Genomic DNA, 115,343 nt, shown 5'->3' with positions numbered 1-115,343 from the left:
CTCGCGAGGACCTCGCGCACGCCGCTCTCCTCGAGGCCGGCCTCGACGGCCAACCGAGCGAGCGCCGCGTGATCCGAGAGGTCCTCGCCCTCGCTCTGGTAGGCGCGCATGAGGCGCCGCATGACGGCCTCGCCCCGGCCGACGCTCGTGCCGTAGTGCACGAGCCGGTGGGCGTCGAACGTGTTGGCGGCGACCCCCTTGTCGAGGTGGAACTCGAGCCCCTCGGAAGCGGCTACCTCGCTGACGCGTTCCATCATCTCGAGCACCTGGGCGCGCGAGCGGCCGTACTTCGCCATCAGGTGCTCCGCCGTGCCGCCTGCCGCCTTACGCGGCGCGTCCGGCTGCAGCTCGAACGAGCGCCAGACGACCTCGACCTCGCCGGCATGCTCGTAGGCGGCGAGCGCCTTCTCGAAGCGCGTCTTGCCGATGTAGCACCAGGGGCAGGCGATGTCGGACCAGATCTCTACCTTCATGGTTGAGAAGGGTAACCGGGGCGAGCGGCGAGGGTGGCTCGCGGCGCTACCGGGTCGACGAGGCTGCACGCGGCGGGCCGCGCGGACACGCCCGACGGCGCCGCTCACGGCGCTACCAGGACCGCATGCCAGAATGCCGACGTGGACGAGCGTGTCACTGCCGCCAACGGAGCCATCGCCGACTTCAGGAACGCCAGGCGGCGGGCCGATCTGGCCGGCGTCATGGCGCTCCTCTCGGGGCAGAGCGACCGGCTCCTCAGGTACGACGAGGTGCGCAAGCGGCTCAAGGGCGTGGAGGCGAGCATGAGCACGCTCCAGGACATCCCCCTGGACGCCATCGTCGGCAGCGTCGGCCGTTACCACGACTTCAACCGCTCGTTCCTGCCCCTGACGGACTCCGACCGCTCACGCTGGGTGGGCGTCAAGCTCGCCATGCTCGGCATGGAGGGCGTGCCGCCCATAGACGTCTACCGCATCGGCGAGGCCTACTTCGTCAAGGACGGCAACCACCGGGTCTCGGTGGCGCGGCAGCTCGGCGCGAGCCATATCAACGCGTGGGTGACCCCCGTCGTGTCGCGCGTGCCGTTCACGCCCGACATGGACATGGACGACCTCATCCGCGCAAGCGAGCTCGCCGACTTCCTCGACGCGACGCACTTGGACGAGCTGCGACCGGACGCGGACCTGACGGTGACCGTGCCCGGCCAGTACCCGAAGCTCCTCGAGCACATCCGGGTGCACCGGTACTACATGGGCATCGACGAGGACCGGCCGGTGCCGTGGTTGGAGGCCGTGGAGCACTTCTACGACACCGTGTACCTGCCCGTGGTGGAGGAGATCCGCGAGCACGGCCTCCTGCACGACTTCGCGGGGCGCACCGAGACCGACCTCTACCTCTACCTCTCGGAGCACCGCGGCGAGCTCATGGAGCGCTTCGGGTGGGACCTCGAAGGCCCACAGCTCGCCGAGGGCCTCGCGCGCACGCGGCCCGGCACGGTGGACGAGCGCACGGGCGAGCTGACAGGGGAGAGGGGGCTGGTGCAGGGCCTGCTGCTCGTCCTGACGGGTGGCCAGGGCGACGCCGACGCGCTGCGGTCCGCCCTGCGCTTCGCCGCGCTCGAGGGCGCGCGCGTGTACGGCCTCGCGACCGGGGCGGCCGCGAGCGTCGAGAGCGAGTTCCTCGCAGCCTGCTCTGCCGCAGGGGTGAGCGGCCAGCTGGCGGTGGCGCGCGGCGACCTCGCGCACGAGGTCCGTGAGCGGGCGAGGTACGTCGACCTCGTCGTGCTGGCAGCCGCCTCGGCCCTCGAACCTAACCTGCGCCCCCTGCTGCGGCGCACGCCGCGGCCGCTCCTGCTCGCGGGCGCGAACGGCGCGCCGCCGCTGCGGCCCGGCGGCCGGCCGCTCCTCGCGTTCGATGGGGGTGAGAAGGCCGAGGAGGCCCTGTTCGCCCTCGCCTACCTCGCGCTCAGTTACGACCTCGAGCCGGTGGTCCTGCACGTGGGCGGCGGCAGGCAGAGCGAGGAGGTACTCGCGCGGGCGACCGGGTACTTGGGGCGCCTGGGCGTCGCCGCCACGAGCCTCAGCCGCCGGGGCCCGGTCGCCGAGACCGTCCTCGCCGTCGCCCAGGAGTACGAGTCGAGGATCGTGCTCATCGGGAGCCACACGCATGCGCGGTGGCTCGAGGAGCTGATGGGCGGCGTGCTGGAGCAGGTCATCGAGCGTGCCAAGGCGGCCGGTCTCACCGTGCTGGTGACCTGAGCCGTGCCGCGGCGGCGGCACGCCCCCTGGTAAGCTGTGCCGTCATGGCGAAACCCCAAGGTCTCCCTCCACAAGCCGACGACTTCAGCGGCTGGTACAACGACGTCGTCTACCGCGCGGACCTCGTCGACTTGGGTCCGGTGCGCGGCGCCTTCGTCATCAAGCCCTACGGCTACGCGCTGTGGGAGAACATCCAGCGCGAGCTCGACGCCATGTTCAAGGCCACGGGCCACGAGAACCTCTACTTCCCCATGCTCATCCCGATGAGCTTCTTCCAGCGCGAGGCCGACCACGTCGAGGGGTTCGCGCCCGAGCTCGCCGTCGTCACGCACGCGGGCGGCAAGGAGTTGGAGGAGCCCCTAGCCATCCGCCCCACGTCCGAGACGATCATCGGCGAGCTCTACAGCAAGTGGGTCCAGAGCTACCGCGACCTGCCGCTCCTCTACAACCAGTGGTGCAACGTCATGCGCTGGGAGCTGCGCACGCGGCCGTTCCTGCGCACCACGGAGTTCCTCTGGCAGGAGGGGCACACGGCGCACGCGAACGCCCAGGAGGCGCTCGATGAGACGCGCCGCATGCTCGAGGTGTACGCGGCGTTCGCGGAGGAGTTCGGCGCGCTGCCCGTCATCAAGGGGGAGAAGACCGACGGCGAGCGCTTCGCCGGCGCGCTCCAGACCTTGACGATCGAGGCCATGATGCGCGACGGCAAGGCGCTGCAGTCCGGCACCAGCCACTACATGGGCGAGAACTTCGCGCGGGCCTTCAACATCTCGTTCAACGACGTCGACAACCAGCAGGCGTACGCCCACACGACGTCGTGGGGTTTCAGCACGCGCTTCATCGGCGCGCTCATCATGGGCCACGGCGACGACAAGGGCCTGATCATGCCGCCCAAGCTCGCCCCCGTCCAGGTCGTCGTCCTCCCCATCTACCGCGCCAACGACGAGGAGGCCAAGGGTCGCGTCATGGCCGCCGTGGCCACAATGCGCGCCGAACTCGTCGCCAACGGCGTGCGCGTCAAGGTCGACGACCGCGAGGGCCTGTCGCCCGGCCGCAAGTTCGTCGAATGGGAGCTCAAGGGGGTGCCCCTGCGCGTCGAGATCGGTCCGAAGGACCTGGAGCAGGGCGTTGGCACCCTCGCCGACCGGCTGTCGGGCGAGAAGCGCGCCGTGCCCCTCGGCGAGCTGGCCGCGCGCGTCCCCGCCGAGCTCGAGGCGTTCCACGCCGCCCTGTTCGAGCGGGCGACCGCCTTCAGGGCGCAACGCATCTACCACGCCGAGACCTACGACGAGCTCAAGGAGCTGGTCGAGCTCGGCTTCGTCTACGCCACGCACTGCGGCGACCCCGAGAGCGAGAAGGTCATCCAGGAGGAGACGAAGGCGACCGTCCGCTGCATACCGCTCGAAGGTCCGAGCGCCGAAGGCACCGTCTGCGTGCACACCGGCCGCCCGAGCGGCTACGCGCGCAAGGTCATCTTCGCCAAGGCGTACTGATGCCGGAGGGCGCGCCAGACGGCGCGCGCGCCGCGCCCCGGAAGGCCGTGGACGACGACCTCTACGGGCGCATCGTCAAGGCGCAGGCCGTCATCTTGCAACGGGCGTTGCGTAGCGGCGTGAAGGTGAGCTTCGGCGAGGGGCGGCGCGCCACGGACGTGGCCATGGTCCTCCTGAAGGGCGACCGCGACGCCGTCCTGGCGCTGCCCGGCCAGCTCGAGGACGAGCTGGAGTTCGACCTGCACGTGCTGCGCAGCACGTTCTCGCGCGAGAGCTTCGAGCTCCTGCTCGTGTTCATGGAACCGATCGACGACCAGGCCCTGCGCAGCCCCGAGCGCCGCGGGCACCTGCGGCGCCGCCTCCAGCAGGTCGACGCCGACGAGGAAGGGTCGAGGCTCCTCGAGCAGGACCCCGAGTGAGCGCGCCTAGCAGCCCGCCTTCTGGCACACGGTGAGCCGCGCGTAATCCCTGTCGCCCTGCTGCACGAGGAGCAGGTAGAGGCGGCCGGCGCCAGGGTCGAGGAAGTAGCCGCTGTCCGCCCCGTCGCGTAGCGTCGCCAGGCTCCAGTAGGCCGGCATGAGGTTGCGCCCGTCGATCCACCAGTCGCGGTAGACGTAAGGGGTGTCCGTGCCGACGTAAGGCATGCTCACGACCAGCCGGTCGCCCTTAGCCACGTCGCCGAGGTCGACGCTGAAGTTGGCAGGGGTGCCGCGCGTGTGCTCGTAGCGGTACTCGTAGCCGAGCCGCACCACGCTCCGGTAGTGGTCGTTCGGCACCGACGGCCCGCCGTTCGGGCTGCCGTAGATGACGTGCCCCGCCGCTTCGCCCGCCCGCGTGAGCGTGAGCGGGGTGAACCCTTGGGCCACGGGGCCGTCGTCGCTGAACGTGAGGCCGGCGTAGCGGCCGTCGCAGACGTTGGCGTTCCAGTCCTCGCGGTAGGCGCACGACGGCGCGGCCAGCACGGGGTTGGTGACGGTCACGTAACGGCCCGCCGCGCCCGTCACGCTACCGTCAACGTCCTTGAACACGGCGCTGCGGTAGCCGTCCTCGCCCGAGTCCGTCTTCGTCGGGTCGTACCCGCTCATGTCGCGCGTCTCGAAGCGCACGCGGTTCGTGGCCGGGTCGAACCTGAGCCCCTCTGCGTAGGACGCCGGGCTCATGGAGAACGACGTGTAGTCGAGGGCGCTGATCGCGCCCGCCCCACGCACGGCGTTCGGCTCGAAGGCCCCGAAGTACGTGTTCCTCACGAGCACGGGCCCGTCGTAGAACTCGAAGCCGCGGATCGCGAAGTCGGGCTGCCAGTGCCGCGGCAGCGTGCGGCCGTCGGCGCCCTTCGGCTCCCAACCCCGCGGCGAGCCGCGGTTGGCCGTCTCGCCGATCACCACGCTGTCCTCGAGCCCGGAGGCGCGGGAAGCGAACGTGACGCCGATGGCGTTGTCGGCCAGCAGCGCGCCCCGCAGCACGGCGTTCGCGCCGCGGAACCAGGCGGCCGTGCTCCGGTGCTTGTAGGCGACGTAGCCGGAGAACACGGCCTGGACGGGGGCGGAGTCGCGATCGGCTGGGTCGACGCGCGGGTCGTAGTAGGTCGTCTCCGGCGCCAGGTCGCTCGCCCGCGGTCCCCGGTCGACGTGCAGGCCGTCCTGCATGTTCGAGTGCGCGAGGTTGCCCTCGAACACGCCGAGCGGCGTGCGCCGCGGCCACGTGTTGGCGCCGTCGAAGACGCGGAACGACGGGCCCGTCGGGTGCTCGGGCAGCGCGTACCAGAAGCCGGAGCCGTCAGAGGACGCGGCGACGTTGCCGATCAGGTCGTTGGCCGGGTTCGTCACCCAGAACGCGGCGGGTCCGAGGTAGCCCGTGTCGGAGGGGAGGAGGGCGTCCTGCCCGACCGGCTCGCGCACCTGCAAGGCGAGGTTGCCCCGCAGCACGTTGCCGCTCTCGGCGCCGTCCTCGAGGAAGTAGCAGTGACCGAACGTGTTGTACGCGGCGTTCCTGTCCAGCAGCACCCCGTTGGTGCCGTGGATGGTCACGCAGCGGTTGTACAGGTCGTGCAGGCTCGAGTTCCGGACGAAGCTGCCCGCGCCGGCGTCGCCCATCAGGTGCCAGTGGACGGGGTAGCGCAGCAGGACCCCGGCCTGGCCCATGCGCGTCAGCTCTACCGAGTCGAGGTGCACGCTGCTCGCGCCCATCGCCATGATGTGACCGCCGTACTTGTAGTCGGGGTCTGCCGGGTCGGCCGTCTCCGCCCGGCCCTGCACCGTGACGTTGCGCGTGAGGCGCACGACCTCCGCCCGCGACTCCAGGACCGTCGTCGGGAGCCCGGCCGCCGCCGCGAACTCCTGGGCCTCACCGTAGTGCTCGTAGGTCAGCGGCGAGTCCAGTTGGAGCCGGTTCCCGTCCACCGCGGTCACGAGCCGCTCCTCGACCTGGCCGTCCTTGCGCGTGCCGCCCTCGCTCTGGTCGGTGTAGAAGTCCGTCGAGGCGATGGCCAGCCTGTCGCCCGGTTGCCAGCCGGCGGCGTCGTCCACGGCGATGCTCGTGGCACCCGCCGCCGCCGTGGCTGCCAGCCTGGTCCAACTGCTGCCGGTCGGGTCCCCGTACAGCTCCAGGCTGCCGCCTATGACGGCCAGGTAACTGCCGCCGAGGCAGCCGTCGTCGGGGCGCCGCGAGCCCGTGAGCGTCACGACGGCGCGCTGGAGGAACGGCTCCGTCTGCGAGCCGATGTGGAGCGACCCGTGCACCATGACGTGGTCGGCCGCGAGCTCGAGGTCCTGGCGCGCGAACACGAGCGCGCCCTCGATGGTGAGGCCACCGAGCGGCGGCGGCGATACGTCCAGGAGCACGACCTCGCCCTCGTGGACGACGACGTCGTCGCCCTCGGCCGGCAGTACGCCGCCCGGCCAGCCGGCGCTGTCCGACCAGGCGCGCGTGGGAGTAGGGCTGGGGAGCGGCGCGCCGGCCGACGCGGCGGGCGCGCCGCCGGTGGCGACGAGCTGGGCGAGCGTGTGGGTGCCCAGCCCGCTCGAGGCGGCCACGGCGTGGTGGCTCGCCATGCAGCAGGCCGTGCCGGTGCAGCCTGACGGAGAACGTGGGCCGACACCGCCGCAGGCGGAGAGCGCGACCACGCAGAAGAGGAGGGTGACGGACCTGACGGGGGACAGGCGGGTCATCGGCCAAGGTTAGAGGGTCGGGTGGGTCTTCTGGTGTGAAGTAATCCGGGGCTTCACAAGGAACTTGTGAATCTGGTAGCATGCTTGCCGCTTCGGGTCAGGCTCCGAGGCGTCCAGGGTTCCGCCCTCTCAGTCAACGGGCCCTGGGAGACGTGAACGCGGGCCACGCCCGCGCTACCACCGACAAACCCATCCTGATCCGACCCCAATCACGGGTTCGTAGAGCAGCGCGCTGCCCGGCCGACGGTCACCGCGCCTGACACCCACGAAGGAGGAGACCATGTTCTCCAGTATCGAGCACGTCCACCGTTCCATCCTCCGCCCCGTCACCGGCTCCGCCCTGCGCCGCGCCGGCTACTTCGACGGCGAGCGCGCCCCGCGCAACGACCACTACTGGGCCAACCAGCCCACGACGGTCACCGCGGTGACGCGCGCCTGGCGCAGCAGCAGCCGTCGCAGCCGCTGAGCTCTCGGCCGGCTGACTTCGACGACGGGCGGCGCCCCCAAGCGGGGCGCCGCCCGAACTCTTGCGAGGGACCTCGGCTCCGTGAGGGCCGTCTTCCGCGCCGCGCCGGGCGCCTTCCGCACGCGCCCTCCGCCCCTACCTGAAGGCCGGTGCGCGGGTTCACGCCAGTGCGAGGAGCGCGACCCCGGCCACCATGCCGACGGCGCCGAGCGCGCGCCGCCTGACGTTCCCCTCCGCCAGCAGCCGCAGCCCGAAGAACGTGGCGATGAGGATGCTCACCTCGCGCGCCGGGGCGACGAGGCTGACGGGCGTGAACTGCATGGCCGTGAGCACGAGGATGTAAGCCAGCGGGCTCAAGGTCGCGATGCCGATGGCCTCGCGCTTGTGCTCCCGCCACAACCGCCGGACGACGGCGGGGCGCCTGAACGCGAACGGCAGGAGCAGGAGCGCCCGCCCCACCTCGCCAAGGTAGGTGAAGACGAGCGGCGTCACGCCCGCGTGCCGGACCGCGTAGCCGTCGAAGACCGTGTAGACGCCTATGAAGAGGCCCGTGAGCAGGCCGTAGCCCACGGCCGGGCGCGACCGCCGACCGCCGGCCTTGCCCCCGGCCAGGACGAACACGCTCGCGACGACGAGCAGCGTGCCCAGCAGCGCCTGGAGACCGGGGCGCTCGCCCAGCACGAGGATCGCGAGCGCCGTCGCCAGCGCCGGCCCGCTGCCCCGCGCCGTCGGGTAGACGAGCGAGAGGTCGCCGAGCCGGTAGCCGCGTTGCAGGAACACGAAGTAGAGGATGTGCAGCACGGACGAGACGGCGGCCAGCAGCACATGCGTCCAGGTGAGCGCGGGCTTGAAGACGAGCGCGTAAGCGGCCACGAACGGCGCGTAGACGAGCACGGTCAGGCTCGCGAACAGCCACACGAACTCCGCCCCGCCGCGCGCCCGCTTCGACAGCAGGTTCCAGGTCGCGTGCAGGAAGGCCGAGGCGAAGACTAGGGCCAGCGCCAGGGTCGTCATGCGTGGCCGCCGCGCCGGGCCGGAGCCGTCGCGTCAACCGGAACCGTCGCCGCCGGCTCCTGGCTCACGCGCCGCAGTCCTCGAGCGGGGTCGCGGCGGGATCGCCCGGCGGGTAGGCCGTCAACCGTCGACGTACGTCAACCAGTGCTCGAACTCAGCGACCTCGCCGCGCGCCACGCGCAGGTAGCGCTCGCGGAGGTCGAGGGCGACGGGACCGGCCGCCCCGATCCCGATGGGGCGCCTGTCGATGCTCGCCACCGGCGTCACCTCGGCGGCCGTGCCGACGAGGAAGACCTCGTCCGCGGTGTAGAGCTCGTCGCGCGTCGCCATGACGGTATCGACGCTCAGCCCGGTCGCCTCCGCGATGCGCATGACGCTGTCGCGCGTGATGCCCCGCAGGTTCACGGACGTGGAGATGGCCTGCAACGTCCCGTCCCTCACGAGCAGCACGTTCTCGCCCGAGCCCTCGGCGACGAACCCCTGCTTGTCGAGGAGCAGCGCCTCGTCGAAGCCGTTCGACTTCGCCTCGATGTTGGCGAGGACGGAGTTGACGTAGTTGCCGCCCGCCTTCGCCTTGGTCGGCAGGACGTCGCCCGGCGAGCGCCGCCACGAGCTCGTCATGAGCCGCGCGCCCTTCCGGATCACGTCGTCGCCCAGGTACGTGCCCCACGGCAACGTGGCGACCATGAAGTGCAGGCGGTTGCGCTCGGGGCTCACGCCGAGCGCGTCGGAGCCGTACCAGATGAGCGGCCGGATGTAGGCGTGCTTGCGGGCGTTCGCCTCCAGGGTCTCCACGACCGCCGCCGCCACCCGCTCGACCGTCAGGTCGGTGCGCATGCCGAGGATCTTGGCGGAGTCGAGGAGGCGGCGCGCGTGCTCCGGGAGCCGGAACACCGCGGCCCCGCGCCGCGTCTCGTAAGCCCGTATCCCCTCGAAGACGCTCGTGCCGTAGTGCAGCGCGTGCGTGAGGACGCTCACTTGTGCCCGCTCCTCCGGTACGAGCTCGCCGTCGAACCAGATGAGGCCCGCCCCGTTGGAGGCGGCTTGAGAGCCGGTGGCCGTGGTCATGTTCGTTGCCCTCCTTGGACCCCAAGTATCGCTCACCGCCGCGTGGGCGGTGGCCGCCCCGAGCCGGTCTTGGGCGTTAGGCGGTAACGGTAGACTCGCCGCATGAACGTACTAGTCACGGGCGGCGCGGGCTACATCGGATCGGTCACCGTCGCCACCCTGCTCGAGCGAGGCCACACCGTCGTCGTACTCGACGACCTCTCGACCGGCCACCGTGGCGCCGTGCCGGAAGGCGTCCCGTTCGTCCACGGCAGCGTCGCCGACGCCGACATGGTCGGCTACGCGCTCGCCAAACACGGCGTGGAGGCCGTCGTCCACTTCGCGGCCAAGTCTCTCGTCGGCGAGAGCATGAGCAAGCCGACGAAGTACTTCCTCGCCAACACGGCCTCGACGTTCGCGCTCCTCGACGTCGCCGCCGCGCACGGGGTCGGTCGCTTCGTCCTCTCCTCGACGGCCGCCGTGTACGGCACGCCTGCGAGCGTCCCCATCCCGGAGACGGCGGAGCTGCGCCCGGAGAGCGTCTACGGCGAGTCCAAGCTCATGATCGAACGGGCCTTGGGGTGGCTGGCGAGCACGACGGGGCTGGCGTCGGTGGCGCTCAGGTACTTCAACGCGGCCGGCGCCACGCCCGTGCTCGGCGAGGACCACCGCCCCGAGAGCCACCTCGTCCCGCTCGTGCTGCAGGTCGCCGCCGGGAAGCGCGACCGGATCCAGGTCTTCGGAGACGACTACGCGACGCCCGACGGCACGGCCGTGCGGGACTACGTCCATGTCGCCGACCTCGCCGACGCCCATGCCCTCGCCCTCGAGTCCATGCGGCCCGGCGAGGCCCGCGCCTACAACCTGGGCAGCGGCAGCGGCTACTCGGTGCGCGAGGTGATAGACGTCTGCCGCGCGGTCACGGGCCACGTCATCCCGGCCGCCACAGCTCCGCGGCGGGCCGGCGATCCACCGCGGCTCGTCGCCGACAGCTCCCTCGCCCGCTCGGAGCTCGGCTGGAATCCGCGCTTCGACGACCTGGCGAGCCTGGTGGCGAGCGCGTGGGCCTGGCACTCCGCCCATCCCGACGGCTACGCGTCCTGAGAAGGCGTGATGAGGGCGCGGTGAACGGACCCCCGAGCGCGCTCATCCGCCCGGCACCGGCCTTCGCCGAAGATGTGATATGACCTGTTGCGATATGGAGGCGAACTTGAGTCGCCCAGTTAGCCCACTGCCTCCGATTTGGAGACTGTCATGAGACGACTACTCCGCACCGCCCTAGCCTGCCTTGCCGTCGCCACGCTGGCCGCGGCCGCGGCGCAGACGGGCGCGGTGATGAGCGGCATAGTCAAGAGCGACGAGCCGCTCGCAGACAACACTCGCGTGGCCATCCACGTCGTCGACAGCGACAACGTGTGGGGCCTCGAGGTCGCCACCGTCGCCCCCGTCGGCGGCACGTTCCGCGTGACCCCTGGGCCGGTGCCCGCCGATCAGCTCAAGCCGTTCCGCTCGGGCAGCGTCATCTTGCCCGGCCTGCAGAACGAGTACAGGGTGAGCCCGGAAGGCGTCAACGTCGCGGTGGCCCGCTTCAACATGTACGTCGATCAGAACGGCAACGACGTGTTCGACCGCGTCGTCGACCGCTTCTACATCGGGGTCGCGAGCCTCGAGGCGCCCGTCGGCTTCTTCACGCTCCTCTACGTCGATCAGGCGGCCACCCTCACTGGCGGCGGGGTCGAACTCCCGTTGCGCCAGGGCTGGAACGTCTTCACGGTCCGCTTCCCCGGCGACAAGGCGAGCTACTCCATCGTCCCGTCGGTCGAGGACATCGTCCTGGACGTCGTCCTGCAGTGACCGCGTCGGGGCCGCCCGGCCCCGACGCGCGCGCAAGGGCCGCCGGGCTCCCGCGCCCGGCTACGTGCGGATGGCCCCCGCGGTCGCGTCTCGCCCCTAAGATGCCCAGGTTCCCGAGCCTACGCGCGGGCCGTCCTCACGACCCGCGCTCCCGCGTCCACCCTTGCGCCGCCGCGTAGCGGAGCAGCGCCAGCTCGGCGTCCTCGCGGCCGAGGACGTCCCCTAGGGCCTGGGCTTCGCCCAGTACCGCGAGCGCCTCGCCGACCCGCGGGCCCGGCGCGAGGCGCAGGAGTGCCATGACGTCGTCGCCGGTCAGCAGGGCTCGGGGCTCGGGCGTGGCGTCCAGCGCCGCCAGGACGGCCGAGACGGCCAACCGGTAGCGAGCGCGCGCCTCCTCCGTCGCCAGGCGCCCGCGCGCCGCCTCGCGGTCCGCGAGCATGAGCTTGAGCAGGTCGGGCAGGAGCTCGCGCCGTCGGTGGATGAAGCGCCTGACGGCACGTTCGCCGTGGGGCAGGGGCAGCATGTGGTAGCGCACGAGCGAAGCCGCCGTCACGACGAGCTCGCTCGGGAGCCGGAGCCGCCTGAGGAGGTCGGTGGTCATCTCCGCCCCGAGCTTGTCGTGGCCGTAGAACGTCGGCGCGCCTACGGGCGCGCCTGCGCTTGTCCCGTCGCCGGCATGCGCCTCGGCGCCGTCGAACGCCCCCGCGTCGCCCGGGGCGGTCGAGGCGCTGGCCGGCTTGCCGAGGTCGTGCAGGAGGGCGGCGAAGCGCAGGGCCGGCCCGGCGTCGGGGAAGCCGTGCAGCAGCTGGTTCAGCGCCTCGAGCTGGTGGTCGAGCACGTCGAGGTGGTGGAACCCGCCTTGCTGTACGCCGCGGCCCGCCTCCAGCTCGGGGAGGTAGACGGCGAGGCCGCCGAGCGACTTGAGGAGGGCGAAGCCGCGCGCCGCGTGCGGTGAGCCGAGCATGGCGGAGAGCTCGGCCCCGACCCTCTCCCAAGCGGGCAGCGGCGCCGCCCCGCGCGACTGCTCCTCGAAGCGCGCCATGACGGCGGCGCGCGTCTCTCCCTCGACGTCGAACGCCAGGGTGGCTGCGAACCGCACGACCCGCAGCGGTCTGATCGGGTCGGCGCGCAGGCACGCCACCGACGTCATGCGCACGAGCTTGCGGCGCAGGTCGCGCTCGCCGCCCGTCGGGTCGATGAGCGCGCCCCTGCTGGTCAAGGCCATGGCGTTCACGGTCAGGTCGCGCAGACGCAGGTCGGCCTCCACCGAACCGGCCCCGTCCCTCAGTGGCACGAAATCGTGGACCTTCCCCCCGGGTCCGACCACGCGCCAGTGCCGGCGCTCGGCGTCGAGCTCGAAGACCGCGCCGCCCGAGAGCGCCGCGAAGCTCCTCGCGCTGTGCGCCGGGTCATGCACCAACCAGTCTAGATCTGTGGGTTCCTTGCCGAGGAGGGCGTCCCTGACGGCGCCGCCTACCAGGTAGGCCGCGTCGGTGAGCGCGGGACCGCCCGCGCGCCTGCCTCCACCAGCGCGGCCGACGGCCGCGCCGTCCGCCGCGCCCGGCTGGGAGGCGCCGGTCGGCCACGGCATAAACTGGCGCGTGTCTAGTCGCACGGGACCCGCCACCACGACCCCTTCCTCGGAGTCCACTGTAGACCCGCGCGGGGCGGGCGGGCGCGGGCGTCCACTACGGGTCGGTCTCACCGGCAACATCGGGACGGGTAAGTCGAGCGTGGCGCGGCTCCTCGCCCGGCACGGTGCCGTAGTCATCGACGCCGACGCCCTCGCCAGGCAGGCTACCGAGGACCCCGCGGTGCTGGCGAGGGTAGCGGCCGAGCTCGGCGAGGACCTGGTCAGGGACGGGCGGCTCGACCGCGCCGCCACGGCCGCGCGCGTCTTCGGCGACGAGCGGGCCCGCGCCGTCCTCAACGGCCTCGTCCACCCATGGGTGGCGGCCAGACGGACCGAGCTCGAGGCCGAGTCGGCGGCGAGGGAGCCCACGCCGCGCGTCGTCGTCCACGACGTGCCGCTGCTCTACGAAGTGGGTCTTGACCGGGACGTCGACGCCGTCGTGGTCGTAACCGCGCCCCTGGCGTCGCGCGTCGCGCGGCTCGCCGCGCGCTCCGGCATGGGGGAGGACGAGGTGCTGGCGCGCGACGCCGCCCAGCTCCCGCTCGCCGAGAAGGTGGCGCGGGCGGACTACGTCGTGGACAACTCCGGCTCGGAGGCCGACCTGAAAGAGCGGGTGGCGCGCCTCTGGGAGGAGCTTCTCGCTCGCTCGCCCTAGAGGCGCGCCACCCGCTACCGGAGGGGTTCCGGGCGCGGCGCCGAGGCGCCGCTAGTGGGTCACCAGGTGACCTGCGTCAGGCCGTAGCCACTGACCGTGCCGCCGTCGACCGTCTGGTAGTTGTACGCCCCGCCCACCTTCTCCGCGATGAAGCGTACGTACTCGGCGACGGCCTGGCTGGAGGCCTCCACTGCGTCGAAGTCGAGGTCCGCGGCGCCGGTCAACCCGGCCGCCATGCCGAGCTCGGACACGACCGCGTCAGCCACCGAGGTGATGGTCGGGCGCATGTCGGAGAGGCTCATGCTCCTGGCGTTCGCGGGAACCGGCTGCTGCAGCGCGGCCAGCAGGCCGGAGGTCATGCCCGGCCCGCCGGAGGCGTTGGCGGCGAGGACGGGGTCGAGGCCGCCGGCCTTGGTGCCGATCAGGAGGTAGCCGCCCGCGACGGCGGTCTCGAAGGTGAGGCCGTCGCCGAACTCGTACGTCGTGACGGTGACCCCGGCCGACTGGCGGGTGGCGGGCGCCACGGGCGCGCCTTCGCCCATCGGGTCGACGAACGACGACGCCATGGCGCCCGCCATCATGAAGAACTGGGCCACGCCCTGGGTGGCAGCGGCCTCGTCCTTGGCCTCTATGAGGTAGACGTTGTCGCCGAGCAGGCTCTCCGGCGTCATGCCGGGCGCGGTGGCGGCGGGGGCGGTCAGGCTGATGGCGCCCCCGCCCTTGCCCATCCAGCTGAAGAGCATGGACTGCATGTCGATGCCGACGTTATCGGCGAGGAAGCCGTCGATGCTGCCGATGCCGAGTTCCTGCAAGCCCATGGCGAGCTCGTTCAGGTAGGCCCACCAGCCCGCGATGTCGGCGTTGCCGGCCTGGACGGCGATGGCCCCAGTGGGGACGAAGCGCAGGACGGCGGCGGGGTAGGCCGCGTTGGCGCTCAGGAGGTCGTAGAGGCTCGGGTCGAGGGAGCGGTCGCCGAGGACCTGCTGGGAGCGCGACTCGATGCCGCCGTCGGTCAGGAGCGCCGTGCCGGCGAAGGTGCCGGCCGTGCGGAACGCCTGCGCGACGCGCGCAACGCTCTGGTCGAAGCCCATGCCTTGCGCGAACGGAGCGAGCACGTCGGCGACACGCGGGTAGTCGAGGGTGAAAGCGACCGTGAACGCTCCGAGCGGGGCGAGGCCGGAGGCGTACGCCACGGAGTCCGTGAAGTTCGGCTCGGCGGCGCCCTGGTAGCGGCGCAGGACGCCGCGGAGGGTATCCGGGTTGGTGGAGAGGGCGGCGAAGTCGCCGGAGAGGGCGGCGGCGACCGGGAAGTCCTCGTCCTCGGAGTCGAAGACGGTGAACGAGATGCCGCCTTCGTTGAAGGTCTGGGCCGCCTCGTCCTGCGCGCCGTCCGCCAACAGCCCAGCGAGGACCTGGGCCCCCGCCTCGGAGACGCGCGCGACCACGGTGACGGCCGGGAGCGGGTTGAAGTTGGACGCCGAGACGGAGAGCCAGACCTCGTCGCCGAGCAGGTCGAAGAAGTCCACGCCGGAGAGGGTGTCGGATAGGGCGTCCATGTCCTCGCCCTCCTCGTCCGCCGTCTCCTCTAGCATCTGGGTGAGGCCGAGTCGCTCCCACTCGTCCACGAACGGCTGCAGCTTCGCCTTGTGGTCGGCCAGCCCGCTCACCCCGACGGCAGCGATGGTCTCAGAGGGGAGGAGCGACGCGAGCGACTGCGCGGCCACCCCGGCCAGCGCGCTGACGACCAGGATCACCGCCGCGAAGCGGGCCAGGGCCCATGACGGGCGCACCTGCGCCCTGGGGCGGTTCAGTAGTGACGAACGGTTGCGGTTCATAGTCCTCCTGCGTGATGCACGGCTCAAGGTTACGGTAGCGGGGCCGCGGCGCGTGTACGGGTGCCTACTTCCCTGCCTAGTACTAGGGGGTCGGCGCCTAGAGGCGCCCCTCGCTGTTACCGGGAGCGCACCAGCGTCCTGCGCGCCGCCGCCACGACGGTCTCGGTCGTGAAGCCGTACTCGCGCATCACGATGTCGCCGGGCGCCGAGGCGCCGAACCGGTCGACCCCGACCACCTCGCCGAGGTCGCCAGTGTAGCGCTCCCAACCGAAGGTAGCGCCGGCCTCGACGGCCACGCGGGCGCGCGTGCCGGACGGCAGGACCGCTGCCCGGTAGTCCGCGTCCTGCCGGGCGAAGACCTCGAAGCTCGGCAGGCTGACGACGCGCGTCCGCACGCCCTCGGCTTCGAGCACGTCGCGGGCGGCGAGGCAGAGCTGCACCTCGGAGCCCGTGCCGATGAGGATCAGGTCGGGCACTACGCTCGGGTCCGGCGCGAGCGTCGCGCCCGCGCCGCCCTCCGCCAGACCGCCGCTCGCGCCCGCCTCGGCCAGCACGTAGGCGCCACGCGCCACGGCGCCGGCCGGTACGGCGAGGTTGGGAACGTTCTGGCGCGTGAAGGCGAGGGCCGTCGGCCTGTCCGAGTCGCGCACAGCGTTCGCCCAGGCCTGGGCGGTCTCGTTCGCGTCTGCCGGCCTGATCACGTCGAGGTTCGGGACGGCCCTGAGGGCCGCCAGCTCACCGATCGGCTGGTGAGTGGGCCCGTCGCCGCCCAAGCCGATGCTGTCGTGGGTGAAGTCGTAGACCACCCCCTGGCCCATGAGCGCCGAGAGGCGCAAAGAGGGTCGCAGGTAGTCGGAGAAGATCAGGAACGTCGAGACGAAGGGGCGCAGGCCGCCGTGCAGGCTGAGGCCGTTGGCGATGGCGGCCATGGCGTGCTCGCGGATGCCGAAGTGGATGATGCGACCCGCGTAATCGCCCGCCCGCATGGCGGTCTCGCCCGCGATGTCCGTGTAGTTGGAGCCCGCCAGGTCGGCCGAGCCGCCGACGAGCTCGGGCAGGTGCCTGGCGAGCGCGTTGATGGCGTCCAAGGACGCCTTGCGGGTCGCCACGCTCTTGCCGACGGGGTAGCTGGGGAGGTCGGCGTCGAAGCCCTCGGGCAGCTCGCCGCTCGTCACGCGCTCGAACTCGGCCGCCAGCTCGGGGTTGGCGGCTCGGTAGCGCTCGAAGAGCGCCTGCCAGGCTCCGCGTGCCTCCGCTCCGCGGGCCACCGCCGAGCGCATGTGGCGCGAGACGTCGTCCGGCACGGTGAAGGCCGGCCAGTCGATGCCGAGGTTCGCCTTCGTCGCCTCCGCCTCCTCGGCGCCGAGCACGGAGCCGTGGACCTTCGAGGTGCCGGCCAGCTTCGGCGACCCGTAGCCGATCACGGTGCGCACGGCGATCAGGCTCGGCCTGGTCGTCTCGTTGCGCGCGGCGGCGAGCGCGCGCCTGAGCGCGAGCACGTCGTTGCCGTCGGCGACCGTCTGGACGTGCCAGCCGTACGCCCGGTAGCGGGCCGGCACGTCCTCGGTGAAGGTGATGCTCGTCGGACCGTCGATCGAGATGCCGTTGTCGTCGTACAGGACGATGAGCTTGCCGAGGCCGTGGTGGCCGGCGAAGGACGACGCCTCGGCGGCGACGCCCTCCATGAGGTCGCCGTCGGAGGCGATCACGTACGTGTGGTGGTCGACGACGTCGAAGCCCGGCCGGTTGTAGCGGGCTGCAAGGTGGGCCTCGGCGAGCGCCATGCCGACGGCCGTGCTGATGCCCTGCCCGAGCGGTCCCGTCGTCGTCTCGACGCCGACCGTGTGGCCGTGCTCCGGGTGCCCCGGCGTGAGCGACCCCCACTGGCGGTAGCGTTTCAGCTCCTCCATCGGCAGCTCGAAGCCGGTCAGGTGCAGGAGCGAGTAGAGGAGCATGGAGCCGTGTCCGGCCGACTGCACGTAGCGGTCGCGGTTCGACCACGTCGGGTCCCGCGGGTCGTAACGCATGGTGTGGGCGAAGAGCGTGTACCCCATCGCGGCGGCGCCGAGCGGCATGCCGGGGTGGCCGTCGCCGGCGGCCTGGGTGGCGTCGATGGTCAGTGCGCGCACGGTGTTCACGGAGCGCTGCACGAGCGCGGGGTCGGCGAGGAAGTCGGCGTCAGGCATGGGGTCGTCCCTTCGAGCTTGGCGGCACGGTCGCTACCTTAGCGGCGCGCGCGGGCACTCAAAGATACCAGGGCGGCGCGACCCTTTCGCCGAGGCGTCGGGGCGTGGGCGCGACCGCCTGCCGAGGGTCGGGAGCGTCGGAGCGGACCGGGCAGACGTGGCAACGAGCGGGCGGCTCAGCTCCCGGACGTCGGCTCGTCCACCTTCCGGTCGCGCCGCCGCTCGCTGTCCTCGCGCACGCGCGCGCCCGTCTCCCAGTGGTGGCGCTCCATCTCCGTGCTCACGCTCAGGGCGGGCACCGGCGTGGGGCGGCCGTCGGGGCCGATGGCGACGAAGTTGAGGTGACCGATGGTGCAGAGCCGCCGCTCGCCCGTCAGTGGGTTCTCGCCGTGCACCTCGCAGCGCACGATCATGCTCGTGCGGCCGGTCCACGCGACCCGGCACTTGAGCTCGATGATCTCGCCGACGTGGATGGGGTTGCGGAAGTCGATGGGCTCCGTCGAGGCGGTGACGACGGCCTGGCGGCAGAAGCGTTGCGCCGCGATGCTCGCCCCGACGTCCATCAACTGCATGACGTGACCACCGAAGAGCGTGCCGAGCGGGTTGGCCATGTTCGGGAAGGCCGTCTGGACCGAGACCACCCATTGCGACTCGCGTGCCGTGCCGTTCGTCATCAGCCGAGTATAGGCGCTGTTATGCTGCCGCATTCGCGGCCTCGGGCGAGGCCGTCGCCCGTGCGAGGTAGCGGCCCGAGCAGGGCCGGCCCGAAGCGAGGCCACCGGAGGCCACCCATGACGAGCAGCCAACTCACGTCCCCGTTGATCGACAAGCTGGTGCCGGCGCTCCCTCTGAAGGCGGCGCCAGCTACGCCCCGCGCGTCGCTCACGGCGAGCAGTCTCAGGCAGGTCGCGCTCGTCGTCGCCGGCGTAGCGTTCCTCGCGCTGCTCGCACAGCTGCGCCTGCAGATCGGTCCCGTGCCCGTCACGGGACAGACGCTCGGTGTCCTCCTGCTCGGTGCCGCGTACGGCGTCCGCCTCGGCACCCTGGCTACCGGGGCGTACCTGCTGCTCGGCGCCGCCGGCCTGCCCATCTTCACCGGCGGTCAGGCCGGCCTGGCGTACGCCTTGGGGCCCACGGGAGGCTACCTGCTCGGCTTCGTGGTCGCGGCCGCGCTCCTCGGCTACCTGGCCGAACGCGGGTGGGACCGCACGCTCGGCTCCGCGGCCCTCGCCATGCTGGTCGCCAGCTGCGTGATCTACGCTTGCGGCCTCGCCTGGTTGCACGTCGTCCTCGGCGGCGCGTGGCTGCGCACCCTCCAGGTCGGCCTCTTCCCGTTCCTGCTCGGCGACCTCCTCAAGCTCCTCGTCGCCGCGGTCTCCCTGCCGGCCGCATGGCGGTTCGTCGGGAGGCGCTGAGCTTCCCTGGCGGGCGCACCCGGCCACCGCCGAGCCCTGCGCCGGATCGCCCGAGCCGTAGCCCTGCGCCGGATCGCCGAGCCGCCCGTCGGATGTCCTCCGGCTCCTCGGTGGCCGCCCGCACCGCCGCCCGCCACCGTGGTGGAAGTGCGGTCATGAACGGTGGGCACGACGAATGACTCGCCCCCGACCTTCGATGGTCGGGGGCGAGCCGGTGCCGGCCTGGAACTCGGGGAACCCTCACGGTTCCGACTCATCCAGGAGACGGTCCTGGGGCTACCCTAGGCGGGCACCTCCACTGGTCATTGCTATGCGTTGAATAAGACCACCTCCTTTCCGTGGTAGCGACATATTAGTCCTACTGGGCGGGGGGCGTGTCAACCCCGCTACCGGGCCTCGGTACACTGCTCGGCAGCATGCGCCCCGGGTACTACACTGGCTGCATCTAGCTCGCGACGCCGCGGCCGCGCGGCGGCACTCGAGAGTGGCGGCGCGGCCAGGCTCGCCCCCGGCGTAGGAGGACGCCATCATGCTGAGCATCCCCGAGAAGCTGCTGTTCGTCGTGCTCGCCGCCGCCTCGGCGTACCTCTCCTTCATCGGCTTCCGGCGGGTCGTCCGGGTGATAGCTCGTGGCCAGACCGGCCAGGTGCCGCGCCTGAACCGGCTGCCGCGCCGCGTCTTCGACGGGATCGCGCGCACGCTGGGGCAGTCGACGGTCTTCCGCGCCCGCCCCGTGGCGAGCTTCTTCCACTCCTTCATCTTCTACGGGTTCATCCTCTACCTGCTCGTCAACGTCGTCGACGCCCTCAACGGCCTCCTGCCCCCGAGCCTCACCGCGCGCCTCGGCTTCGGCGTCCTCGGCGACATGTACCGCCTCGTCGCCGATGTCCTGACGCTCCTGATCCTCGTCGGGATGGTGTACTTCCTCGTCAGGCGCTTCTTCGTCAAGCCCAAGACCATGCAGTACGGCGCGCGGGTCGAGCTCCACGAGGACGTGAAGGCGGGCGGCGTCAGGCGCGACAGCCTGATAGTGGGCTGCTTCATCCTCCTGCACGTCGGTTCGCGGCTGCTGGCGGAGAGCTTCCTGCTGGCCAGCCACGGCGGCTCCGACCCCTACCAGCCCATGGCGAGCGCGGTGGCCGGCCTCATCGGCGGCGGGAACGGGCGCATCGTCGGCTACCACGTGTTCTGGTGGGGCGCCATCGGCATGATCCTAGCGTTCCTGCCGTACTTCCCGCGCTCGAAGCACATCCACCTGTTCGGCGCCCCGAGCAAGTTCGCCCTCGCGCGGCGCACGGAGGAGCTGGAGCCGGTCCCGACGGGCGTGCTCGAGCCCGTCGACCTGGAGGACGAGGCGGCCGAGCAGTTCGGCGCGGCCCGCATCGAGCACCTGCGCTTCCCGCAGATCCTGGACGCCTACGCCTGCATCCAGTGCAACCGCTGCGCCAACGTCTGCCCGGCCAACCAGACGGGCAAGGCGCTCAGCCCCGCGGCGCTCGAGATCAACAAGCGCTACGAGCTCAACCGGATCGCCGACGCCTTCGCCAACGGCGAGGAGAGCCCGAGGCCGCTCATCGAGTTCGCGCTTCCCGCCGAGGCGGTGTGGGCGTGCACCACGTGCGGCGCCTGCATGGAGGTCTGCCCGGTCGGTTGCGAGCAGATGATCGACATCGTAGACATCCGGCGTGACCTGGTGATGATGCAGGGCGAGTTCCCGGCCGAGCTGCAGACCGCGTTCCGCGGCATGGAGCGCAGCGGCAACCCGTGGGGCATCGGGCAGGACAAGCGCATGGAGTGGGCCGACGGCCTAGCCGTCCCGACGGTGGAGGAGAACCCGGGGTTCGAGGTGCTCTTCTGGGTCGGTTGCGCCGGCTCGTACGACCCGGCGGCCCAGAAGACCACGCGCGCCATGGCGCGCATCCTGGAGCAGGCGAAGGTGAACTACGCCGTGCTCGGCAAGGGCGAGAAGTGCACGGGCGACCCGGCCAGGCGCGCGGGCAACGAGTACCTCTACTACCAGCTCGCCAGCGAGAACGTCGAGACCCTCAACGCCGTGCTGATCGACGAGAAGCTCGACAAGGGCAAGAGCAAGCTCGTGCTGACGACGTGCCCGCACTGCTTCAACGCCCTGCTCAACGACTACCCGCAGCTCGGCGGCGACTACCGCGTCACGCACCACACCGAGCTCATCGCCCGGCTGATGGCGGAGGGGCGCATCCCGCCGTTCGAGCTGGACGAGTCGATCACGTACCACGACCCCTGCTACCTCGGGCGCCACAACGGCGTCTACGATGCGCCTCGCCAGGTCCTCGAGAGCGGCGGCGCGACCGTCATCGAGATGGAGCGTAGCCGCAACGACTCCTTCTGCTGCGGCGCCGGCGGCGCGCAGTTCTGGAAGGAAGAGGAGGAGGGCGACGGGCGCGTCTCCAACGAGCGCTTCGACGAGGCGGTCGCGACGGGTGCGCAGGTCATCGCTACGGGTTGCCCCTTCTGCAAGGTGATGCTCTCGTCCTCCGACGGGGCGGACGGCGAGGCCGCGCCCCAGGTCCTCGACGTCGCCCAACTCGTCGCCATGCGGCTCGACAACATCCAGGCCCTCTTCGACCACCACGCGCGTGCCGCCGGCGGCTCGGCCGGCGCGGGCATAAGCGGCGACTGAGACGTTCTCAACGCCTGGAGTGGCATCTTCGTCAACACCTCATCGAATCCTGCGCATATCCTTGAGGGGTTCGTCGTGATCCGCCACGGTCACGGCGGGTCGCCAGGGAGGCAACGACCGAGGTGTCGATGGACCGGCTCGGCTACACCGTGAAGGCGTCGCTCGGCAGCGAGGACGACGGGCACGGCGGTAGCCCGACAAGTCAGCAGCGGGCGGGGCTCGGCACGTTACTGCTTGCCGAGGTGTTCGCGCGGGTCAACGACGGGCTCATCGTCCTCGATCAGGCCGACCAGGTCATAGCCGCCAACCCGGCGGCGGAAGCGCTCCTGCATGTGAAACCGGGCGGGCTCGTCGGCCTGCCGCTCGTGAAGCTCCTCCCCGTCTCCGCTCCGCTACTGGCGCTGGTGGTGGCTCCGGACCGCCGCGGTACCCTCGAGCTCGAGGTCGACCTCGTCAGGCCGTTCGGTGGGCTCGTGCCGGCATCGGTGAGCGCCTTCAGGCTCGACGACGGCCGCACCGTGCTCGTGTGTCACGCGCCGAGCACCGCCACGCTCGACTCGCGCTCGCCGCGCGCGGAACGGCGTTCCCGCCGCATGATCGAGAGCTCCCCGGAGGTCCGGTTCGTCATCGACTCCCACGAGCGCATCGAGTACGCCTCGCCCTCCGCGGCCGAGCTCGGGTTGGTGGCGAGCGAGCACACCGAGGCCGACGTGTGGCGCCTCGTGCACCCTCGCGACAGGGCCGCCGCGCAGCTGGCGCTGGCGGCGCGCTACGACCGCTCGGCCGAGCCCCTGGAGGACGTGGTCGTCACCGTCCGCGTGCGCGTGGCCGGCCGGTGGCGTTGGTTCGAGGCGCGCGTCACGGACCTCACCGACGATCCCGACATCCGTGGCCTGCTCGTGCAGGCGCGCGATACCACCGAGCGCGTCGAGGAGCTGAAGCGCCTGCGCGCGAGCGAGGCGTACCTGCGCGCCATCTTCGAGCGCAACCACGACGGCCTCGTGCTTCTCGACCGCCGCAAGCAGCTCGTGAGGCTGGTGGGCAGGTCGCAGGAGGACCTCGGTTACACGACCGCCGACCTGCTCGGCGCCCGCAACACCCACCTCGTCCACCCGGACGACAGGGAGGCCCTCTCCGACGCCTTCGACATGGTCGAGGCGCGCTTGGGCGCCACCGAGCAGGTCAGGTTGAGGGTGCGCGACAAGGCGGGCGCGTACCACTGGATCGAGGGGTCGCTCTCCAACATGCTCCACGACCCCGACGTGCGCGCGTTCGTCCTCACGTACCGCAGCGTCGGCGAGCACGGCCCGACCGTCGACAGGGTCAGGTCGCTCAACGACCAGCTGACCCGCCGCGTGCAGCACCTCCAGTCGCTCAGGCGCATCGACATGGCCATCAACAACAGCGCCGACCTGAGGCTCGTGTTCGACATCTTCATGAACCAGGTCGTGCAGGACCTCGGCATCGACGCCGTCGCGGTCCTCCTGTACGAGCCCCAGCTGCAGCAGCTCAGGCCCTTCATGGGGCTCGGCTTCGCGAGCGAGCTCCGCTCGAGCACGCGCGTGCCGCTCGGCGAGGGGCCGGCGGGCAGGGCGGCGGCCGACCAGCGCAACGTCTACATCCCGGACCTGCGCGTCGGTAGCGTCTGCGGCGCGGCCATCGGACCGGAGGCCCAGGCGGGCTTCTCGTCGTACATGGCGGTGCCGATGTCCGCCAAGGGGCAGTTGCACGGGGTCCTCGAGCTCTACGCGTACCGGCCGCTCGACGCGACACCCGAGTGGCAGGAGTACCTCGAGACGTACGCGGACCAGGGCGCCATCGCCCTCGAGAACTCGCAGCTCGTGCGCACGCTCGAACGCACGAACCAGGAGTTGCAGCGAGCGTACGACCGCACGATCGAGGGCTGGGCCAGTGCGCTCGACCTCAAGGACGAGGAGACGGCCGGGCACAGCAAGCGCGTGACGGACATGGCCGTGCGGCTCGCGCGCAAGCTCGGCGTGCCGGCCCAGGAGCTGGTCCACCTCCAGCGCGGCGCGCTCCTGCACGACATCGGCAAGATGGGCATCCCCGACCACATCCTCCTGAAGCGCGGGCCGCTCGACGCCGAGGAGTTCGAGGTCATGCGCCAGCACCCGGTCTACGCTTACAACCTGCTCTTCCCGATCGAGTTCCTGCGCCCCGCGCTCGACATCCCGTACTGCCATCACGAGAAGTGGGACGGCACCGGGTACCCGCGCCGCCTGCAAGGCGAGCAGATCCCGCTCGCCGCCAGGATCTTCGCCATCGTCGACGTGTACGACGCCCTCACCTCCGACCGCCCGTACCGCGAGGCGTGGCCGCAGGAACGCGCCCTCGGGCATATCCGCGACCAGAGCGGCACGCACTTCGACCCGAGGGTAGTGCAGGCGTTCTTCGACCTGCTGGAGCACGAGGTGAGCACGGAGCAGCGCGTATAGTCGCCGTGTGAGTCGCGCTATCAAGGTCTTGTGGTCCGTCGCGGCGCTGGTCGTCCTCGGGGCAGGCGCCTACTACTGGGGCGTCGCCCGGGCCAAGCCGGCGTTGGCCGGTACCGTGCTCCAGAACCCGGTGCCGGTAACGGGCCTGAAGCTCGTCGACACGGCGGGGCACGAGGTCGACCTCGCCGACGACTTCGCCGGCTCCGTCACGCTCGTGTTCTTCGGCTACACGCGCTGCCCCGACGTCTGCCCGCTGACGATGGCGCGCCTGACGCGCGCGTACGAGATCCTCGGCGCGCCCGCCGGCTTGAAGGTCGTGATGGTGTCCGTCGATCCGGGTCACGACACGCCGGAGGTCATGGCCGAGTACCTGAGTCGTTACCATCCCGACTTCGTCGGGTTGACCGGCACCAACTCGCAGGTCGCCGAGGCGGCCAGGGCGTTCTTCGTCGGCTACGTCGGCTCGGGCGCCACGGTGGCGCATACGGACGTGGTCGGGGTGCTCGACCGCCGCGGCGCCCTGCGCTACATCTACGGGCAGGACGTCGTCGTGAAGCTGGGCGACGACATCCCGGAACTACTGCGCGAGCTCTGACGCTGCTTCAGGTGGCGCTGAGGGTGGCCTCGAGCGCGTACTCCGTCAGCTCAGCCGGCCGCATGCGGTAGCTGCCGCGCGTGCCTTCCAGCAGGCCGAGCCGCCGCATGTCCGCGACGACGGCCGTGGTCGTCTCGCGGGCAGCTCCCACCATGGCCGCGAGCGTGTCGTGCGTGACGGGCAGCGTCAGGCGCACCGTGCCGTCCGCCAGGCCCTGGCCGAAGCGGGAGCCGAGGCGCAGGAACGCGCGCGCCACGCGCGCGGGCACGGGGTGCTCGCCGTCTTCCAAGGCCTGCGTGAGCGCGGCGAGCCGCGCGCCCGCCGCCCGCGCGATGAGGGTGGCGAGCTCGGCCGCCGGCAGCTCGGCCCGGGCGCGCTCGTCGAGCACCCGGACGGCGACCTCCCCGCTGAGCGCCACGGCGCTCTCCAGGTAACCGCCGCACCCGGGTGTGAGGGCGCCGATCACGTCGCCCGGACCGGCCAGGGCGCCGATGCGCGGCTTGGGCGTGTTCAGTTCGAGCGCCACGAGCCCGGCCTCCAGGTAGAAGAGCGCGGTGGCCGGCGCGTCCGCCTGGTAGAGCAGGTCGCCCTTGGCGTAGGCGTGAACCGGAAGGCCCTGGGCGACGTCGTTGAAGGCGGAGATGACGGGAACCGCGGACGGGTTGGTCGACACCTCCGCTTGGGGGGAGGGCGGGGTGCCGACGTGCAGTGCGGTACGTGGGTCTGCAAGGCCACCGCGCGCCAGGGGGTGGGCGCGCAGGTGGGTGGCGTCCGCGGCTGCCGTCATGGGGACATCATAGTGGTTCGGGCCGCTCGCTCCGTGATTTCCCAGTCATTTGCCTACTCAGGCTAGGCCGGCGCCTTCCCAGGCGAGGCCCGGTACCTGCTCAGACGGGCAGCCGCCTGCGGCTGCCCGGATAGGTCGGCCCCCGAGGGGACCCTCGAGTCGAACGAAAGTTGATGGCTAACTTTCGCTAAGCCCCGATGGCGGCCGAGGTTGGCGCTCAACCTTCGTTCAACTACTCGGGTCCTGCGACCACCGCGAGCGCCTCGGGCCTCGCGACGGTCGGCCTAGCGGTCGCCGGCCTCACGGTCGTAGCAGACGTTCCCGCGCACGAGCGTCAGGCGCGGCCAGCCCCGCAGCCGCTCCCCTTCCCACGGGTTGTGCTTCGCCTTGCTCTTGAACGAGCGGCCCTGCACGGGCAGCTCGCTCTCGAGGTCTATGACCGTCAGGTCGGCAGCCGCCCCTGGGGTCAGGGTCGGGGCCTGCCAGCCCATCACGGAGGCGGGGCCGCCCTGCAGGAGGCGCAGCAGGGCGGCGAGCGGCAGCTCGCCCGTGAGCACGAGGCGCGTGTAGAGGAGCGCGAAGGTCACCTCGAGGTTGGCGATGCCGAAGGGCGCCTCGAGGAGGTCGCGCTCCTTCTCGGCCAGCGTGTGGGGGGCATGGTCGGTGCCGATGTTGTCGACCGCGCCCCGCCGCAACGCCTCCTTGAGGTGGGCCACGTCGGCGGCCGTGCGCAGGGGAGGGGCGACCTTGAAGACCGGATCGAAGGCGCGCAGGCTCTCGTCCGTCAGCGTCAGGTGCTGCGGCGTGACCTCGATGGTGATCGGGGCGCCGTTGGCGCGCTGCCACTCCGCGACCCGCATGGCGCGCTCGCAGCTCACGTGGGCTATATGCACCCTGGCGCCCGTCAGTCGCGCGATCTCGGTGTCGCGGAAGACCATGACCGCCTCGGCCGACGCCGTGTTGCCGGGCAAACCGAGCTCGCGGCTGACGCGGCCCTCGTTCATGACGCCGTCGGCGCGCAGGTGCGGCTCCTCCGAGTGGGTCTGGATGACAAGGCCGAGCTCGGCGGCGTACTCGCAGGCGCGGCGCATGAGGTGGGCGTCGGCGATGGGGATGCCATCGTCCGTGAGCATGACGGCGCCGGCGGCTTTCAAGGCGGCGAAGTCGGTGAGGCGCTCGCCTCGCATGCCGACGCTCACGGTCGCCGCCGGTCTGAGGCGCGCCTGGCCGATCAGCTCGGCGCGGCGGACGAGGTCGGTCACCAAGCCCGGGTCGTCCACCGGCGGCGTGGTGTTGGCCATGCTGACGACCGTGCCGAAGCCGCCGGCCGCCGCCGCAGCCAGGCCGCTTGCGAGGTCTTCCTTCACCTCCTGGCCGGGGTCGCGCAAGTGCGCGTGGAGGTCGATGAAGGCCGGCGTCACCAGCTGCTCGCGCGCGTCCAGCTCGAGGTCGACGGCGCCGCCGAGGTCGAAGCCCTCGACGAGGCCGCCTCTGACGTAGACGTCGGTGGGCTCTGACAGGCCGTCGGCGGAGGCGAGGCGGGCGCGGCGCAGTACCGTGCGCGGCCCGGACGCGCCGCGGCGTGCGCTCGTTCGGCTGCGTGAGGGCGACTGCCGCTTGGAGGTCGGCTCGGAGCCGGTGGGGTCTTCTGCCTGGTGATCGGACACGTGAAGTACTCCTTTCCGGCCTCTCCGGGCCGGTTTAAAGGTCCGCGTGAGCATACCGCTCCGGGGCCGCCCGGGCCACGCTGCGGTTCCCGGACGGCCCCAGAAGGCGCCCCTTACTCGTACCGGAGCGCCTCGATGGGGTCCAGCCTGGCGGCGCGGGCGGCCGGCAGCGTGCCGGACAGGAAGGCGAGGAGCATCACGATCAGGATCACGACGACGACGGATACGGGGTTGAACTCGAGCACCCGCAGGCCGGCGAGGTCCTTCAGCGGACCGTCGGCCAGCACGGTGCTGATCACGGTCCCCAAGGCTATGGCTATGCCCGAGCCGATGGCGCTACCGAGGAAGCCGATCACGACCGCCTCGGTCGTGAACAGGGCGAAGATGCGCGAGCGCCCCATGCCCATCGCTTTCATGAGGCCGATCTCGCGGGTGCGCTCCTGCACGGACATGAGCAGGGTGTTGATGATGCCGAAGCTGGCGGCGATCAGGGCGATCACGGCGAAGGCGTTGAGCACCCCGACGATGCCGTTGATGACGGTGTTGACGGCGCCGAGCTGGTCCGCGACCGTCCGACCGGAGTAGCCCGCGGCCTCCAGGGCGGTCTTGATCTCCTTGACCTGCGCCGCGCTCGCGGTCGGTGAGAACCGCGCGACCGCCACCGGGTAGATCTCGGCCGCGGCGGCGGGCAGGCCCGCCGTCTGCGCCGCGTACAGCGCCTCGGTCAGCCCTTCGCTGATGATCATGCCGAAGGCGAAGATCGTGTCCTCCTGCACCCCGGCGACGCGGGCCTCGGCCTCGTGCTTCTGGCCGAACACGTCGCTCACCCCGATGGTGAGGGTCGCCCCCACCGCCGCGCCGGGGTCGGCGAAGCCCAACGGTTCGACGTAAGCGGCGGGCAGGAGGAGCTCAGGCGCCGTCCCGTCCGCGGTGAAACCCGTGCCGGCCAGCAGCGCGACGCGCGCGCCGGCCGGGGACGGGTTGACGGTGAGCTCGTACTTCTTGCCGCCCGCGCTGCCGATGTAGTCGGGCGAGACGACGCGCAGCGGCTCGACGGACAGGATGCCGGCGACGCCCCGGATGGCGGCGAGGTCCGCGTTGGTCAGGGCCGCGAACTGCGACCCCATCTGGCCCGCCACCACGGCCTTGTCCGGGTCGTACTCCGTCGGACCGGACGCCGACGCGCCGAAGGCCCCGCCCTCCGTCAACGAGGCCTGGCTGATCATGATGATGTCGGTGGCGCCGAGGCTGCTGACCTGCGAGTCGATGTAGTTGGTGATGCCCGTGCCGACGCCGTTCGTCAGGGTGAGGGTGAACGCCCCGACGAAGATGGCGAGGACGGTCAGGGTGGTCCTGAGCTTGCTGCGGAACGCGTTGCCGATGGCCGTCCTGACGATCTCGACGAAGCTCATCGGCGCGCCTCCACCGCGGTCGCGGCGCTATCGACGATCAGGCCGTCCTTGAGGTAGACGCGGCGGTCGCAGCGCTCCGCCAGCTCCTCGTCGTGCGTGACGATGACGAGCGTGATCCCGTGCCGCGCGTTGAGCTCGAAGAGCAGGTCCTCGACGACGGCGCCCGTGGCGCTGTCGAGGTTCCCCGTAGGCTCGTCGGCGAAGATGATCCGCGGCTCGTTGGCGAGCGCCCTGGCGATGACCATGCGCTGCTTCTGGCCGCCGGAGAGCGCGGTGGCCAGGTTCCTGGCCTTGTCCTCCATCTCGACCTGCCGCAGTACGTCCATGCCGCGCTCGGCGCGCTCGCCGCGTGGCATGCCGGCGATCTTGAGGGGCAGCACGACGTTCTCGAGCACGCTCGCGTTGGGGATCATGAAGAACTGTTGGAAGACGAAGCCGAAGGCGCTGTTGCGCAGCTTGTTGAGCGCGGCGGCGGAGAGGCTGCGCGCGTCGGTGCCCTCCACCACGATCCGCCCGTCGTCCGGCGTGTCGAGGAGCGCGAGGAGGTGCATGAGCGTCGACTTGCCCGAGCCGCTCTTCCCGACGATGGCGACGGACTCGCCGGCGGCGACGGAGAGCGAGACGCCCTTGAGGGCCTCGAAGTAGCTCTCCCCGCTGCCGTACGACTTCTTGATGGCGTGTGCTTCCAGGATGTGAATGGTCTCGCTCGCTTTCGGGTTCTGCCCGGGCTGCGGCCCGGGCGGCTAGAGGACGATGGGGGGGAGGCGGCTCATCCCACGGCGGTGAGGATGCGGTGGGCCACCGTCCTCTCCAGTCGGGTGAAGGCGGAGGCGATGCTGTCGGCCGGTCGGCCGCCCATGCCCGACGTCAGCCAGGAGCGGAACGCGAAGTCGAGGGCGGCGCCGTGACCCAGGGTCCGATCAGCCCTTGCCGACAAGGAGCGTGTACAGCACGGCCATGCGCACGGGCACGCCGTTGGCCACCTGCTCCTCGATGACGCTGCGCGGCCCGTCTGCCAAGGCGCTGTCGATCTCCACGTCGCGGATCAGGGGCCCGGGGTGCATGAGGATGGCGCCCTCGCACGCGAGCCGCATCACCTTCTCCGTGAGTTGGTAGCGCGCGACGTACTCGCTCAGAGAGGGGAGCAGCCCGGCGCTCATGCGCTCCTGCTGCAGGCGCAGCCCCATGACGGCGTGCGCCCCTTCGACGGCCTCCTCGAGTCGCGCCACGACGTGCACGCCCGGCACCTCGCCGAACTCCGCCGGAACGAGCGTGGCCGGGCCGCATAGCGCCACCTCGCCACCCAGCTTCGTGAAGAGCTCGATGTTGGAGCGCGCCACGCGCGAGTGGTCGATGTCGCCGACGATCGTGAGGCGCTTGCCGGCGAACGGACGCTCGGGGTCCGCGCCTTCGGCGCCCCGACGCCCGGTTCCCTCGGCGCCCTTGCCCCCACCGCTCGCGCCGAAGCGCTTCAGCATCGTGTAGGCGTCCAGGAGCGCCTGGGTAGGGTGCGCGCGGCGGCCGTCGCCGGCGTTGACGATGGCGGCGTCGGTCCAGCGCGCGAGCTGGTAGGGGGCGCCCCCGGCGGGGTGGCGCACCACGTAGAGGTCGACCTGCAACTGGTCGACGGTGCGCAGGGTGTCGCGCAGGCTCTCGCCCTTCTTGAGCGACGAGCTGCCGGCGGCGAAGCCGATGACGTCCGCGCTCTGCGCCCGCGCGGCGCGCTCGAAGCTCAGGCGGGTGCGCGTGCTGTCCTCGAAGAAGAGCGTGGCGACAGTGAAGCCCTGAAGCGCAGGGACCTTCTTGATGGTGCGCGTCAGGACCTGCGCCATGACGTCCGCCCGGCCGAGCAGCGCCACCACGTCGGCCGCCGACCAGGCGGCGAAGTCGAGCAGGTGGCGGTGGCGGGGGAGGGCGGCTGGGTCGGTCGTCGCGCCGGTCACGCGCGCTCCCAGAGCTCGACGGCGTTCACGCCATCGACCTCCGCGAGCTTCACCTGCACGACCTCCGACGAGGAGGTCGGCACGTTCTTGCCGACGTAGTCCGCCCTGATCGGCAGCTCCCTGTGACCCCTGTCCACGACCACGGCGTACTGGATGGCCGCGGGCCTGCCCATGTCGATGAGCGCGTCCAGCGCGGCGCGGGCCGTGCGGCCCGTGAACAGGACGTCGTCGCAGAGCACGATGCGCATGCCGTGCACGTCGAAGTCGACCTCGGTCTTCCTGACGATCGGTTGCAGCGCGATCTCGGTCAGGTCGTCGCGGTACAGGGTGATGTCGAGCTTGCCGAAGGGCGGCGTGACGCCCTCGTACTCGGCGATGTAAGCGGAGAGGCGCTCGGCGATGGGCACGCCGCGCGTATGGATGCCGACGAGCGCGATGCGCTCCGCGCCCTTGTTGCGCTCGACGACCTCGTGCGCGATGCGCTTGAGCGCGCGCTCGAGCTCCACCTCGCCCATGAGGGTCGCCTTGAAGGTCAGGTTGGGGTGTTCCACTCTCGGTTCCGACATCCTCGCTCCTTCCCGGCCTCGCTGGACCGGATTAAAGGTCTGGTGGAGCATACCGCTGCGGGCCGCCGAGTACCATCGCTCATGGCCCACGACCAACGTCCGAGCGATGCACACGTAGCCGCCAACCGCGCGTACTGGAACCAGCGCGCCCCCGACTGGGTGGCGGCAGGCGAGCGGGCCTGGGTGGCGTCCGAGCCGCGCTGGGGCGTCTGGGGCGTCCCCGAGAGCGACTTGCGCATGCTGCCCGACGACATGACGGGCATGCGCGCCGTGGAACTAGGTTGCGGGACCGGTTACGTGTCGGCCTGGATGGCGCGGCGGGGTGCACGGGTCACGGGCATCGACGTCTCGGAGGAGCAGCTTGCCACGGCGCGGCGACTGGCGGCGGAGCACGGCGTGAGCATCGAGTTCGTGCTCGGCGACGCGGAGCGCACCCCGTTCGCGGACTCCGCGTTCGACTTCGCCATCAGCGAGTACGGCGCCGCCATCTGGTGCGACCCGCATGCGTGGCTGCCAGAGGCGCATAGGCTCCTGAAACCGGGCGGCCGCCTGCGCTTCCTCGGCAACCACCCCTTCACTCCCGCCTTCAGCCCCGAGGACGGCAGCGCCCTCGGCGACCGGCTCGTGCGCCCCTACTTCGGCGCCCGCGTCTTCGACTGGACGGACGTGAGCGTCGACCCCGGCGGGATCGAGTTCAACCTCACGTTCGAGGACTGGATCGGTCTCTTCGGGGACGTCGGTTTCGTGATCGAGGGCTTCAGGGAGCCGCGCCCGAGGGTGGTGACGGGCGAGGAGCGCTTCTTCGTCAGCGACGCCTGGGCGCGCGACTGGCCGAGCGAGCAGGTGTGGTACTTGCGCAAGACGTGAGCGCTTTGCCGAGGCTCGCATGCCGCCGAGCGCCTGCCGTGAGGGCGCGGCGGCGCTCGCCACCGCTGCCCGGACGGCGGGCGCAGGCCGTCACCACAGCCAGCACGCGGCCCCGGCGCCAACGCTGACCGTCGCGGCCGTGCCGGGCGCGAGCGCCTGCCGTGCCTCGTCGCCCGACTCGGAGACGGGCACGTCGGCCAGCCAGGGCTCCGGCACCCCGTCGAGCTCGAGCCAGTACCTGGCGTACGCGCCGAAGTAGCCGCGGGACACGACCTTGGCGGGGCAACGCCAGGAGCCGTCTTCCGTTCCGGCGGCCGCGGCGGGACCGAGTGGCGCCAAACGCACGTGCTCCGGCCGCACCATCGCGACCCCGCGTGCTCCGGCGGACGGCCGCCGCTCGTCGGGAAGACGGACCGCCAGCGGGCTCCCGGCGGCGGTGGTCATGACGCCGCCACCCGTCGCCGCATGACCCCCGTGCGCCGTGGAGAGTGCCCCCGCGCCGCCGGCGGACGCCAGGGGGCGCTGACCGCTCGCGGCAGCGGACACCTCGACGGGCAGCACGTTCGCCTGGCCGACGAACTCCGCGACGAAGCGGTTGGCGGGCCGCCGGTAGATGTCCTCGGGCGCGCCGGCCTGCTGCATGCGCCCCCCGTCGATCACCACGACCTGGTCGGAGAGGGACAGCGCCTCCTCCTGGTCGTGCGTGACGTAGACGGTCGTGATGCCCAACTGCCGCTGCAACGACTTGAGCTCGGCGCGCAGGCGCACGCGCAGCTTGGCGTCCAGGTTGGAGAGGGGCTCGTCCATGAGCAGGACCTGCGGCTCCAGGACGATGACCCGGCCGAGCGCGACGCGCTGCTGCTGCCCGCCGGACAGCTCATGGGGGAAGCGCCCAGCCAGGCCGCGCAGACCGAGGAGCTCCAGCGCGCGCTCGACGCGCTCGGCCCTCGCGCCCTTGGCGAAGCGCTGCATGCGCAGCCCGTACTCGACGTTCGCCCGCACGGTCATGTGCGGGAAGAGCGCGTAGTCCTGGAAGACCATGCCGGTCCCGCGCAGGTTAGGTGGTCGGCCCGTCTGGTCCATCCCGCCGATGACCACGCTGCCCGCGTCGGGCTCGACGAACCCGGCCAACATGCGCAGCACGGTCGTCTTGCCGCTGCCGCTCGGGCCGAGCAGGGTCGTGAAGGTGCCGCGCCCGATGTCGAGCGAGAAGTCGTCCACCGCCACCGCGGCGCCGAAGGCCTTGCGCAGGCCGACGAGCCGGACGTGCGTTCCGGCGAGAGCTCCGGCCTCAGGCGCCGGCATGCGCGCTCTCCGCCAGCGGTTTGAGGGAGCGCCCCGTGAGCAGGTAGAGAAGACCGAGGGAGAGCATGGTCACGGCCACGAGGGCGCTCGCCAACGCGGCCGCGCGCCCCCACCTGCCCTGGTCCGCCAGGTTGAGGATGGCGACGGAGGCGAGCGGCGTGTCGAACGAGACGAGGAAGATGACGGTGCTGAGCGTCCCGACGGCCCGCACGAACGAGAACACGAAGGCGGCCATGAGCGCCTGGCGCACTAGCGGCGCCGTGATCGTCGCCAGGATGCGGAGCTTCGAGGCGCCCAGGTTGGCGGCGCTCTCGTCGAGGCTCGCCTTGAGCTGGTCCATGGCGGCCGCGCAGACCCGGTAGCCGACCGGCAGGTAGGAGATGGCCATGGCGATGACGATGATGCTGGCCGTGCCCGTCAGCCGGAACGTCGGTTGGTTGAACGCGAGGACGAAGGCCACCCCCATCAGCGTGCCCGGGATGGCGGCAGGCAGGAGCGTGGCGAGGTCGAGGCCGCGGCGCAGCGGCACCTTGGCGCGCTGCACGAGGTAGGCCGCTACGGCCGCCACGACCGTGCAGAGGAGCGCCGCCGCGGCGGCGAAGCGAAGGCTGTTGCCGAGCCCGCCGAACTGACCGAGGACGTAGGCGACGTGCTCGAAGGTCAGGCCGAAGTCGACGCCCCAGAGGCGCGTGAAGGCGCCCATGAGCACGACGCCGTGGCTGGCGGCCACGAACAGGGTGACGAGCACGCAGAAGGCGAAGAGCCCCCAGCGCAACGCCGGCGAGACGCTCGGCGCCGGCAGCGACGACCCGCGCCCCCCGACCGTCGCGAAGCGCTCCCTGGTGGCGCCCTGCACCCACTGCTGCGCGGCGAAGAGCAGGACGGCGGGGACCAGGAGCAGCAGCCCGAGGGCCGCGCTCGTCCCGAAGCTCGCCCAGCCGCTGAGCTGCGTGTACACCGCCGTCGCCAGGACCTGGAAGCGGCCGCCGACGAGCATGGGGTTGCCGAAGTCGCCGAGGACCCCTATGGCGATGAACAGCGCGGCCGCCAGCAGACCGGGCGTCGCGAGCGGCAAGGTGACGGTGCGCAGGACCTGGGCGCGGCTAGCGCCCAGCCCGCGGGCGGCCTGCTCCAGACCCGGGTCGATGGCGGCGAAGGCGCCGCGGAGCACGAGGTAGGCGACGGGGAAGAACGAGAGCGTCTGGGCGAGCCAGAGGCCGTGCCAGCCGTAGATGGACGTCTCCAGCCCCAGCAGTTGGTACGTGACCAGCCCGCGCCTGCCCAGGAGAAGGATGAAGGCGAGGCCGGCGACGAACGGCGGCGTGAGCAGCAGGAACAGGGGCACGACGCTGAAGAAGCCCGCGCCCGGCACCCGCGCGCGCGTGACGGCGTAGGCGTAGAGCGTGCCGACCAGCAGCGACGAGACCGTCGAGAGGACGAGCATCGTGAGGGTGTTCAGGCTCGCGCCGCGCCAGCGCGGCGTCGAGAACACCTGGCGCCAGTCGGCGAACGTCGGCTCGAACGCCACCCGCACGAGCGGCCCGACCACGAAGACGAGCAGGAACGCCGCCACCAGGCCGTACGCCAGGAGCAGCCCCCGGTCGTAACGCCACAGCCGGCCCAGCGACCGGATGCCGTACGTCAATGGACCACCTGTTGCCAGCGCAGCAGGACTTCGTCGCGCTGGTCGCCGGCCAACTTGGCGTCGTAGTCGATGAAGTCGAACTCGGCGAAAGTGTTGGCGCCCTCCGGCAGGGCCACCTCGGGGTTGAGGGGCGTGGTGAGCGACTGCGCGGAGAAGGCCGCCTCCGCCTGCGCCGAGAGGACGAAGTCGACGAAGCGCCGCGCGTTGTCCGGGTTCGGGCCCCCCGCGATGATCGAGACGGCGCCGACCTCACCCGCCGTGGCGGGCGGCACGATGGTCGAGACGGGGAAGCCGTCGTGACGGTAGCGCGCGAGCGCGTGCGTGTAGGCGACGCCGATGGCGTACTCGCCGGTGCCGACGAGCTGCGGCGGCGCCCCACCGCTGGCGGGGAACTGGCCGACGAGGGGCGCGAGCGCCTCCAAGTAGGCCCAACCCGCGTCCCACCCGAGGCGCTGGAGCTGCGTCTGGACGAAGAGGTACGCGGTCGAGGACGCCACGGGGTCGGTCATGACGATCTCGCCCTTGAACGCGGGATCGAGGAGGTCGTCCCAGGTGGCGGGGAACGCCTTGCCGGGGTAGAGCCGATGGAAGCGCTCCTCGTTGACGCCGATGCCGAGGGCGGTCAGGTAGAAGCCGGTCCAGTACCCTTCCGGGCTGACGGCGTAAGCGGGCAGCGCCTCGGCGGCCGCCGGCGCGTACTGGGCGAGGGCGCCCGTATCCGCGATGGCGATGTGCTGCGAGCTGGGGCCGCCCAGGAGCACGTCGGCCTGCGGCGCGCCCTTCTCGGCGATCACCCGGCTGACGAGCTCGCCGGTCGCGGCACGCAGGTAGGTGACGTGGATGCCGGTCTCGGCCTCGAACATGTCCGCGAGGAGCTTCACGTCGTCCTCGTTGATCACGGAGTAGACGCGCACCTCGCCTTGGGCGAGGGCGGCACTCAGGAAGCAGGAAGCGACGACGACGAGCGCGCGCGCGATGGCAGAGGCGCGTCGCGCAGGGCGGCGTGAACATGCGCGCGTGGCGGGGTTGTCTGGGTGTCTCGGTTCTCGGGCTACACGCAGCATGGTGGTCCTCCTTGTGCCGCGGACGGCTAGGGCCGGCCTGGTCGGCCGGGCGCACCTGCACGATAGTAAGCCGTTCGGGCGGGCAGGTGGCGTAGGTCGACTGGGTCTTGGCCGCTTGCGTCTGATCTAGCTCGTTAGCCTAGAATCGCTGTGACCGGGGCGGGAGGTGCGACGTGACGCAACATGTCCAAGGCTGGAGTCGAGTGAAGGCCGGCGGAGCGTTCTTCGGTGGCCAGGAGCCGGGTGATGTGCCCCTGTACACGATCGCAGCAGCCGCTCGGTACCTGCGTATACCGGAAAGCACCGCGCGCTGGTGGACGAAGGGCAGGGCCGGTGACGGCTACGAGCCGGTATTGAGAGCCGTCAAGAGTAGCCTACTGAGCTTCAACGATCTCGTGGAGCTTTTCGTCGTCAAGCAGTTACGGAGCTTCCACGGCGTGTCGCTGGACGCGATCAGGCAGGCCGTGGACTACTCGGCCACCGTCCTAGGCGTTGAGAGGGTTCTGCTCTCCCACGACCTCTCTACCTTCGGAAAGTCGGTTCTACTGACGCACCTTGGAGACCTCGTTGCCATCTCCCACAGCGGTCAGATAGCGATGCAGGAGATCGTCCAGGGGTTCATGCCGAGGGTCAGTTGGTCGGAGCGGGAGTTCCCTATCGGTCTGCACCCCACTTTCTTGGGCGAGGAGTCGGTGGACGGCAACTACCCGATCACGCTGTCCCCACTGGTTGCTTTCGGCTCCCCGACACTGTATGGGACGGGCATCAAGACGCGGGTAGTGGTCGCTCGCGTCGATGCCGGCGAAACCTTGGGCCAGGTCGCAGAGGATTACGGCGTAGACCCAACGTATGTAAAGAACGCCATCTTCTTCGAGAACGCGGCATGAATGGCGCGCTACTTCCTAGATGAGAACCTTGGGCGCAGTGTCGAGTCCATATTGCGCAACGCTGGATTTGATGTAGTCACTAGTCGCGGACTGGGGATGATTGGCATGGCCGACATCGAGTGGATCCCTCGGGTGGCAGCTCTCGGCCGCGTGATCATCACGGCAGACTCGAGGATCAGGCTCGTGCCCGCGGAGAAGGCTGCTGTGACCACCGCGGTGGCCAGGCTGATTACGGTCAAGGTAAACAAGGCCGCCACCGTTAGAGACGTCGCCAACAACGTAGTCAATAGTCGAGCGTTACTCGAACGGTTCATCGCTAAGAACGCAGCTCCATGGATCGTCAGTCTGTCGATGCCGAACGAACGAGACTACGCACTTGGCCGACCCGGAAGGCTGAGTCAGAACAAGCTCGGCTAACGGCCCCTTACCGAGGAGGCGCGGCAGCGAGCATGTTCGGTGCCCGCCTCATCGGCATCGTCGCCTACGGCTCATGGGCGCGAGACGAGCTGACCGACCGATCGGACCTCGACGCCCTCATCATCGTCACGAACGGCACCGGGTTGAACCGCGACCTCTATCGCAGATGGGATGAAGCCCCGTTGGTTTGGAACGGTCTCTGTATCGAACCGCACTTCGCCCACCTTCCTGACGCTGATGCTCCGGTCGCCGGGTTCTGGGCCGAGGTCGCGATCCATGGGATAGTCCTGTTCGAGCGTTCTTACGCTGTGTCACGCCGGCTCGTGGAGATCCGCCGGCGCTTGTCCGGAGGCGAGCTCACCCGGCGTTGCTGCGCGCAGTCGGCATCGAGCCACCGCGGATACACGATGTCTCGCCAGTGTTGCTGAGCGAACGCTCACGCCTGCCCCAGGCACTCGCGCTGCATATGGATGAGCTGGCCGAGATCTCGCGCTAGTTGCGACGCGACCTTGAACTGGCTTTCTACGGCGCCGAGGACCTCACCCCGTCGGACTTCTACGCAGAAACGGACGCCGAACGCGCCCTTACGAGCGCGACACGTGTCGTGGACCTGGTGGCGCGCCATGTCGAGGCCGTCTCGTAGCGAACCGTAAGTCAAGACCCCAGCCGACCCCGTGTTGTAATTGCCCCATGAGCAAGAGCAAGGTTTACCCGCACCTCTACGCCGGCCGCGAGGTCGTCGGCGAGAGGACCTTCGAGAGCCGCAACTCGAGCGACACGAGCGACGTGCTCGGCGTCTTCTACGAGGCCACCAAGGAGCAGGTCCAGGGGGCGGCCAGGGCCGCCCGCGCGGCCGCCAAGGCGTGGGCCAAGACGCCCGCCCCCGTCCGCGGGCAGGTCATCGGGCTCGTCGGTCAGGCCATCGAGCGCGAGAAGGAGCCCCTCGCCCGGCTCATCACGCGCGAGATGGGCAAGACGCTCAAGGAGGCCCGCGGCGACGTCCAGGAGGCCATCGACACCTGCTACTTCTTCCAGAGCGAGGGCAGGCGCCTCTACGGCCAGACGGTCCCGAGCGAGATGCCGCGCAAGGACCTCATGACGTACCGCCGGCCGCTCGGCGTGGTCGGCATCGTCACGGCCGGTAACTTCCCCGTGGCCGTGCCGAGCTGGAAGATCATCCCCGCCCTCGTGACGGGCAACACGATCGTCTGGAAGCCGTCCGAGGACGTGCCGGCATGCTCCTACGCCTTCGCCAAGATCCTCCTCGGCGCCGGGCTGCCGGCCGGCGTGTTCAACGTCGTGTTCGGCGGCGGCAAGGACGCGGCCGGGCAGTACGTGATCGAGCTAATGGACGACGGCCTCGTCGACAAGCTCGCCTTCACGGGCTCGAGCGCCGTCGGCCGCTACGTCGGCGAGGTGGCGGGCCGCAACCTCCAGCACCCGACGCTGGAGCTGGGCGGCAAGAACCCGCTCGTCGTCATGCGCGACGCGGACCTCGACAACGCCGTGCAGGGCGCCGTCTTCTCGGCGTTCGCCACGGGCGGGCAGCGCTGCACGAGCGCTGGCAACGTCATCGTCGACGCGCCCGTCTACGACGAGTTCAAGAAGCGTTACCTGGCCGCCGTCGAGAAGATCCGCATCGGCGACCCGCTGAAGACCGAGGACGTCCTCTACGGCCCGTTCATCAACGAGCGCTTCTTCAGGCGCTGGGAGCAGCAGTACGCGTGGGGCGAGGCGGACGGCGCCACGCTCCTCTACGGCAAGGGGCGCATCACGGACGACTCGAGGCCTTCGGGGTTCGTCGGCGACCCGAACGCGGGCTTCTACGGCTGGCCGACCGTGTGGGAGGGCGTGAAGCCCGGCATGCGGCTCTTCCAGGAGGAGATCTTCGGGCCCACCATCAACCTCGTGAAGGTCGACGGCATCGAAGAGGCCATCACCACGGCCAACGCCGTCGCCTACGGGCTCTCGAGCAGCATCTATACGAACAACCGCGAGTGGGCCTACGCCTTCAAGGACGAGATCCAGGCCGGCATGACGAGCATCAACAACACGACGAACGGCGCCGAGGCGCACATGCCGTTCGGCGGCGTGAAGGCGAGCGGCAACGGCACGCGCGAGAGCGGCATCTGGGTCCTCGACAGCTACACGTACTGGCACGGCGTCAACGACGACATCTCGGGCAAGCTCCAGCTCGCGCAGATGGATACCGCGTACGTCGAGCCGCAGGCGGCCGTGAGCGTGGCCGAGCTGTTCTGAACCGACCGATCCGCGAAGCCGAACGAGCCGGTCGCTACGACTTCGACCGGCTCACTTCCCGAACCGCCGCTCGCGCGCCTGGAACGACCGGACGGCGCGCAGGAAGTCGACCTTGCGGAACTCCGGCCAGTTGGCGTCGCAGAAGTAGAACTCGCTGTACGCCGTCTGCCAGAGGAGGAAGCCCGAGAGGCGCACCTCGCCCGAGGTGCGGATCACGAAGTCCGGGTCCGGCAGGCCGGCGGTGTAGAGGTGGCGGGTGATCTGCTCGGCGCTCAGGCCGGCGGCCAGCTCGCTCAACGTCGCGCCCTCGGCCGCCCGCTCCTCGGCGAGGCGCTTCACGGCGTCGACGATCTCCTCCCGGCCCCCGTAGCCGAGGGCCACGTTGAGGTGCATGCCGTCGTAGTCGCGCGTGGCGTCCTCCATGGCGGCGAGGGCGGCCTTGACCTCGTCCGGGAAGTCGGCGATGTCGCCGATGATGCGGACCTTCACGCGGTTCGCATGCAGACGCTCGTCGTTCAGCAGGCTCTTCGCCTGCTCCGCGAAGAGGCGGTGCAGGTGCCCGACCTCCTCGGCCGACCTCGAGCGGTTCTCGGTGCTGAAGCCCCAGAGGGTCACGTGCGGGATGCCGAGCTCGAGGCACCAGTCGAGCACCTCTCTGGCCTTGGTGGCGCCGTAGTCGTGCCCGGCCTTGACGTCGAGGCCCGCGGCCTTCGCGAAGCGGCGGTTGCCGTCCATGATGATGCCGATGTGGCGTGGCAAGTGTCCGGCCGCCTTGACGGCGCGCGTCAGGCGCCGCTCGTACAGCCAGTAGAGCGGCTTCGAGGCGGCCGAGACGATGCCGAACGCACGCAACGCACCGTTGGCTACTGGCTTGGCAGGCACGGCGTACTTTACCGCGGGCGCGGCTCGCCTCGAGCCGGCATGGGCGCAGGGCCATGAGCCGCGGTGGGCTCAGGCTCTCGTGTCACTTCCCCGCTCTGTCGAGCATGGCCGCCGGGGTGCGCAGGAGGATGTCGACGTCCCACCACACCGACCAGTTGCGCACGTAGTGCGCCTCCATGGCCTGGCGCTCGGCGAAGCTTACGTCGTTGCGCGCCTCCGTCTGCCAGTAGCCCGTCATGCCGGGGCGGGCCAGGAAGATGATGTCCTGCTCGCCGCCCATCTCCTTGCGCTCGCGCTCCATGTACGGGCGAGGGCCTACGAGGCTCATCTGGCCGCGCATGACGTTGAGGAGCTGGGGCAGCTCGTCGAGGGACACGCGCCGCAGCACGCGTCCGACGCGCGTGACGCGGGGGTCGTTCTCGAGCTTGTGGAAGTGCTCGTACTCCTCGCGCAGCTCCGGGTGCTCGCTCAGGAGCGTCTGGAGCCGCTCGTCGGCATCTACGTGCATGGTGCGGAACTTGACGCAGGCGAACGCCTTGCCGTAACGGCCGATGCGCGGCGAAAGGTAGAGGGCCGGGCCGCGTGAATCCAGGCGGATGAGGACGGCGACGACGAGCAGAGGCAGGCCAAGCACGAGCAGGAGGAGGCTGGCGCCAAGGAAGTCGGTTATGCGCTTCACGGCGCGGTTAGTGCCCGACGCGAGTTGGTTGCGGACCTCGAGCCCCAGGGTGGCGCCCAGGGGCGTGGCTACCACGGAGTTGGTGGGCAGCCCACGTAGATCGGGCAGGAACTGTACGTACTTGAGGCGGTTGCCGGGTTGGAGGAGGACTCGGTCGAAGGCCGCGGAGCTGGCTGCGGTTGGGCCGATGATCGCGTGACGGACTTCGTTCGTGTCGATATACTTCCATGCCTCCTCGAGGGTCCCGGAGACGGCTACGGTGGCATCGGGCCAGCTTCCACGCTCGCCGAACACGGCTATGGGATGTAGGCCGATGTCCGGGTGCGCCAGCAGATGACGCGTCACTTGCCCCGTGGCCGGCTCCGTGCCGATGACCACGACCGGCCTTCCCCAGAGCCTCAGCCGCTGGAGGGCCTTCTGCGCCGCGAAACGGATCACGGGCGCCAGCGCCGTGGCGGCCGGCACGGCGACGAAGAACACGGGCGCCGTGAGGCCGAACACGTCCGGCAGGAGCAGGGCGATGAAGCCGACGGCTACGGCGGCCGCGAACGCCGCCCGCACCGAGCGGCTCAACTGCCGGTAGGAGGGGAGCCCGTAACCGGGGTAGAGCCCGGCCGCGGCGGCGACCGCGGGCCACGCGAGCGTGGCGTAGACGAGCGGTAGGCGCCAGCCGACCGCGAGGGACATGCCGGGGTCGAAGTGCCCGGCGACGTACATGCCGAGCGAGAGGGCGCCCGCCCCCGCGACCGCGTCCGCCAGCGCCAGTCCGAGCCGCACGGCCGTGGCGCTGCCGACCCCCGTCTCCGCCTCGGCCACCTCGCGCCGGCCGACGGCGCGCCAGCCGAGCACGGCGGCCAGTGGGTAGATGACGGCGCCGGAGAGGAGGGTGGCGTCGAAGAGGTTGAGGATGAGGACGCCCAAGAGGACGGCCGCCGCGGGCTGGTCGCGCTGTTGCACGGCGCGCAGCGCGAGGAGGGCGAAGAGGCCGACGAGGCCGAGCAGGCCGATGAGCCCGCGGTCGACCCAGACTGCGAGGAACGAGTTGTGGGCGTGGGCGGCGACCGGCCGGAGCAGCGTCTCGTCAGGATGCAGGGTCGTGACGGCCAGCGGGAACCCCCCGGGCCCCCAGCCGAGGAGCGGCTTGGCGCTCACCGCCTCCAGCGCGTCGCGCCAGATGGGCAGGCGCGAGGTGCGCAGGTCCGTGACCCCCCGCGCGGCCGGCCCGGGTCGGTACGGCAGCAACGCGTACGAGCTCACCAGCTGCAACTCGGCGAACGAGGTCGTCACGCCCGTGCCGCTCGAACGGTCCGGCACGACGCCGACGTACCAGGTGAGCGGCCGTTCGCCTTCGAAACGGAAGGTGACGGCGGTGCGGACCCAGCCTCCGTCCAGCTCCAGGGCGCTCGAGGAGATCACGGTGATGGGGCCCGTCGCCGTGGTGCGGTGGACCTCGTTCTCCAGGACGGTGCCGAGGTTGGCCGCCGTCTGTCCGACCGCTTCCCGGCCCCACCCGTCGAACCCGGGGCGGGCCCCTTCCGGCGCATGGATGGCGGCGCTGAGCGTGTAGGTCTCTCCGGGCAGCAACGTGACCACCTGCTGCAGGCGGGACCACGACTCGGTGGAGGTCTTGCGGACGTCGAACGCCGTCCTCGGCGTTCCCGCCACGGTGACGGCACGCGTCGTGAACGCGACGCCAAGGGTCACCCACCAGTCGCCCTTGGCCAGCTCCGTGCCTCGGAACTCGTTGACGGCGTCCTTCTGCGGAGCGAAGTCCGTGAGCAGGCCGGTGGTGCCCAGCCCCAGCCTGGCAGGCACTCCGAAGGCGAAGAGCAGCATGACCGCGATGAGCAGCCGTTCGGCGGCACGCGTGAGGGTCGTGCCGCGCCTGACGACGAACTGGAGGCCGAGCGCGATCGCCAGCCAAGCCCAGACGGCCTCGCCGGCCCCCGACACGATCACCCCCACGGCGCCGATACCGAGCGAGATGACCCGCAGTTGCGGGGACGGGACCACGATGGCGAGGAGCGCCGAGAGCACGAGGATGGCGTGCCCGAAGATGGCCGGGTGGACGTTCCAGGCGATGGCGTCGAGGAAGGTCTGAGCCAAGTCGAAGCGGAACGCGCTGATCTGCCTCAGCCCGAACACCAGCGTGATGACGAGGCCGACGACGAGGCCGGCGCCTATGTCCTCCGACACCGTGACGCTGCGCGCGTTGCGCCTGAACTCCGTCGCGGACCGGAAGATGAGCCAGACCGCCAGCACTTGCGTGCTGGCGAGGGCGCCTTCCAAGGGATGACCCGTGAGCAGGTACGGTGCCCCTAGCAGGAGTCCGGCCAGCCACCACCAGGTGTCCGCCCGCTGCACCTGCAAACGGCCCGCGAAGATCGCGGCGATGGCGATGAACGGACCTACGGCCGGCACCGCCGCGAAGCTGACGCCGGCCAGGAACGCCGCGCCTCGCTGCATACGGCTGGTGCTATGCAAGGCGGCCATCTGGTGGAGTCTACAACCTTGTCGCAGTCGGGTCCGGGTCGGCTCGGAGTACAGTCTCACCCTGAGCCACAACGCTAATGTGTGGCACCAAGGCGCTTACGCATACGCCGAGCGACGGCGACACTGCCGGGGAAATGCACCTTCAGGAAGCGCTTCAGCCTTCTAGTGACTCCACCTCTCGGGGGGTGTTCTTGGGTCATGACGCGGAAATCTACATTGGCGAACCAATTCACGAGCTTAGTTCTTGCTTGCAGAAGGTTGCTGTCAGTGATGCAGGGCTCGACTCGTCGCTTGGCATCTCGCTGGATGTCTTGCCACATGAACACCCCATTGTCACCCAACTCGAAACGTCGTATAGAAAATGCAGTGATGATGCGCTCGACTGCTTCATTGGCCGCCACCGGCATGCCCCAGTGAGAGGGTTCTTCGCCAAGCACTACTAGACCTGCTGCGGTGCGCAGGCATTTCTCACATACGCCACAGTTCTCACCCGCTTGGCTAGCAGCAGAGTAGCAAACGCGTAGCTGGAGCGGCGCAATTGCGTGACGATTGTTGTCATCGACACAGAGGGCCAGTTTCTGCTGGCGCGACAATTCAAATGCATCATGATGTACCCGAGTTCCGGTCCAAGCAATCTTGTTGTCGATAGTAGGATGCGAACCCCATGGTGCGTCGAAGTCGGCGGTATGAGATGAGGCTATGAGCACTTCCTGGATTCGGTGCAGTGCTGCCAAGGGTGCGGCCAACCCTGTCAAGCCGAGTCCGTGCTGCGCTAGACCCCACCAGTTGGAGATTGGAGCGTTGGCGTTGTCGAGATAGTCGGCATTTAGGAATTCTCGTAGGTTCGACTTTACGAAGGCTACATCATGTCCGAACTGCTTAGCATAATCTGCTATACTAGTATGAACAGTAGACCACTTCTTATCCTCATCTAGTCGAATATCTGCTCCCCATACTGACATCAGTATCTGCCGGGAATCGCGATGTCGGATCGAGGTGCAGACCGAATCTAGACCGCCACTGAAGAGCACGATTTTGTGAACAGCGGATTCCGTGAGCTGTGACCACAGTCCGCGAGAATTGTCTTCGGCCTGCCCCGGTGGCTTTGCTAACGTCGAGCCATTACTAACTTGTTGGTGATGTTGTGCAATGACACTGCCCCGCCAATTGACTGTTGGATACATCTTCTCAAAAACTTGCCTCACATTATTGAGAGCATGTAGCGCCGCCTCGTCAATTTCATCCACAGTGAAGGTTAGTCCCGATAGCCACACAACTGGAGCGATATTGAATAGGGCGGGGATCAGGAGGGTGGTCTGCGGGACTTCGTGCAAGGCGACCGATTCGGGATACTCCACAAAAAACGGCGCAATGACGTACTTGGGATGTAACCTTTTACTAATTTTAACTATGAGGCGATTGCGATCTATAACAACTTCTTCAAAGAGATTGATCTGTTCGGTAACCCGCGGTAAGGCGACCATAGAAGGTAGTCTACCCTTAGACCAGCGGTGACCACTTCAAGTCCAAAGCTGATCCTGAATCTGTGACTACGGAAAGCATATTAACTGCCGGCTGGAAGCCGAGGTTCATCGGTTGCCGGTAGCAGGCCGCCAAGCGATAAACCGAGCAATGCGAGAACATGGGGGTCGATGAGTGTGTAATCGAAACTGTTGAGTATGAGTAGAGTCGTCAACACAGCTAGAGCGCTTCCTAGGTCGTGGTGCCAGCTGCGTCTGAAGGCCAAGACAAGCGTTCCCAGCAAGGCTAGTAGTCCAGGCAGGCCGTAGGCCGCAGCGAAGGCGAGAAAGAGGTTATGCGGGTGATCGACGGCTGGGACACCCTGTGACTCTTTGATCGTCTTCCAGCGTTCCACGAAGCCGCTCTCCCCCCAACCGTGCAATGGTCGTTCGGAGACGAGGTCAAGCGAGAAGCGCCAGATCTCGCTGCGGCTCACACTGTTGCCGTCGCGCAGGAGGTCGCCGATGGAGGTGAGTCGGCCGATGCCGCCGATGATGAAGGCCAGTGCGGTCACGAGCACAAGAGCGAAGACCGCCACGGTGTGGCGTCGCCGGAGGCGCCCGATGGCATACACGAGGACAGCTGTGAGTAACGCGAGGAGGGACGTGCGGCTCCCGGTCATCAATATGGTGCCGGTGGCGAACGCGACTGGCAGCAGGGCGGATCCGAACGAGCCAGCGCTGACGAGTGCCACGATGGCGGCGAAGGCGAAGACGTGCCCAGCCGTGTTGGGGTGCGTGAACCATAGGCGCACGCGTTCTGACGCTGGTCGTTGCTCCAAGGTTACGGTGTCTGCCGTGAGCCTTAGGTTCCTTATTTCCAAGCTCGAGCCCGGCTCCAGGCGGGCGATTATGGCTAGCCGCGTCGCCTGAGTAGAACTGGCCACGGTGAACTCCATCGAATGCTGAGTCCAGTCTTTTGTTGGCGCCACCTCAAACACAGGTGTGGGGCTGACACCACGCCCCGGGTTGAGCGTTATCTCGGCCGTAGTGCGCGAGATGCTGTCCAGCAAGTCTGTGGCCCTCAGTTCTACGTCGAAGCGCATGGTACTTACTCCCGCTGGAAGGGTCCAGTACTGGCCGTAGCTCCTAGCCGATGCATCAGCCGTGAGGACTGTGACGCCCTGCAACCACGCTAGAGGTCTACCCACGGTGTTCGAGTCGGTGGAGTACGAGTACCATCCTCGGTGATCGGCGAACCGCTCAGCGACACTTGCCACTAGTCCGATAGAAAGTGCCAGGGTTAAGCCAAGTGACAGAGTTGGCCGTGGTGGACGCGCCCCTGCGGCAAAGAAGATGACGCCGCTCAATGAAAAACCGGCCAACCACAACCAGTCGTTGCTCATGACACGGGTGGCCGATAGCAAGAGAAGCGGTGACCAAGCGAGCAGTGCTCCGCGTACTGTAGCTGCAAGGCGGCCACCCTGGTCCGCCCTTGGCTTCATGAACATCAATGACGTCGCAAGCGGCGGCCATAACAACGCCGACATGACCGCGAGGGACCGCCCGTCCAATCTGCGCACGGCCTTCAGGTGCCACCGCTCGTAAGCGCCTGCAATTCGGCCTCTAACGCTTCGAAGACGTGCTCTCGGATGCGGTGCTCTCGTATGAAGCTGCGACCTCGAACGCCGGTGGCCACGGCGTCATCGCGCCGAGTCATGACGGAGCGTAGGCTGGCTGCTAGCTTGGCCGGATCACCTGGGGTCACGACGTAGGCGAGGTTACGCTGGCCGATCATATCCGCTAACTCGCCCTCCGCCGCGTGAACTACAGGGCGCGCCGTAGCTAGGTACTCCCACACTTTGGCGGGTTGCACACTACGCATTGTAGGATTGCGTCTTATGTGCGAGATTAAAATATCACAATTGGAGTAGATGTCCAGTAGCTTTTCAGTCGGTTGATAAGGCAGGAAGCTCACGTTGGAAAGGCTATTGGCGCGCTTGACGAGGGCCTCCCGTTCTGGGCCGTCACCAACGAGCAGGAAGTCCGTCTCGGGCATTAGGCGGGCTGTGTCTATGACGACTTCAAGTTCCTGATTGAACCCGAAGAGGCCTACATAAGCGGCCAGGGGGCGCTTACTGGTGTCGGCGAAGGGCGTCGGCAATTTGGAGAGTGAATCGAAGAGCTCGGTTGCAACCCCGTTTGCTATGACCTTGTTGCGATGCTTCAAGGGCAGGAAATACTCCAATTGTCTCTCGGTTGTTGTTGTTATTAGGTGAGCACGACGCGCTGTGAATCGCATCAAAGACCCGAGCGCGAGGTCGGTACCAAGCGTTCGCTTACCGGCCGCACGCGGATACAGCCAGATTAGGTCGCGGATGTCCCAAGCGAATGGGCGACCCCTGATAAGCGAGGCGAGGTGAGCCGTCTGACCGAGGAACATATAGGGGCTGGAGGCGAATATGACATCGAACGGCTCGCGCAACAGAAAGCCCAGCGCTTTGATCGCAAAGAGCGACTCGGAGGCGAGTCGCAGCTTTAGGTTGGCCTTTGGGACCAGCCAAGGCTGCAAGCGTACGATGCGCACCTGAGCCTCGTATTCATGCCTTGGAGTGGGCCCAGAATAGCCGGGATAGACTTCGTTCTGGGGATGATGGGGCAAGAGAGTGAGGACGGTGACCTCCCAGCCGCGCGTTGCGAGGAAGCGCGCCAACGCTGTGATTCGCTTAGCGCCGGCGTTTGACTCTGGCCAGTAGTTGGGTGCCAAGAGCACCACTTTGCTCATAGCTTCCCCCCCTTCTCGGACTTGATCCGTGCCAGCAACTCAGCCGCGCTCCGCTTAGCGCTGAACTCCGCTTGCACTCGCGCCTGGGCGCGAGTGCCCATCTCCGCGCGTGCGGTAGGGTCGGCGTGCAACTCGCGAATAGCTGCCGCCAAGGCAGCCGCGTCGGCGGGGGGCACCAGGCGTCCGGTATCCGTAGTGACGAGTTCAGGGATACCTCCCGTACGGGTAGAGACTACAGGGATACCGAAACTCATCGCCTCCATGAGAGACACGGGTATCCCTTCGTGCCGGCCATCGCCCAGGTCCAGGCTTGGAAGCACTACCGCGTCGACGTCTCCCCTTCCGTACATGGCAAGAAGTTTGTCATGTGGCACAACGCCTAGGAAATCTATCACTTTCTTGACTCGTAGTTGGTCGGCCAGTTGCGCCAGTTCCGCGGCCAACGGACCAGTCCCTGCGACGAGAAGTCTCACCGCTACACCGTCGGCCATCAACCTGGCCACCGCTTCGAAAAGGTAACGATGTCCCTTGAGTCCGATGAGGTTGGCAGCGCATAAGAGCGTGAACTCGGCATTGTTTGGGCGCTGGGCGGCACGCGGCTGTTCGTCGACCCCCAGATGGGTGACGATGACATGTGCATTAGGCGCCAAGTGCTTGTCGGCTAGCGCTACACCACTATCCGAGATGAAGCGCACGAACGTAGCGCTATCGGTCTTCTCGCGGAGAAGGTTGTTTTCGACGATGTCCCAGCGGTGAGCCGTAAGACTCCACGGTATCCCTGTATAGCGGTGAGCAACTAGACCCATGGTTCCAACTGTGGCTGCCCAATGGCAATGAAGGTGTGTAACCCCACGATCCCGCATTAGTTTGGTGATCCAGAACGCTTTGGGTAAGACGCAGACGTTCCGTAAGAACACTCCCAGGCTGCGTGAATGGAGCACCACGCTTGCCGCGCGCCAAACAGCGATGGGATGTGCGAGGAACAGCCGGAGCGCCGTACTCACGACCTCTAGCGACAACAGGGGTTGCCTGACGGCAACAGTCTCGAACGGTTTGGCGTCGTCGTGAATAACCGTGGTTGGGGAGCGCGGTACTACGTAGAGCGTCTGCACCCGAGTGCCAAGCTCTCGTACCTCTGGCACCAGAAAGGCCTCTCCTCGCCCGAATGGGAACTGTTGTGTTAGGACGAGCAGCTTCACCTCATCGGATGCCACGCGTGCGGTTCCTTGGTTCACGACCGGCTCCGTTGGATAAGTTTCAGGTAAAGCTCTTCATACGACCGCGCCATTGCGCCTATCGTGAACCGCTCGTTCGCAGTAGCAGCTGCCGACGTGCCTAGCCGGCGTGCTTGCGCTCCGTCGGTGGCGACATCGACCATCGTATTCGCTAGGGACTCTATATCGCCAGGTGTCACGAGCAGCCCGTCGCAGCCGTTGGTAATTAGCTCTGGCACCCCACCTACTCTCGGCGCGATGGTAGGTAGCCCGGCTGCCATAGCCTCCATGACAGACAGCGGGTTGCCCTCAACGAGAGAGGCGGACACGAAGATATCCGAGCCCGAGAGCAGGCGAGGAATATCTGCTCTCGACCCTAGGAGCGTTACGTGCGTTGTGAGCCCTTCCGTAGTGATCTGCTGTTCCAGGGCTGCGCGTTGGGTACCCTCCCCTACGAGCATGAGCCTAGTGTTGCGCGGAATATAGCCTCGGGCTCGTGCAAATGCCGTTATCAGGCCAGCATGGTTCTTGCTAGGGTGAAGGTTCGCGACGCTTATGAGTACGAGAGTGTCCTCTCCGATACTGAATTCGTTACGCATGGCGGCGCGTTCTACCTCTGAGCGCGCGTAAAGCGTCACAGGGATGCCGTTTGGGATGATGGGGGCTTCGCGCCCATAGACCTCCGATATGGTTGCACGTACTTCTTCGGCTATGGCGACGGGCGTGGCACCAAGCCGCAACGCTACATTCTGCAGGACCCGGCCAAACCGACCCGCCTCGCGTGTGGCGACGCTGTGAACGGTGTGCACGCGCACGGGACGCCGGTCACTCACCTGACTCCATAACTGGTAGGAGAGGGTCCGAAGATGCGTATGTACTACGTCGAGATGTAATTCACGCACAGTGCGTGCTAAGTCACGAGCGGTGCGCAAGTCTAGCCCCTTGCGCTTATGCAGGTGAATAACGGTCACGCCTGCCTCAGCAAGCGTTGCCTCTAGAACGGACCCGACCGGAGGGTATAGGGAAAGCAAAAAGGGTTCGAAGTCCTCGCGGTTCAGTTCCCGTGCCAAGTTGACGGCCATTGTCTCGGCCCCGCCCACGGATAGATTCGGCAAGACTTGCAGAACACGCTTCTTCACGAATTCAGCCGCCAACTCTTGGCATCGGTGGTGCATATCCCTGCCAAAGCCCACCACCAGTCAGCAACGCGTGGCATGGTAAAGGCTGGACTCCCAAGCGATGTTGCGAGCAGGGTAACTAGCCAAATAAGGATTAGTGAGCCGATCACCGGATTCCGGATCGCGGCCGAGGATATACTGAGGAGGGCCAAGAGGCAGATAATCGCTCCAATCATGCCGCCTAGGAAGAGGCAGACCACATATGCAGAGTCTCCCAGGAAAACGTTTGGAAGACTAAAAAAGCCCCAGCCGATGAGGGGGCGCTCTGTAATAGCGTCGATTGTGGGAAGAAGTAGTCCGGACGAGCCGAACCGAGTAGCGTAGACGTCGAGCGAACTCAGCCGTTCCAACTGGTAACGCAGCGAGCCGGCTGCTACCGGGCTCAAACGGATGGCAGTCGCCACCGTCGGTAGAGCAACGAGTGTTACCAGAACTGCCAAAGCGATCACTTTGAGGCGAGCGCGCCAAGGCGCAAATAGGATTAGCGCGCTGCACATGGCAGCGAAGCCAGCTATGAACGTACTCGAGAGAGTAAGCACGCCGGCTGCGAATGCAGCTAGTACACCGGTGAAGAGGAGAATCCGTGAGTGTCGTACATCCGACCCAGTGTTTCGGGTCGTGAGCCAAAGTCCGGTACCGATGGTCAGGAGGTAGTAAACCGCGGCATAGGAGGGCGCTTCGAACACCCCGACGGCCCTCGACATCCTCCCGTACTCGACGAGTTGATTGGCTATTGCTGCGCGCGACCCGCTCGAGAAGTAGTCGACAGTCAGGCCTACTGCCGGAGTGAAGTTGAGGGCCTGCATGACTCCTAATAATCCGATCGGTATGGCAAGATAGACGAACCAAGCGAGTCCCTTCAGCACAGACTTTCGTTCGCTCCCTAGGCGCGAGAAGAGCCACGCGACCAAGATCGGGCGCAGGAAGCCCAGAGCGAGACTGGGTGCGAAGACCCCCTCATCCGGAGCGGACCAAGATAGGAGGCTGCTAAGTGCTGCCAGTAGCCAGAAGCCAGCCATGACGATAACAAGTGGCGTTATACGCACTCTACGAATCGCTAAGACCAAGAGGGCAGGTACCCACAGTAACTCTATCCTCACTGCTAGTCCGCTCACTGACAGGTAGGGGAAGACAAGCGTTAGAACGAGTAAGCCGATGGCTAAATCCGAGACCCTAGGTGCTCGCCGTGCCGAACGTATCGCCATGACCTACGGGCTTAACCTTTCGCTTCCAAGGAGGTCGACGACTTGACGCGCGGTCTCGGCTTCGTCCTTGGCAATAGGTGGAATACGCTTGCTCAGGTAGCCGGCGTACGCTTCTCGCTCGCCATAAGCGGCAAGGACTCGTTGCCAAAGGTCTTCTCGATCAAGCGCACCGATGTCTAGAACGTATTGTTCCAGCCCAAGCATCTGCATGATTCCTCGCGTCTTGAATCCATGATAGGCGATGGCTACTGCTGGCGTTCCGGCGGCGAGGGCGAGGATGACTGAGTGAAAGCGGGTACCGATGAGCAGGGTTGCCCTTCCATATAGATTCATCAATTGGCCGGCAGTAAAGTCATCATGCAAGTAATGGACACGGTTCTGCTCTCCGAGCTGGGCTTTGAGCTGGTCTTGCGCTGTCAGGTCGTTCTCGAGACCAGTCGGCCCGATTACCTGCGGAACCACCACGACGTCAGTCTCGAGCTCAGTGACTACTTGGCGAACGACGTGCGCAATCGCACTAAGGTATGCCTCATACAAGGCATTGCGCCGGCCTGGAACGTCGAAAGGGAAGGCCCACTGACGGACGGTAAGAGCCACGAAGCGCTCAGGCAACTTCGCAGTGACACGCTCCGGCAGCGGCGCACTCTCGATTGCGAAAGCCGTGTCCCACACGAGTTTCAGTCTGGTATGATGGGCGGTTGGTAGGAGAGCGCGAACGTACTCGACGCTCGTCGGCTCGCGGAGATATACGAAGCGCATGCGTTTGAGGACTCGACTCAATAGCTTGCGGTGATTAGCACCAATGACGGGGCCGATTGACTGGCCGTAAATTCCCGTCGGAATCGAGAGACGTTGGGCCAGTAGAAGCGGATACAAGTTGGAGAATAGCCCGACTAGTGAGAGGGGCGAGCCGTTAGAGGCGAAGATATGCCCACCTTTGCTGGCCACAACGCCAGCCCCGTGGAAGCGTTCCAGGGTACGGCGCTGCGGCTCGGACAGCAAGCGAGCAATGAGGCGGCTGCGTGGTAGCGCGAGTAGCAGCGTTGCTATCAGGAGTTGGAGAGCCCGACGCAGGGCCTTGGTCGCGACACCCCCCGACGGTACCGTCAAATTGACCGGCAGGAGGGAGGCGTATACGCCTCCTGGGTAGGCATTCTTCGTGTGCCTGTAATGGTAGCCCATCTCGGAATTTGGGCCCGAGAAGTTTGATATCAGGCTAAGTTCGAGGCGGTGCCCTTCCGCCTCCGCGGCTCTTGACATCGAGCGACTGAAACCCTCTACGATGGCGGCATCGCCCTTGTTGTCGTCGGACCAGCCATTGACTAGGAGCACGGATACGGTGTTCTGGGGGGAATGTTGGTCGTTCATGGCTCCCTATCGGCCTTTCTTTAGCCTGTGGCGCTCCACCGCTCAACTCATAGCTATGGCGCGAGACAGTTGGGCGTGGATTAAAGCCTACCTGGTCGGGGCGCTTCCCTGCATGCGTCGCTCCTTGCCCTATACGGGCGGGTCGCGCAGTCTTAAGGACCAGTAGCCAGTCTGTCTCCGCCCTTGCTGGCTAGTAGCAGCGCTATAGAGTGGATCGACAGCCAGATTGCCGAGTAGATTACGGTGACCACGTCGTTCCATGGTGGCAACAAGAACAGCGCTGCTGCTAGGGGTACGGCAAAGGGGAGTGCAGTCACCACGTGGCGTAGAAGCCGTGCACGCAGTATGCCGCGGTTGATGCCAGCGGTGCCAGCTAGCCACTCGAGCATCGCTACTTGAGCTAGGGCGCTCAAGGTGGCCAAGGCCGCGATGGCAATGACTGGATCGGTGACATGCGCGAAGATAATCAGAGATACGGATCGGAGGATCAGTAGCCCGGCATTGAAATACAGGCCGGCATCCTGCCGCTCTAGGGTTGTGAATAGAGGAGCCAAGGGGGCCATGATGACGGTAAGTAGGGCCCACGGGGCCAACCATTGCATGTAGACTCCGGCCTCCCGCCACTCGGGTCCGAACACGAGGGAGGTCATAGCCGGGCTAGCAATGACTAGCACGAAGCCGAAGGGCACCATAAGCTTGGCCGTTCTAACTACGGCTGGCATCACGGCTGCGGCAAGGCGCCTATCTCTTACGGCGCTCGTCGTGAGCGCAAGGTAGACCTGGCTGATAGCGTTCCCGACCGTGCGTGTCGGTGTTTGAAGCGCTCGGAGGCCAAGAGAGTAGTAGCCGGCGACCGCCGGACCGAAGAAGGCAGCGATAAGGGCCATAGGGATGCTCAGGGTCGCAGCTGAGAAGAGTGCCGACCACGTTGAGTAGACCGGGAAGCGGCGATATCGTCGAGCTGCTGCCAGCATGCCGCGTGGTGAGACGAAGCTGACCTGGAAGCCGTTCTCGGCACGCAGAAGCCGGAACAGGGCAGCGATACCGACGAACTGACCGAGAACTTGACCAAGTATCAGACCGGCAGGACCAAGGCCTAGGGCTCCGAATGCGACCTGTAGAAGAGCGACTCCGAGGGCCTGCCAGATGCTCGTCTTGGCAATCACGTCGAATCTGTTCAGTCTAATTGCCCAGACGCTTAGAGCTTTGTATGCCCCGAGCGAGAGGACGCTCATGGGTATCAGGAACCCGATCGGTTTAAGCGCGGCCCACTCCGAGGAGTCAGATAGCCGGAACAGGAGCGCTTGGGCGCTGAGGAGAACGAGAAGAGCTATTACCAGCAATGCGGTAAGCGAGAGCGCAACAGTATTACAGACTTCTTGACCATCTTCGGCGATCGCAATGGCCTGGTCGTAACGAAGGCTTGCAACGACGGCGACGAGCGCCATCACGGAACCGAAGAGCGCGAAGGTGCCGAACTCGCTTGCCGAGAATAGGCGCGTCAGTAGAGGTGAACTTAGGAGCGTTATCAGTTGCGCGAACGCTGTGCCTGCCGCAAGCTTGCTCACGGCACCACGGTTATCTAAGAGCGAGCGTACTCGCGCATGGGCTCGCGATGTGAATCTCAATGCCACGTCCTTCGCGCGTTTCTGCTCGTATTCTAAGTTTCGGCAACAATAGCGGTGTAAGCCGCCACGAACCCGGGGTTCGACAACGCATCCCCCACGTACTTGAGCGCCCGCCCGCCGCTGGCCTCGGTCATCGCTCCGCCCGCCGCCTCCAACACGGCCTGGGCCGCCGCGGTGTCCCACCACATCGTCGGCCCCAGCCGCGCGTAGAAGTGGGCCGTGCCGTCTGCCACTAGGCAGGTCTTGATGGCGGAGCCGCGCGCGATGGTCTCGACCTCGCCGTACTTCTCGCGCAGCCGTTCGATGAACGCCGCCGTCGCGGCGTTCGCGTGGGAGCGGCTCACCATCACGCGCACCGGCCCCTCGGCCGTGGGCGGGCGGACGTGGATGGGGTGGGCGTTGCCCTCCGCGTCGAGACGCCAGGCGCTCGCCGGCTTGCCGGCATGCGCGGCGACGCCCGTGTACGTCAGGCCGGCCACGGGCGCGTGCACGACGCCGAGTACCGGAACGCCGTCCTCGATCAAGGCGATGTTCACGGAGAACTCGCCGTTGCGCTTGACGAACTCCTTGGTGCCGTCGAGCGGGTCGACGAGCCAGAAGCGCCGCCACGTTCTGCGCTCCTCGAACGCCGGGGCCGGCGACTCCTCGGCGATGACGGGCACGCCCGGCGCCAGCTTGGCGAGGCCCGCCTCGATCACGTCCTGGGACGCGACGTCCGCCGCCGTCACCGGTGAGGCGTCCGCTTTCGTACTGACGGCGAAGTCGGTGGCGTAGATCGCGAGGATCGCCTCGCCGGCGGCCTTGGCGATGTCGTATGCGCCGGCGCGTAGGGCCTCTAGGTCCGAGTCCGTTGTCTTGTCTGAGGTCATTGCGGTTAGCCTAACGCGTCACCGTGTCATCTGGGCTAGGCCAACGGTCGAGGAGAGTCGCACCTAGCCAAATAGAGCTACGGCATTTTGCCGTATGATATCCAGAGAGGAGTTGATGGTGGCCAGGTCACCTGTCGAGAACGAGACCGCCAGACTGGAGGCTCGCATCCCAGTCCATGTATACGAGCAGATGCAGCGTGCCGCTCGGTTGCGCGGCATGACACTGACCGGCTATCTCATAGCTACCGCAGGCGAGGATGCGCGGCGTGTCGTCGAGGAGGCGGAGATCATGCGCCTTGCTCGAGAGGACCAGGTCCGCTTCGCCGAGGCGCTCATGGAGCCGCCCGAACCCAATGAGAGGCTGGAACGTGCCGCCAGGCGGCACGCTGAGTTGATCGAGCGCAGGTGAGTGCCCGCTTCGCCATAGAACCGCTCAGTGGCGAGCACGAGCGGACCGGTTTCTCGTGCGGCAACGCGCGGATCGATGCCTACTTCCACGAGGTCGTGTCGCAAGACGTGAAGCGTAACTATGCGAAGTGCTTCGTGGCCGTGGAGGGTTCGACGGGTCGGCTCGCCGGATTCTACACGTTGTCTTCCAGCAACGTACCCCTAACGGACGTACCGACCGTGCTGGCGAAGCGGTTGCCTCGTTACCCTTCCGTGCCCGCGGTGCTGATCGGCTGGCTCGGTAGGCATATCGACTATGCGGGGCAAGGATTGGGCGAGGCCTTGCTGTTCGACGCGTTGAGGACGGTGGTCACATCGTCAATCGGAGCCCATGCCGTGTTCGCCCATGCCATCGACGACAGGGCGGCGTCGTTCTACGCCTCTTTCGGGTTCGTGCCGTTGATCGCCCGTCCGCTTACTCTCTATCTGCCCGTGGCAACGGCGATGCGCTTGCTCGTGCCGTGATCCCCTAGAGTTGACCAGCGCCCCTTGACCCTCACGTAACGTAAGGGTCTACCGTGAACGGCGGGAAGGAGGCGCATGCCTGTGAGGCGGACCCAGAACGAAGCACTGACGGTCGGCGAGGTGGCCAAGCTCGCGAACGTGAGCGTCCGGACGCTCCACCATTACGACGAGTACGGCCTGCTGTCGCCGAGCGAGCGCAGCGAGGCGGGTTACCGGCGCTACACGCCGGGCGACCTGGAGCGCTTGCACGCCGTGCTCGCCTACCGGGAGCTCGGCCTCGAGCTGGGCGCCATCCAGGAGCTCCTCTCCGACCCGGCCGCCGACCCCATGGAGCACCTGAGACGCCAGGAGGCGGTGCTGAACGCGCGGCTCGAGAAGCTGCTCGCCATGCGGCGGTCGCTACGCAAGCAGATGGAGGCGATACACATGGGAATCAACCTTAACCCCAAGGAGCTGCTCGAGGTCTTCGGCGACGAGGACCCCACGAAGCACGCCAAGGAAGCCGAGGAGCGCTGGGGCGACACGGACGCCTACCGTGAGAGCCAGCGCCGCACCAAGAGCTACACGAAGGAGGACTGGCTGCGCATCTCGCAGGAGAGCGAGGCCATCGAGGCCAAGTTCGCCGAACTTCTGGCCGCCGGCGTCTCCCCGACGGACCAGCGCGCCCTGGAGGCTGCCGAGGCCCATAGGCAGCTCATCTCGCGCTTCTACTACGACTGCGGCTACGCCATCCACCGCGGTCTGGCCGAGATGTACCTGGCAGACCCGCGCTTCACCGCGCACTACGAGAAGCGCGCCGCGGGGCTCGCCGAGTTCGTCGCCGACGCGATCAAGGCGAACGCTTCTGGGCGGGACTAGCCCTTACACCCCATGACCTGGAGGGCCAAGGAGAGCCGCGGCAGTACTGCCGCGGCTCGTCTCAGCTCGCGGTGAGGTGGCCGAGGGCGACGACATTGACGCCATCGGGTCGAGTCAAGCTGACCTTTCCCGCTGTGATCACGTTGAGCGACCTGAGCTGCTCGGCGCGCCTGGCCGATACCTTCCCTTGCAGCTTCTTGAGGTTCGACGCCGCGGACTCGATGTGCGCCTCGCCCCCGAGCTTCACCTCGAACGCCGACCAGGTGCCGTCGTTCAACTCGACGATGATGTCGATCTCCAAGCCGGAGTCGTCACGATAGTGGTACACGCTGCCACCGAGGGCATCGGCATAGACCCGCAGGTCGCGCACGCACAACGACTCGAACAGGAGCCCGAGCGTGTTGAGGTCTGCCATGAGGTTCTCGGGACCGGCGCCCAGAGCTGCGGCGGCCAGGGACGGATCGACGAAGTGCCACTTCGGTTTCACCCTCAACCGTACCCTCGAGCGCAGGTGCGGAGCCCACGCGGGCTGCTCCTCTACTACGAACACCCTACTGAGCGCGTCTAGGTACTTCCTAACGCTGCGTGCGGAGATGCCTTTGGCCGGGTCGCTCCGTTCCTCGATCTCCGCCTCCACCCCGAGCTGGGCCGCCGAGATCTCGGTGGCCACGTTGCGTGCCAGAGCCCGCATCAAGGCGAGCATCCGTACTGGGTCCACCACTAGCTCACTGGCCGGCAGGTCGACGCGCGCGATGTCTTCCAGGTAGCTCGTAAGGTAGCCGCGCGCCGATCTGGTGCTCTGGCGCACCAGCGACGGCCAGCCGCCCCGCGCGATCAACTTCGCGTACTGCGGCACGGTAGGACCGCCCAACGCCGCCACGCTCTTCCCTCCGAAGAGGGCGTCTAGGCTCACGGTTCCAGCGCTGTCGCCGCTCTCCGCGAGCGTCATCGGCCTCAGCGTGATACGGCGGAAGCGCCCGGCCCCGCTATGGCGCGTATGGTCGTCGGCTGGCGTCGCCGATCCCGTGAGGATGAACTGCCCCGGGCCGCCCCGGAGGTCGACCTCGTGCCTGACGGCGTTCCAAAGAGCAGGGGCTAGCTGCCATTCGTCGATCAGGCGGGGTATCGCGCCTTCCAGCAGCGTCTCCGGGGAGATCGTGGCCAGCGTGATCAGCTCCGGTGAAGCATCGAGCCGGACCGAGCTGGCTGCGGCGTGGAGGCCGCTGGTGGTCTTTCCCACAGCTCGCGGGCCCTGCAGGATCACGGCGCCGAAGGACTTGAGTGCTTCGGCGATCGCCCTGTCCACGATGCGTGGCAGATAGGCCGGCATGGCTGAGGCTATCACTTTTGCGCTCATGCCGATGTACTTTTTGCGTTCGCCTCGCTTACCGATTTGCGTTAACTACGCTTACCGATTCGCGTTCGCTCCCCTCTCACGTTCGCGTTGGCTGCGCCGCGCTCCGGAAGACCGCCCTGTCCTTGGCGCGCTCAGGCACCGTTCGGCGTGCGGTCGCGTCTACCTCTCCACCAACCCCAGCAGGTACCGCCCGTACCCGCTCCCGCGCATCGTGTCGGCGAGGCCCTCCAGCTGCTCGGCGCCTATCCAGCCGTTCCTGAACGCGACCTCCTCCGGGCAGCCGATCTTCACGCCCTGCCGCGCCTCGAGCGTCTCAACGTAGTTGGAGGCCTGCAGGTAGCTCTCGTGCGTGCCCGTGTCCAACCACGCCATGCCCTGGCCGAGCAGCTCGACGCGCAGGCGCCCTTGCCGCAGGTAAGCGAGGTTCAGGTCCGTGATCTCGAGCTCGCCGCGCTGCGAGGGCCGCAGCCGGCGCGCCTCCTCCGCGACGCCGGCCGGGTAGAAGTAGAGGCCGGTGACGGCGTAACGGCTGCGCGGCGCGGCCGGCTTCTCCTCGATACTGGTGGCGCGCCCCGCCCCGTCGAACGCCACGACGCCGTAGCGTTCGGGGTCGCTCACCTGGTAGCCGAACACCGATGCTTCTGCGACGCGCTCGTTAGCGGTGCCAAGCATCTCTGCGAGCCCGTGGCCATGGAAGAGGTTATCGCCCAGGACTAGCGCAGAAGCGCTATCACCAACGAAGCGCGAGCCTATCAGCAGCGCCTGAGCGATACCCGCCGGCCGCTCCTGAACTGCGAAATCGAAGCGCATGCCCCACTTATCACCGGTGCCGAGAAGCTCGCGGAATGCTGGAAGATCGCGCGGGGTCGAGATCACGAGCACCTCGCGGATCCCTGCCAGCATCAACGTAGTGAGTGGGTAATAGACCATCGGTTTGTCGTAAACCGGCAGGAGTTGCTTGCTCACTGCCAGAGTGGCAGGGTAGAGGCGTGTGCCCGCTCCGCCAGCCAATACGATCCCACGCCGGCTCATACTGAACGTGCTCCTGTGGGATTCGCTCCTAATCCGAGACGCCCAAGGTCGTAGCGCTCCGTAACGGCCCGTACCCAAGCTTGGTTCTCTACATACCACTGAACGGTGTCTCGTAGTCCATCGTCGAACGTTATCAGCCTCCGCCAACCGAGCTCGTTCTCAGCGCGGCTCGAATCGACTGCGTAGCGGCGGTCGTGGCCGGGCCGGTCGGTGACGCTCTTGATCAGGAGACGATGGTCACTCCGGCCGGGCACGAGATCGTTGAGGTGGCCGAGGAGCTGTTCGAGAAGGATGCGGTTCGGCAGTTCGTGGCCACCGCCCATCAGGTATGTGGCGCCCGGTTCACCGCGTTCGACTACCGTTACGAGCCCGCGAGCATGATCGTCGACGTGGAGCCAGTCGCGGACCTGCATGCCATCGCCGTACATGGGAACACTCTCGCCTGCCAGGGCACGGCTAATAGCTAGGGGCACTAACTTTTCCGGGAACTGGAACGGGCCGTAGTTGTTTGAGGCGTGTGTAGTCATCACCGGTAAGCCGAAGGTGTGGAAATAAGCGTTTGCGAAGTGGTCGGCGCCGGCCTTGCTGGCACTGTATGGGGAGCGCGGATCGTAGGGGCTGCCCTCGTCGAACGTTCCATTGGGACCCAAGCTCCCGTAGACCTCGTCCGTGCTCACGTTGACCATTCGGAACGCGGCACGCTCGCTCGGTGGCAGGGTTTCCCAGTAACGTCTAACTGACTCGAGCAGGTTGAAGGTGCCGGTCGTGTTGGCCTGTAGAAAAGCGCGCGGTCCGTCGATCGAGCGATCTACGTGCGTCTCGGCGGCGAGGTGGAAGATGGCCATGGGCCGTTCTTCTGCGAGTAGGGCGGTCATGCCGGATACGTCGTTTATGTCGAGCTTCACGAGACGGTGGTTGGAAGCGCTTCCAGCCGCTCGCAGGCGCTCTGGGTCGGCGGCATAGGTAAAGGCATCTACGCTCACGACGCGCTTGCCGCCTCCGGCGGTCAGTTGGCGTACTAGGGCCGAGCCTATGAAGCCGGCGGCGCCTGTCACGAGATAAGTGGTCATCGGCGCCCTTCCGGGAACGATTCTAGGTCGGTGAGGAACGGTAGCTTGGCGTCCTTAGCCGAGAGAACCGGACCCGCGACGCCCCAGTCGACACCGATGTCGGGATCATCCCAGCGCACGCCCCCATCCGCCTCGGGCGTGTACGGGTAGTCGGTCTTGTACAGCACGTCGGCCACCTCCGAGAGTACCAGGAAACCGTGGGCGAACCCGGCCGGCACCCATAGTTGCTGCAAGTTGACATCGTCAAGCACGGCGCTTACCCAGCTGCCGAAGGTAGCCGACCCGCGCCGCAGATCGACCGCCACGTCCAGTATGCCCCCGCGAGCCACACCTACGAGCTTGCCTTGCGCATGCATACCAGCCTGGAAGTGCAGACCGCGCAAAACCCCGTGCGTGGAGCGCGAGTGATTGTCCTGCACGAACCGCAGCGGCAGTCCTGCCTCCCTGAATGTCGCCTCGTTCCACCGCTCGAGGAAGAAGCCGCGCGAGTCCGGCTTCACGGAAGGGGTCAAGAGCTTGACATCCGGGATTGCTAGAGAGGTTACGTTCAAAACGTTAGTTGCCTTCCCGTTGACGCCATTGAGCGCGTAGCTGACAAAAGCGCGTCACGTCGAGTGAGACGTCATGCGGTAGAGGCACGCCTGCCTCCACCCTGCTCGCACGACGTACCTCGGGAGCCCTACGCACAGCCAACTCGTACACGCTCTTGCGCTCGGTGGCGAGGTGGAGGGTGTCGTCCTCGATCTGGCCTAGATGCATGATCAACTCGACAAGTAGCGGGGCTATCACGTCGACGTAGTCCTGAGACGTGTAGAGGTCGTCGAAGGCCGTTGGATACGGCCACACGCGGGGTCTGAAGCTCGTACGCACGACGAGGGAGCCGCGCAGTGCCCTTACTGCTTCCTCGGCCACGAGCTTCGTCAGCGAGTAGTAGTTGCGCACGGGCCCGGGCACGTCACCCTCGCGGTAGCCGCCACGGTCCCCGTAGAACACGTAGTCCGTGGAGATATGCACTAATTGCGCGCCGGTCTCCCTCGCCGCACGCGCAACGTTGCGCGTACCCACTACGTTTACCAGCCAGCATCGCTCGCGTGCGGTCTCGGCGCCGCGGACGTCGGTGTACCCGGCGCAGTGGACGACGACGCTCGGTCTGGAAGATGCGATCACCCGTACGGTCTGGTCTGCGTCCGTCACGTCCAGCTCGCGTGAATTCGGTGCGAGGGCGCCCGGCAGGAGGGCGATGAGTTCCCGCCCAAGTCTTCCGCTTCCACCGGTCAATAACAGATCGCTGGCTTGCAGAGAAGGCGACACGATCTCCCTAACCCTCCTGGTGTCGAGACCGGTGCGGTTGCGAGTCGCGCATGCCCGTAGCGGTAGGCACCTGACTGCTGAAGGGGTTGCCGCCGCCCGTGGCCGCGACGCGCGCGCGGGGGGGTGCCGCCGGCTCCGCCACGGCCGCCCGCAGGAACACGAAGAGCGTGGCGAGCAGCCCGCCGACGAGGAAGGCGGCCACGGTGATCGTTAGGCGGTTCCTGGGCTTGGGCTCCAACGGTTGCGATGCGCCGATGATCACGCGCGCGGCGTCATCGACCATGCCCTGCTGGAGGGTGAGAAGCGGCATGACGGCGGCAACGCGGTCGTACGCGGCCGTCGCGTTCCGCAAGGCGTCTTGCGGGGTCGCGGCGCGCAGCTCCAGGTCGGCGAGGCGTTCACGCAGCACCGTCGCCTCCCTCTCGGCCCTGTCGGAGTCGTTCTGCAGCTGGTCGCGCTCGGCCACCTGGCCGGCCAGGTCCGCCGCCAGCGACTCGAGGCGCGCGCGGCTGACGAGCGCGAGGACGCTATGGTCCCCCGTGGCCACGCCCGCCGGGAGTTGGGCGATGGCGGCCGCGAAGCCGGCGGCCGTGGCGGCGTCCAGCACGCCCGCGTCGACCAGCGTCCTGACCTGCGCATCCAACGGTTCGGGTGACGCCTCCGTGCGCGCCGCGGCGGCGGCCGAGAGGAGCGCCTGCCTCGCTCCGTTCGACACGATCAGGGTGTCCAACTCGGCGAGGCGCGAGCGTGCGGCCGCCTGCTGGGTGGCCAGCTGCGCCAGCTGGCTCTGCAGCGCCGGCCTGGCGTCGTCCTTCAGGAAGGCCGTCCAGGCGTCCCTGGCGACGGCGAGCGCAGTTTCCCGCGCCGCCAGCTCCCGCGTGGCCGCTGTGACCGCGACGTCGACGGCGCCGCGCATCGCCTCGGTCGCCGCCCGCGCGCCCGCCTGGGCCCAGCCGTTGGCGAGGTCGGCGGCTTGCGCCGAGCTGTCGGCCGTGGCCATGTGCTGGATGGTGAGCTGCCCACGCGACTGGTTGGACGTGTCGATGGCAGTGAGCTTGAGGCTCTGTAGCAACCGCTTCAGCGCTTCCGTGTCGGTCGTCTGGGTGGGCGGGCCGTCGGTCTGCGTCGGGGTGGCTTGCGTCGTGGTGGCCTGCGCCGCCGCCGCTGCTCCAGCGGTCACTGCCCCCGCCGTCTCCTCCTCGGCACCCTGGTCCCCGCCTGCCTCCCGCCGCGCGCGTGCGGCCGCGGCTTCCTCTAGCGCCTCGGCCAGTACCGCGTTCGACATCGCCAACGACGTGTACGACTGCATGCCCATGCCCACCTGGGGGACCAGGCTCGCCAGTTCCCCTGACGTGGTCGGCTGCGGGGCCGTGACCTGGACAGTGGCGCTGGCAACGTAGGACCCGGGCTTGGTCGAGAGGTACGCGAACGCCGCGCCGGCCGCCACCAGTGCGACCGCCGCGATCAGCCGGAAGCCGCGACGGAAGATGAGGTAGAGATCGCGTAGCGAGACCTCGTCGGTGCGCTCGACCACGGTGACGTACTCCTTGGGCTCGTTCAAAGCCCGACTAGGATACGTCAAGAAACGGCTCGAGGCGCCGACGCCCTTCTCACGCGCGTCTTGCCCTGCTCGGCGGCGGGCTGGACGCGCGCCGGGCAGGCTAGAGCGCCGCCGCTAGCCGCGGCCGACGAGTCGGGCGCTCGGCAGGCTCAGCGGACCGCCACCTCGCGCAGCATGCCGGAACCCTCAAGCCGCTCGAGCCACAGTCGCATGTCGCCCAGCTCCAGGCCGAGCGCGTCGGCGGTGCGGCCGAGGGTCTCGCCCTTGCCGAGCCCTTCGAGGAGGCGTTGACCTTCGGCGCCGTGCTCGGAACGGAAGCTCATGTGCAGGGCGGTCATCGGGTTGAGCGCGTCGCGGCCCCGCAACGTGAGGGCGAAACGGCGGTCCTCCCAGCCCGGCGGCTCGTCCGGGAGCTCGAGTTGGGGCGCGCGCTCGACGGCCTGCTCAGGCAGGGCGTACCGGCGCGTCGGACCCTCGGTTGTCGCGAGGACCTCGAGGAACGGCTGGCCCTGCTTGTAGTACCGGAAGCCCGAGCCGAAGACCTCGAGGCCCGTGAACGCCGGGCCGTCGGCCGGCGCGCTCCTGCCGAGGGCGAGCGCCGCGAGCGGCAGGACGACGGCGGGCTCCAATGCGTCGAGCTCGAGAAGGCCCTTGGCGCGTGCCTGGCCGGCCTTCTGGAGCGCCCGCATCGCCTCCGCCCGGTCGTGAAGCGCGCCGCCCACCTCGTGCACGGCCGCCCTCACGCCGCCGCCGACGAGCAGGGCCACGGAGCGTTCGCGCTCGGTCGCGTAGCTGAGGCAGCCATCGAAACGGGCCTCGTGCAGGCGTTCGAGCAGGTCGGGTAGGTCGATGGCGCCCGGGGTCAGCCGCTGGGGCGGGGCCAGGCGCGGCAGTGCGCGCAGGAGCGGCGACTTGCTGGCGGGGAAGCGCGGCGGCAGCTGAGGGGTCACCGACGGTTCGTGCGTGTGCAAGTGGAAGCGCTGCTCCGGCGCATCGAGGCGCGCGTACGGCCCGAGCTTGAAGCTCGCCTCCACCTGGCCGCGGGCGAGGAGGAGGAGCGTGGTGCCGCTGCCGTCCGCCAACGCGAGCGTGCCCGAGTGCCGGATGGCGCGCAGGTTCTCGAGGAGCCACTCGGCGCTGTGCTCACCCGTGTCGCCGAGCATCCCTTGGGCGCCCGCCCCGGTGCCGGCACTGACGTCCCGGGAGCGGCTCGCGTTCGGGCCGGTCAGCCCCAACGTAGCCTGCTCGCCTTGCGCCGGCCGGGTCTGGCGCGGCTGGGAGCTGCGACCGTTGCCGCCCGTCTCGTTCACGCGCTTCGCTCCCCCTCGTTCAGGACGCGCCTGAGGAGGTCGCGGTCGGTCCGGTGCGTCAGGAGCTCGAACGCTTCCGCGGGCGGGTAGAAGCCCCCCGCCACGAACGCTTCCTCCGTGACGTTGGTCGACGTGTCCTCCGCCTCGCAGCGGTACCAGGTTATGAGGCGGTGCACGCCCCGCGGGTTGCGGTAGTAGGTCGTCCAGGTGCGCTTCGGGTGGTCGCAGCGCGCGCGCACGCCGGCCTCCTCGGCTACCTCCCTGAGTGCGGCTTGCAGTTGCGTCTCGCCCTGCTCGACGTGCCCCTTCGGGAACACCCAATGGCCGCTACCATGCCTCAGGAGGAGTACCTTCCCGCCGGGTCCGAAGACCACACCGCCCGCGCCCGCGACCGTCGAGGCGTCCGCGTCGCGCGCTCTAGAGGGTCGATCGGGGTGGCGGCGTGACATGCCCCAACATGCTACACCGCTCCCCAATGGCCGTTCTTGAGCCCTGGCGCACTCAGCGCCTCGCGACCAGGCCGCCGCCGTGGAGGAACTCCAGCAGGCCGTCGGCCAACGCTTGGGCCAGTTTGCCCTGGTAGCTCGAGGAGGCGAGGTCACGCCCCTCCTCCGGGTTGCTGACGAAGCCGAGCTCCACGAGGATGGCCGGGATGCGGGCGGTGCGGATCACGTAGAAGAGGTTGGCCCTGACGCCGCGATCGCGCGCGCCGGTCGCGTCTATCAGGTTGCGCTGCACGGTCTCGGCCAGGGTGAGCGAGTAGTTGAGCTGGGCCTCGCGCAGGATGTCGGCCGCCAGGTCGCGGGCGCTGGCGCGCGCCTCCTCCGTGAGGGCCTGGCCCTCGGTGCCGCCGCCGTTCTCCTCGATGGCCCTGTCAATGAGCGATGGGTTGAGCGGCTCGCCGAACACCCAGGTCTCGATCCCGGCGGCCGAGGCGTTGGAGGCGGAGTTCGCGTGGATCGAGACGAACAGGTTGCGCTCCGGAGCGGCGAAGAGCGAGCGCTGCTGCAAGGTCAGGAACGTGTCGTCGCCCCTGGTGAGGATGACCTCGACCCCCTCGGCCTCCAGCAGCCGCTTGAGTTGCAGGGCCACGGAGAGCACCACGTTCTTCTCCACGGCGTAACCGGTCGCGCCCGGGTCGTGGCCCCCGTGACCGGCGTCTATCACGACTACCTGCCGCTGCTCGGGAACGGTCTGCAAAGCCGGCACGGGTGTCTCGGCCGGCGCGGCGACCGCCTGCAGCGCCGCCACGGCCGCGCCGGCCACGCTCGGGGCGAAGTCGACGTAGAGGGTGCGGCCGGTGGCCTTCGGCACGATGCCGACGCGGAAGCCGGTGCCCGACGCTGCGAGGTCGAACTTGGTGTGCACGCCGATCGTGACGCGACCGGCCTCGTTCGTGACGCTGAGCGCGCTCAGGTTGGCGTCGTCGACCGTCACCTCGTACGCTTCGGAGCGCGCGCCAGGGAGGACGATGACGAGGGCCTTGCCCCCCGCGGCCACCTGGTAGTCGGCGTTCTCCGGGATGTCGATGGCGACGCGCGAGACGCCGTCCGTGATGCCGGTCCGCGCCCGGGCGAGCGTGTAGCCGAGGCGGTCGGCCGTGTCTATCGTGAGCACCTGGCGCTCGGCGTTCCACGTGCTCTCGCCCTCGAAGGCCGTGACGAGCGGCGTGACGGCGACGTACGCGACCCCGTCGACGAGGATGGCCATGGGGCTCGCCAAAGTGGTCTGACCACCCAGGGCAGGGGAGAGGGCGACGGTGCCGGCCGCCTTGACCAAGCCGGCCTGGACGTCGGACGTCGCCTTGAAGCGCGCCGTCCTGAACCCGTCGGAGAACACGAGGACTTTCTCGTCGGCGACGTAGTCGACCGTGAGCTTCATCGCCTCGGCGATGGGCTGGGCCCGCACGAAGGCGTTGGAACTGTCGCCCTGCTTCATGAAGTAGTAGGGGCCGGCGGCGTCGACGACGGTACCGTTGACCGCAAGGTAGTTGTGCCGTTCCTGAGCGGCGGCCGTTACGCAGGTCAACAGCAGGGTGAGGATGAGGAGCAGCCGCTTCACGTCGCCGGGGAGTCTATCACGCACCCCGGGGGTCGAAACATGAGGAAATTCGCCCTGCAGCGGGTTTCCCTGCCTTACGACAGGCCTTCTGTCGCGAGTTGGTCGGACCATTCCGTGACGAGCGGCCGGCGCCGGCAGAGCGCCGGGTCGCCGGCCGCCCTGGCGTCCGTGGCCGCGCGCGGGGTCGGCAATGGCGCGCCAGAGCGCCGAGGTCGCGACCGGTGAACGCGGGCGCGCCCGCGTTCGGCACTCGGGCCGCGTTCGGCCGCCGCGCCGCGTTCGGCGGCTAGCGGTCGCCGGGCCGGTCGGCTGCGCCGGGCCGGTCGGCGGCGCAGGGCCCCGACTGCGTCGCCGCGGTCTCCTCGAGCTGACGCAGGCGCGCCTGGGTGGCGTCCTCCGTCGTGAGCCGGGCGGCCCCGCTCTCGAGGTGGTGGTAGAGCGACTCCACGTCCGTGCGCAGGCGCGTGATCAGCTCGCCGGACTCCTGGAAGTGCTGCGCCACCTCGCCCTGGAAGCGGTCGAGGACCGCCTGGAGGCGCCGTAGCCGCTGCTCGCTCGGCTGCCTGCCGCGCAAGTAGGTCGAGAGCCCCCACCCGGCTCCGATGCCGACGAGGAAGGCGATCACGGCCCATAACCAGGCGCTCATGCCGCCGAGCATAGCAAGGCCCAGGCCGACTTCCCCTAGACTGCGGCCAGCATGCCCAACCCCAGACGAGCCAAGCAGGACGGGCGGCCGAGCGGCGGGGCCGCCGGGCGTCCCCCGGCCGCTCAGGCGAGCGCGCCCGCCAACCCGGCGGCCGCTCTGGTCGGCTTGTACCTCAGGCCGCTGCGAGACGACGTGCTGCCGGCCCGCCATTCGGCGGGCGCGCGGCGGCGGGCGGGGCAGATCCAGGCGTTCCTGCGCCCGCTCCATGAGGCGGCCCGCGCCGCTTTGCGATCGGAGGCGGACGTGACCCTGCTCGTCGTCGACTCGCGCGACTGGTACAAGCTCGCGCGCTACCCGTACGGCCTGCCCTTCGCCCGCACCGCCGTCGGCGGCCGGCAGGCGAACGTGATCGTGGCGGCAGATCACCAACCGCGCCTGCTGCAGCGGTTCGACGGCGCCATGCTCGCCGCGGCGCGCGCGGGCGTGAGCGCGCCGGCGCAGCTCGGCGAGTTCATCGACCTGATGGTGGGGCACGAGTGGGGTCATGCCGTTGCCAACCTGAGCGGTCTGCGCACGCGCCTCAAGTGGCTCGACGAGCTGAACGCCACCTACCTCTTCGTGCAGGCGTTGCGGGCCACCGGCCAACGCAACGCCTTGCTGCGCCTGACGGAGTGGTCGCGCTGGCAGGTGGCCGGCACGAGCGCCGAGGCTGGCGACCTGGCCGCCTTCGAGTACCCGCGCAACAGGGCCGGCTGGGAGCGGCTCCTCTGGTACCAGGGCGTGTTCGCGGAGCGGGCGCTCGACCTCTCCGAACGCCGCGGTTGGGACTACCTGACCGAGCTGCGCTCCGCCCTCCCGCCAGCCGACAGGGGGGAGCTCGCGCGCAAGCTCGTCGAGCTCGAGCCCAGCTTCAAGCCCTGGTTCGCCGTCTTCGGTCGCAAGGTCGGGTAGCGGGCCGGCCGTGGCCGGCGAGGGCGCTCGTGGCCTCGGCGACGCCCGGCCTCCCCGGTCGGGGGCTACGTCAGCAGCGCGAGGTCGTGCCCGAGCTGTTCGAGCACCCTGCCGAGCTCGCGGCGCGCCTCGGGCGCGCAGCCGTCGAGGAGGCTCTCGGCCCGCTCGAACGCGGACCGCGCCCGCTCGCCCGCTCCGAGGCTCAGGGCCGCCTGGGTCAGGGCCAAGGCGCCTTCCGTTCGGAGCTCCGGGGGGATCGGGAGGCCGAGCAGGCGCTCGAAGAGCTCGAACGCGCGCGCTGAGTCGTCCTGCGCCGTGGCGAGGTCGGCGGCGGTGAGGTAGTGGGCGTAGGCGGCGTCGGGTGCCCCGCCCAAGGAGAAGTGCTCGGCGGTCATGGCGGAGAAGCTCAAGGGCGCGTGGCGCTCGAGCCAGGTCGCGATCCGCAAGTGGAGCACCGGCCGCTCCGAGAACGGGATCATGCGCAGAAGACCGTTACGCAGGAACTCGCTCTGGAAGCGGTACTCGAGCTCGTCCGGGATGGACGAGCCCGTCTGGGCGACGAGCATCTTCTCGCGCAGCAGCACCTCGACGTCGCCGGAGACGGCCGGGCCGGCCAGCTCGCGCAGCAGGCCCTCCCACACGACCTCGCCGGCGAGCGCGGCGTGAGCGAGCAGCCGACGGTAGGGGGCGTCGATCAGGTCGATGCGCGCTTGCAGGAGCGAGGCCAGCGAGCCGGGGAACGAGTCGAGCGAGGCCACGGATAGTGCCCTGCCAAGCTCTAGCACGAACGCCGGGACCCCGCCGACCTGCTCGACCAGCCCCGCGGCGGCCACGCGTAGCGCCGGGCCGGCCACCTCGCCGAGGAGCCTCAGGCTCTCCTCCGGGGTGAGCGCCGGAAGGTGGATGACCTTGGCGTGGTCGACGGCGTGGCGCCGCGAGGTGCGCAGCACGAGCATGGGCGCCTCGGCCGCGGCGACGAGGGCGACGAACTCGCGCGATGCCGGGTCGTTCGGCTCGTTCTCGACGATCAGCACGAGCGGCCGTACCTGCCCGTGCTCGGTTCCTGGCCCCCTGCGCGTCAGGGCGACGAGCAGGTCGCGCCACGCCAGGTTGGTCCTGTCGATGCTGCGTCGCTCGATGCGCGTCCAGGTCGAGCGCTGAGCGAGGTCGAGGCTCTCGAGGATGAGCTGGTGCCAGCGCGGTTCGCCGGGCAGGAGCCCGTGGAGCAGGCGCTGCACGCGCGGCGCGGCTGAGCGGGGATCCTCGGCCAAGTGCAGTGCGAAGAGTTGGCGGCCGAGGCCGGCGAACGCAGCCTCCTCCGTCACCGGCTGTTCGAGCCATAAGACCAGGGGGCGCCCCCCGAGCCGCTTGACGAACTCGCGCACGAGCCGCGTCTTCCCGCGGCCGGCCTCGCCGACCAGCCACGCCTCGCGCGCGGTCTCGTTCGCGACGGCCTCGTCGTAAGCGGACCTGAGGAGCTCCAGCTCGTTCGCGCGGCCTATGAACGGGACGTGGGCGTACGGGTCGGTCTGCTGCTGCTTCGGCATCACGAGCCGATGCCCCGAGGTGATGTCCGGGAAGCCGTGCAGGCTGATGGGCCCGGTCGGCTGGTAGTGGATCCGGTGGCGCGTCGCCTGGTGCGTCTCCGGGCCTACCCACACGTCGCCCGGCGCCGCGGCCTCCTCCAGCCGGGCGGCGAGGTTCACCGCGCTGCCCATCACCGTGTAGGAGCGCACCCTGCCAGAGCCGACGGCTCCGGCGATGACTATCCCCGTGTTGACACCAGCGCGCCCCTTGAGGGGGAGCCCCCTGCTCTTCCCGATGTCCTCGATGGCCCGCAGGCTGGCGGCCCCCGCCAGCACCGCGCGCAACGCATCGTCAGGGTGGGAGTGCGGCGCCCCGAAGAGGGCGAGCAGACCGTCGCCCTTGAGGGCGTCGACGTAGCCGTCGTACGTCTCCACGACCCCGGTCACGACTGTGAGGACCTCGTCGGCCAGGTCCCGCAGGTCCTCCGGGTCGAGGTCGCGCGTCAGGCCGCTGAAGCCGGAGAGGTCGACGAAGAGCATGGTCACCCGTCGCCGCTCGCGCGCCGCGCCGGCCTGGCGGTCGAGCGGCACGCCGCACATGCCGCAGTAGCGCATGCCGGTGGGGTTGGCCGTGCCGCAGGCCGAGCAGATCACGTGCTAGCTCCCCCTGCCGCGCCCGCGCACCGCCACCTGCTCACCAACCCAGGAGCGGCGCCGGATCGATGAACGGACTGTTCGACCCGGTGGCACGTTGAGCGTAGAACTGCAGGACGTCCGGGGGCGTGAGGGTGCCGCCGCCGAGGTAGCCGAGCACGGTGCCCTGCTGGACGCCGTCGCCCAGGTCGACGAGGGGCTGGCGGAGGTTCACGTAGACGCTCGTCAGGCCGCCGGAGTGCTGCACGGCCACCATGTAGCCGAAGTTCGCGCCGAGGTAGGTTACGGCGGACACGCGGCCCGCCTGCACGGCGCGCACGGCCGAGTTGTTGGCGGGGGCCTGGATGCCCAGGTACGAGTTGTTCCCCTCGCCGAAGCGGCTGATGAGCGTGGCGCCGTCGAACGGGCGCGTGAAGCCCGTCGTGAGCGGCGCCAGCGGGGCGGTGAGCGCGTCGGCCCGACTGCGCGCCGCGTCCGCCTGGCGCTGTAACTCCAGCTGCTTCTCGCGGTCCTGCGCGTACTGCGCCGCAGCCTCCCTGGCCGCCGCCTCCTCGGCCCTGAGGCGCGCGATCTCCTGCTCGAGCTGCCGGTTGACGTCGCCGAGGTTGCCCTCGAGCCGCGTCTGCTCCTCCAGGAGGTTCTGCTGCTGGATGAGCTGGCCGGCGCGCGTGGCGTTCAGCTCCGCGAGCACCTCGTCGAGCCGTTGGCGCGCGGCGGCCAGGTCCGTCTCGGCGCGCGCCAGGTCCGCCTCGGCCGCCTGCAACTCCAGGAGCTGCGCGTCGAGCTGCGCCTTGGCGGCCCTCCGCTCCTCGAGGACGGCGTCGAGCTCGTTGACCACGTCGGCGTCCTGCTCCGCGAGGAGGCCGAGGTAGTGGTTGCGCACCCGCAACTCGTGGAAGGTCTTGCTGGTCGCGAGGCTCGAGGTGAGGTCGCGCCCCTTCTGCTTGTAGTGGCTCAGCAGCAGGTCCTGGATGCGCTCGGCCATGGCGGCCAGGCGCTCGTCGAGCGCGGCGACCTGCGCCTCGGTGGCGGTACGCTCGGCCTCCAGGTCGGCGATGCGCGCTATGAGCTGTTCACGCTCGCGGCGCTTGGCCGCGAGCTGCTCGCTGACCTCGTCACGCTCCGCGATGCGCTGCTCGAGCTGGCCGCCCGTCTGCCCGAGCGCCTTCTCTATCTCCACGAGCTGCAGCTGCCGCTCGGCGAGCAGGTCCTGGTACCTGGCGAGGTCCTGCTCGAGCGCTTGGCGCTCGGGGCTGGTGAGGTTCACCTGGGCCGTCGCCCCGTTCAGCGCCGGCGCCGCGGCCGCCAAGGCCACGGCGAGGATCACTGCGCGGAGCAACCGGACACGTGGCACGGGCCAAGTCTAGCAGCGGCGCGTGACCGTTGGATGACCCGCGCAGGTCTCTCACGAGCGCCGACCGGCAGGTCCGGCCCGTTCGCTCAGTCGTGCTCGCGCAGGTGCTGGGCCACGGCGATGGCGCTGCCGACGAGGCCGACGAGGATCGCCAGCACGGCGAGCAGCGACGCGATCCAGGCGAGCAGCGCGCTGTCGCGGACGAACGGCACGAACGCGAACTGCTCGGAGAGGCGCGCCACCGCCGACTGGTAGCCGGGGATGGCGAGGCCGAGCGAGAGCACGGCGCTGATGAGCCCGAGGAGCAGCCCTTCGAGGAGGAACGGCGCCCTGATGAAGCCGCGGCTCGCCCCCACGAGGCGCATGACGTCTATCTCCTCCTTGCGCGCGGTGATGGCCGCCCTGATCGAGTTGACGATCGCGAACACCGCCGCGCCGAGCAGGACCACGATGAGGATGGAGCCCCCGATGCGCAGGACGTCGTTGAGGGCTAGGAACGTCGCCACGGCGGCGCTGGAGTCGTCCACCTCGTCGACGCCGGGGAGCTGCTCGAGCCGCAGGCGCACCAGCTGCGTCTGCGATGGGTCGTAGAGGCGCAGGTGGAACGTGTCTGGTAGGGGGTTCTCGACGAGGCCCGCCGCCCGGCCGAGCGCGGGGAGGTCGGCGACCATCTCGGACAACGCCTGGCTCTTGGAGACGAACTCGAGGCGCTCAACCTCCGGCCAGCCGCGCACGGTCGTCGTCAGCTGCTGCACGTTGGCGCCGTCGGCTAGGTAGACGGCCAGCTCCAGCTCCCCCTGCAGCTGGGCGAGCGCGTTGTTGAGGTTGACGCTCACCAGGCTGAAGCCGACGAGGATGGTCAGCGACAGCGTCATCGTCGTGATCGTCGATACGCTCGCGACCCAGTTGCCACGGATGGCGCGCATCGCCTGGAGGAACGCGTACATCATGCGCGTGGCTCCTGGCGCTCGTAGGCCTCGTGTGGCGGGGTCACGGGCACCAATCTACCGTAAGGCGGGCCGTCTGCGGTCCGCCCGTCGGCGCCGTCGGCGGTCAGTCGAGCGCCTCGATGACGGCGTCGGTGAGGCTCTCCGTGGTGGCGCGGCCGCCCAGGTCCGGGGTGAGCTCCCCTTGCGTGAGCACCGTGTCGACGGCCCGCTCGATGCGCCGCGCCGCCTCACGCTCGCCGATGTGATCGAGGAGCATGGCGGCCGTCAAGAACGTGGCGGTCGGGTTGGCGATCCCCTTGCCTGCGATGTCGGGGGCGCTGCCGTGCACCGGCTCGAAGACGGCGTACTTCTCGCCGACGTTCGCGCTCGGGGCGAGGCCGAGCCCGCCCGTCAGGCCGGCCATGAGGTCGGAGAGGATGTCGCCGAAGAGGTTGGTGGAGACGAGCACGTCGAACGACTCCGGGTCGCGGACGAGCTTCATGGCGGCGGCATCGACGATGATGTCGTACGTCTCCACCTCCGGGTACTCCTTCGCCATGCTCATGACCGTGTCCAGGAACAGGCCCGAGGTCAGCGGCAGGACGTTGGCCTTGTGCACGACGGCCAAGCGCTTGCGGCGGCGCATGGCCTGCTCGAGCGCCACCTTCGCGATGCGCTCGCTGGCGCGCTTGGTCACGACGGCGTCCGCGATCGCGACGTCGCCGTAGCGCCGTTCTTTCTCCACGTACAGCCCTTCCGTGTTCTCGCGCACCATGAGCATGTCGATGCCGTCCCTGCTCCCCGGGACGGGGCGCGAGCGCGCCGGGCGGAGGTTCGAGAACAGGTCGAGGGTGCGGCGCATGTAGCGGATGGCGCCCTGGTGGCCCTCGACGCGTTTGGACGGGCTGGTGAAGGCGCCGGCGAGGGTGGCGTCGGCCGCGCGCACGGCTGCGAGGGTGGCGTCCGGGACGCTCGTGCCTTGCGTCGTGAAGGTGCCCCAACCGGCCTCCACCGTGCGGAACTCGATGGGCAGGCCCGTGGCCTCGAGCAGCCGGCGGGCTGCCGGTACGACCTCCTGGCCGATGCCGTCGCCAGGGATCAGGCAGATGCTGTGCATGAGGTACTCCTACTGTGGCGCCGGTCGGTGATGGGCCGTAGGCCTTCGCAGCGCTCGCGCCCTAGCCTGGTCGCTTCCGTGTGCGGGCTGGCGCTTCTGCTGCCGGTACCGGCGAAGCGGTACCAAGCTACCACGGTCCGCGGCTTGCCCCGGCCGCTGGTAGGATGGCGACCGATCGAGGTGCTACTGGTGTCTACATTGAACGGCCGGCTGGGTGAGGGGGTGGTCGCCAACGTGCTCCAGTACCTGGCGCTCAGCCAGGCTACCGGTTGCCTCGCGCTCGTCCATCCGGAGCGGCGGCACGGGCGCGTGTACCTCGAGAACGGCGTCATAGTCCTCGTCGAGGCCCGGCCCCTGTACGACGTGGCAGCCATGGCCGCCATGCTCGAGTGGCGCGAGGGGCGCTTCACGTTCAAGCCCGGTGAGACGCCCAAGCGCAAGTCCATGAGCCGCAACGCGGACACGCTCCTGCTCGAGGCGTCCCACCTGGTCGATACGGGCGAGGTGGCGCGCGGCCCGAGCGCCGCCGCGGACACGGTCTTGCGCGTGGCCGATAGCCGGGGGCGGGAGGAGTCGGTCATGCTGACCCTCGCGGCTCTCCAGCTCTGGCGCACCATCGACGGGATCGGCAGCCTCAGGCAGCTGGCCGTGACCATCGGCAAGCCGGTGGCCGAGACCGTGGCCGCGGCGCAGGAGCTGCTCGACAACGGCCTCGCCGAGTTCGCCACGCTGGCCGTCGCGGACCCGCGGTTCGTCAGGGAGGTGGCCCGCGAGACGGTAGACCTCATGGGACCTGTCGGTAGCATAGTGGTGGAGGACGCGCTGATGGACCTGGGGGTTAGTTCCGACACGTTGCCGGTCGGCACGGTCGGTGAGTTCTTGGAAGAGGTCGGACGCGCCATCCAGTCGAGCGAGCGCCGCGCCGAGTTCTCGCGGCGCGTCACGGAGCTGCGTCGGCTCTTCTCGCTCGACCAGCAGGCTCGCGGCTCACTGAGCGAAGAGGATGCCCCCCGCAGGGGCGGCGGCCGCGGAGGCCCCGATCGCGACGGCTCCGCCACCCGGTCAAGGAGGAAGCCATGAAGTACGTGGTGCTCGTCAGAGAGCCGCTACCGGCCGACATGCAGGGGGCGGCGGACAAGGTCGCGTCCGGGTTCCGCATCCCGACGGACAAGGCCGAGAAGCTGCTGGCGCGCGTGCCAGGGCCCGTCACGCGTGCCGTGCAGGAGCGCGAGGCGCGAACCGTTCAGAACATCATGCGGGCCGCAGGCCTGCGTGTCGAGGTGCGCGAGGAGAGCCCGGACGGCCCGCTTGCGGCCTTCTCGGCCGACGCCGCCGCCGCCGTCGACCCGTCGTCCACCGCCGTCCTGGACAGGACCGAGTCCGACGTGTCCGCCTACGTGCCGGCCGAGGGCCGGGCCGGGAGGGGCGCGGAGCATGCTGCCGGCGACGCGTCCGCGCACGCCGGCGAGCCGACCGGCGGTGTGCCGGTCGGTGACGTGCAGGCCCGTGACGTGTCGGCTAGCGGAGTGTCGACCAGCGGCGTTTCTGCTAGTGGCGAGGGGCGGGCGTGGCGCACGTCCGACCGGCAGGGCGTCGGCGGGCCCGCCGACGCCCAGGAGCCGGCCGCCGGCCGGGCCACCGATCCGGCCGTGACGGCGAGCTCCGCCCGCGCTACCGCCTCGGGGCGGGCCACGGCCTCCGGTCGAGCGACGGACGGTGGGGCCGACACCCGGTCGACGGCCGAGCGGCGGGAGTCGGACAGGTTCCATGCCACGCCGGTGCCAGGGCACACGACGGCCACGCCGCCCCGCGACCCGCTGAGGACGACCCTGGTGCGCGAGCCGCCCGCGCTCGAACGCGGCGCCCTCAGGCGCGGCGTGGCCAGCGCCGCCACCTTGCCCGGCATCATCACGCTCGCGGTCACGCTGCTGACCGTCTGCATCACCGTCCTGCCCATCCTCAGGAACGCGGAGCAGAAGCGCGTGGCCGGGGTCGTCGACGCGGTCGCGGCCACCGCCGAGGGGCTGTCCGGGGGGTTGCCGCTCTCGGCTCCCATCCTGAGGGTCGAGCTCGGCGTGGTCCAGGCGGCCGGCGCCAAGGCGCCCGGTTGGGGCGTCGACTACCTGCTCCTGGTCGACGCCGACCAGACGCCGGTGCTCGCCTGGTACGGCGGCTCGGAAGGCGCCGACGCGTTCCCTCCGGAAGTGCTGGACGCCGCCCTGGCCAGGGCGCGCGGCCTGCTGGACGGCAGCGCGGCGCCGGAGCGCGACGCGAGCACCGACTGGCTCTCCAACCTCGCGGCCAGCGGCCGCAGCCTCCTGGCGCTCGTCGGCCTCGACAACGAGAGCGATGTCGTGGCAGGCGCGCAGGTCAGGCGCCTCGGCGCGGCGGGTGGCGCCGTCGTGGCCGGCGCGCGGCCGGACTCCATGCGCCTGGCCGGCGCGGCGCTCTTGACGGCCCTGCTCGTCGGCCTGGTGCCCGTGCTGTTCGGGGTGTTGGCGGCGCTGTCGCTGACGCGCGGGCTGCGCGACTCCATCCGGTACCTCCTCGTCGCCACCGACAGGATCAGCCACGGCGACCTCGAGCAGCCCGTCGAGCTGAAGCGCGACGACGAGCTCGGCCAGATCGCCAAGGCCGTCGAGCGCATGCGCATCAGCCTGCACGAGAGCCTGGAGCGCCTGCGGCAGCGCCGCTGAGGCTGCTCTAGGACTACGCGAAGGCGCGCCTCCGCGGACGGTAGGCGCGCCTTACCTCGTGCCAGCGCGCCGTGCCTTCGCGGCAGTAGGCGCGCTCCGAGCGGGCGCGCCTAGCAGGCTAGGGCCGACGCGGTTCAGCCGGGCATGGGGTGGCGCCGCGCGAGGTCGCCGACCTCGGCGGCGACGCTCTCGGGCTCGGTGCCCTTCAGCCCGCGGTCGATCAGGTCGGCTACGGTCGCCATCTCGGCGACCGTGAAGCCGCGCGTCGTGACGGCCGGCGTGCCGATGCGGATGCCCGACGTGATCCACGGCTTCTCGGGGTCGAACGGCACCATGCTCTTGCTCACGGTTATCCCGACCTTGTCGAGGCGCTTGCTGGCCGTGTTGCCGTTGATGCCCGTCCCCTGGAGGTCGACGACGAAGAGGTGGTTGTCGGTGCCGCCAGACACGATGCGATAGCCGCGCTCGCCGAGGCGCGCCGCCAGCTCGATGGCGTTGGCGAGGATGAGCGCCTGGTAGTCGCGGAACGAGGGCTGGAGGGCCTCGAAGAACGCCACTGCCTTGCCGGCGACGACGTGCTCGAGCGGGCCGCCCTGGATGCCGGGGAAGATGACGCGGTCGATCTTCTTGGCGATCTCCTCGTCGTTGCCGAAGATGAGGCCCCCGCGCGGCCCGCGGAGCGTCTTGTGGGTGGTGGTCGTCACGACGTGCGCATGGGGCAGGGGGTGTGGGTGGAGGCCCGCGGCGATGGGCCCGGCGATGTGGGCGACGTCGGCCATGAGGATGGCGCCGACCTCGTCGGCCACCGCCCGGAAGGCGGCGAAGTCGATGAAGCGGCTGTAGGCGCTCGCCCCCGCGATGATCATCTTCGGACGGTGCTCCCGGGCCAGGCGCCTGAGGGCGTCGTGATCGATCCTCTCGGTGGAGCGATCGACGGGGTAGCCGACGACCTCGTACGAGCGTCCGGAGAAGTTGACGGGCGAGCCGTGAGTCAGGTGGCCGCCGTGCGCCAGGTCCATGCCGAGGACCTTGTCGCCGGGCTCGAGCAGGGCGTAGTAGGCGGCGAAGTTGGCGTTCGAGCCGGAGTGCGGCTGCACGTTCGCCCAGGTGGCGCCGAACAGCTCCTTGGCGCGGTCGATGGCGAGCTGCTCGACCTGGTCGACGACCTCGCAGCCGCCGTAGTACCGCTTGCCCGGGTACCCTTCCGCGTACTTGTTGGTGAGGACCGAGCCGACGGCCTCCATGACCTGTTTGGAGACGAAGTTCTCGGAGGCGATGAGCTCGAGGCCGCCCGCCTGGCGGGTGTACTCGGCGCCGATCAGCTCGAAGGTCCGCTCGTCACGGACGGGAACGTGTGCGCTTCGCGTCATGGCCGCAAGTATAGCTGCCGGGGTCCCGGACCCCGCGTGGCGGCGGGGGCCGTCGCGAACTCCCCTCCGGGTCGGAGGGCGCCGCGCCGCCGCAGGCCCGGCGCGGGTCTCGCGTCCCGGCAGGGTTACGGAGCTTGTGAAATCCTGAACTTGACGGGGCGCTGGCGTTGCAGGCGCGCCCGCTCCAGGAGGTCGAATATGAGTAGCGCCACAGGATCGGGGCTTTTGGCAGGCAAGGTGGCTGTGGTGACCGGCGCGAGCTCCGGCATCGGCAAGGCCATCGCCGAGGACTACGCGCGCGAGGGCGCCTCCGTGGTCGTGGCGGACGTCAACGACGCGGCCGGTGAGGCCGTGGCGGCGGCCATCACTGCCGCCGGCGGCACGGCGAGCTACCGCCACTCGGACGCCGCCGACCCGGAAGCGGCCGAAGCGCTCGTGCGGTTCGCCGTCGAGCGCTACGGCGCCCTCCACGTCGCATGCAACAACGCGGGCATCGCGGGCGAGTCGAACCCTACGGCCGACTACTCGGTCGCCGGGTGGCACAAGGTCATCGACGTCAACCTCAACGGCGTCTTCTACGGCATGCGCGCACAGATCCCCGCCGTCCTCGCGGCCGGCGGTGGCGCCATCGTGAACGTGGCGTCGATCCTCGGTCAGGTAGGCTTCGCCGGCGCCCCGGCGTACGTCGCCGCCAAGCACGGGGTGGTCGGACTCAGCAAGAACGCCGCCATGGAGTACGCGCAGGCCGGCGTGCGCGTGAACGTCGTCGGCCCGGGCTTCATCGCGACGCCACTCCTGAAGGACCTCGGCGACGACCTCCTGGCGGCCATAGCCGCCATGCACCCGATCGGCAGGCTCGGGACGTCGGAGGAGGTAGCCGGGCTCGTCACGTTCCTCTCGTCGGACAAGGCGTCGTTCGTGACGGGCAGCTACGTGGCGGTCGACGGCGGGTATCTGACCAGATAGGGCCCTGCGTGCGCGCTGCCCAGCGCGAGCGCGCTCATGCGGGGGCGTTCACGCGGCGAGCGTGCGCAGGCGGCTGCGGAGGGCTCACTCGATGAAGGGCGCGAGCAGGCTGGCGGCCCGCTCCAGCTTGCTCGCGCTGCCGGCCACGAGCGGCAGCAGGCGTTCGAGGGCCTCGCCGATGGCCAGGAGAGTAGCGCCGGTGGTGCCGCCCCTCGCCTCGATCTCGACCTCGGAGAACAGCGCGGCGTCTATCAGCGCCCCGTCGCCGCGCCCGCGCGCCGGACGGCATGCGACCTCGTCGAAGGCCAGCTCGGCGATGAGGCTGCCCGCGGGCGGACCGGCGCGCTCGATGGCGAAGGCCACGCGCGTCGTCTCGATCTCCAGGCGCGGCTCGAGGGTCGGAAGCGCCACGAGGCCGGCGAGGCGTGTGGCGACAGCGGTCGGCCAGGCGGGCGCTGTCGAGGCGTCGGCCCTGAGGCTCGGTCCCGGTGGCCAGGGCGTCGTCAGCGGCGCCTCGAGCTCCTCGCGCTCGAACACCCCGCGCACGGCGTCGCCGCGGCCCTTCACCGTCGCGACCGCCGCGCCGCGCGCGGCGCGCACGCGCAAGGCCAGCCCGTGCCGCTCGAGCGCGAGCGCCGGGTCGTCGAAGTAGACGTCGAGATGCCGGCTCGTTCCGAGGGGCCGCACTGCGAGCCGCAGCGGGGCCAACGCCGCGGCGAGCTCGGACGGCTCCGGCACCGCGCCCTCCGGGGAGGAGTACTTGAGCTCGAGCTCGACCGCCACGCTCGAGTGTAACCGCGCCGGAAGCGCGGTCGTCGCGGCTTGGCGCACCTGGTAGACTCCGGGGAGACGGGCCAAAGCCTTCGCTGGAACCATGCGGCCCCGAAGCCGCTGTAACAGGAAAGGGAGCTCAAGATGTCCCAGATCCGCAACGTGGCTGTCTTGTCGCACAGCGGCGCGGGTAAGTCGTCGCTCGTCGAGGCCATCCTGTTCCGCGCCGGCGCCATCCAGACGCTCGGGAAGGTGGAGGACGGCACGAGCGTCTCGGACGTCACGGCCGAGGAGAAGCGCCGCAAGATCTCCATCTACTCGACGATCCACCCCTTCACCTGGAAGGGGGAGGAGTTCAACGTCATCGACACGCCCGGCTACGCGGACTTCGTGAGCGAGATCCGCGGCGCCCAGGCCGCGGCCGACGCGGCCGTCATCGTCGTCTCCGCCGTGTCCGGCGTGGCCGTCGGCACCGAGCGCGTCTGGACGTCCAGCCTGGAGCGCGAGCTCTCCACCATGGTCGTCATCAACAAGATGGACCGCGAGAACGCCGACTTCTTCCGCACGATGGCCGACATCGAGGCGACGTTGCCCGGCAACATAGCCGCCATCCAGATCCCCATCGGCCAGGCGGAGGAGTTCAGGGGCATCGTCGATCTCCTGACCATGCGGGCCTACGAGTGGCCGGACGGCACGACCCCGGTCGAGGTGCCGCTCCCGGCGGAGGTCGAGGGATTGGCTCGCGAGTACCGCGACCGGCTCGTCGAGGCCGTCGTCGAGACGGACGACGAGCTGATGCTGCAGTACCTGGAGGAGGCCGAGATCGACCAGGACGCCCTGCTCGCGGCCTTCTACGCGGCCGTTCTGCGGCACGAGCTGACGCCCGTCCTCCTGACCTCGGCCACGAAGGTCATGGGCATCAGCCTCCTGCTCGACTTCCTGACCCGCGGCGTGCGGCACGTGCACGACCACGGCCCCTTGCCCGTCGAGTCGGGCGATCCGCCCGTCCTTGGCGAGGGGCAGCCGTTCAGCGCCCGCGTCTTCAAGACGGTCGTCGACCCGTACCTCGGCAAGGTGTCGTTCATGCGCGTGCTATCCGGCGCGCTCAACGCCGGTGAGCCTCTGCGCGACGCCTCCAACGGCGCCGACCTGCGCACGTCGCACATCTTCGTGCCCCGTGGCAAGGACCTGACCGAGGTGAAGCGGCTCTCGGCCGGCATGATCGGCGCGCTGACGAAGGCCGAGGAAGTGCGCACCGGCGACACGCTCACGGCGCCCGGCGCCGAGTTCGTCCTCGCGCCCATCCGCCTGCCGTCGCCCGTGATGGCGCTGGCGCTGTTCCCGAAGGCGCGCTCGGACGAGGACAAGCTCGGCGACGCGCTCGCCAAGGTCCTCGATGCCGACCCGACGCTCAAGCTGGAGCGCAACCCCGACACCAAGGAGGCGGTGCTCTGGGGCATGGGCCACGTCCACCTCGAGATCGCGGTGGCGGCCCTCAAGGACCGCTTCGGCGTAGAGGTCGAGACGCGCCTGCCCGCCATCGCGTACCGGGAGACGATCCAGGGCAAGGGCGACGCCCGCTACCGGCACAAGAAGCAGTCGGGCGGCGCCGGGCAGTTCGCCGAGGTGGCCCTCACGGTCGAGCCCACGCCGCGCGGCGCCGGGTTCGAGTTCGAGTGGAAGGTCGTGGGCGGCACCATCCCGACGCAGTTCCAGACGAGCTGCGAGAAGGGCGCCCGCGCCGGCATGGAGTCAGGCGTGCTTGGCGGCTTCCCGCTACAGGACGTCAAGGTCAGCGTCTACGACGGCAAGGACCACCCGGTCGACTCGAAGGACATCGCCTTCCAGTTCGCCGCCACGCAGGCCATGCACGAGGCCTTGCTACAGGCGAAGCCCATCCTGCTCGAGCCGCTCGTCCTGCTGAAGGTGCGCGTGCCCGACCGCTTCACGGGCGACGTCATCTCCGACCTGAACACGCGCCGCGGGCGCATCCTCGGCATGGACACCGAGGGCTCGGTGAGCGTGGTCAGCGCGCACGTGCCGCTCGCCGAGATCCAGGCGTACTCGGCCGACCTCCGCAGCATGACGGGCGGCCGCGGCGCCTACTCGTTGAAGATCGACCGCTACGAGGCGGTGCCAGCGCAGGTCGCCGAGAAGGTCATGGCCGACGCGAAGCAGGCCCGCGTCGCGTCCTGAGCCGGGTGTCCGGCGCGCGGCCTCCCGAGGCCGGCGGGGGCTGGGGGCTTCAGCCCCAACGGAGCGTCGGCGCGGCGGCGCCCGACCGAAGCCGCTCCTGTCAGGCGCGCGCCAGCTGCTCGCGGACGTCCTTCGCTAGCTCGCGGCCGAGCTCCGCGCCCTCGCGTGCCTCGCCAGTGACGTAGGCCTGCAGGACGGTGCCGTCGCGCGCGACCGAGCCGAACAGGGTCAGCTCGCCGTCCTCGGTCACCCACGCGACGGAGCCGACGTGCATGTCTGGCAGCTCGGCGGCGAAAGCCAGCTCGGCCCGCACGCGGTCGAAGCTGGGCCGATGTTGCAGGGAGTAGGCGGTCTCGAAGGCCAGGTCGTCGTCGTCGCGCACGAGCAGCCCGACGGCGCCCTGCCCGGGGGCCGGCGCGAACACGGTCTCCTCGAGCACAACGTCGATGGCGCTCCGGAGGTCCAGGGTGACGAGCGTGGCGGCGGGGAGGACGGCGGCGTCGAACCCCGTCCCGACCCGCGCGAGGAGCGCGTCCGGTGCCGAGGCGTCCACCTCGACCCGGAAGCCCGGATCGATCCCCCTCAGGAACGCGCCGTCGCGCTCGGACGTGACGGCGATGCGCGCTGTCGCGGGCAAGGCCCGGAGGTCGCCCTTGCCCTTGGAGGCCAGCGCGGAGCGCGGCTCGCCCCGGCGTACGACGGCGGCCAGCCTGATGCCGTCCGGCAAGGCGGGTGGGAGGCATTCCAGTTGAGCGACGGCTATCCCGACCTCGCCGCTCGCGAGGGCCTGCAAGAGGGGACCGCTCTCCTGACCGCCGGTCTTCGGGACGGTGCGGAGGCGCAGTTGGAGGTCGGGCCACTCGTCCGTGAGGAACTCGAGCACGCTGCGACCGTGACGGATGGCGAGTAGGCCCTCACGATTGCCCAGAACTATCCTGGCCATGGCGCTACTTGTACCACGAACCCCGTGACGCGCGAGACGAGAAAGCGCGTGCTGGCGCGGTTTATCCTTAGCCGGCCACGGAGGCGAGCCGGGCGGCACGGGGGGTGTCCTCCCAGGGGAACCCCGGGCGGCCGAAGTGACCGTAGGCGCTGGTCGCGGCGTAGATCGGACGCCGGAGGTCGAGCTGCTCGATGATCGCGGCCGGCCTGGCGTCGAACTCGGCGGCGACCACCTCGGCGAGACGGTCGTCGGGCAGCACGCCGGTGCCGAACGTGTCGACGTACATTCCGACCGGCCTGACCACCCCGATCGCGTAGGCGAGTTGCACCTGGCAGCGCTTGGCGAGCCCGGCGGCGACCACGTTCTTGGCGATGTAGCGGGCGTAGTAGCTCGCCGACCTGTCCACCTTGGTGGGGTCCTTGCCGCTGAACGCGCCGCCGCCGTGCGGCGCGGCGCCGCCGTAGGTATCGACGATGATCTTGCGCCCGGTGAGCCCGGCGTCCGCCGTCGGGCCGCCCTCGACGAAGCGCCCGGTCGGGTTGATGTACACGCTGGTCCTCTCGTCGAAGAACCGCCGAGGCACCGCCACGCGCAGCACGTGCTCGAGGAGGTCCTCCTCGATCCGCTCCAGCGGGACGTCGGGGTGGTGCTGCGCGGAGAGCACGGCGTTCTGCAGGCGCACTGCCACGCCGTCCTCGTACTGGATGGTCACCTGCGCCTTGCCGTCGGGGCGCAGGTAGGGGAGCGCGCCGCTCTTGCGGACCTCCGCCAGGCGCTGCGCGACCCGGTGGGCGAGGAGGATCGGGAGGGGCATCAGCTCGGGCGTCTCGTCGATGGCGTAACCGAACATCAGGCCCTGGTCACCGGCCCCGACCCGGTCGTGCGGGTCCGTGCCGCCGGTATGGTCGACGCCCTGGGCGATGTCGGGCGACTGCTCGTTGAGGGCGATCAGGACGGCGCTGTGGTCGGCGTCGAAGCCGTACGCGGCGTCCGTATAGCCCACCTCGCGTGCGGCGGACCGCACGATGGCCTGCACGTCGACGTCGGCCTTGGTCGTCACCTCGCCGGCGACGAGCGCGAGCCCGCGCGTCAGGAGCGCCTCCACGGCGACCCGCGCGTGTGGGTCTTGCGCGAGGATGGCGTCGAGCACGCTGTCGCTGATGCGGTCGGCGAGCTTGTCAGGGTGACCTTCTGCGACGGATTCGGCGCTCACGAGGCGCGACATGCCGATCTGACCTCCAGGGGGCGCCGCGCAACGCGGCAACCTGTGCAGGATACCAGGCCCGGCGCGCGGTTATCATCGGCGCGTGCTCGTCAGGGATGCGATCCCGGCGGACGCCGAGGCCGTGAGGAAGCTGCTCGCCGGCGTCTACCGCGAGGGTGGGGCGTTCGTCGGCGACGGCGCCGAGAGTGTCGGCTCGCTCGCCGGCAGGATCGGCGCCGCGCCGCGCCGCAGCCACTACGCGGTGGCCGTGTCCGACGGCACGGTCGTCGGGTGGTCCGAGCTGCAACGCTCCCCCGCACGCCGCCTCGAGCACGTCGCCGTCCTCACCCTGGCCGTCGCGCCGCACGCCAGGCGCGGGGGCGTCGGAAAGGCGCTGCTGCGCGACGGTTACGCGTGGTGCGTGCGGGTCGGCGTCCTCAAGATGTCGTTGAACGTGCGGGCAGGCAACCTCGCGGCCGTGAGGCTCTACGAGAGCGAGGGGTTCGCGCACGAGGGCAGGGAGGTGGACCAGATCAGGCTGCAGGGCGACGAGGGCGACGGTTTCGAGGACAACCTGATCATGGGGAGATGGCTGGGCCCTCCGCGCCGCGGCGTGCAGGGAAGGTAGCGCGCGCTGTCACCGGCGCTCACGCCGACACCGACGCCCCGCCCCGTCCGGGCGGTAGACTAGGCCCATGCAGACGGCCGATACGCGGGCCCCGAAGCCTGCGCCGGGCGAGGGGCCTGAGCAACGAGTAGCCCTCTACGTAGACACCCAGAACCTCTACTATGCCGCTCGCGACGCGTTCGACGGCAGCGTCGACTACCAGACGCTGCTCGAGACGGCCTTGCGCGGCAGGCGCCTCGCGCATGCGAACGCCTACGTGGTGGAGCGCGAGGGCGATACCACCGCCCATGGCTTCTTCGGCAAGCTCAACAGCCTCGGCTACCGCGTCAAGCGCCGCAAGGTGCGCGTCCACCGCGTCGACGACGACGGCGCCGTGCGCCTCGAGGGCGACTGGGACATGGGCATCGCGGCGGACATCGTCAGGGGCCTTGGTCATGCCGACGTCGTCGTGCTCGCCAGTGGCGACGGCGACTTCGCCCCCATCCTCGAGCTCGCGCAGGAGGAGGGCAAGCGCGTCGAGGTCATGGCGTTCCGCGAGGCGGCGGGCCAAGCGCTGCAGGACCTGGCGGACCGCTTCGTGGCGCTCGGCGACGTGCCCGGCATCTTCCTGGCGGGGCGCTGAGCGCTGGTCGTTTCAGAAGGGGCCCCAGGCGACTCCAAGCGTGGCCAGGTGCGCAGCGTAGGCCCGGTAGTAGGCCTGTAACCCGCGTTCGCGCGCGTCGAGGGCGCGTGCGAGCGCCTGGTCGTTCCGCGACAGGTTGCGGGCCTCGCCCGGGTCCTCACGGCGCAGCAGCGCGAGCTGCACGGCCTCGTCGAGAAGCTCGACCTCCAGCCAGGCGCGTTCCAAGGCGCTCGCCGAGGCGTCCAGACGCGCGGGGCGTCCGGCCTCGAACGCGTCGAGCGCCGCTTGCGCGGCGGCCACGCCCGCCTCTGCCTGACGCACCGCCGCGCCCATGCTCTCGTCGAGACGGATGTCGGCGCTAAGCCTCACGCTCCAAGCGTCCTTGCCCGTGGGGCGCCATCGCAGGCCCAGCTCCAGCTCCGGCCTTCCGAGATCGAGGCCGACCGTCCCCGTCAAGCGGTTCCCACCCTCCTGGTAGTAGGCCTGGAGCGACAGGTCGCGCAAGGGTGCGAACCGGGCGCGCGCGAGTTGCGCCTGCGCGACCCGCAGCGCGAGCATCAGGCCGGAGCCGGCGCTCGCTCGCGTGCCGGCGCTGGCCGGCGCGGGCACCGGCAGCGCCGCGAGCCGGCAGCCGAGGGCAGCGTCCGCCTGCTCGTCCCCCGCACCGACTACGAGCTCTGCCAGCACGGCGCGCAGCGTGCTCGCCGCGGCGCGGGCGTCGTCGAGAGCGAGGCGCGCCTGACGGACCCGGAGCCGCGCCTCGCGCAGGTATAGAGGCCCGAGCTCAGGCTCGGCGCCGGGCTGGGCGGGGGTGCCGAGGGGCGAATCGTGGTCGGGGTCGGCGGTCCGCTCAGCGGCTGTCGCTTCGGCTGTCGCTTCGGCCGTGGTCAGGCTCGCCAACAGCAGCGTGAGCTCGGACTCGGCGGCGGCCTCCGCCCGCCGAGCGACCCGCAGCCGGCTCAGGGCCACGAGGGCGTCGACCACGTCGGCGCGGCGCTGCGCGGCCAGGCGGCCCTCGGCGGTGTCGAGGGCCGCCTCAGCCCGTAGGACGGCCAACTCGTCGTAGCGGTACCCCACGGCGGCGTTGACCTGGAAGCCGATGAGCTCCAACGGGTCGACCTCGTCCTCGAGGTCGACACCGTCGCCGAGGCCGACGCTAGGGCGCAGGCCGAGGCCGGCGCTCACGCCGTTGCGGACGGCGGCCAGGTCTGCGCTCCTGGTCAGCACGTCCGTCTCGCGGAGGTAAGTCGTCGTCGAGACCGCATGAACGGCCGCCGCCAGGTCGGCGGCAACTAGGTCTGCGCAGACGGGGACGGGCGGCGCTCCGACGGACGTGGTGCCGCTCGCAGCGGTGTAAGCGGCGAGCGTGGCCGCGGACAAGGCGGCGACCGCGGTGGCCAGCCGGCGGCCGGTGGTCGGCCACCGGCTCACGGCAGGCCCACGACTGACGGTTGCCGGGCGGGTAAGGTTCGTCCTCGCGGAAGCCCGCGCTGACTCAGGCGTAAGCACCGGTGACCCCCAGACGGCGGCGGCCGGAAGCGTCCCGCCGCCACGGTTGGATGTTTGCCGCCACTCTAGCGGTTCGGCCCGCGGCCGTGGTCGGTCGCGGCCGGCGATCGGTACCCAACCGGTCGTCCTCGCGGCAGGTGACCGGTCGGTAAGGAACGGTTCAGGCGCTCCCGCTTAGGATGAGGGCATGAGAGTGACCATCATCGGAACTGGTTACGTCGGCCTGACGACAGGCACCGCCCTCGCCTATCTCGGCAACGAGGTGACCTTCGTAGACAAGAAGCGCGACGTGGTGGAACGCCTGGCCGCCGGCATGCCGACAATCCACGAGAGCGGCCTGGCCGAGATCATGGCGGCGGGGAGACTACACTCCACCTTCCGGACGGACATCCCGGAACTGACGGGGGAGGGCGTCGTGCTCATCGCCGTCGGCACCCCGTCGAAGGACGACGGCGACGCCGACCTGTCGTTCGTGGACGTCGCCGCCACGGAAGTGGCCGACCGGATCCAACCCGGAGCCAGGCTCGTCGTCGTCAACAAGTCGACCGTGCCCGTCGGCAGCGCGCGGCACGTGAACGGCATCATCGCGCGGCGACTCGCGGCCAGGGGCGTCAGTGCCGAGGTGCACGTGGCGTCCAACCCGGAGTTCCTGGCCGAGGGCAGGGCGGTGCAAGACACCCTCTACCCGGACCGGATCGTCGTGGGCAGCGACACGCAGGTGGCGCGCGCCATGCTCCGCGAGCTGTACGCGCCCATCCTCGAGCAGACCTTCGACCCGCCCCCCGGCTCGCCGCGCCCCGAGCGCCTCGAACTGCCGCCCTTCATCGGCACGACCACCACCAGCGCCGAGCTCACCAAGTACGCAGCCAACGCGTTCCTGGCGACGAAGATCAGCTTCATCAACGAGTTCTCCGTGCTAGCGGAGAAGGTGGGGGCCGACATCGTCGAGGTGGCCCGCGCGATCGGCCTCGATAGCCGCATCGGCGGCAAGTTCCTCAACGCCGGCATCGGTTGGGGCGGCAGTTGCTTCGGCAAGGACACGTCAGCCGTCATGGCGCTCGGCACCTCGTACGACTACCAGATGCCGCTGGTCCGCGCCGCCGTTGACGTCAACAAGCGCCAACGCCTCTACGTCGTCGAGAAGCTCCAGCACCACCTCAAGGTCTTGCGGGGCACGACGATCGGGCTGCTCGGGTTGGCTTTCAAGGGCAACACGGACGACCTCCGCGACGCCCCCGCCCTCACGCTCATACGCGAGCTCAGCCAGCGCGGCGCGGTCCTGCGCGTCCACGACCCCATCGCCATGGACAACGCCAAGCGCCACTTCCCGGACCTGCCGGTCGAGTACTGCGCCTCCGAGGTCGAGATGGCCCGCGGCTGCGACGCCGTCGTGGTGGTCACCGACTGGCCGCAGTACCGCCAGGTCGACTTCGCGGCGTTGGCGCAGGCCATGCGCGGCGACCTCCTCCTGGACGCCCGCAACCTCTTGCAGCCCGGCTCGGTGGCGGCCGCCGGGCTCAACTACGTCGGGATCGGGCGGTAGCCGCCCGACGGCGCGGGCCATTACCGCCCGGCCGAGCCGGCCGGTACGAACGCGCCGGCTGGGCCGTCTCGCTAACCCTGACGGGTCACCACCCCGAGAACGTGGCGCCGGCGGGCACGAGCACCAGCCGTAGGCGCAGCGTGACGGGGTAGTAGGGGGTGAGGTCTATGGGGGTGCCGTCCGCGCCGCGCGTGTAGCGCTCGTCGAGTGGGCGCGAGGTGGCGTCGCGCAGCACGAGCAGCAGGCGGTTGAGCCCGCGCGTCCAGTCGACCTCCTCCTCGCCGGTCAGGTTGCCGATGTCGAAGCTCGCGCTGAAGGCGCCCGTCCCCGTGACGACGAGGCGGCTGGCGTCCGTGCACGGCGGGCTGATGACCGACTCGTCCCCGGGCACCAGGCACAACTGTAGCTGCATGGGGGCCGGGCTCGGCTTGGCGCTCACGTCCGCCCTCACGTACAGGGTGCCGCGCTCGACCCCGGTGGCGCCGGCCACCCGCGCGCCGGAGCCTGCGGCGGGATCCACGAACACGAAGGCACCCTGACCCCCATCGCCGATGCTCCTGGCCGTGACCGAGCCGTCGTACAGGGCGATCTGGCCGGCCGGGGTCGTCGGCGGCGGTGTGGGCGTGGGGGTAGGGGTCGGTGTTGGTGTTGGCGTGGGTGTCGGAGTGGGTGTTGGTGTTGGTGTTGGAGTCGGCGTGGGAGTGGGTGTTGGTGTTGGTGTTGGAGTCGGCGTGGGAGTCGGTGTTGGTGTCGGAGACGGTGTCGGTGTGGGTGTCGGAGTGGGTGTTGGAGTAGGTGTTGGAGTAGGCGTCGGCGTAGGAACAGGTGTCGGTACCGGTGTCGGTGTGGGGACCGGTTCGGGTTCCGGCTCGAGCAGGGCGTTGAGGCGAGCGACGGCCTCAGCGGCCTGCGGGTCGCCGGGCGCCGCGGCGAGGACCCGTTGCCAGGCCTCGAGCGCGCCCTCCTCGTCTCCCAATGCCCCGAGGCTGGCCGCCACGCCCCGCAACGCGTCCAGGAACGTAGGCGCTTCGTCGGCCGCCTTGCGGAAGCCGGCGAGGGCAGCCCTATGGTCGCCGTTGGCGAACGCCGCCCTGGCGGCAAGGTAGGTGTCCGCCGTCGCCAGGCCGAAGTTCGCGCCGTACTTCGCGCGCTCCAACAGGGGCTCCAGTTGCGGCTGGGCGCGGATGGCCCGCTCGAGGCGAGGGGCGGCCGCCGCGGCGTTTCCGACGGACAAGTAGGCCTGGCCCAGCCAGGACTGCACATCGAGGTCGTCGGGCAGATACGACTGAGCGGTCTCCAGGAGGCCGACGGCGGTCTGGGCGTTGCCCGCGGCCAGGGCGTCGAAGCCGAGCTTGGAAGCTGCGGCGCCGGCCGCCGAGCGGGCGGGTGCGTCCATCGTGCCGCCCGCCGCCGCGTAAGCCTGCCAGGAACTCAGCGCGCGCGCGGTCCAGCCCGTCGTCCCGTAAGCCTGAGCGAGGAAGCGCAACGGCTCCGGCCTGCCCGGGGCCAGGTCGCGGGCGTGCTCGGCCGCCGCGAAAGCTTGGCGCCACAGGGGTTGGTCGGGGTAGTACGTCTCGTAGGCCGCCAGCGCGGCAGCCGCCGCGGCCTGGGCGTCGGCGAGCGCGGCTGCGGCCTCCGCGGGCAGGGGCGCCTGGGCCGCGGCGCCGGAGGTCAGGACGGCCGCAAGCAAGATCGCGAGCATGCGAGTTAGATAGTTCACCTCCCAAGATGATAGCCGTCCGTTCACCGTCGTGGCCTCGGTCGCGCCTGACCCATGGGCTCGGCCGTGATATGCACGGTGCTTGAAGGCACGCGGATGGGCGATTATCTAACCCAGCGGCCGTCGGCGCCGAACCCGAAGGGTTCTCGACGGCCACACCTCGTAGGAGAGAGATGAGAAGAGCACTCATTGCCATCGCAGCGCTCGTACTGGTGGCCATCGGCCTGAGCCAGGCGGGGATCGATTGGGGAAGGGCCGCCGTCAGGGACTTGGGCGAGGTCGGCGTGGAGACGGGCTTCCCCGACGGCTCCTTCCTGGGAGAGGGGCCTGTGACCGGCTATCAGGCCGCCGTCCTCGTCGATCGTTTGTTGACGCGGGTCGACAACGCCACCGGTTGCACGGACGCCGGCGCAGGGGTCACCGATCCCAACTTCGGATTCGTGGACGTTAGCCCCGACCATTGGGCCGCCGGCGCCGCGAACCGCATCGCCACGCTTGGCATCAGCCCGGCGTTCCCCGACGGGCGCCTGAACGGCGACGAGTTCCTGAGCGGCTACCAGGTGGCTCTACTCATCGACCAGGCCGTCGGCCTCGTGGACGCGAAGGTCGCTTGCGGCACTCAGAGCGTGCAGGAGCGGCTCGGTGCCATGAGCGCCGAGGTCGCCGGCCTGCGTGCCGAGATCGCCGCCGGCGCTCTGGCGGGCCCCGCCGGCCCCGCTGGGGCTCGAGGCCCCGCAGGTCCCCAGGGACCCCAGGGCGAGCGTGGCGAACCTGGCCCGGCCGGGGCCGACGGCGCGCCCGGCCTCGCCGGTCCTGCCGGTCCTGTAGGCCCGACAGGTCCCGCTGGCGAGCGGGGCGCGCCCGGGGCCGACGGGCGCGATGGCGCCGTCGGTCCCGCCGGCCCCGTCGGTCCTGCCGGCCCCCGCGGCGACGCGGGGCTGGCTTGCTGGGACCGCGACGGTGATGGGCGTCTCGGTCTCGATGAGGACATCAATCTCGATGGCGTCGGTGATGCCCTCGACTGCATCGGCCCACAAGGTCTGGCTGGTCCCGTCGGTCCCGTCGGTCCGGCCGGCCCGCAGGGCGAACGTGGGGCGGCGGGCCCCACGGGTCAGCGTGGCATGACCGGGGCGACGGGTCCGGTCGGACCGGCCGGACAGACGGGCGCGACCGGCCCCGCCGGGCCGCGCGGCGAGAAGGGCGACACCGGCGCTACCGGCGCTACCGGACCGCAGGGTCCTCAAGGTGAGCCCGGCGCGACGGGGGCCGTCGGGCCACAGGGGCCGGCCGGCCCGGCAGGACCGGCCGGTGCCGACGGCGCGATCGGCCCTGCGGGGCCTCAGGGTCCGGCCGGGCCAGCAGGTCCCGCCGGGCCAGCAGGCCCCGCCGGTCCGGCCGGACCGCAGGGTCCCGAAGGACCGCAAGGTCCAGAAGGACCGCAGGGCCCCCAAGGCCCCCAAGGCCCCCCGGGCACCCCCGGCTGAACTTGGCTCCCAAGGGCCGGCGGCCGTGACGACAGACGCCGGCGGAGACGCCAGACGCCCCGAGGACCTCCTCGGGGCGTCTTCTCGGAACCGGCTCCTCGAAATAGAGACCGGGTCCATCTAATCCGAAGCGCTTCAGTCGCTATGCACTTACCGCACTTACCCGCCGAGGCGTTCTTCCAACAGCCGCCGCGCCAGGTCGGGGTTGGCCTTGCCCTGGCTGGCGGCCATGACCTTCCCGAGCAAGGCGTTGATCGCATTGGGGTTGGCCCTGACGCGCTCCACGAGCTCCGGGTTGGCCTCCACCGCCTTCGCGACGAGGGCCTCGAGGGCCGCGACGTCGCTGACCTGACCGAGGCCGCGGCTGGCGACGAGCTCGGCGGGGTCTGCGCCTTCGAGGAGGTCGGGCACGAGGTCCTTGGCGGCGGTGGCGGAGAGCGAGCCGCCGTCGACGAGCTCGACGAGGCGCGCGAGCGCGGCGGGCGTCAGCTTGGTGTCCGCGGCGCTCACCCCGAGCGCGTTCGCGCGGCCGGCTACCTCGCCCGTCAACCAGTTCGCAACGTTCTGCGCCGGGCCGGTGTAGGCGGCCACCGTGGCGTCGAACAGCCGGGCCACGGCGTGGTCGTAGGCGATCTGCGCCGCCTCCGTTCCGCGCACACCGTCCGCTAGGTAGCGCCCCAGGCGGGCCTGCGGCAGCTCGGGCATGGCCGCCAGCACGGCGCGCTTGCGCTCGTCCGGGATGGCGACCGCGGGGATGTCCGGGTCGCGCAGGTAGCGGTAGTCGGCCGCCGTCTCCTTGGAGCGCAGCGAGTAGGTGCGCTGGCCGCCCTCGTTCCACCCCCGGGTCTCCTGGACGACGCGGCGCCCGCCTTCCAGGAGCTGCGCCTGGCGTTTCGCCTCGAAGCCCAGGGCCGCGGCGACGCTCTTGAAGGAGTTGAGGTTCTTGACCTCGACCTTGGTGCCGAACGGCTCGCCGGGCAGACGCACGGACACGTTGACGTCGGCGCGCATCTTGCCCTCCTCCGGGGCCGCGTCGGACACGTCAAGCGCCTGGGCGATGGCCCTGATCTCGGCGAGGAACTCGCGCGCCTCCTCGGCCGAGCGGATGTCCGGCTCGGTCACCATCTCCACGAGCGGCGCGCCGGCGCGGTTGAGGTCGACGAGCGAGTGGTCGGCGTAGGCGGGGTGCACGAGGCGCCCGGCGTCCTCCTCCAGGTGGCACCGGGTGATGCCGACGCGCTTGCCGCTTGGCAGCACGACCTGACCGTGCCGGCCTATGGGCACGTCGCCCTGGCTCGTCTGGTAGTTCTTCGGGGCGTCAGGGTAGAAGTAGTGCTTGCGGTGGAAGTACGTCGTGTTCGGGACCTCGCAGCCGAGGGCCACGGCGAAGCGCAGCGCGAGCTCGACCGCCCGCTCGTTGACGACGGGCAAGGCGCCCGGCAGACCGAGGCAGACCGGGCAGACGTTCTCGTTGGGGCGCGCGCCGAAGCCTTCCGCCGAGCAGCCGCAGAAGAGCTTGCTCGTCGTGCGCAGAGCGAGGTGTACCTCAAGGCCGATGACCGGCTCGAACATGCGGGCGAGTGTATCAGGGCGAGTCGGGCTATGATCGCCCCGTGGTGCGCATAGAACTCGAGGGCATCGCCGTCTCCGGCGACGAGAACCAGTTCCTCGCGCTCCTGCGGGCGCCTGGCGGCGAGGTGTTGCCCATCAGCATCGATTCCGCGCAGGCCATCAGCATCGCGGCCGGCCGCGGCAGCGAGCGCCCCGACAGGCCGCTCACCCACGACCTCGTCATGTCGGTCCTAGAGCTGTTCGGCGCGACCGTCGAGCGCGTCGAGATCACGGACCTGAAGGGCGGGGTGTTCTACGCCTCCCTCGTGCTCGCGCGCTCCGGCGTCAGCTTCGAGGTCGATGCGAGGCCGTCTGACGCCATGGCCCTCGCCGTGCGCTCCGGCGCGCCCATCTTCGTGGCCGAAGGCGTCATCGAGGAGGCCGCCATGCGCGATGAGGACTTCACGGACTCCGGCGGCGCGAAAGCCTAGAGGAACAGGCTTGGGGCCCTCGTTCGGGGAGGGCCCCAAGCCTTACGCGTCGTTCACGGGTCCGGCCGGAAGCAGGACGGCTCACCGGCGCTAGAGAGAGCCACGGGCCGGACGCACTATCGGTGCCAGTGCGATCAGTGCCGGTGCGATCGGTGCCGTGCGATCAGTGCCGGTTGCGATCGGTACCGGTGCGATCGTCAGGCGATCAGTACAGGTGCGACTCCAGGAAGTAGAGCTGCTGGTCGGTGCCGCGCGACACCTCGGTGAGGAGGTCCTCCGTGGTCGGCTCGTCGATCTTCGCCACGGCCGCGATGGCGGCCCGGTTGCTCTTGGCGTAGGCCGCCACGCGGTCGCGCACGAGCTCGAGGAAGACGGGCACCGCGTGCTCGTCGGCCGGGAACTCGGGCAACCGCGATGATGCCGCCGCCATGCGCACGGTGCCGAGCGCCACGCCGCCGAGGAGCGCCACGCGCTCGGCGAGCATGTCGGCGAAACCCTCGAAGATCTCGGCCTGGTCGTCGAAGAGCAGGTGCACTTGCTGGAAACCCAGGCCCTTGACGTTCCAGTGCGCCTGCTTGATCTGGCTGTAGAGGTCGAGCGTGTCGGCCAGCTGCTGATTGAGGATGGCCACGAGGTTCTCGCGGTCGCCCTTCGGGATGTCGATCTTGACGTCTATGAGACGGCTCTTGGTTGCGGTAGGCATACGAAACCTCCTGGGTCCAGCCTACCGGTTGGCCAGTGTCGCGAGCGTGCGCGCGAGCACGTCGCGCACCGCGGTGGCGGAGGATCTCGCCGCACCCTGGGCGCGATCGGGGCGCCCGCCGCCGCGCCCGCCGAGGCTCGCCAGGGCGGCCTGCAGCAACGGCCTGACGTCCACGCCCGTGTCGGGACCGGTCACGAAGGCGAGGCGGGCCTCGCCGTCCGCGACGCCGCCCAGTAGGGCGACCGTGCGCGGCAGCGCCTGGCAGGCCTCCACGAGGGCGGGGAGCAGCGCGGCGTCCTCGCCTTCGAGCACGGCGCTCACGACGCCGTCTCGCGCGTCGGCAGCGAGCCGCTCGAGGTGGACGGCGGCCAGCCGGCCGCGCCACTCGGCGGCGTGGCGCTCGGCGGCGGCCAGCTCCTCCTTGAGTCGGACCCCGCGGGCTGCCAGCTCCTGCACCGGCGCGCTGAACGCGCGTCCGAGGGCGTACGCGGCCTCGTGTTTGGCCCGGTAGTCGGCCACGGCCTCCTCGCCGGCGCGGAACGTTATGCGCGTGTTGCCGCCGCGCACGCGCTCGGCGGCCGTGATCTTGATGGGCAGGGTCTCGGCGGACGAGCGCAAGTGCGTGCCGCCACAAGCCACGATGTCGTAATGCCCGATGGCGACGAGCCGCACCAGTCCGGCCACCTTGGCTGGCCGTCGCAACGCGTACTCGCCCAGGCGCGAGTCGTCGACCTCGAACGCCGTGATGGGGTGGTTCTGCCGCGCGGCGTCGTTCGCCATGCTCTCGGCGGCGGCGAGGTCGTCCTCGCCGATCTCGCCGCCGACGTCGATGGTGCAGTCCGGACCGCGCATGCTCACGGAGAGCGTGCCGAACGCCGGCGAGACCCTGACGAGCGCCTGCGACAAGACGTGCTGGGCGCTGTGCCGCTGCATGTGGCGCCACCGCAGCGGCCAGTCGATCTTGCCGACGACGTTCTCGCCGACGGCCACTTCGCCCGCCATGGAGTCGTCGTGGTTGGCAAGCAGATGCCATACGTCGTCGTCGCCACCGCGCGCCTGGACATCCAGCACCTCGAAGACGCCGCGCTCGGAGCCGAGCGTGCCTACGTCGTGCGGCTGCCCGCCGGTGGTGGGGTAGAAGGCGCTGCGCGCCAGGCGCACCCACGTGCCGTGCTGATCGGCGGCGGTCGCCGTGACGCGCGTGTGGAAAGTGGTCAGGTAGCTGTCGTAACGGTCTAGGCGCACGTGGAGAGTGTAGCGCCGGTCGCTCCGAGGCGACGCGCGTCCGGTAGCATGCCTTCCCAAGGAGGCATCGTCTTGACCACCAAGCCGCGCGGCCCCGTGACGGCGGCCATCGAGCCGCTCGAGTTCGACGAGGTCGGTGACGCCCCGCTGGCCGGCCTGGTGGCGGAGCTCATCGGCGGCCTGGGCGAGGACGTCGGGCGGGAGGGGCTCCTGAAGACGCCGGAGCGCGTCTCCCGCTCCATGCGCTACCTGACGTCCGGCTACGGCCTCGACGTGCGGGAGGTGGCCAACGGCGCCCTCTTCGCCGCGGAGGGTCCTGAGATGGTGGTGGTGAAGGGCATCGAGTTCTACTCGCTGTGCGAGCACCACCTGTTGCCCTTCTTCGGTAGCGTGCACATCGGCTACATCCCCGACGAGAAAGTTCTCGGGTTGTCGAAGTTCGCGCGCGTCGTCGACGTCTTCGCGCGCCGTCTCCAGCTCCAGGAGCGCCTCACGGCGCAGGTAGCCGACGCGCTCGTCGACATCCTCCAGCCGCACGGGCTCGCCGTGGTGTCGGAGGCGAGCCACCTATGCATGATGATGCGCGGCGTCCAGAAGCAAGGCTCCACCACGCTGACGAGCGTCATGCGCGGGTCCTTCCGGGACGACGCGCGCACGCGTCAGGAGTTCTTGCAGGCGATAGCGCGTTAGGCCAGGCGCGTCCGGTCAGGCGCGCGGCGGTGTGTAGGTGCCGGCGGTCGGTTCGTTCCGCGTTACCGACCGCCTAGCCGCGCGAACCGGCAAGGGACTTACAGCGCGTTGCGCTCGAGCCACGCCGCGACGCCGCCGAGCTCCGGCGAGTCCACGTGCTCGTCGGCCGCCGCGAGCGCGTCCGGGTGGACGTCCGGCCCGACGGCGACGGAGTGCCCCGCCCAGCCGAGCATGGTGACGTCGTTCAGCCCGTCGCCGAACGCCACGACCTGGTCGCGCGGCACGCCCAGGAGGCCGGCGATGTACTCGAGGGCGCTCCCCTTGTCGCCGCCCGGGGGGACGATCTCGAGGTAGCCGTCGCCCCAGAGGTAGCGCAGCAGTTCCGGGTGGCGCGCGGCCACCCAGCCGTCGAGCGCCGGCGTGCGCGTGGCGCCGTGGAACACGACCTTGTCGGCCGCGAGGCCGAGCCCGACCTGGAAGCGCGTGATGGCGCGGCTCTCGGCGTGCACCCAGTCCCAGCGCTCGTTGCGCGGGTCACGGACGTAGAGCACGTCGTCCACCACGCACGAGAACTCCACCGTCGCGTCGTTCAGGTGCTCCTCCAGGAGAGAGTCGACCTGGGCGGTGGCGAGGCGCATGCGGCGCAGGACCCCGCCCTCGCGGTCGCGCACGTAGGAGCCGTGGTTGACGGCGTGCGGCACCTCGATCTCCAAGAGGTCGAGGAAGGCCCGCGCCGAGCGCAGGGGCCGCCCGGTAAGGACGGTGACGATATGGCCGCGCCGCCGTGCGGCCTGCACGGCGGCCAGGGTCTCTTCCGGCAGCCGGTAGTCGTCGGTTACGAGGGTCTTGTCTAGATCGAAGGCTAGCAACACAGCGTCACGACCATACCAGTAGGTGGCGACGCACGAGTGTCGTTCGCATCGCTGGGCGCGGCAGGACCGCGTCCAGGTGCGGTGATACAATCCTCATGACAAGGCTGGGTGGCGCCGACGGCCGCTCACGGAGGTTGATTCATGTACCGAGGTCGCGAGGGTCAGTGGGCCTACTTCCTGCACCGGATCACCGGGGTGGCGTTGGTCCTCTACCTGATGCTTCACGTGTTCGACATCTCGCTGGTCATGTACGGACCCGACGGGCCCTTCAACGCCTTCCTGATGTTCTATCACCAGTGGCCGTTCAGGATCGGGCTCGTGCTGGTCATCGCGGCGGTCGTGTACCACGCGCTCAACGGGCTGCGCATCATCCTCCTGGACTTCACCACCTGGGGCATCCGCTACCAGCGCGTGATGTGGTACACGGTCCTCGGCGTCACGACCGTCATCGGCGTCCCGGTCCTCGTCAAGATCCTGCCAGAGATCTTCGGGGGCGCCTGATGGCCGCCCGCCCCAGGAACCTCCAGGAGGCGCGCGACAGGTCGCGGAACAACGCCGAGCTCGCCTGGTGGGTGTTCATGCGCGTCTCCGGGCTCTTCCTCGTGTTCCTCGTGTTCGCCCACGTGTTCATCAACAACATCGCCATCAACGTCGCCACCGTCGACTACAACTACGTGGCCACCCGCCTGGCCAAGCCGAGCGTGAAGGTCTTCGACACGTTCCTGCTCGGCCTCGCCATGCTGCACGGCGTCAACGGCCTCCGGGTGGTGATCGGCGACAACATCAGGCGGCCGGGCCTGCGTTTCTGGGTCCAGGTCGTGCTCATCGTGGTCAGCGTCGGCATCTTCGTGGCCGGGGTCATGACCCTCTGGGCCTTCTCGTACCGAGAGATGGGCGACGCCATCCGCGACCTCACGAGCGGCCACTAGGGAAGGGTGACTCAAGCAAGCATGATCAGGGCACACAAGTTCGACGTCATCGTCGTCGGCGCCGGCGGCGCCGGCTTGATGGCCGCGCGGTACGCGGCCCACAACCCGAACGTATCCGTCGCCGTGATAACGAAGCTCTACCCGACGCGCTCGCACACGGGCGCGGCGCAGGGCGGCGTCGGCGCCGCCCTCGGCAACGTCAGCGAGGACCACCCCGAGTGGCACGCCTTCGACACGGTCAAGGGCGGCGACTACCTGACGGACCAGGACGTCGCGGAGGCGTTCTCGCACGAGGTCATCGACGCCGTGTACGAGCTGGAGCACATGGGGCTCCCCTTCAGCCGCACGCCGGAGGGCCGCATCGCCCAGCGCAAGTTCGGCGGCCACACGCGCGAGCACGGCAAGGCGCCCGTCGAGCGCGCCTGCTACGCCGCCGACCGCACGGGCCACATGATCCTGCAGACCCTCTTCCAGCAGTCCATCAAGGACAGGGTCCACTTCTTCAACGAGTTCCACGTGCTCGACATCATCCTCGACGACGGCGAGTGCCGCGGCGTGGTCGCGTACGAGCTCGCGACCGGCGACCTGCACGTCATCCAGGCGAAGGCCACCGTGCTCGCCACGGGCGGCAACGGCCGCATGTTCAAGGTCACTTCCAACGCCCACGCGCTCACCGGCGACCTCACGAGCATCGTGTGGCGCCGCGGCATCCCAGTCGAGGACCCGGAGTTCTACCAGTTCCATCCCACGGGGCTCTACAAGCTCGGCGTGCTCCTCACCGAAGGCGCGCGTGGCGAGGGCGGCATCCTGCGCAACGCGGACGGCGAGCGCTTCATGGAGCGCTACGCCCCGACCATCAAGGACTTGGCGCCGCGCGACATGGTCTCGCGCGCCATGTACCTGGAGGTGCGCGAGGGGCGGGGTTGCGGTCCGAACAAGGACTACATCCACCTAGACCTGACGCACATCGACGCGCACATCATCGAGGAGCGCCTGCCCGACATCACGGAGTTCGCGCGCATCTACCTGGGCGTCGACCCCATCAAGGAGATGGTGCCGATCCAGCCCACCGCGCACTACATGATGGGCGGCGTCCCGACGACCATCGACACGAACGTGATCAGCGACGGCGCCAACACGATCATCCCCGGCCTGTACGCGGCCGGCGAGGTCGCCTGCGCCTCCTTGCACGGCGCCAACCGCCTCGGCACCAACTCGCTCGGCGACCTTCTCGTGTTCGGCCGTCGCGCCGGCCGCAACGCCAGCGCGTACGCCGAGACGCTCGACTCCTTCCCCGACCTCCCCGCCGGCGTGCTCGATCACACCAAGGACATCATCGACGCCGCCCTCAACGGCTCGCACGAGGAGCGCGTCTCGACCATCCGCGCCGAGCTGCAGACCACGATGATGGACAACGCCTCGGTGTTCCGCACGGCCGAGACCCTCGCCACGCAGGTCGAGGAGGTCGAGAGGCTCCGCGAGCGCTACAAGCGGATCGGCGTCGACGACAAGGGCAAGCGCTACAACACCGAGCTCCTCGAGGCCCTCGAGCTCGGGTTCCTCCTCGACAACGCCCAGCAGCTCGTCACGGCGGCGCTCAACCGCACGGAATCGCGCGGCGCGCACTCCAGGGAGGACTTCAAGGAGCGCGACGACGCCAACTGGCTCAAGCACACCCTCGTCTACAAGGATGGCGACGGGGTACGCATCGACTACAAGCCCGTCACGCTCGGCCGCTACGAGCCGAAGCCACGGGTCTACTGAGGCCGGCCATGCAGATCTCCATGAAGATACGCCGCTACGATCCGGAGAAGGACGCCAGGCCGCACTGGCAGGAGTTCAACCTCGACGTGGCCCCGACCGAGCGCGTCCTGGACGTGCTCAACCAGATCAAGTGGCAGCTAGACGGCTCGCTCACCTACCGGCGGAGCTGCGCGCACGGCATCTGCGGCTCGGACGCCATGATGATCAACGGCATGAACCGCCTCGCCTGCAAGATCCTCGTGAAGGACCTGGGCGACAAGATCACGGTCGAGCCCCTGCGGGGGCTGCCCGTGCTCAAGGACCTGATCGTCGACATGGAGCCGTTCTTCGACTCCTACCGCGCCATCCTCCCGTACTTCATCAACGACGACCCGCCGCCCCCCCGGGAGCGGCTGCAGAGCGTCGAGGACCGGGCGCGCTTCGACGACACGACCAAGTGCATCCTCTGCGCCGCCTGCACGACATCGTGCCCCGTGTTCTGGACGAACGGGCGCTACATCGGTCCGGCCGCCATCGTCAACGCCCACCGCTTCATCTTCGACTCGCGCGACGAGGGTTCGGCCGAGCGCCTGCGCGTGCTCAACGACGCGAACGGGCTCTGGCGCTGCCGCACGGCCTACAACTGCACGGAAGCGTGCCCGCGCGGCATCCCCATCACCAAGGTGATCGAGGAGACGAAGCGCGAGCTGATCTGGCAGCGGATGTAAGAGACGAGCGGCGCCTGGTCCGCGCGCGCTTGGCCGTCAGGCCAAGCGCAACGTCTTTGCCTTGAAGCGACGAAGCCGCTTCAAGGCAAAGACGCGATGACTTCGACTTCGACCAGCCCCCCCTTGGGCAGCCCGGCGGCCTGCACGGTGCTGCGTGCCGGCAGGTTGCCCTTCAGGTAGCTCCCGTAGACCTCGTTGAACGCCGCGAAGTCGTTCATGTCGGCGAGGAAGCACGTGCTCTTCACGATGTGCTCCACGCCGGTGCCCGCCGCCTCGAGGACGGCCGTGAGGTTGCGCATGACCTGGTGGGTCTGCGCCGTGATGTCGCCGCCCGCCCATGTGCCGTCGGGCTCGAGGGCGATCTGGCCGGCCGTGAAGACCAGTCCGCCCACCTTGACCGCCTGGGAGTATGGGCCGATGGCCTTCGGTGCTGTCTCGGTCGCGATGATCTCGTGCATGCCGCAGAGTATCAACCGCGCCACACGATGAACAACACGAACAGCACCAGCAAGTAGGCGCAGCCCATCAGCCAGTAGCGGTAGGGGAAGAGGGGGTGGCGCTTCAGGCGCTGCCAAGGGCCGTTCCCCGGGAAGTCCTCCTCCACGGCCTTGATGCCGGAGAGCGTCTCGCCGATGTCGACGGAGGCGGGCACGAGCGGCGCGGAGGGCAGGTCGTAGCGCTTCTGGCGCGGCGCGACGGCCTCCGCCCTCAGCACGACGGCCGTGGCGTTGTCGGGGCTGCCGCGGTCGTTGGCGGCCGCGACGAGGTTACGGGCCGCGACCTCGGGCGTCACCCCCGTGACCCGCTTGACGATGTCCTCGTCGCCGAGCAGCATGCTGACGCCGTCGCTGACGATCACCACCGTGTCGCCCGGCTGCACGTCGAAGTAGAGGACGTCGAGCCTGAACGTCGGCGTGGCCCCGATGGCGTTCGTGATGACGTTGCGCCACCTGTGCCTGCGCGCCTCCTCCTCGCTCAGCAGGCCCTGGCGCACCCGGTCGGCCACCCAGCTGTGGTCGACGGTCAGCCGTGTGGCCTTGCCGCCGCGCACCAGGTAGGCGCGCGAGTCGCCGACGTGGCCGACCAGCCCGACCTGGTCGTCGATGAGGACCGCCGTTAGGGTGGTCCCCATCCCCTTGAGCTCAGGGCGCTCGATGGCCAGGTTGTAGACCTCGACGTTGGCGGCCTGCGCGGCGCGCGCGAGGGCAACGGGCGGCTGGGAGCGGCTCTGCCGCAGGGCGTCCACCAGCGTCTCGATGGCCTTGCGGCTCGCCACCTCGCCGGCCGTGTGGCCGCCCATGCCGTCGGCGACGACGCCAAGGTGGCCGCTCCTGCCGACCGTTCCGGCGAAGTACCAGTCCTGGTTCACGCTGCGGACGCGCCCGGGGTCGCTCGTGCCGGCGCTGGCCACGAGCGTCAGGGGCTGGCCGGGTTGGACGCGAGGCGCCGCCCCACCGGGTATGCCGTCGGCCTGGGCACCGGCCCCGCCCCCGGCAGCGCCTACCCCCGCTCTGGCCGGCTCGGCCGGCCGGGGGGCGGCCACGGTGGGCGCCGCCGGCACGGCTACGCCGATGCTGGGGGTGCCTTGGCGGCTGCGGGGTCCGGGGCTGCGCTCGACCTCATCGGCCATGTCCAGGCATGATACCGCCGCGCGCACGCCCTTCCGTTCGTAAGGGCTCGTCGGGAACCAACTGCTATGCTTCGCCGCATGACTTTCGGCGGAACCCCCGCGCACCCCGACCAGGCGCGCCCAGGAGCGACCGTGCGCGCCATCGCCGAGTCTGTCGCGCAGGGCAGGGTCAGCGCGACGGAGACGGTCGCCGCGGCGCTCGACAGGGCCGAGGCCGCGCAGGCGGAGCTCAACGCCTTCATCGTCATCGACCGCGCGGGCGCAGAGTCCGCCGCGGCGGCCATCGACGAGCGCCGCGCTGCAGGCCTGCCCGTCGGCCCCCTCGCGGGCGTGCCGGTCGCCGTCAAGGACAACCTGGCGACGGTCGGCCTGCCGACCACGGCGGCCTCGCGCATCCTGGCAGGCTACGTCTCGCCGTTCGACGCCACCGTCGTGGCGCGGCTCAAGGCCGCCGGCGCCGTGGTGATCGGCAAGACGAACCTCGACGAGTTCGGGATGGGCTCGACGGGGGAGAACTCGGCGTTCGGACCGACGCGCAACCCCCACGACCCGGGCCGCGTCGCGGGCGGCTCCTCGAGCGGCTCCGCCGCCGCCGTCGGCGCCGGCGTCGTGCCGTTGGCGTTGGGCTCGGACACGGGCGGCTCGAGCCGCCTGCCTGCCGCGTTCTGCGGCATCGTCGGCTTCAAGCCGACTTACGGCGGCCTGTCGCGCTACGGGCTCTTCTCCTACGCCTCCTCGCTCGACCAGGTCGGCCTGCTGGGGCGCTCGGTGGCCGACGTCGCGGCGGCGCTCGGCGTCATGGCCGGCTCCGACCCTCGCGACGCCACGAGCGTCGACCTGGAGCCGGCCGGCTGGGCCGCGGCGGCCGGCGCTGGACCTGGCGCGGCGCCGGACCCGGTGGCCGCGGGCGGCGACCTCACCGGCGCGCGCTTCGGGGTCGTCGAGGAGCTCGCCGGCGAGGGCTTCGGCCCGGACGCGCTCGCCTCGCTGGCCGCCGCGCGCGCCGCGCTCGAGTCCCGCGGGGCCGAGGTCGTCGAGGTCTCGCTCCCCGGCACCGCCTTGGCGGTCGCCTGCTACTACGTGATCGCCGCCGCCGAGGCGTCTAGCAACCTCGCCCGCTACTCCGGGATGCTCTACGGGCAGCGGGTCGGGGCGGAGCGCGAAGGCCAGGAGCTGGTCATGCGCGCCACGCGCGGTGCGCTCTTCGGTCGGGAGGTGAAGCGCAGGATCCTCCTAGGGTCGTTCGCCCTCTCCGCCGGCTACTACGACGCCTACTACGGTCGGGCGCTCAAGGTGCGGCAGCGGCTCACGCGCGAGATGGACGCCGCCCTCGGGCGGGTCGACGCTCTCGTCACTCCCACGGCGCCCGGGCCGGCGTACGCCAGCGACGAGAAGACGGCGGACCCGCTCTCCATGTACGTGGGCGACGTGGCCACCTGCCTCGCGAACCTCTCGGGCGGACCGGCCGTGAGCGTGCCGTGCGGCACGGCCGTCGGCGCCGGCGTGCGGGGCTTGCCGCTCGGGGTACAGCTCATAGGCCGCGCCGGAGCCGACGCCGCGCTCCTGCGCCTGGCCGCCGCGCTCGAGGCCGCCCTGGCCTGAACCGCCGTAGAGCGCGAAGCGACGGCGGTGTGGTACTATTCCACGGCTTGACTGTCCTGCCGGGACGGCAGCTCGCGTTGGGTCGTCAGGGGCCGAAGAGGCGCCGCGCGGCCTTCGCTCGCAGCGTGCTTCCCGGCACATCCACCCGACGGTAAGAGACTGGAAGGAGACACCATGAAGCGGACGTATCAGCCTAACCGCAGGAAGCGTGCCACCACGCACGGTTTCCGGGCGCGCATGGCTACCCCAGGTGGTCGCAACGTCATCAGACGGCGGCGCGCCAAGGGGCGTAAGCGCCTGTCCGTATCGGATCGCTGAGACGGTTCGCGGTGCTCCGCTCGTTGAGCGGTGACCGCGCGTTCCAACGACTGCGCAAAGGGAGCTCCGGCGGCGGCAAGCACGTTACGGTGCGTTGGCGACCGACACGCTCAGGGGAGGTCAGAGTGGGCATCGTGGTGAGCCGCAAGGTCGGCAAGGCCGTGGTGCGTAACCGGGTCAGGCGTCGGCTGCGTGAAGGCGTCCGCGAGCTCCTCAGACAACCCTTGCGCGAACCGGCCCACGCGGCCTCGGTGCCGTCGTTCGACCTCCTCGTCATCGCGAGGCCGTCGGCCGCCGCCGCCGACTACCACGACTTGAAGCGGTCGCTCACGAGCGCGTTCGAGCGCGCCGGGCTCCGATGAGGGGCGATGCCCACTTCGGCGGCGCCTCTCTCGGGCGTCTGGCCAAGGACGCGGCCATCTGGCCACTGAGGGCCTACCAGCGCTACCTCTCCCCGCTGAAGGGCGCGCCGTCGTGCCGTTTCCACCCCACCTGCAGCGCGTACGCCATCGAGGCCATCGAGCGCCACGGCGTGATACGCGGCAGTTGGCTCGGCCTCAAGCGCGTGCTCCGCTGTCATCCGTTCCACCCGGGCGGTTACGACCCGGTGCCGCCCCGGCGCAGGCCGGGCTCCGAACTCGACCCACAGGCGTTGGAGCGTACCGACGTCCACACGGAGGCCCCTTGAAACGCGTCAACAGACTGCGGCCGGTAGCGCTCATGGCGGCGCTCCTCTTCTCGACGTTCGCGAGCGCGCGCGTCGAACTGGCTGCGACAGCCTTCCGTGAGGCCGACTTCCGCGGCGCCGAGAAGATAACCGCCACCTGCTCCACCCAGACGCCGTCCTTCTTCTGCGAGGACGGACAGGACCTCACCCTGATCACGAGCAAGGGCGTCGACTACGTGTTCGACGGCGCCGGCCAGCTCGTCGCCGCCTTCGGCAAGCAGCAGCGCGGCCAGCGCCTGGGCGACTACAGCATCGACGCTCGGTTCAACCTCATCCCGTTCGAGTCGGAGGTGCCCGGCCTCGCGCTCCTGATCGACGGCGCGTACGCCACGCCGACCGACGTGGCCGGCAGTTGGCGCGAAGGCGACGAGGGGCTCCTCGTCGGCACGTTCACGGCGCGCGTCGGCGGCTTCGAGGTGGAGCGCACCCTGACCCTGCAGAGCGGCGTCGACACGATCGGGGTCGAGTTGACCGCTCGGCGCGTCGACGGGGCGGACGCCCCGAGCACGCTCCAGCTCGTCGTGCCAGGCATCGGGCGCACCGCGGCGCCGGTGGTCAAGATCGGCCACGGCGACTCGTTCACGCTCAACCCGAGCGAGCAGGCGTTCCCCGACCCGACCTACGCCTCGCTGCAGGTGAACAACAACAACCGCGACTTCGCCCTCGTCATGCGGCCGGCGCCGGGCAGCGCGGGCGTGTCCGCCACCTACATGCGCCCGAACCGCATCGCCTTCCAGGCCCAGGTGGGCGCGGCTGCCGGCGCGGCGTACACGTTCGACCTCGGCCTCTACCCCGGCCACAACGAGCTCGTGCGCTACAGCCAGGAGCAGTACCTGGAGCTGCCAGGGCTCTTCAACCCGAACATTCTCGGGCGGCTGTCGCTCATAGTCGTCCGCATCCTCGAGTTCGTGCACCAGTACGTGCCGAGCTGGGGCCTCTCGATCATCGTCCTGACGCTCCTCTTCAGGGCGCTCATCTGGCCCCTCATCAGCACCCAGACGAAGTCGATGTTCGGCATGCAGCGCCTGCAGCCGAAGCTGCAAGAGCTGCAGAAGAAGTACAAGGACGATCGCGAGAAGCTCACGCAGGAGACGATGGCGCTCTACCGCGAGGCGGGCGTCAACCCGGCGGGCGGCTGTCTGCCGATCATCGTCCAGATGCCCCTCTTCATCATCTTGTGGCGCGTGTTCGTGAACTTCGAGTTCAACGAGGGGTTCCTGTGGCTGCCCGACCTCGGTCAGGCCGACCCCTTCTACATCCTCCCGATCCTGTACGTGGCCGTCATGATCGCGACGTCATACTTCTCCGCCCGCGGCAACCCTCAGATGCTGCGCCAGTCGCTCATCATCAACGTGGTCTTCGTGTTCATCATCGTCGGTTTCCCGGCCGGGGTGCTCGTCTACTATGTGGTATCCATGTTGGTGCAGGTCATCCAGTACTGGTTGCTGAGCCGCGGTCAGCCCGCGCCAGTCGTCGCGGCGCCGGCCAAGCGCTCCAAGTGAGGCCATAGATGAGTGACTCGGATCTCGACAAGTACCTCGAAGGCATCGGCATCGATGTCGATGGGGAGGACGCGGAAGAAGGCCAGGTAGCACGCTTCACCGCCGAGGAGGAGTACGAGCAGGTCGTCGATGCCGGCCCCATCGTCCAAGGCGAGCCGTTGGAGCGCGCCGAGGCGTTCCTCGTCAACCTGCTCCTCAACATCGACCCGGCCTACGCGGTCGAGGTCAACCAGGTGTCGGACGAAGAGATCCAGGCGGAGGTCTACGGCGGCGACCCGGGCAAGATCATCGGGCGCAACGGGCGCACCCTCGCGGCGCTCGAGTACTTGACGAACGCCGTTGTCAACCGTGACGAGAGCGGCCGCATCCGCGTCAACGTCGACGTGGGCGGCTACAAGCGCCGTCGCGACGAGCGGCTGCGCAAGGAGGCCTTGCAGGCCGCGGCCAGGGTGCGCAAGGGCGGCATGCCGGTCGAGCTCGAACCCATGAGCGCGGCCGAGCGCCGGGTAGTGCACATGTGCCTGGCCGAGGAGCCCGGGGTAAGCACGGAGTCGCGCGGCGAGGGCAGCGAGAGGCGCGTGGTGGTCAGGCCCGCCTGAGGCGTGACCCCGCACCCAATTGCGCAGCATCCTGCAAGCTCACGCCGAAGCGGCGGCGCGGTTGACGGCCGCCGGCGTCCCCAGCCCTGAGCACGACGCGTGGCGGCTCCTGGAAGCAGCCTCCGGACTGAGTCGTAGTACCCTCCTCCTGACGGGCGCGTCCGCCGTGCCCGAGGCGACCGCCGCGCGGCTGGCCGGCCTCGTCGAGGAGCGCGCGGCACGCGTGCCGCTGCAGCACGTCCTCGGGGTCGCGCACTTCTACGGGCTCGAGCTTGCCGTGGACGCGCGCGTGCTCGTGCCGCGGCCCGAGACGGAGCGGCTCGTCGAGCTCGTCCTCCGGGAACTGGCGGACGGGCTCGCCGACGCAGGACCGGCGCCCGCGACGGTCCTGGACGTCGGCACGGGCAGCGGCGCCATCGCGCTCGCCCTCAAGGCGGAGCTAACGAGCGCGGAAGTGTGGGGCACCGACGTCTCGGAGGACGCGCTCGCCGTGGCGCGCGGCAACGCCGCGAGGCTCGGCCTCGCCGTCGGCTTCCTCCGCTCGGACCTGCTGGCTGACGAGGAGGTCGCCGCCCTGGCGCGGCGTGCCGCCGTCCTGGCGGCTAACCTGCCCTACCTGCCCGAGAGCGACCGGGTGGCGCTGCAGCCTGAGGCCGCCGCCGACCCTCCCGGCGCGCTGTTCGCCGCGGACGGCGGCCTCGCCATCGCCGCGCGCCTCGCCGACCAGGCGTGGCTGACGTTGCCGCGAGGGGCGCTCTTGGCGCTAGAGCTCGACCCACGCAACGTGCGCGGGTTGGCGGAGCGGTTGAGCGGGTGGGAAGGCGTGCGCCTGGAGCCGGACCTCGCGGGCAGGGAGCGCTTCCTGCTGGCGCGCAGGTGAAAGCGGTGCCGCCACGCCGGGCATGCAGGTCCTCGGTGACGGTGCGCCCGCCGTGCGGCGGGACCGACCGCCCGGCGCCAGGTCAGATGGGCGGTCGGGCGTGAAGGAGCGCGTCACCCTCTTCGGCGCCAGCGGCACGATGGGCTCCCAAGTCTTCGAGGAGCTCCGCCGCCGGGCGGAACGTTACGACCTCACGCTGCTGCTGCTCCCGGGCGACGCCCGGGTGATGCGCCTGGCGCGCGGGTTGCGCGAGGCGGGCATCGACACCTCGCGCCGGGCCGGGATAGCGGAGGGCAGGGGCGTGCGCGTCGTATGGGGCGACGCCACGGACGCGGCGACGGTGCGGGAGGCGGTGAGGGGCGCGGACTGGGTGCTCAACACGATGGCCTACATCTCGCCACAGGCCGACTACCGACCCGAGGTCGCCTGGGCCGTGAACGACCTGGCCGTCGGCAACGTGCTGGCCGCGATCTGCGACGAACCGGACGGGGCGAGGCGCATCGGCTACGTGCACACCGGCTCGGTCGCACAGACGGGCAACCGCCCGGCGACCGGACGCGCCGGCGCCCCCGGCACGTACGTCGGACGCGTCGGCGACCCCATGAACCCGTCCGTGTACGACGAGTACGCCCTCTCGAAGATCGCCGGCGAGCGGCGCGTGATGGAGTCGCCGCTCGAGCGGTGGGTCTCCCTGCGCATGTCGTTCATCATGCCGACGGACCACGCCGACCTCATGGGCCTGTTCGACCCCATCGCCTTCCACATGCCGCTCGACACGCGCATGGAGAACGTGACGGACCGCGACGCCGGCCTCGCCATGGCCAACTGCCTCGAGCTGCGGCACGAGCGAACGTTCTGGCGCCGCGCCTACAACGTCGGGGGCGGCCAGGGCATGCGGACGACCGCGCGCGCCTACCTCGGGGCCGCCTACGGCCTCATGGGCCTCGACGTCGGCCGCTGCATGGAGGAGAACTGGTTCGGCCTCAGGAACTTCCACTTGCAGTACTACGATGACTCGGACGTCACCGAGCGCTACCTGCGCTACCAGCGTGACGATCTTGCGAGCCACGCCGCCGCCCTCCGTGCGAGCATGGCGCCCGGCATGAAGCTCCTCGCGTGGCTATGCGCGCGCCTGCCGGCCGTTCGACGCCTGAGCGAGAGGGTGGTCCACGACCGGTTCGAGCGTCTGGCGCGGGGGCATGCCAACAGCCCCAGACGGTGGTACCTCACGCGCAACGACGCGCGCGTGCGGGCCTTCTTCGGTGGCTACGCCGCCTACGAAGCCATCCCCGCCGGCGGCTTGAGCGACTCTATCGACGATGACGGTCCGTGGACGCGCTTCGACCACGGCTACCCGGAGGGGGTCGAGGACCTGGCCCGGGACGACCTGAGGCTGGCGGCGGCCTTCCGCGGGGGCGAGTGGCTCGGAGCGGTGGGGGGCGTGGGCGAGGAGGGGGCGCTCGACGAAGGCGCGGATGGCGAGGGGCTCGTCGGCTGGCACGAACGCTGCGCCTGGCGCTGCGGCTCCGACCACGAGTTCGAGGCGCGCCCCAGCACGGTCCTGCGCGGCGGTCATTGGTGCCCGCGCTGCCTGGGGACGTGGGACGGCGGTCGTCGGGCGGCGCTGGAGCCGTTCTTCGCGCAGGCCTGGTACGCCGACCACGACCCGGACGAGCTCGAGCCGTACCCGGCCGACGGAGCCGAGGACGTCGCGAACGCGGACGTCGCATGGCGTGCGCGCGGGGCCCGCTGACGCGGAGTGCCGGGGCGGGCCTCGGACCCGCCCTCAGGTGTTGGGGGTGGAGGCGTCGCCCTGTTGTTGCGCCCCGGCGCCGAGGGGCGGCACCTCGGGCAGCTCGTCGAGGCGGTGGTCACGGGGTGCCGGAGCGCGCTTGACGTCCTTGCGGGCATCGTGGCGCGGCTCGCCGCCGAGGCTGCCGACGAAGAGCAGGAGCGCGCCGATGACCACGCAGGCGTCGGCGACGTTGAAGACGGGGAAGTCGAAGCTGCCCACCTTGAAGTGCACGAAGTCGACGACGTAGCCGAGGCGCAACCTGTCGAGCATGTTGCCTGCCGCGCCAGCCAGGACGAGGGCCAGGGTCACTTTCAGGAGCGTTGGAAGGCGCTTGGCGCTGCGCCACAGGTAGACGCCGAGGACCACGGACACCGCGGCCGAGAGGAGCCCGAGGAGGAGCGTGCCGTCGATGGTGAGCCCCCCGAGCTTGATCTCGAGGTCCTGCAGCATGCCGAAGGCGGCGCCGCCGTTGCGCGTGTGGGTGATACCGAAGCCGAGGGCGAGCGGGATCTCCGTGCCGTCTCTCGGGAGGGTGGCGACCACCCAGGCCTTGCTCAACTGGTCGAGCGCGACCAGCGCGGCCGCGAGGAGAAGCATCACCCGGGCAGTATAGTCCGCGGCCCGACGTCGACGGCACGCGCCGGCGGCGCGGATGGGGTTGTTTCGCTCGCCCACGAACCGCCCGTGCCATAGCATCGGTTCGGCGGTATCTTGGCCTGACTAGGTGATCACATGGGGCGCGGCGCTCGAAGACGCCGGCACGCCCGCGGAAGGCAGACGAGCATGTCTCTTACCTTGGAACAGTACTTGGCGACGTTGGCGGGGGCCGGCGACCACCGGCTCGAGCGCTTCGCCGCCGCGCTCTACGAGAAGGCGGACGCCGGGCTCATCGCGCTCATCGGTCCGGAGGCCATGAGCTCGTTGGCGCGCAAGGGTCTGGCGTTCCTCGACGCCCTTGGCACCGCCCCCCTCGCGGTAACGGCGTTCGCGCCGGACGGTATCGCGGGGTCCGCCCCCCTCCCGTACTCCGTCCTCATGCTCGCGCTCAAGGACCGGCCGTTCATCGTCGACTCCGTGCAGGCCGAGCTGCGCAGGCGCGGCCTCGCGGTCGCCGACAAGCTCCATCCCACCGTGCTTGTCAGCCGTGCCGCGGACGGCTCCATCGTCGACCTCGGCCAGGGTGCCGCTGGCTCGAACACCAGGCGGGAGGCCTTCGAGGTCTACTTGCTCGACGCCGGCCTCGGCCAGGAGACCCTCGACGCAGCGGCGCAAGGGGTGCGCGCCGTGCTCGGCGACGTCATCCTCGCGACGGACGACTACCGGGCCATGCTCGAGCGCAGCCGCGCCGTGGCGGGCTACCTACGCGCCCTGAGCGGCGCGCAGCGCGCCGCGGCCGCCGCGTTCGGCGCGCAGGACTGCGACGAGGACGCCGCCTTCCTCGACTGGCTCGAGGACGACAACTTCGTGTTCCTCGGCTACCGCGAGTACGAGATCGTCGACGCCAAGGGGCGCCCGGCCCTCGGCCTCGTCGATGGCAGCGGCCTGGGCGTCTTGCGCAAGGTCGCCAGCAGCGCCTACCGCACGCCCGTCCCGTTGGACGAGTTGCCGGCCGCCCTCAGGGAGCGCGTTGCCGGCGGCCGCTTCTTCCTCGTCACCAAGGCGAACTCCGAGGCGACCGTGCACCGCGCGAGGCGCATGGACTACATCGGCGTGAAGCGGCTCTCGGAGGCGGGCGTAGTGCTGGGCGAGCAGCGCTTCGTCGGGCTCTTCACCACGAAGGGCCTCGCCGCCCCCGTCGAGGACGTACCCATCCTGCGCAGCAAGCTCCGGAGCGTCCTGGAGCGCGACCAGGCCATCCCCGGCTCGCACGACTACAAGGCGATCGTGGCCGCCTTCAACGGCCTGCCGCGCGAGGAGCTCTTCTGGCTGGGCGTCGACCAGATCCACGCCGACATCCGCACCATCATGCGCGTCGGCCAGGACCCCACGGCGAGGCTAACGCTGCACGAGGACCCGCTCGGCCGCGGTCTGGCCGCCATGGTCGTCATGCCGCGCGAGGGCTTCTCCGACGACGTGCGTAGGGCCGTGCAGGGCTACCTCACGGAGGCACTGGCCGCCAAGCGCATCGACTCGCGCCTCGCCATCGGCGAGGACGAGGAGCACGCCCGCTTCCACTTCTACTTCGTGACGGACTCGCGCCTCGCCGACCTCGACGTCAAGGCCCTGGAACGCCAGGTCCAACGCCTCTCGCGCTCGTGGTCCGAGGCCATGCGCGAGCTCCTCGTGGCGGCCCACGGCGAGAACGCCGGGCGCACGCTCGCGGCCCGCTACTCCCAGGTGTTCGACGAACGGTTCAGGGCGACGGTGGCGCCGGAGCAGGCCGTCGCGGACATCGAGCACCTCGAGCGGCTCGCGGAACGGCCGCGGGTAGTCGATCTGGCGCCGGCGCCCGCGGCCACCGGTACGGCCGACGCCGCCCAGGCCCTCCTGCGCGTCTACCACCGCGGCCACGGGCTCGCCTTGTCGGACGTGCTGCCCCTCCTGGAGAACGTGGGGCTGCGGGTCATCGAGCAGTACCCGTACAACCTGCTCGTCGACGGCGAGTCGCGCGGGGTCGACGTCTACACGGTCGTGAACGCCACCGGTGGCGAGTTCGACGTCGAGGCCGAGAAGGGCAGGCTGGTCGAGGCACTCGAGGGGCTCCTGGCCGGCGAGGTCGAGAACGACGAGCTGAACCGGCTCGTCCTGCGCGCGCGCCTGAGCGCAAGGCAGGTCGCGCTCCTGCGCGCCTACCAGATGTATTACGCGCAAGTGAACTTGGTCACGAGCCGCTCGTTCGTGAGCGCCGCCCTCCTGGCCCACCCGCGCGTGGCCGCGCTCCTGATGCGCTACTTCGAGGCCCGCTTCGACCCCGCCTTCGCGGGCGGGGCGGGGGCCCACTCCGCCGAACGTGAGCGGGCCTCCCAGAGCGCGCACCAAGCCGTCATCGACTCCCTCGGCGAGGTCTCCTCGCTAGCCGAGGACGGCGCCCTGCGCGGCCTCCTCGACCTCATGGCCGCCACCGTGCGCACGAGCTACTTCCTGGGCCTCGAGCGCATCAGCTTCAAGCTCGACTCTGCCAAGGTCGGCGCCATGCCTGAGCCGCGACCCATGTTCGAGATCGCCGTGTCCGCGCCGCTAGTGGAGGGCACGCACTTGCGTGGCGGCAGGGTAGCCCGCGGCGGCATCCGGTGGTCGGACAGGCCGGATGACTTCCGTACCGAGGTCCTCGGCCTGCTGAAGACCCAGACGACGAAGAACGCCGTGATCGTGCCCGTCGGCTCGAAGGGCGGCTTCGTCATCAAGGGCGCGCCGACCGACCGCGACCAGCTCCGCGACTTCGTGCGCGCCCAGTACCGCACCTACATCCGCGGCCTGCTCGACCTCACCGACAACCTCGTCGCCGGCGCGGTCGTGCACCCGAAGGGCCTCGTCATCTACGACGAGCCCGATCCGTACCTGGTCGTCGCCGCCGACAAGGGCACGGCCACCTTCTCCGACCTGGCCAACGCCACGTCCGCCGAGTACGGCTTCTGGCTTGGCGACGCCTTCGCTTCCGGCGGCTCGGCCGGCTACGACCACAAGGGCATGGGCATAACGGCGCGCGGCGCCTGGGAGGCCGTCAAGCGCCACTTCGCCGAGCTCGGCCTCGACGTGTTCAAGGACACCTTCACGGTCGCCGGCATCGGCGACATGTCCGGCGACGTGTTCGGCAACGGCCTGCTCTACACGGACCGCATCCGGCTGCAGGCCGCCTTCAACCACCTGCACGTCTTCCTCGACCCCGACCCCGACCCGAAGGCCTCCTTCGCCGAGCGCCGGCGGCTCTTCGAGCTCCCTCGCTCGACCTGGGCCGACTACGACGCCGCGAAGATCAGCCGCGGCGGCGGCGTGTTCGAGCGCTCCGCCAAGTCCATCCCCTTGAGCCCGGAGGTCAAGCGCATGCTCGGGGTGAGCGACGACGCCCTGAGCGGCCAGGACCTCATCAGGGCCGTCCTGCGCATGGAGGTCGACCTCCTCTGGAACGGCGGGATCGGCACGTACGTCAAGGCGTCGAGCGAGCGCAACGCCGAGGTCGGCGACTCGGCTAACGACGGCGTGCGCATCGACGGGACGGAGCTGCGCGCGACGGTCGTCGGCGAGGGTGGGAACCTCGGCTTCACGCAGCTCGGGCGCATCGAGTACGCGCTCGCCGGCGGCCGGATAAACACGGATGCCATCGACAACAGCGCCGGCGTGGACACCTCCGACCACGAGGTCAACATCAAGATCCTCTTCCAGCCGCTCGTGGCCGCAGGCACCGTGGCGTTGGCGGAGCGGGACGAGCTCCTGAAGGCCATGTCCGACGACGTGGCGCGGCTCGTGCTCGCGCATAACCGCGCTCAGCCCCTCGCCCTCAGCCTCGCCCAACGCGCGAGCAGGGAGGACCTGGGGCTGTACTCCTCCCTTCTCGACTACCTCGTCGAGAACTCCGGCCTCAACCCGCACGTCGAGAAGCTCCCGACCGCCCGCCAGCTCGAGGAGCGGCGCCGGGCGGGGCAGGGGCTCACCCGCCCCGAGCTCTCCGTGATGCTCGCCTACGTGAAGATGGGTCTGTACCGTCGCCTCCTCGAGACCGACCTCCCGAGCGAGCCGCGGCTGCAGCACTACCTCCTCGAGTACTTCCCCGCCGCGGTGCGCGAGCGCTTCCCCGAGGCGATCGCTCAGCACCGGCTGCACCGCGAGATCGTCGCCACCGTGCTCACCAACACCCTGGTCGATGAGCTCGGCCTCGCGTTCGTGCACAAGGCCATGCGCCAGAACGGCGTGACGCCCATCGAGGTCGTGCGCGCCACCCTGCTCGCGCTCGAGCTCCTCGACGCCAAGGCGGTCCGCGCCCACCTGGACGCCAGGGCGGCCGACGTGCCCGCCGAGGCGTACTACTCGGCGCTCGAGCAGCTCGTGGCTGCCGTCGAGAGCGTCGTCGGCTGGATGCTCTTCAACGACGTCGGGCACGGCGGCTTCGACGAGGCCGTCACCGCCTACCGCCCGCAGCTCGCCGAGCTCCGCGGCTCCTTGGTCGAGCGCCTGCCGGAGGCGGAGCGCGACCGCTACGACGCGGCCGTCGCCGACCTCGTCGAACAAGGCTTCGAGACCCCCGACGCCGAGCTGATAACGGGCTTCGACTACCTCGCCGACTCGCTGAGGATCGTCGACATCGCGTCCGACACGGGCGTGCCCCTCGGGCACGCGGCGCAGCGCTTCTACCAGCTCGGCGAGCGGCTCTCGCTCGGCTGGCTGCGCGAGGCCATCGAGTCCTTGCCGAGTAGCGGCCAGTGGGAGCAGGTGGCGCTCGTCGGGCTCGTCATGGACCTGCGGTCCGTCCAGCAGGGGCTCACCACCGCCTACGTCGCGTCCGGCCCGGACGAGAGCGCTGGCGTCGACGCGGCCCTGGAAGCGTTCGTCAAGACCGCCGGCGGCTTCAAGCGCTTCGAGCTGGCCCTCGAGCAACTCCGCGAGCCTGGGGTGCTCGACCTCGCCTCCGGGTCGGTCCTCGTCAGGATCCTCGAGCAGGCGCGCACGGCGGCGAACGCCGGGGCCATGAAGCGGGCGGTGGCGCCTGGGCGCTGACGTTCTCGTTGGCTGCGGCGTGGGCGGGGGTGACGAGTCGAGTAGCGGGGGGGGGGGGGGGGGGGGGGGGCGGGGGGGGGACCCCCCCCCCCCCCCCCCCCA

99 protein-coding genes (1 of these 99 running past the window's edge) are annotated in these 115,343 nt (G+C 69.7%); 44 read left to right on the top strand and 55 right to left on the bottom strand.

Translation table 11 applies throughout. From position 1 onward, the window contains the following. Nucleotides 1-473, bottom strand: the 5' portion of a protein-coding gene (locus M9914_12410; protein ID MCO5174980.1) for a DsbA family oxidoreductase. It extends 232 nt beyond the left edge of the window; the window shows 473 of its 705 coding nt (coding positions 1-473); its start codon is at nt 471-473; the stop codon falls past the left edge of the window. Between the two features lie 141 nt (nt 474-614). On the opposite strand from M9914_12410, the gene M9914_12405 reads away from it, so the two are divergent. From M9914_12405 to M9914_12395, 3 genes are read left to right on the top strand one after another with little or no spacing between them, the layout of a single operon-like run. Further along, nucleotides 615-2,231 carry a hypothetical protein gene (locus M9914_12405; GenBank protein ID MCO5174979.1) on the top strand — a complete coding sequence of 539 codons (1,617 nt, stop codon included), beginning with the start codon at nt 615-617 and terminating at the stop codon, nt 2,229-2,231. Nucleotides 2,232-2,275: 44 nt separating this feature from the next. Further along, nucleotides 2,276-3,724, top strand: coding sequence for a proline--tRNA ligase (proS, locus tag M9914_12400; GenBank protein ID MCO5174978.1), 1,449 nt, complete (start codon nt 2,276-2,278; stop codon nt 3,722-3,724). After that, nucleotides 3,724-4,143: a hypothetical protein gene (locus M9914_12395; GenBank protein ID MCO5174977.1), complete on the top strand. Its 420-nt coding sequence runs from the start codon at nt 3,724-3,726 to the stop codon at nt 4,141-4,143. The genes proS and M9914_12395 overlap by 1 nt, the downstream gene beginning before the upstream one ends. A 6-nt stretch (nt 4,144-4,149) precedes the next feature. On the opposite strand, the gene M9914_12390 is transcribed toward M9914_12395, so the two are convergent. Then, nucleotides 4,150-6,891 carry a G8 domain-containing protein gene (locus M9914_12390; protein MCO5174976.1) on the bottom strand — a complete coding sequence of 914 codons (2,742 nt, stop codon included), beginning with the start codon at nt 6,889-6,891 and terminating at the stop codon, nt 4,150-4,152. Nucleotides 6,892-7,171: 280 nt separating this feature from the next. Here M9914_12390 and M9914_12385 point away from each other — a divergent pair, with 280 nt between their 5' ends. Further along, entirely contained in the window at nt 7,172-7,357 is a 186-nt protein-coding gene (locus M9914_12385; GenBank protein ID MCO5174975.1) for a hypothetical protein, read from the top strand. Nucleotides 7,358-7,516: 159 nt separating this feature from the next. Here M9914_12385 and M9914_12380 read toward each other — a convergent pair whose 3' ends face one another. Next, nucleotides 7,517-8,371: a DMT family transporter gene (locus M9914_12380; protein MCO5174974.1), complete on the bottom strand. Its 855-nt coding sequence runs from the start codon at nt 8,369-8,371 to the stop codon at nt 7,517-7,519. A gap of 120 nt (nt 8,372-8,491) precedes the next feature. Beyond that, nucleotides 8,492-9,439 (bottom strand): branched-chain amino acid transaminase, encoded by a 948-nt coding sequence (locus M9914_12375; GenBank protein MCO5174973.1) that lies wholly within the window; start codon nt 9,437-9,439, stop codon nt 8,492-8,494. A 102-nt stretch (nt 9,440-9,541) separates the two neighbouring features. Here M9914_12375 and galE point away from each other — a divergent pair, with 102 nt between their 5' ends. Both galE and M9914_12365 read left to right on the top strand, forming a co-directional pair. After that, on the top strand, nt 9,542-10,522 hold the full coding sequence (gene galE, locus M9914_12370) for a UDP-glucose 4-epimerase GalE (GenBank protein ID MCO5174972.1): 981 nt from the start codon (nt 9,542-9,544) through the stop codon (nt 10,520-10,522). 150 nt (nt 10,523-10,672) lie between these two features. Continuing rightward, nucleotides 10,673-11,272, top strand: a complete 600-nt coding sequence (locus tag M9914_12365; GenBank protein ID MCO5174971.1) for a hypothetical protein — start codon at nt 10,673-10,675, stop codon at nt 11,270-11,272. Nucleotides 11,273-11,408: 136 nt separating this feature from the next. Here the strand turns inward: M9914_12365 and M9914_12360 are convergent, their stop codons facing one another. After that, nucleotides 11,409-12,863, bottom strand: coding sequence for an HD domain-containing protein (locus M9914_12360; GenBank protein ID MCO5174970.1), 1,455 nt, complete (start codon nt 12,861-12,863; stop codon nt 11,409-11,411). Between the two features lie 10 nt (nt 12,864-12,873). Here M9914_12360 and coaE point away from each other — a divergent pair, with 10 nt between their 5' ends. Further along, nucleotides 12,874-13,560, top strand: a complete 687-nt coding sequence (coaE, locus tag M9914_12355; protein MCO5174969.1) for a dephospho-CoA kinase — start codon at nt 12,874-12,876, stop codon at nt 13,558-13,560. Between the two features lie 59 nt (nt 13,561-13,619). Here coaE and M9914_12350 read toward each other — a convergent pair whose 3' ends face one another. The 3 genes from M9914_12350 to M9914_12340 form a co-directional block, all read right to left on the bottom strand. Further along, a complete protein-coding gene (locus M9914_12350) occupies nt 13,620-15,395 on the bottom strand; it encodes a DUF3352 domain-containing protein (protein MCO5174968.1) in 1,776 nt (591 codons plus the stop codon). Between the two features lie 116 nt (nt 15,396-15,511). After that, nucleotides 15,512-17,581, bottom strand: coding sequence for a transketolase (tkt, locus tag M9914_12345; GenBank protein ID MCO5174967.1), 2,070 nt, complete (start codon nt 17,579-17,581; stop codon nt 15,512-15,514). Nucleotides 17,582-17,757: 176 nt separating this feature from the next. Then, nucleotides 17,758-18,255: an acyl-CoA thioesterase gene (locus M9914_12340; GenBank protein MCO5174966.1), complete on the bottom strand. Its 498-nt coding sequence runs from the start codon at nt 18,253-18,255 to the stop codon at nt 17,758-17,760. 117 nt (nt 18,256-18,372) lie between these two features. Here M9914_12340 and M9914_12335 point away from each other — a divergent pair, with 117 nt between their 5' ends. From M9914_12335 to M9914_12320, 4 genes are all read left to right on the top strand, one after another. Further along, entirely contained in the window at nt 18,373-18,996 is a 624-nt protein-coding gene (locus M9914_12335; GenBank protein ID MCO5174965.1) for a biotin transporter BioY, read from the top strand. A 529-nt stretch (nt 18,997-19,525) separates the two neighbouring features. Then, the gene (locus M9914_12330; GenBank protein MCO5174964.1) at nt 19,526-21,655 is read left to right on the top strand and encodes a (Fe-S)-binding protein; all 2,130 of its coding nucleotides are present in this window, start codon (nt 19,526-19,528) and stop codon (nt 21,653-21,655) included. Nucleotides 21,656-21,783: 128 nt separating this feature from the next. After that, a complete protein-coding gene (locus M9914_12325; GenBank protein MCO5174963.1) occupies nt 21,784-24,111 on the top strand; it encodes a PAS domain S-box protein in 2,328 nt (775 codons plus the stop codon). Nucleotides 24,112-24,118: 7 nt separating this feature from the next. After that, entirely contained in the window at nt 24,119-24,706 is a 588-nt protein-coding gene (locus M9914_12320; GenBank protein MCO5174962.1) for an SCO family protein, read from the top strand. Nucleotides 24,707-24,713: 7 nt separating this feature from the next. Here the strand turns inward: M9914_12320 and M9914_12315 are convergent, their stop codons facing one another. The 7 genes from M9914_12315 to pyrR form a co-directional block, all read right to left on the bottom strand. Continuing rightward, the gene (locus M9914_12315) at nt 24,714-25,493 is read right to left on the bottom strand and encodes a Crp/Fnr family transcriptional regulator (protein MCO5174961.1); all 780 of its coding nucleotides are present in this window, start codon (nt 25,491-25,493) and stop codon (nt 24,714-24,716) included. 284 nt (nt 25,494-25,777) lie between these two features. Beyond that, the gene (locus tag M9914_12310; protein MCO5174960.1) at nt 25,778-27,160 is read right to left on the bottom strand and encodes a dihydroorotase; all 1,383 of its coding nucleotides are present in this window, start codon (nt 27,158-27,160) and stop codon (nt 25,778-25,780) included. Nucleotides 27,161-27,273: 113 nt separating this feature from the next. Further along, nucleotides 27,274-28,572, bottom strand: a complete 1,299-nt coding sequence (locus tag M9914_12305; GenBank protein MCO5174959.1) for an ABC transporter permease — start codon at nt 28,570-28,572, stop codon at nt 27,274-27,276. After that, complete coding sequence (locus M9914_12300) at nt 28,569-29,159, bottom strand: ABC transporter ATP-binding protein (GenBank protein MCO5174958.1); 591 nt, start codon at nt 29,157-29,159, stop codon at nt 28,569-28,571. Before M9914_12300 ends, M9914_12305 begins: the two co-directional genes overlap by 4 nt. A gap of 182 nt (nt 29,160-29,341) precedes the next feature. Further along, on the bottom strand, nt 29,342-29,509 hold the full coding sequence (locus M9914_12295) for a hypothetical protein (GenBank protein ID MCO5174957.1): 168 nt from the start codon (nt 29,507-29,509) through the stop codon (nt 29,342-29,344). Further along, nucleotides 29,493-30,515 (bottom strand): aspartate carbamoyltransferase catalytic subunit, encoded by a 1,023-nt coding sequence (locus M9914_12290; protein MCO5174956.1) that lies wholly within the window; start codon nt 30,513-30,515, stop codon nt 29,493-29,495. The genes M9914_12295 and M9914_12290 overlap by 17 nt, the downstream gene beginning before the upstream one ends. Then, nucleotides 30,512-31,051, bottom strand: coding sequence for a bifunctional pyr operon transcriptional regulator/uracil phosphoribosyltransferase PyrR (gene pyrR / locus M9914_12285; protein MCO5174955.1), 540 nt, complete (start codon nt 31,049-31,051; stop codon nt 30,512-30,514). Before pyrR ends, M9914_12290 begins: the two co-directional genes overlap by 4 nt. Before the next feature lie 111 nt (nt 31,052-31,162). Between pyrR and M9914_12280 the strand changes: the two genes are divergently transcribed. Beyond that, nucleotides 31,163-31,948, top strand: a complete 786-nt coding sequence (locus M9914_12280; protein ID MCO5174954.1) for a class I SAM-dependent methyltransferase — start codon at nt 31,163-31,165, stop codon at nt 31,946-31,948. Nucleotides 31,949-32,038: 90 nt separating this feature from the next. Here the strand turns inward: M9914_12280 and M9914_12275 are convergent, their stop codons facing one another. From M9914_12275 to M9914_12265, 3 genes are read right to left on the bottom strand one after another with little or no spacing between them, the layout of a single operon-like run. Next, on the bottom strand, nt 32,039-33,253 hold the full coding sequence (locus M9914_12275; GenBank protein MCO5174953.1) for an ABC transporter ATP-binding protein: 1,215 nt from the start codon (nt 33,251-33,253) through the stop codon (nt 32,039-32,041). Next, nucleotides 33,240-34,898, bottom strand: coding sequence for an iron ABC transporter permease (locus tag M9914_12270; GenBank protein ID MCO5174952.1), 1,659 nt, complete (start codon nt 34,896-34,898; stop codon nt 33,240-33,242). Before M9914_12270 ends, M9914_12275 begins: the two co-directional genes overlap by 14 nt. Next, nucleotides 34,895-35,962, bottom strand: a complete 1,068-nt coding sequence (locus M9914_12265; protein MCO5174951.1) for an ABC transporter substrate-binding protein — start codon at nt 35,960-35,962, stop codon at nt 34,895-34,897. The genes M9914_12270 and M9914_12265 overlap by 4 nt, the downstream gene beginning before the upstream one ends. A 173-nt stretch (nt 35,963-36,135) precedes the next feature. On the opposite strand from M9914_12265, the gene M9914_12260 reads away from it, so the two are divergent. The 5 genes from M9914_12260 to M9914_12240 all read left to right on the top strand — a co-directional run bounded on the left by M9914_12260 (nt 36,136) and on the right by M9914_12240 (nt 39,525). Then, nucleotides 36,136-36,849, top strand: coding sequence for a DUF433 domain-containing protein (locus tag M9914_12260; protein MCO5174950.1), 714 nt, complete (start codon nt 36,136-36,138; stop codon nt 36,847-36,849). Continuing rightward, nucleotides 36,850-37,266 carry a DUF5615 family PIN-like protein gene (locus M9914_12255; GenBank protein ID MCO5174949.1) on the top strand — a complete coding sequence of 139 codons (417 nt, stop codon included), beginning with the start codon at nt 36,850-36,852 and terminating at the stop codon, nt 37,264-37,266. A gap of 32 nt (nt 37,267-37,298) precedes the next feature. Then, nucleotides 37,299-37,694: a nucleotidyltransferase domain-containing protein gene (locus M9914_12250; protein MCO5174948.1), complete on the top strand. Its 396-nt coding sequence runs from the start codon at nt 37,299-37,301 to the stop codon at nt 37,692-37,694. 68 nt (nt 37,695-37,762) lie between these two features. After that, nucleotides 37,763-37,909: a hypothetical protein gene (locus M9914_12245; GenBank protein MCO5174947.1), complete on the top strand. Its 147-nt coding sequence runs from the start codon at nt 37,763-37,765 to the stop codon at nt 37,907-37,909. A gap of 47 nt (nt 37,910-37,956) precedes the next feature. Then, a complete protein-coding gene (locus tag M9914_12240) occupies nt 37,957-39,525 on the top strand; it encodes an aldehyde dehydrogenase family protein (GenBank protein ID MCO5174946.1) in 1,569 nt (522 codons plus the stop codon). A 51-nt stretch (nt 39,526-39,576) separates the two neighbouring features. Here M9914_12240 and M9914_12235 read toward each other — a convergent pair whose 3' ends face one another. From M9914_12235 to cysQ, 10 genes are all read right to left on the bottom strand, one after another. Continuing rightward, nucleotides 39,577-40,407 carry an isoprenyl transferase gene (locus M9914_12235; protein ID MCO5174945.1) on the bottom strand — a complete coding sequence of 277 codons (831 nt, stop codon included), beginning with the start codon at nt 40,405-40,407 and terminating at the stop codon, nt 39,577-39,579. Nucleotides 40,408-40,489: 82 nt separating this feature from the next. Beyond that, complete coding sequence (locus tag M9914_12230) at nt 40,490-43,579, bottom strand: exopolysaccharide biosynthesis polyprenyl glycosylphosphotransferase (GenBank protein MCO5174944.1); 3,090 nt, start codon at nt 43,577-43,579, stop codon at nt 40,490-40,492. A 74-nt stretch (nt 43,580-43,653) separates the two neighbouring features. Next, the gene (locus tag M9914_12225) at nt 43,654-45,063 is read right to left on the bottom strand and encodes a hypothetical protein (protein ID MCO5174943.1); all 1,410 of its coding nucleotides are present in this window, start codon (nt 45,061-45,063) and stop codon (nt 43,654-43,656) included. 80 nt (nt 45,064-45,143) lie between these two features. Next, on the bottom strand, nt 45,144-46,145 hold the full coding sequence (locus M9914_12220) for an O-antigen ligase family protein (GenBank protein ID MCO5174942.1): 1,002 nt from the start codon (nt 46,143-46,145) through the stop codon (nt 45,144-45,146). Between the two features lie 482 nt (nt 46,146-46,627). Further along, on the bottom strand, nt 46,628-47,824 hold the full coding sequence (locus tag M9914_12215; GenBank protein ID MCO5174941.1) for a glycosyltransferase family 4 protein: 1,197 nt from the start codon (nt 47,822-47,824) through the stop codon (nt 46,628-46,630). Next, complete coding sequence (locus M9914_12210) at nt 47,821-49,059, bottom strand: glycosyltransferase (protein MCO5174940.1); 1,239 nt, start codon at nt 49,057-49,059, stop codon at nt 47,821-47,823. Before M9914_12210 ends, M9914_12215 begins: the two co-directional genes overlap by 4 nt. 1,114 nt (nt 49,060-50,173) lie before the next feature. After that, complete coding sequence (locus M9914_12205; GenBank protein ID MCO5174939.1) at nt 50,174-51,235, bottom strand: hypothetical protein; 1,062 nt, start codon at nt 51,233-51,235, stop codon at nt 50,174-50,176. A gap of 189 nt (nt 51,236-51,424) precedes the next feature. Further along, the gene (locus M9914_12200; GenBank protein MCO5174938.1) at nt 51,425-52,789 is read right to left on the bottom strand and encodes a polysaccharide pyruvyl transferase family protein; all 1,365 of its coding nucleotides are present in this window, start codon (nt 52,787-52,789) and stop codon (nt 51,425-51,427) included. A gap of 152 nt (nt 52,790-52,941) precedes the next feature. Then, nucleotides 52,942-54,357, bottom strand: a complete 1,416-nt coding sequence (locus M9914_12195) for an oligosaccharide flippase family protein (protein MCO5174937.1) — start codon at nt 54,355-54,357, stop codon at nt 52,942-52,944. A 92-nt stretch (nt 54,358-54,449) separates the two neighbouring features. Beyond that, on the bottom strand, nt 54,450-55,286 hold the full coding sequence (cysQ, locus tag M9914_12190; protein ID MCO5174936.1) for a 3'(2'),5'-bisphosphate nucleotidase CysQ: 837 nt from the start codon (nt 55,284-55,286) through the stop codon (nt 54,450-54,452). Between the two features lie 190 nt (nt 55,287-55,476). On the opposite strand from cysQ, the gene M9914_12185 reads away from it, so the two are divergent. The 3 genes from M9914_12185 to M9914_12175 all read left to right on the top strand — a co-directional run bounded on the left by M9914_12185 (nt 55,477) and on the right by M9914_12175 (nt 57,056). Then, nucleotides 55,477-55,695, top strand: a complete 219-nt coding sequence (locus tag M9914_12185) for a DUF1778 domain-containing protein (GenBank protein MCO5174935.1) — start codon at nt 55,477-55,479, stop codon at nt 55,693-55,695. After that, a complete protein-coding gene (locus M9914_12180) occupies nt 55,692-56,198 on the top strand; it encodes a GNAT family N-acetyltransferase (protein MCO5174934.1) in 507 nt (168 codons plus the stop codon). The genes M9914_12185 and M9914_12180 overlap by 4 nt, the downstream gene beginning before the upstream one ends. A 75-nt stretch (nt 56,199-56,273) precedes the next feature. Then, nucleotides 56,274-57,056 (top strand): MerR family transcriptional regulator, encoded by a 783-nt coding sequence (locus M9914_12175; protein ID MCO5174933.1) that lies wholly within the window; start codon nt 56,274-56,276, stop codon nt 57,054-57,056. A gap of 61 nt (nt 57,057-57,117) precedes the next feature. Here M9914_12175 and M9914_12170 read toward each other — a convergent pair whose 3' ends face one another. The 10 genes from M9914_12170 to M9914_12125 form a co-directional block, all read right to left on the bottom strand. Beyond that, entirely contained in the window at nt 57,118-58,386 is a 1,269-nt protein-coding gene (locus tag M9914_12170; GenBank protein MCO5174932.1) for a DUF4143 domain-containing protein, read from the bottom strand. A gap of 186 nt (nt 58,387-58,572) precedes the next feature. Beyond that, the gene (gene rfbA, locus M9914_12165; protein ID MCO5174931.1) at nt 58,573-59,445 is read right to left on the bottom strand and encodes a glucose-1-phosphate thymidylyltransferase RfbA; all 873 of its coding nucleotides are present in this window, start codon (nt 59,443-59,445) and stop codon (nt 58,573-58,575) included. Further along, nucleotides 59,442-60,515 carry a dTDP-glucose 4,6-dehydratase gene (gene rfbB / locus M9914_12160; protein ID MCO5174930.1) on the bottom strand — a complete coding sequence of 358 codons (1,074 nt, stop codon included), beginning with the start codon at nt 60,513-60,515 and terminating at the stop codon, nt 59,442-59,444. Before rfbB ends, rfbA begins: the two co-directional genes overlap by 4 nt. Then, a complete protein-coding gene (rfbC, locus tag M9914_12155; GenBank protein ID MCO5174929.1) occupies nt 60,512-61,027 on the bottom strand; it encodes a dTDP-4-dehydrorhamnose 3,5-epimerase in 516 nt (171 codons plus the stop codon). The genes rfbB and rfbC overlap by 4 nt, the downstream gene beginning before the upstream one ends. A gap of 43 nt (nt 61,028-61,070) precedes the next feature. Next, nucleotides 61,071-61,826 (bottom strand): NAD(P)-dependent oxidoreductase, encoded by a 756-nt coding sequence (locus tag M9914_12150; GenBank protein MCO5174928.1) that lies wholly within the window; start codon nt 61,824-61,826, stop codon nt 61,071-61,073. Between the two features lie 7 nt (nt 61,827-61,833). Beyond that, nucleotides 61,834-63,387 carry a Wzz/FepE/Etk N-terminal domain-containing protein gene (locus tag M9914_12145; GenBank protein ID MCO5174927.1) on the bottom strand — a complete coding sequence of 518 codons (1,554 nt, stop codon included), beginning with the start codon at nt 63,385-63,387 and terminating at the stop codon, nt 61,834-61,836. 149 nt (nt 63,388-63,536) lie between these two features. Continuing rightward, nucleotides 63,537-64,697, bottom strand: a complete 1,161-nt coding sequence (locus tag M9914_12140) for a hypothetical protein (protein ID MCO5174926.1) — start codon at nt 64,695-64,697, stop codon at nt 63,537-63,539. Next, nucleotides 64,694-65,146 carry an NUDIX domain-containing protein gene (locus tag M9914_12135; protein ID MCO5174925.1) on the bottom strand — a complete coding sequence of 151 codons (453 nt, stop codon included), beginning with the start codon at nt 65,144-65,146 and terminating at the stop codon, nt 64,694-64,696. The genes M9914_12140 and M9914_12135 overlap by 4 nt, the downstream gene beginning before the upstream one ends. A gap of 52 nt (nt 65,147-65,198) precedes the next feature. After that, nucleotides 65,199-66,758, bottom strand: coding sequence for an N-acetylmuramoyl-L-alanine amidase (locus M9914_12130; protein MCO5174924.1), 1,560 nt, complete (start codon nt 66,756-66,758; stop codon nt 65,199-65,201). Between the two features lie 286 nt (nt 66,759-67,044). Continuing rightward, entirely contained in the window at nt 67,045-67,404 is a 360-nt protein-coding gene (locus tag M9914_12125) for a DUF1043 family protein (GenBank protein MCO5174923.1), read from the bottom strand. A gap of 51 nt (nt 67,405-67,455) precedes the next feature. Here M9914_12125 and M9914_12120 point away from each other — a divergent pair, with 51 nt between their 5' ends. Then, complete coding sequence (locus M9914_12120) at nt 67,456-68,355, top strand: hypothetical protein (GenBank protein ID MCO5174922.1); 900 nt, start codon at nt 67,456-67,458, stop codon at nt 68,353-68,355. A gap of 65 nt (nt 68,356-68,420) precedes the next feature. On the opposite strand, the gene M9914_12115 is transcribed toward M9914_12120, so the two are convergent. From M9914_12115 to M9914_12100, 4 genes are all read right to left on the bottom strand, one after another. Then, nucleotides 68,421-70,535 carry an AAA family ATPase gene (locus M9914_12115; GenBank protein ID MCO5174921.1) on the bottom strand — a complete coding sequence of 705 codons (2,115 nt, stop codon included), beginning with the start codon at nt 70,533-70,535 and terminating at the stop codon, nt 68,421-68,423. A gap of 40 nt (nt 70,536-70,575) precedes the next feature. After that, a complete protein-coding gene (locus M9914_12110; GenBank protein MCO5174920.1) occupies nt 70,576-71,889 on the bottom strand; it encodes a peptidoglycan DD-metalloendopeptidase family protein in 1,314 nt (437 codons plus the stop codon). 86 nt (nt 71,890-71,975) lie between these two features. Next, complete coding sequence (locus M9914_12105; GenBank protein MCO5174919.1) at nt 71,976-72,839, bottom strand: ABC transporter permease; 864 nt, start codon at nt 72,837-72,839, stop codon at nt 71,976-71,978. Between the two features lie 103 nt (nt 72,840-72,942). Continuing rightward, entirely contained in the window at nt 72,943-73,935 is a 993-nt protein-coding gene (locus tag M9914_12100; protein MCO5174918.1) for an isocitrate/isopropylmalate dehydrogenase family protein, read from the bottom strand. A 189-nt stretch (nt 73,936-74,124) separates the two neighbouring features. Here M9914_12100 and M9914_12095 point away from each other — a divergent pair, with 189 nt between their 5' ends. Beyond that, nucleotides 74,125-75,015, top strand: a complete 891-nt coding sequence (locus M9914_12095; GenBank protein ID MCO5174917.1) for a DUF4388 domain-containing protein — start codon at nt 74,125-74,127, stop codon at nt 75,013-75,015. Then, nucleotides 75,012-76,631: a HAMP domain-containing protein gene (locus M9914_12090; protein MCO5174916.1), complete on the top strand. Its 1,620-nt coding sequence runs from the start codon at nt 75,012-75,014 to the stop codon at nt 76,629-76,631. The genes M9914_12095 and M9914_12090 overlap by 4 nt, the downstream gene beginning before the upstream one ends. A gap of 134 nt (nt 76,632-76,765) precedes the next feature. Here M9914_12090 and M9914_12085 read toward each other — a convergent pair whose 3' ends face one another. Beyond that, nucleotides 76,766-78,001 carry a serine hydroxymethyltransferase gene (locus M9914_12085; GenBank protein MCO5174915.1) on the bottom strand — a complete coding sequence of 412 codons (1,236 nt, stop codon included), beginning with the start codon at nt 77,999-78,001 and terminating at the stop codon, nt 76,766-76,768. Nucleotides 78,002-78,199: 198 nt separating this feature from the next. On the opposite strand from M9914_12085, the gene M9914_12080 reads away from it, so the two are divergent. Beyond that, nucleotides 78,200-78,967: an SDR family oxidoreductase gene (locus M9914_12080; GenBank protein MCO5174914.1), complete on the top strand. Its 768-nt coding sequence runs from the start codon at nt 78,200-78,202 to the stop codon at nt 78,965-78,967. 84 nt (nt 78,968-79,051) lie between these two features. Here the strand turns inward: M9914_12080 and M9914_12075 are convergent, their stop codons facing one another. Next, on the bottom strand, nt 79,052-79,750 hold the full coding sequence (locus M9914_12075; GenBank protein MCO5174913.1) for a CYTH domain-containing protein: 699 nt from the start codon (nt 79,748-79,750) through the stop codon (nt 79,052-79,054). A 132-nt stretch (nt 79,751-79,882) separates the two neighbouring features. Between M9914_12075 and fusA the strand changes: the two genes are divergently transcribed. Beyond that, nucleotides 79,883-81,934 (top strand): elongation factor G, encoded by a 2,052-nt coding sequence (gene fusA, locus M9914_12070; protein MCO5174912.1) that lies wholly within the window; start codon nt 79,883-79,885, stop codon nt 81,932-81,934. Nucleotides 81,935-82,034: 100 nt separating this feature from the next. Here fusA and M9914_12065 read toward each other — a convergent pair whose 3' ends face one another. Together M9914_12065 and metK are read right to left on the bottom strand one after the other, a co-directional pair. Continuing rightward, the gene (locus M9914_12065) at nt 82,035-82,877 is read right to left on the bottom strand and encodes a hypothetical protein (GenBank protein ID MCO5174911.1); all 843 of its coding nucleotides are present in this window, start codon (nt 82,875-82,877) and stop codon (nt 82,035-82,037) included. A gap of 67 nt (nt 82,878-82,944) precedes the next feature. Beyond that, a complete protein-coding gene (gene metK, locus M9914_12060; protein ID MCO5174910.1) occupies nt 82,945-84,102 on the bottom strand; it encodes a methionine adenosyltransferase in 1,158 nt (385 codons plus the stop codon). Nucleotides 84,103-84,184: 82 nt separating this feature from the next. Between metK and M9914_12055 the strand changes: the two genes are divergently transcribed. Both M9914_12055 and M9914_12050 read left to right on the top strand, forming a co-directional pair. Next, the gene (locus M9914_12055) at nt 84,185-84,709 is read left to right on the top strand and encodes a GNAT family N-acetyltransferase (GenBank protein MCO5174909.1); all 525 of its coding nucleotides are present in this window, start codon (nt 84,185-84,187) and stop codon (nt 84,707-84,709) included. 67 nt (nt 84,710-84,776) lie between these two features. Further along, nucleotides 84,777-85,331 carry an NYN domain-containing protein gene (locus M9914_12050; GenBank protein MCO5174908.1) on the top strand — a complete coding sequence of 185 codons (555 nt, stop codon included), beginning with the start codon at nt 84,777-84,779 and terminating at the stop codon, nt 85,329-85,331. A 12-nt stretch (nt 85,332-85,343) separates the two neighbouring features. Here M9914_12050 and M9914_12045 read toward each other — a convergent pair whose 3' ends face one another. Then, nucleotides 85,344-86,762 (bottom strand): hypothetical protein, encoded by a 1,419-nt coding sequence (locus M9914_12045; GenBank protein ID MCO5174907.1) that lies wholly within the window; start codon nt 86,760-86,762, stop codon nt 85,344-85,346. Between the two features lie 265 nt (nt 86,763-87,027). Between M9914_12045 and M9914_12040 the strand changes: the two genes are divergently transcribed. Further along, nucleotides 87,028-88,383 carry a UDP-glucose/GDP-mannose dehydrogenase family protein gene (locus M9914_12040; protein ID MCO5174906.1) on the top strand — a complete coding sequence of 452 codons (1,356 nt, stop codon included), beginning with the start codon at nt 87,028-87,030 and terminating at the stop codon, nt 88,381-88,383. An 85-nt stretch (nt 88,384-88,468) separates the two neighbouring features. On the opposite strand, the gene M9914_12035 is transcribed toward M9914_12040, so the two are convergent. Then, entirely contained in the window at nt 88,469-90,103 is a 1,635-nt protein-coding gene (locus tag M9914_12035) for a hypothetical protein (GenBank protein ID MCO5174905.1), read from the bottom strand. Nucleotides 90,104-90,276: 173 nt separating this feature from the next. On the opposite strand from M9914_12035, the gene M9914_12030 reads away from it, so the two are divergent. Then, complete coding sequence (locus M9914_12030) at nt 90,277-91,587, top strand: S-layer homology domain-containing protein (GenBank protein ID MCO5174904.1); 1,311 nt, start codon at nt 90,277-90,279, stop codon at nt 91,585-91,587. A gap of 159 nt (nt 91,588-91,746) precedes the next feature. Here M9914_12030 and gatB read toward each other — a convergent pair whose 3' ends face one another. Beyond that, nucleotides 91,747-93,159: an Asp-tRNA(Asn)/Glu-tRNA(Gln) amidotransferase subunit GatB gene (gene gatB / locus M9914_12025; GenBank protein ID MCO5174903.1), complete on the bottom strand. Its 1,413-nt coding sequence runs from the start codon at nt 93,157-93,159 to the stop codon at nt 91,747-91,749. Between the two features lie 41 nt (nt 93,160-93,200). Here gatB and M9914_12020 point away from each other — a divergent pair, with 41 nt between their 5' ends. Next, a complete protein-coding gene (locus tag M9914_12020) occupies nt 93,201-93,629 on the top strand; it encodes a bifunctional nuclease family protein (protein ID MCO5174902.1) in 429 nt (142 codons plus the stop codon). 205 nt (nt 93,630-93,834) lie between these two features. On the opposite strand, the gene dps is transcribed toward M9914_12020, so the two are convergent. Together dps and M9914_12010 are read right to left on the bottom strand one after the other, a co-directional pair. Continuing rightward, nucleotides 93,835-94,332 (bottom strand): DNA starvation/stationary phase protection protein Dps, encoded by a 498-nt coding sequence (gene dps, locus M9914_12015; GenBank protein ID MCO5174901.1) that lies wholly within the window; start codon nt 94,330-94,332, stop codon nt 93,835-93,837. A 21-nt stretch (nt 94,333-94,353) separates the two neighbouring features. Beyond that, nucleotides 94,354-95,577, bottom strand: a complete 1,224-nt coding sequence (locus M9914_12010) for an alanyl-tRNA editing protein (GenBank protein ID MCO5174900.1) — start codon at nt 95,575-95,577, stop codon at nt 94,354-94,356. 147 nt (nt 95,578-95,724) lie between these two features. Between M9914_12010 and folE the strand changes: the two genes are divergently transcribed. Continuing rightward, a complete protein-coding gene (folE, locus tag M9914_12005; protein MCO5174899.1) occupies nt 95,725-96,267 on the top strand; it encodes a GTP cyclohydrolase I FolE in 543 nt (180 codons plus the stop codon). Between the two features lie 98 nt (nt 96,268-96,365). On the opposite strand, the gene M9914_12000 is transcribed toward folE, so the two are convergent. Further along, nucleotides 96,366-97,139 carry a Cof-type HAD-IIB family hydrolase gene (locus M9914_12000; protein ID MCO5174898.1) on the bottom strand — a complete coding sequence of 258 codons (774 nt, stop codon included), beginning with the start codon at nt 97,137-97,139 and terminating at the stop codon, nt 96,366-96,368. 141 nt (nt 97,140-97,280) lie between these two features. On the opposite strand from M9914_12000, the gene sdhC reads away from it, so the two are divergent. From sdhC to M9914_11980, 4 genes are read left to right on the top strand one after another with little or no spacing between them, the layout of a single operon-like run. Continuing rightward, nucleotides 97,281-97,640, top strand: a complete 360-nt coding sequence (sdhC, locus tag M9914_11995; GenBank protein ID MCO5174897.1) for a succinate dehydrogenase, cytochrome b556 subunit — start codon at nt 97,281-97,283, stop codon at nt 97,638-97,640. Continuing rightward, nucleotides 97,640-98,068, top strand: coding sequence for a succinate dehydrogenase, hydrophobic membrane anchor protein (gene sdhD / locus M9914_11990; GenBank protein ID MCO5174896.1), 429 nt, complete (start codon nt 97,640-97,642; stop codon nt 98,066-98,068). The genes sdhC and sdhD overlap by 1 nt, the downstream gene beginning before the upstream one ends. A 21-nt stretch (nt 98,069-98,089) precedes the next feature. Then, the gene (sdhA, locus tag M9914_11985; protein ID MCO5174895.1) at nt 98,090-99,832 is read left to right on the top strand and encodes a succinate dehydrogenase flavoprotein subunit; all 1,743 of its coding nucleotides are present in this window, start codon (nt 98,090-98,092) and stop codon (nt 99,830-99,832) included. 8 nt (nt 99,833-99,840) lie between these two features. Next, on the top strand, nt 99,841-100,539 hold the full coding sequence (locus tag M9914_11980) for a succinate dehydrogenase iron-sulfur subunit (protein MCO5174894.1): 699 nt from the start codon (nt 99,841-99,843) through the stop codon (nt 100,537-100,539). Between the two features lie 80 nt (nt 100,540-100,619). Here M9914_11980 and M9914_11975 read toward each other — a convergent pair whose 3' ends face one another. Together M9914_11975 and M9914_11970 are read right to left on the bottom strand one after the other, a co-directional pair. Beyond that, a complete protein-coding gene (locus M9914_11975) occupies nt 100,620-100,997 on the bottom strand; it encodes a RidA family protein (protein ID MCO5174893.1) in 378 nt (125 codons plus the stop codon). An 11-nt stretch (nt 100,998-101,008) separates the two neighbouring features. After that, nucleotides 101,009-102,169: a protein phosphatase 2C domain-containing protein gene (locus tag M9914_11970; GenBank protein ID MCO5174892.1), complete on the bottom strand. Its 1,161-nt coding sequence runs from the start codon at nt 102,167-102,169 to the stop codon at nt 101,009-101,011. Between the two features lie 78 nt (nt 102,170-102,247). Between M9914_11970 and gatA the strand changes: the two genes are divergently transcribed. The 8 genes from gatA (at nt 102,248) to M9914_11930 (ending at nt 109,550) form a co-directional block, all read left to right on the top strand. Further along, on the top strand, nt 102,248-103,771 hold the full coding sequence (gene gatA, locus M9914_11965) for an Asp-tRNA(Asn)/Glu-tRNA(Gln) amidotransferase subunit GatA (GenBank protein MCO5174891.1): 1,524 nt from the start codon (nt 102,248-102,250) through the stop codon (nt 103,769-103,771). 174 nt (nt 103,772-103,945) lie between these two features. Further along, nucleotides 103,946-104,089 carry a 50S ribosomal protein L34 gene (gene rpmH / locus M9914_11960; GenBank protein MCO5174890.1) on the top strand — a complete coding sequence of 48 codons (144 nt, stop codon included), beginning with the start codon at nt 103,946-103,948 and terminating at the stop codon, nt 104,087-104,089. 11 nt (nt 104,090-104,100) lie between these two features. Next, nucleotides 104,101-104,451 carry a ribonuclease P protein component gene (gene rnpA, locus M9914_11955; protein MCO5174889.1) on the top strand — a complete coding sequence of 117 codons (351 nt, stop codon included), beginning with the start codon at nt 104,101-104,103 and terminating at the stop codon, nt 104,449-104,451. Continuing rightward, nucleotides 104,448-104,777, top strand: coding sequence for a membrane protein insertion efficiency factor YidD (yidD, locus tag M9914_11950; GenBank protein ID MCO5174888.1), 330 nt, complete (start codon nt 104,448-104,450; stop codon nt 104,775-104,777). The genes rnpA and yidD overlap by 4 nt, the downstream gene beginning before the upstream one ends. Continuing rightward, entirely contained in the window at nt 104,774-106,318 is a 1,545-nt protein-coding gene (locus tag M9914_11945; GenBank protein ID MCO5174887.1) for a YidC/Oxa1 family membrane protein insertase, read from the top strand. Before yidD ends, M9914_11945 begins: the two co-directional genes overlap by 4 nt. 8 nt (nt 106,319-106,326) lie before the next feature. Further along, complete coding sequence (locus M9914_11940; GenBank protein ID MCO5174886.1) at nt 106,327-106,917, top strand: KH domain-containing protein; 591 nt, start codon at nt 106,327-106,329, stop codon at nt 106,915-106,917. A gap of 19 nt (nt 106,918-106,936) precedes the next feature. Further along, nucleotides 106,937-107,797, top strand: a complete 861-nt coding sequence (gene prmC / locus M9914_11935; protein ID MCO5174885.1) for a peptide chain release factor N(5)-glutamine methyltransferase — start codon at nt 106,937-106,939, stop codon at nt 107,795-107,797. A 100-nt stretch (nt 107,798-107,897) separates the two neighbouring features. Beyond that, nucleotides 107,898-109,550 (top strand): NAD(P)-dependent oxidoreductase, encoded by a 1,653-nt coding sequence (locus M9914_11930; protein MCO5174884.1) that lies wholly within the window; start codon nt 107,898-107,900, stop codon nt 109,548-109,550. 33 nt (nt 109,551-109,583) lie between these two features. Here M9914_11930 and lspA read toward each other — a convergent pair whose 3' ends face one another. Next, on the bottom strand, nt 109,584-110,189 hold the full coding sequence (lspA, locus tag M9914_11925; GenBank protein MCO5174883.1) for a signal peptidase II: 606 nt from the start codon (nt 110,187-110,189) through the stop codon (nt 109,584-109,586). A gap of 186 nt (nt 110,190-110,375) precedes the next feature. Here lspA and M9914_11920 point away from each other — a divergent pair, with 186 nt between their 5' ends. Continuing rightward, nucleotides 110,376-115,241 carry an NAD-glutamate dehydrogenase gene (locus M9914_11920; GenBank protein ID MCO5174882.1) on the top strand — a complete coding sequence of 1,622 codons (4,866 nt, stop codon included), beginning with the start codon at nt 110,376-110,378 and terminating at the stop codon, nt 115,239-115,241. The last annotated feature ends 102 nt before the right edge of the window (nt 115,242-115,343 follow it).

It is taken from the genome of Trueperaceae bacterium, from assembly GCA_023954415.1.
Taxonomy (GTDB): domain Bacteria; phylum Deinococcota; class Deinococci; order Deinococcales; family Trueperaceae; genus JAAYYF01.
Note: the sequence above shows the minus strand (reverse complement) of the source record. Positions and strands in the feature narration are given on the sequence as shown.

Bases quoted from the DNA above. Each gene is read 5' to 3' on its own strand.
- metK (MCO5174910.1), bottom strand. From the start codon at position 84,102: ATGTCGCGCCTCGTGAGCGCCGAATCCGTCGCAGAAGGTCACCCTGAC.
- M9914_12030 (MCO5174904.1), top strand. From the start codon at position 90,277: ATGAGAAGAGCACTCATTGCCATCGCAGCGCTCGTACTGGTGGCCATC.
- M9914_12100 (MCO5174918.1), bottom strand. From the start codon at position 73,935: ATGCACAGCATCTGCCTGATCCCTGGCGACGGCATCGGCCAGGAGGTC.
- M9914_11975 (MCO5174893.1), bottom strand. From the start codon at position 100,997: ATGCACGAGATCATCGCGACCGAGACAGCACCGAAGGCCATCGGCCCA.
- M9914_12085 (MCO5174915.1), bottom strand. From the start codon at position 78,001: ATGACGCGAAGCGCACACGTTCCCGTCCGTGACGAGCGGACCTTCGAG.
- M9914_12125 (MCO5174923.1), bottom strand. From the start codon at position 67,404: ATGAGCGCCTGGTTATGGGCCGTGATCGCCTTCCTCGTCGGCATCGGA.
- M9914_12040 (MCO5174906.1), top strand. From the start codon at position 87,028: ATGAGAGTGACCATCATCGGAACTGGTTACGTCGGCCTGACGACAGGC.
- M9914_12360 (MCO5174970.1), bottom strand. From the start codon at position 12,863: ATGCCGTGGCCGACCGGCGCCTCCCAGCCGGGCGCGGCGGACGGCGCG.
- M9914_12330 (MCO5174964.1), top strand. From the start codon at position 19,526: ATGCTGAGCATCCCCGAGAAGCTGCTGTTCGTCGTGCTCGCCGCCGCC.
- M9914_11980 (MCO5174894.1), top strand. From the start codon at position 99,841: ATGCAGATCTCCATGAAGATACGCCGCTACGATCCGGAGAAGGACGCC.
- M9914_12350 (MCO5174968.1), bottom strand. From the start codon at position 15,395: ATGAACCGCAACCGTTCGTCACTACTGAACCGCCCCAGGGCGCAGGTG.
- M9914_12105 (MCO5174919.1), bottom strand. From the start codon at position 72,839: ATGATGTACGCGTTCCTCCAGGCGATGCGCGCCATCCGTGGCAACTGG.
- M9914_12340 (MCO5174966.1), bottom strand. From the start codon at position 18,255: ATGACGAACGGCACGGCACGCGAGTCGCAATGGGTGGTCTCGGTCCAG.
- M9914_12185 (MCO5174935.1), top strand. From the start codon at position 55,477: ATGCAGCGTGCCGCTCGGTTGCGCGGCATGACACTGACCGGCTATCTC.
- M9914_12325 (MCO5174963.1), top strand. From the start codon at position 21,784: ATGGACCGGCTCGGCTACACCGTGAAGGCGTCGCTCGGCAGCGAGGAC.
- M9914_12265 (MCO5174951.1), bottom strand. From the start codon at position 35,962: ATGCTGCGTGTAGCCCGAGAACCGAGACACCCAGACAACCCCGCCACG.
- M9914_12390 (MCO5174976.1), bottom strand. From the start codon at position 6,891: ATGACCCGCCTGTCCCCCGTCAGGTCCGTCACCCTCCTCTTCTGCGTG.
- cysQ (MCO5174936.1), bottom strand. From the start codon at position 55,286: ATGACCTCAGACAAGACAACGGACTCGGACCTAGAGGCCCTACGCGCC.
- M9914_12385 (MCO5174975.1), top strand. From the start codon at position 7,172: ATGTTCTCCAGTATCGAGCACGTCCACCGTTCCATCCTCCGCCCCGTC.
- M9914_12135 (MCO5174925.1), bottom strand. From the start codon at position 65,146: ATGTCACGCCGCCACCCCGATCGACCCTCTAGAGCGCGCGACGCGGAC.
- M9914_12175 (MCO5174933.1), top strand. From the start codon at position 56,274: ATGCCTGTGAGGCGGACCCAGAACGAAGCACTGACGGTCGGCGAGGTG.
- M9914_12315 (MCO5174961.1), bottom strand. From the start codon at position 25,493: ATGACGGCAGCCGCGGACGCCACCCACCTGCGCGCCCACCCCCTGGCG.
- M9914_12375 (MCO5174973.1), bottom strand. From the start codon at position 9,439: ATGACCACGGCCACCGGCTCTCAAGCCGCCTCCAACGGGGCGGGCCTC.
- rfbB (MCO5174930.1), bottom strand. From the start codon at position 60,515: ATGACCACTTATCTCGTGACAGGCGCCGCCGGCTTCATAGGCTCGGCC.
- rpmH (MCO5174890.1), top strand. From the start codon at position 103,946: ATGAAGCGGACGTATCAGCCTAACCGCAGGAAGCGTGCCACCACGCAC.
- tkt (MCO5174967.1), bottom strand. From the start codon at position 17,581: ATGCCTGACGCCGACTTCCTCGCCGACCCCGCGCTCGTGCAGCGCTCC.
- M9914_12120 (MCO5174922.1), top strand. From the start codon at position 67,456: ATGCCCAACCCCAGACGAGCCAAGCAGGACGGGCGGCCGAGCGGCGGG.
- fusA (MCO5174912.1), top strand. From the start codon at position 79,883: ATGTCCCAGATCCGCAACGTGGCTGTCTTGTCGCACAGCGGCGCGGGT.
- M9914_12250 (MCO5174948.1), top strand. From the start codon at position 37,299: ATGTTCGGTGCCCGCCTCATCGGCATCGTCGCCTACGGCTCATGGGCG.
- M9914_12170 (MCO5174932.1), bottom strand. From the start codon at position 58,386: ATGCCGGCCTATCTGCCACGCATCGTGGACAGGGCGATCGCCGAAGCA.
- M9914_12240 (MCO5174946.1), top strand. From the start codon at position 37,957: ATGAGCAAGAGCAAGGTTTACCCGCACCTCTACGCCGGCCGCGAGGTC.
- galE (MCO5174972.1), top strand. From the start codon at position 9,542: ATGAACGTACTAGTCACGGGCGGCGCGGGCTACATCGGATCGGTCACC.
- M9914_12305 (MCO5174959.1), bottom strand. From the start codon at position 28,572: ATGAGCTTCGTCGAGATCGTCAGGACGGCCATCGGCAACGCGTTCCGC.
- sdhA (MCO5174895.1), top strand. From the start codon at position 98,090: ATGATCAGGGCACACAAGTTCGACGTCATCGTCGTCGGCGCCGGCGGC.
- M9914_11940 (MCO5174886.1), top strand. From the start codon at position 106,327: ATGAGTGACTCGGATCTCGACAAGTACCTCGAAGGCATCGGCATCGAT.
- M9914_12220 (MCO5174942.1), bottom strand. From the start codon at position 46,145: ATGCGCTTCGACGTAGAACTGAGGGCCACAGACTTGCTGGACAGCATC.
- gatA (MCO5174891.1), top strand. From the start codon at position 102,248: ATGACTTTCGGCGGAACCCCCGCGCACCCCGACCAGGCGCGCCCAGGA.
- M9914_12065 (MCO5174911.1), bottom strand. From the start codon at position 82,877: ATGGCCAGGATAGTTCTGGGCAATCGTGAGGGCCTACTCGCCATCCGT.
- M9914_11970 (MCO5174892.1), bottom strand. From the start codon at position 102,169: ATGGCCGATGAGGTCGAGCGCAGCCCCGGACCCCGCAGCCGCCAAGGC.
- M9914_12080 (MCO5174914.1), top strand. From the start codon at position 78,200: ATGAGTAGCGCCACAGGATCGGGGCTTTTGGCAGGCAAGGTGGCTGTG.
- M9914_12380 (MCO5174974.1), bottom strand. From the start codon at position 8,371: ATGACGACCCTGGCGCTGGCCCTAGTCTTCGCCTCGGCCTTCCTGCAC.
- M9914_11920 (MCO5174882.1), top strand. From the start codon at position 110,376: ATGTCTCTTACCTTGGAACAGTACTTGGCGACGTTGGCGGGGGCCGGC.
- M9914_12200 (MCO5174938.1), bottom strand. From the start codon at position 52,789: ATGAACGACCAACATTCCCCCCAGAACACCGTATCCGTGCTCCTAGTC.
- proS (MCO5174978.1), top strand. From the start codon at position 2,276: ATGGCGAAACCCCAAGGTCTCCCTCCACAAGCCGACGACTTCAGCGGC.
- gatB (MCO5174903.1), bottom strand. From the start codon at position 93,159: ATGTTCGAGCCGGTCATCGGCCTTGAGGTACACCTCGCTCTGCGCACG.
- M9914_12230 (MCO5174944.1), bottom strand. From the start codon at position 43,579: ATGGCCGCCTTGCATAGCACCAGCCGTATGCAGCGAGGCGCGGCGTTC.
- sdhC (MCO5174897.1), top strand. From the start codon at position 97,281: ATGTACCGAGGTCGCGAGGGTCAGTGGGCCTACTTCCTGCACCGGATC.
- M9914_12050 (MCO5174908.1), top strand. From the start codon at position 84,777: ATGCAGACGGCCGATACGCGGGCCCCGAAGCCTGCGCCGGGCGAGGGG.
- yidD (MCO5174888.1), top strand. From the start codon at position 104,448: ATGAGGGGCGATGCCCACTTCGGCGGCGCCTCTCTCGGGCGTCTGGCC.
- M9914_12275 (MCO5174953.1), bottom strand. From the start codon at position 33,253: ATGCCGGCGCCTGAGGCCGGAGCTCTCGCCGGAACGCACGTCCGGCTC.
- dps (MCO5174901.1), bottom strand. From the start codon at position 94,332: ATGCCTACCGCAACCAAGAGCCGTCTCATAGACGTCAAGATCGACATC.
- lspA (MCO5174883.1), bottom strand. From the start codon at position 110,189: ATGCTTCTCCTCGCGGCCGCGCTGGTCGCGCTCGACCAGTTGAGCAAG.
- M9914_12205 (MCO5174939.1), bottom strand. From the start codon at position 51,235: ATGGCTGGCTTCTGGCTACTGGCAGCACTTAGCAGCCTCCTATCTTGG.
- M9914_12335 (MCO5174965.1), top strand. From the start codon at position 18,373: ATGACGAGCAGCCAACTCACGTCCCCGTTGATCGACAAGCTGGTGCCG.
- rfbA (MCO5174931.1), bottom strand. From the start codon at position 59,445: ATGAGCCGGCGTGGGATCGTATTGGCTGGCGGAGCGGGCACACGCCTC.
- M9914_12225 (MCO5174943.1), bottom strand. From the start codon at position 45,063: ATGGTCGCCTTACCGCGGGTTACCGAACAGATCAATCTCTTTGAAGAA.
- M9914_12255 (MCO5174949.1), top strand. From the start codon at position 36,850: ATGGCGCGCTACTTCCTAGATGAGAACCTTGGGCGCAGTGTCGAGTCC.
- M9914_12215 (MCO5174941.1), bottom strand. From the start codon at position 47,824: ATGAGCAAAGTGGTGCTCTTGGCACCCAACTACTGGCCAGAGTCAAAC.
- M9914_12280 (MCO5174954.1), top strand. From the start codon at position 31,163: ATGGCCCACGACCAACGTCCGAGCGATGCACACGTAGCCGCCAACCGC.
- M9914_12395 (MCO5174977.1), top strand. From the start codon at position 3,724: ATGCCGGAGGGCGCGCCAGACGGCGCGCGCGCCGCGCCCCGGAAGGCC.
- sdhD (MCO5174896.1), top strand. From the start codon at position 97,640: ATGGCCGCCCGCCCCAGGAACCTCCAGGAGGCGCGCGACAGGTCGCGG.
- M9914_12365 (MCO5174971.1), top strand. From the start codon at position 10,673: ATGAGACGACTACTCCGCACCGCCCTAGCCTGCCTTGCCGTCGCCACG.
- M9914_12090 (MCO5174916.1), top strand. From the start codon at position 75,012: ATGAAGTACGTGGTGCTCGTCAGAGAGCCGCTACCGGCCGACATGCAG.